Origin of the sequence: Sodalis sp. RH21, assembly GCF_047324175.1 — a bacterium.
Taxonomy (GTDB): Bacteria; Pseudomonadota; Gammaproteobacteria; order Enterobacterales; family Enterobacteriaceae; genus Acerihabitans.
Map to the genome: position 1 here is coordinate 5,348,757 of NZ_CP178732.1, position 115,343 is coordinate 5,464,099.

Sequence of the window (115,343 nt, forward strand, 5' to 3'; positions counted from 1 at the left end):
CCTCTGCTTTCCATGAAGTGATAGACTTCGTTCCAGATGAAGACGATTTAAAACAGCTGGCGCGCGATCGGTATAAAGCCTATCGCAGCGTCGGCTTCCAATTGACCACGGCCACGCCGCCAACGCAGTGAAATATACGCATAATGGAAAAGACATATAACCCGCACGACATCGAGCAGCCGCTCTACGAGCACTGGGAAAAACAGGGCTATTTCAAGCCGCATAACGATACCAGCAAAGAGAGCTTCTGCATCATGATCCCGCCGCCGAATGTGACCGGCAGCCTGCATATGGGTCATGCCTTCCAGCAGACCATTATGGATATTATCGTGCGTTACCAGCGCATGCAGGGCAAAAACACCCTGTGGCAGGTGGGCACCGACCACGCGGGCATCGCCACGCAAATGGTGGTGGAGCGCAAAATCGCCGCCGAAGAGGGTAAAACCCGCCACGACTACGGGCGCGAAGCGTTTATCGAAAAAATCTGGCAGTGGAAGGCGGAATCCGGCGGCACCATTACCCGCCAGATGCGCCGCCTGGGCGCGTCGGTGGATTGGGAGCGCGAGCGCTTCACCATGGACGCCGGCTTGTCGGACGCGGTGAAGGAAGTTTTCGTCCAGCTGTTTAAGCAGGATTTGATTTACCGCGGCAAACGCCTGGTGAACTGGGACCCGAAATTGCGCACCGCCATTTCGGATCTGGAAGTGGAAAACCGCGAGTCCCAGGGGTCCATGTGGCACCTGCGCTATCCGCTGGCCGACGGCGCCAAAACCGCCGACGGCAAGGATTACCTGGTCGTCGCCACCACCCGGCCGGAAACCGTGCTGGGGGATACCGGCGTGGCGGTCAACCCGGAAGACCCGCGCTATAAAGACCTGATCGGCAAAAGCGTGATCCTGCCGCTGGTCGGCCGCCGTATTCCCATTATCGGCGACGAACATGCGGATATGACCAAGGGCACCGGCTGCGTGAAAATCACCCCGGCCCATGACTTTAACGACTATGAGGTCGGCAAGCGCCACGCCCTGCCCATGATCAATATCCTGACCCTGGACGGCGATATCCGCGAGCAGGCGGAAGTGTTCGACACCCAGGGCGAGGCCAGCGACGCCTGGAGCGGCGATATCCCGGCAGAATTCCGCGGTCTGGAGCGTTTCGCCGCCCGCAAGGCGGTGGTCGCGGCGTTTGACGGCCTGGGCCTGCTGGAAGAGATCAAACCCCATGCCCTCACCGTGCCCTACGGCGATCGCGGCGGCGTGGTGATTGAGCCCATGCTTACCGATCAATGGTATGTGCGCACCGGGCCGCTGGCCAAGGTGGCCATCGCCGCGGTGGAGGACGGCGAGATCCAGTTCGTGCCCAAGCAGTATGAAAATATGTACTTCAGTTGGATGCGCGATATCCAGGACTGGTGCATCTCCCGCCAGCTGTGGTGGGGCCATCGCATTCCGGCCTGGTACGACGCCGCCGGCAAGGTCTATGTGGGCCATGACGAGGCCGAAGTGCGCCGGGAAAACCATCTTGACGCGTCGGTGACGCTGCGCCAGGACGAAGACGTGCTGGACACCTGGTTCTCGTCCGGCCTGTGGACCTTCTCTACCCTGGGCTGGCCGCAACCGACCGAAGCGCTGAAAACCTTTCATCCCACCAGCGTGCTGGTGAGCGGTTTTGATATTATTTTCTTCTGGATTGCGCGCATGATCATGTTGACCATGCACTTTGTCAAAGATGAAAACAACCGTCCCCAGGTGCCGTTCAAGACCGTTTATATGACCGGTTTGATCCGCGATGACGAAGGCCAGAAGATGTCGAAATCCAAAGGCAACGTCATCGACCCGCTGGATATGGTGGACGGTATTTCCCTGGCGGAACTGGTGGACAAGCGCACCGGCAATATGATGCAGCCGCAGCTGGCGGATAAAATCCGCAAGCGCACCGAGAAACAGTTCCCGCAGGGCATCGAGCCGCACGGTACCGACGCGCTGCGCTTTACCCTGGCGGCCCTGGCCTCCACCGGCCGCGATATCAATTGGGATATGAAGCGGCTGGAAGGTTATCGCAACTTCTGTAATAAGCTGTGGAACGCCAGCCGGTTCGTGCTGATGAATACCGAGGATCAGGACTGCGGGCAGCAGGGCGGCGAGATGACCCTGTCCCTGGCCGATCGCTGGATACTGGCGGAGTTCAACCGCACGGTGAAAACCTATCGCGACGCGCTGGACGGCTACCGTTTCGATATGGCCGCCAATATCCTGTATGACTTTACCTGGAACCAGTTCTGCGACTGGTACCTGGAACTGACCAAACCGGTAATGACCGGCGGCGGCGAAACCGAGCTGCGCGGCACCCGCCATACGCTGGTGGAAGTGCTGGAAGGCCTGCTGCGCCTGGCCCATCCCATCGTGCCGTTTATTACCGAAACCATCTGGCAGCGGGTGAAAGTGCTTAAAGGCATCGACGCCGATACGCTGATGCTGCAACCCTTCCCGGTGTTCGACGCCACCCTGGACGATACCGCGGCGCTGGCCGATGTGGAGTGGATCAAGCAGTTGATTATCGCCGTGCGCGCCATTCGCAGCGAAATGAATATTTCCCCCGGCAAGCCGCTGGACGTGCTGGTACGAGGCGCCACGCCGCTGACCCGCCGGCGCATTGACGCCAACCGCAGCTTTATCCAGACGCTGGCCCGGCTGCAAAGCCTGGATATCCTGGCCGACGGCGATAAAGGCCCGGTGTCCATCGTCAAGCTGGTGGATGAAGGCGAACTGCTGATCCCGATGGCGGGCATTATCGATAAAGCGCTGGAGCTGGACCGCCTGGCCAACGAAGTGCTGAAATTGGAAACGGAAATCGGCCGCATCGAAAGCAAGCTGTCCAACGAGGGGTTCGTCGCCCGCGCGCCGGAAGCGGTAGTGGCGAAAGAGCGGGAAAAAATGGCGGGTTATGTGGACGCCAAAGCCAAGCTGCTTGAACAGCGGGCGACCATCGCCAATCTGTAAATAGCCCCTTCCTCCTCCCGCCGAGGCGGTTGTCATAAATCAGCCGGAGGTTTATCCTCCGGCTGATTTGCTGATAATGCTGCGTCGGCGGCAATAATGGGCAAGATCGTAAAGACGCCGTAAATACATCCCTGTAGGTTCGGGCGCGCCGTCCCTGGCGCGCTACGCTTTACGCTTCCCGCCCATTATTTACCGCTGCGAGTTTCAGCGTAAATTTGCCTCAGCCTGGCCGGGGGTTTATCCTCCGGTTAATTTAATTGCATCATCGGCATCGGCGATGCTATTAATCATAACGATTAACCCGATTTTTTTGTTTCACTTTCTTGGGTAATGACGATGTCCTTTGCTACTTCAGTCAATATTCTGGTGCGTCCCATCACGCCGGAAGATAACCATGCCATCGCCGACGTGATTCGCCAGGTATCGGCCGAGTTCGGCCTGACGGCGGATAAAGGCTATACCGTATCCGACCCTAACCTGGATAAGTTATATCAGCTCTACAGCCAGCCGCGCAGCGCGTACTGGGTGATCGAGTTCGAAGGACGGATTGCCGGCGGCGGCGGGATTGCGCCTTTGGCCGGAGCCGGGGCGGATATTTGTGAATTGCAAAAGATGTATTTTATGAGCGCCCTGCGCGGCCGCGGCCTGGCCCATGAGCTGGCTTTGCGGGCGCTGGCGTTTGCGCGGACCCAGGGATTTACCCACTGTTATCTGGAAACCACCGCCGCCCTGACCCGGGCGATAAGCCTCTATGAGCGGCTGGGATTTGTGCATATCGACGGTCCGATGGGCACTACGGGGCATGTGGACTGCGAAGTGAGGATGCTGAAAGCGCTGGGTTAAACATGCTGGAATGAGCGGCGCGCCGGACGCGGTTATGGCCGCGTCCGGCGGTGGGGGACATTAAGTGCCCCCTGATGACAATGATTAGTGGCGGGTGCCGTTATCGTCCTGGTCGATGATGCCGCGCACCGGCGGGGTGCCGTCAACGCCTTCTTCGGCGTCATCGCCGTCTTCACCTTCTTCGTCATCGTCCTCGCCGTCTTCGAAGTAGGTGCCCCAGCCGTCATAGTTGACGCCCAGGCGCTCCGCCAGCGTAAACAGCTGCTCGACCTGCGCGTCGATCAGCTCCGCATTAAGCGCGATTTCACTGACCGCGTCGCAACACATCAGCACGGAACCGTCTTCCACTTCCAGTTCTTCGGCATCGGTGACTTCATAACCCAGTTTAAAGGCTTCAACAGCGGCTTTTTCCAAAATATCGAAATTCTCGGCGGAAAAATGGTGCTCGATGGTATAAAGCGCTTCGGGATCGCTGCCATCTTCCAGCAGTTCTTCGATAATCAAACGTGTTTCATCACGCTGTTCTTCCAGAAATTGATGTGCCATGCCCCTATCCTCAATGCGTCGGTCGGCCTGTTAGGTTTCTATTTTCCCACAGCGGCGGTTAAGGCTCCAGCTTAAACATGAAAGAATTGATATCAATGCTTGAAATTGAATATTCATACATATAAAGTGAATTTAAATTCATATTAATTAAAATTATGTCCGGAGAACCGTGCTTATGAGTCAGTTCTATCAACGCCATTTCCTGAAGTTAATGGACTTTACCCCCGCTGAAATTCTCGATTTGCTGGCGCTGGCCGCCGCCCTGAAGCGCGAAAAACGCGCGGGGCAGGAAAAGCCGCGCCTGGCCGGGAAAAATATCGCGCTCATCTTCGAAAAAGACTCGACCCGCACCCGCTGCTCTTTCGAAGTTGCCGCATTCGATCAAGGCGCGCGCGTCACCTATCTCGGCCCGAACGGCAGCCAAATCGGCCACAAGGAATCAATCAAGGATACCGCCCGGGTGCTGGGCCGCCTGTATGACGGCATCCAATACCGCGGTTACGGCCAGGAGATCGTCGAGACACTGGCGCAATACGCCGGCGTGCCGGTATGGAACGGTCTGACCACCGAATTCCATCCGACCCAGTTACTGGCCGATCTGCTGACCATGCAAGAACACCTGCCGGAAAAAAGCTTTGGCCAGATGAAATTCGCCTACGTGGGCGACGCCCGCAACAATATGGGTAATAGCATGCTGGAGGCGGCGGCGCTGACCGGGCTGGATATGCGGCTGGTGGCCCCGCGCGCCTGCTGGCCGGAACCGGAGCTGGTGGCGCGCTGCGGCGAAGCGGCGCGGCGTAACGGCGGCAAAATCACCCTGACCGAGGATGTCGCCGCCGGCGTGGCGGGCGTGGATTTTATTTATACCGACGTCTGGGTATCCATGGGCGAACCCAAAGCCATCTGGCAGGAGCGTATCGCCCTGTTGCGCGCTTATCAGGTCAATATGGCCATGCTCCGCCAGACCGGCAATCCCCGGGTTAAATTCCTGCACTGCCTGCCCGCGTTCCATGATGACCAAACCACGGTGGGCAAGGAAATGGCCGAACAGTACGGCTTGGCCGGGGGCATGGAAGTGACCGACGAGGTGTTTGAATCGGAATGCAGCGTGGTATTCGACCAGGCGGAAAACCGGCTGCATACCATTAAAGCGGTGATGGTGGCGACGCTGGCGAAAGCGTAATCCGTCAGCGGCTATTATTTAACGGGCGCCCGGCGCCCGTCATCGTCCGGCGCTGACTTAACGGACCAGCGCGGTATCGATTTTTACTACCGCTTTGCGCACGTGGGCCGGTTCGCCCACCGCGCACAGCGGTTTGTGGACTTCGCCGGGGTAATACACCACGAAGTCCCCGCTGTGCATCACAAACTGTTTTTCCTGCTCGCCCGCGGCCAGGAAGGCGATATCTTTGTCCGCCAGCCAGTCGGTATCGGGCTTGCCCGCCGGCAGGTTGCTGAAGGTCATGCCTTCCACGCCGTCCAGGATAATCTGGATATCCAGGTATTTGGCATGATATTCGGCGCGGCGGTTTTCCAGCAGGTCGGTGCTGTCGTTGGAAATTAGCACAAACACCTGGTTGCCTTCGATATCATGTTTGCCCAGCGGCGTTTCCGGGGTGATATGCTGTTTGACATATTCGATGGCTTCGCGGAGTTTGGCCGGCAGATAGGGTACGAGATCCAAATGGTTGATGTTACCGGTGATCATAATTGTTCCTTAAAAAATGAAATAACGTTTCATTGTAAAACAGCTACCGATCGGAAAGTGAGAGTTATTTAACACTTATTTTGATTAGCTGGCCAATCGTTTGCTTAATCATGAAAATGGTCTTTTTTGCGCTTGAAGTGTCCCGTTACGCGAGTATAATTCCGGGCAGTTTGCCGGGAGGATAAATGAACAGCACTGTTGTTTTGGACGCGGTATTCGACGCCTATGACGATCGCCCCCTGCCCGTTGGCAGCCAACGGCCATTGCTGCTCCCGTTGCCCTTTTTATTATTTCAGTACAGGCCCCTCGTTGAGGGGCTTTTTTTTGCGCGGTATTCAGGGCGCAATCTACACTTGCGTCAGGCATCGGCGTTACCGACATCCGTAAGGAGGAAAAAACATGGCGAATCCACTTTATCAAAAGCACATCATTTCCATTAATGACCTGAGCCGCGAAGAGCTGGAGCTGGTGCTGAGCACCGCTGCCGATCTGAAAGCCCACCCGCGGCCGGAGCTACTGAAACATAAGGTGGTGGCCAGCTGTTTTTTTGAAGCCTCCACCCGCACCCGCCTGTCGTTTGAAACCGCCATCCACCGGCTTGGCGCCTCGGTGGTGGGGTTCTCCGACGCGGGCAATACGTCCATGGGCAAGAAGGGCGAGACCCTGGCGGATACCGTGTCGGTAATCAGTACCTATGTCGATGCCATCGTCATGCGCCATCCGCAGGAGGGCGCCGCCCGCCTGGCCACCGAGTTTTCCGGCGGCGTCCCCATCCTGAACGCCGGGGACGGCGCCAACCAGCATCCTACCCAGACCCTGCTGGACCTGTTTACCATCAAGGAAACCCAGGGGCGGCTCAATAACCTGAATATCGCCATGGTCGGGGATTTGAAATATGGCCGCACCGTCCACTCCCTGACCCAGGCGCTGGCCAAGTTTACCGGCAATCACTTCTTTTTTATCGCGCCGGAAGCCCTGGCGATGCCGACGTATATCCTGCATATGCTGGCGGAAAAAGAGATTACATTCAGCCTGCACGCCACCATTGAAGAAGTGGTGCCGGAACTGGATATTCTGTATATGACCCGCGTGCAGAAAGAGCGGCTGGACCCGTCGGAATACGCCAACGTCAAGGCGCAGTTCGTCCTGCGCGCCGGCGATTTGCACCATGCCCGCGACAATATGAAGGTGCTGCATCCGTTGCCGCGGGTCGATGAAATCGCCCATGATGTGGACAACACGCCTTACGCCTATTACTTCCAGCAGGCTGGCAACGGCATTTTCGCGCGCCAGGCGTTGTTGTCCCTGGTACTTAACGATCAACAGGCAGGCTAACAGGGGGAATATGATGACTCAGGATACCAAATTGCAGGTCGAGGCGATTAATCGCGGCACGGTTATCGACCATATCCCGGCGCAGGTGGGTTTTAAGCTGCTGACGCTGTTTAAGCTGACCGCCACCGATCAGCGCATCACCATTGGCCTGAACCTGCCCTCCAACCAATTGGGCAAAAAAGACCTGATCAAGATCGAAAACATCTTTCTCACCGAACAGCAGGCCAACCAGTTGGCCATGTACGCCCCCCATGCCACCGTCAACCGGATTGATAATTACGAAGTGGTGCGCAAGCTGACGCTATCGCTGCCCGATCGCATCGACGGCGTGCTGACCTGCCCCAACAGCAATTGCATCAGCCGCAGCGAGCCGGTCGCCTCAAGCTTTACGGTAAAAAGCCGGGGTAACCAGGTGCACCTCAAGTGCAAATACTGCGAGAAAGAGTTTGAGCATCAGGCCGTGATCCAAAACGCCTGAGCTGTGCATTCGCCGCTTAAGTCCTTATAATAAGCGGCAATGTTTCGTTCATGTACTTATCAACACCAGGAGCCAGCATGTCCCGTATTATCAATACCGAAAACGCACCGGCAGCCATCGGACCCTACGTACAGGCAGTGGATCTCGGCAATATGGTGTTTACCTCCGGCCAAATCCCGGTCTGTCCGAAAAGCGGCCTGGTGGCCGATAATATCGCGGCGCAGGCGCGGCAGTCCCTGGACAACGTGCGGGCCATCGTTGAAGCGGCCGGGCTGAAAGTGGCGGATATCATTAAAACCACGGTGTTCGTCAAGGACCTGAACGACTTCGCCGCCGTCAACGCCGCCTATGAAGCGTTTTTCAACGAGCATAACGCGCCGTTCCCGGCCCGCTCATGCGTGGAAGTGGCGCGTTTGCCAAAAGATGTGCAGATTGAAATCGAAGCGATTGCCGTGCGGCGGTAAAATACAATTTGCGATAGCGCAGGCGCGCGGATGGCGGCGCGCCTGACATAAAACTAACTAAGCCAGTTCTCCACCAACAAACCGTTTATCCGGTCAAATTCCCGGGTATTGTTGGTTATGACGATCAGTCCCTCGCTACGGGCATGAGCGGCGATATGGATATCGTTGACGCAGATTGGCGTACCTTTGCGTTCTAGATTAGCTTTGATGTCGCCATAGTGCATAGCTGCTTTACTATCATAATTGAGAACATCCAAGCGGGACACAAATTCGTCAACAGCTCGTTGATTTCGCACCGGCGCATCGCTTTTCTCCACGCCATACAATAACTCGGCATAGGTAATCGACGAAATAACCATGCGCCCGGCATTGGCGTTAAAAGCTGCAAATACCTCCATGGGACGGCGCTTAATAACATAAATGGCAATATTTGTATCGAGCATGTATTTATACATTAAAAAGATTCGCGCTCTTTTTGTTCCTGAGATGGCCGTTCATCCATAAAGTCATCAGTGGCATGCTCGTCTGAGAAAAAGAAACTATCCCAGGTATGCCCAGCGGGCGAAATTATTCTTTCATGGCCCAATGCCCTGACGGTGACAACCTTAATATCATCGGCGAAACGCATCTCCGCTGGAATTCTTACTGCCTGGGAGCGGTTATTGATAAAAACCGTGCTTTGCGACATATCGCTACCTCCGCGTCGTGCTTATCGAAAATTATAGCAATTTTGATGTATATGGCAAGCGTATAGCGCATTTATGCAATGTTAATTTCTTGCCCTTTTTTGGCTATAAAAATCCCCCTGGGCAACCGGCCGCACCATTACCATGCAAACCTGCCGTGGGTACGGTAATTTTTCCCTATGGAAACCAGCGCCGCGCTGGCGCGCTTTATGCATGGTGCTGTTATCAGCGTTGATGGGCCAGCAAAGGTATGCAGATGATAAACATAAATCTTTCCGGGTCGCCGTTTTTTGATGAAATGGTCTTGGCCGACGGGACCCACCGCGGCCATTACAATGCGTATTGGCAATGGTTGCAGCAGGCCGATCGGCAGGCCATCCAGCAAAAAAAAGAAGAGGCTGAATTACTGTTCCACCGGGTGGGCATCACCTTCAATGTTTACGGCGAAGAGGGGGGAACGGAGCGTTTAATCCCGTTCGACAGCGTGCCGCGCATTATCCCGGCCAAAGAATGGGCGTGGATGGATCGCGGCATTCGCCAGCGGGTAAAAGCCCTGAATGCGTTTCTCTATGACATTTATCACGAACAACATATCCTCAAAGCGGGCATCGTGCCGGCGGAACAGGTGCTGGCCAACGAACAATACCAGCCCTGCATGCACGGCGTGGACCTGCATAATAATACCTATGCGCACATTGTCGGCACCGATATGGTGCGCAACAGCGACGGGCATTATTATGTGCTGGAGGATAACCTGCGCACCCCTTCCGGCGTTTCCTATATGCTGGAAAACCGCAAAATGATGATGCGGCTCTATCCGGACTTGTTCGCCAGCCAGCATATCGCCACCATCGAGCGCTACCCCTTTGAATTGCTGCAAACCCTGCGCGAAAGCACGGCGGTGGAAGACCCCACCGTAGTGGTGATGACGCCGGGCCGTTTTAACAGCGCCTATTTCGAGCACAGTTTTCTGGCGCAGCAAATGGGGGTCGAGCTGGTGGAAGCCGCCGACCTGTTTGTGAAGCAGGGCGCGGTATACATGCGCACCACCGAAGGGCCGTGCAAGGTGGATGTGATATACCGGCGCATCGACGATGCCTATATCGACCCGCTGGCGTTTCGCGCCGATTCCACGCTTGGGGTGCCCGGGCTGCTGTCGGTATACCGCGCCGGGGGAGTGGTGCTGGCCAATGCGCTCGGCACCGGGGTGGCGGATGACAAATCCATCTATCCCTATGTGCCCGAAATGATCCGTTTTTACCTCTCGGAGGAGCCCGTTCTGGGCAATATCCCCACCTGGCAGTGCCGCGATCCCAGCGCTTTATCCTATGTCCTGGCCAACCTGGAAAAACTGGTGGTGAAGGAGGTGCACGGCGCCGGCGGCTACGGCATGCTGGTCGGGCCGAAAGCCTCCCGGGCGGAGCTGGCCGAATTCCGCCAGCGGCTGCTGGCCAACCCGAGCAATTATATCGCCCAGGAAACGCTGGCGCTGTCCACCTGCCCCACTTTTGTGGAGGAAGGGCTGGCGCCGCGTCACATCGATTTACGCCCTTTCGCCCTGACCGGCGACGAAATCCGGCTGGTGCCGGGCGGATTGACGCGGGTGGCGCTCAACGCCGGCTCGCTGGTGGTGAACTCGTCCCAGGGCGGCGGCACCAAGGATACCTGGATAATGGAGGACGACCCATGTTAAGCAGAACCGCCAGCGAACTCTATTGGATGGCCCGCTACCTGGAACGGGCCGAAAGCATCGCCCGGGTGCTGGACGTCACCTATAAATTATCCCTGATGCCGATCCGCAACCAGCAAAACGAGGATTTAACCCTGCCCCTTAACCTGACGGGCGGCCATGCGCTGTTTGAAGAGCATTACTCCCGCCTGACCATGGCGAATCTGCTGAATTTTTTTGCCCTCGATCCGCGCAATCCCAGCAGTATCTACAGTTGCTTTGAAATGGCCTGGAATAACGCCCACGCGGTGCGCGGCAGCCTGTCGTCGGAAGTCTGGGAAAGCATTAACGCCACCTGGATTGAAATGAAACTGATGCGCAGCAAAGGCGTGGCGAAAGTGGGCACCGATGCTTTTTTTGACTGGGCCAAGGAGCGGGCGCACCTGTTTCGCGGCGCGATGTTCGGCACGCTGCTGCGTAATGACGCCCTGTGTTTTATCCGCCTCGGCACCCTGATCGAGCGCGCTTATGCCACCGCGCAATTGTTGGGCGTGAAAGATCAGCAGTTGGATACCGACCCCGATCCGGTACGGGAATATTATCGCCTGGATACGCTGTTACGCGCGGTCAGCGCCCGCGAGGCCTATCACAGCCTGTATAAACATCCGATCAGCCGCGAAACGGTGGCCGAACTGCTGGTATTGCGCAACGATATGCCCCGTTCGCTGCGCGCCTGCGTCGGCGATGTGGTGCAGCAACTGGAGCGCATCGGCGGCCAGCGGGCCAATGTGCCCCGGCGCCTGGCGCATACGCTGAACGTGGAGCTGCGTTTTAGTTCGCTTGATGAGGTGCTGGAACTGGGCCTGCAGGCCTATATGATGCAGTTCCAGGATAAAATCAACGCCCTGGCGGAAAGCATTAACCATACCTATCTGGAGGCGTTATGAAACTGGCCGTCGATCACCTGACGCATTATCGTTATGATCATGAAGTCAAATTCAGCACGCAGTATCTGCGCCTGACGCCGCAAAATACCGCCCGGCAGCATATCGTCGAATGGTCGCTGAACCTGCCGGAGCAGGCCACCCGGGTAGTGGACGGTTTTGGCAATCTGCAGCATGTGCTGACCCTCGACCGGCCCCATGAGGTGATCGCCATCCGCGCCAAAGGGGTGGTGGAAATCGCCGATAACAGCGAAGCGATCCTGGAGGAGTGCGGCCCGCTGTCGCCGCTGGTGTTTTTGCGCTCCAGCCCGCTGACCCAGGCAGACGAGGCGATCCGCGCCTTCGCCGCCCGCTATTACCGCGCCCAGGCGGCGGACGAAAGCCTGCGGGAGCTCATGGCGGAGCTGCGCCAGCGTATGCCTTATACGCCGGGCGCCACCCAGGTGCAGGATTCGGCCGCCAAGGTCTTTGCCGCCCAGCACGGGGTTTGCCAGGATCACGCCCACGTTTTTCTGGCCTGTTGCCGCAGCCTGCGTATTCCCGCGCGCTACGTGAGCGGGTATATTTATAGCGAAGATACCAAACATGTGGCGATGCATGCCTGGGTGGAGGTCTGGCTGAATGAGCATTGGCAAAGCTTCGATATCACCAATAATACCTGCAACCCCAGCCAGCACCTGAAGCTGGCGGTCGGGTTCGATTATCTCGATGCCTGCCCGGTGCGCGGTTCGCGTATCGGCGGCGGCTACGAAGAGATGTTTTCGGAGGCGACCGTGGAGCAAACCGAGGAGCAGCAGGCTGGTGGCCAACAACAATAACGTAATTTAAAGGATATCAGCGTATGACCTACTGCGTGGCGATGCGCCTGGCGGACGGCCTGGTTTTCGCGTCCGACTCCCGCACCAATGCCGGTGTGGATCATATTTCGACCTTTCGCAAGCTGCACGTCCTGCATCAGGATAGCGAGCGCACGCTGGTGCTGCAAAGCGCCGGCAACCTGGCGACCACGCAGAGCATCATTAATCTGCTGCGCCTGCGCGCCAAGGACCCGGAGCGGCCGAACCTGCTCACCGTGCCCACCCTGTTCGATGCCGCCAGCCTGGTTGGCGAAACGGTGCGGGAAGTGATTTTCCGCGACAGCAGCGCGCAGCAAAGCGGCAGCAGCACCGATTTTAGTTGCAGCATCCTGCTCGGGGGGCAGATTGCGGGGGAAGGGCCGCGGCTGTTCCATATTTATCCGGAGGGCAACTTTATCGAGGCCACGGAAGATACGCCGTATTTCCAGATTGGCGAAAGCAAATACGGTAAGCCCATTATCGATCGGGTGCTGACCTTCGACACCTCGCTGGAACAGGCCATGAGCTGCGCGCTGATCTCCATTGATTCCACCCTGCGCAGCAATTTGTCCGTCGGCCTGCCGCTGGATGTGATGATTTATCGGCGCGACAGTTTTGCCAGCGACGAGCAGTACCGCATTACCGAACAGCATCCCTATTACGCCACTATCCGCAAAGCCTGGGCCGAAGGGCTGTTGAACACGTTTTTGAAGTTGCCGCCGCTACAGCTCAAAGAGAACTAGGGCCCGCCCCGGCCGGCCGGGCCAGGGCGCGAATATAATCCGTGGCAAGCATGGAGCTGATTTTATGGTTAAAGCACGCATTGGCCGCTTTAAACTGCGCCGAAGCGAACAGTTCGGGCGGCCCTTGGTTTAATTTGAAATAAATCTCGTTAGTGCTATATATCATGCCTATATATTTAGTCCGCATATAATTTTCCAGCTCGGGGCGGCCAGTTCGCCTGGCCTGCCTGATTAGCGCCTTGACCAAGGGGGTTTTCCAGATCTGCATATCATAATAAGGCACCTCCCCTTTAAGGGATAAAAACTCGCTCAACGATTGATCGCCGCTCATGATGCCCGACCGGCTTAACGCGATAAAATCATGGAACAGGTTATTGGGCAGCATGTCGCAAAAAACAATATTAATCCTCTTCTTGCCGCTGCCCTGGACCGTGATTAAAGGGCTGAGGCGGTTTTCGTCGGGAGCGCAGAGCATCATTTTGACCCGGCCAAAATAGGTGTTGTAGTTGAAATTATCATCCGCCGGCTCCAGCAGCACATTCTCCATGGCCGCCGGCAGCCTGCCCATACAGCTATCCAGTTCCCGTACCACCAGGATATAGTTCATATCCGCCTCGTCCTGGGCATTCTCGATCAGGGTATTGACCACAAAGGTCTGCATGGCCGTAACCGGCGTTTCGGAACTGATGTAACCAATAAAATAATGGCTGCTTCGGTCCAGGGTCAGATTGAGGCTATCAAACAGCAGCTCAAGCTCATGCCTGCATCGTTGCTTAATATCATTTATGGCGGCGTTATCCAGCGGTAAATAACCAATAGCGGCATCGCTGAAACCGAGCCGGTAAAACTGAACCTGCCTGAAGCCTATATCCCTCAGGGAATTGACGTAATGCGCCGGGGTTTGCAATAAGGCCACATTGCTGTCCATTTCGTCGATTAGTGCGATATCTTCGGTGGGAAAATCATATTGATCCGCAATGGATTTTATCAATTGATTCATTATTTGAGGGGGCATGATGCTGACGGGGGAAACCAAAAACAGCGGGTTATGCAGCACCGCGAGATCCTGATATCCCTTGCGCGCCGGGAATCGGCAGAACGTCTCCTGAATGCAATCAAAAGACAGGATGCTGACCCGGCATCCTTCTTTGGCGAGGATAAATGAAATTTTATCGGCTAATACGCGATCGCCGTTTCCTGAGCAAAAAGGATTGAGCAATACGATGTCGCGCCCGTTAAAAGCGGCGGGGATAAACTGCCCAGGATAGCTGGCTGCGGGGGCCTCGGCGACGCTGATATCGTATGGAACGCTGTAGGAGTGAATTTTCATCCAGTTAATCGCTGCAAAATTGAAGCTCTCTGGTTAATGAATAAATGCGGCTGGGCGGGGAAGGTGTATGACGTCCCTCCCCCGCTTGCGGTATATGCGTTATTGCCAGCCGTAACGCCTGGCATACCAGCCTTTCATGGCCTGCACCAGCCCCATATAACCGGCCAGGATCACCGCCAGCCACGGAAAATAGCCGGCCGGCAGCGATTGCAGGTGTAAAAACCCGGCCACCGGCGTAAAGGTCATGCCGATAACCAGCACCATTACCGTCAGGGTGGTAATCCCCAAAGGCCATGACGGGCGGCTTTGCAAAAACGGTATTTTGCGGGTGCGCAGCATATGGACAATCAGGGTCTGCGACAGCACGCCCACCACGAACCAGCCGGTCTGGAATAATGTCTGCTGGTCGATGGTATTGGCTTTGAACACCCACCACATCAGGCAAAATGTCAGAATATCGAATATCGAACTAATCGGTCCGAAAAACACCATGAAGCGTCCCAAATCCCCGCTGCGCCAGCGCTGCGGCTGGCGCAGCTGATCCTCATCCACCTTATCGAACGGAATAGCGATCTGTGAAATATCATAAATCAGGTTTTGTACCAATAAATGCAGCGGCAACATGGGCAGAAAGGGCAAAAAAGCGCTGGCCACCAGCACGCTGAACACATTGCCGAAATTGGAACTGGCGGTCATGCGGATATATTTCATCATATTCACAAAGGTGCGGCGTCCTTCGACCACCCCTTTTTCCAGCACCATCAGGCTTTTTTCCAGCAGAATGATATCCGCCGCTTCCTTGGCGATATCCACCGCCGAGTCCACCGAAATACCGATGTCGGCTGCGCGCAGGGCGGGGGCGTCATTGATGCCGTCGCCCATGAAGCCCACCACGTGCCCCGCGCGGCGCAGCACCCCCACGATGCGCGCCTTTTGCAGAGGGGTGAGTTTGGCGAATACCGTGGTTTCGCGGGCGGCATGGACCAGCTCGGCGTCGCTCAGGGGTTCGATATCCTCGCCCGTAAGGACCCGGCTGACCGACAGGCCCACCTCTTTGCAGACTTTGGCCGCCACCCGTTCGTTGTCGCCGGTCAGGATCTTGACCGTGACCCCATGTTTGGCCAACGCTTCCAGCGCAGGGGCGGCGCTCTCTTTCGGCGGGTCGAGGAAAGCGATATACCCTTCGAGAATCAAATCCGACTCATCCCGCCGGCTGAAATCGGTACGATCCCGGGCCATGGCGCGGCTGGCCACCGCCACCACCCGCAGGCCCTGGCGGGTCAGTTCGCCGGTCACCGCGCCGATACGCGCCATCAGCTCGGCGGTGAGCGGCATGATGTCATCATCGTGGCGCACCCTGGCGCAAACCCCCAGCATTTCTTCCAGCGCCCCTTTGCAAATCAGTTGGGGAATCCCCTGCTCATCGGCCACGATTACCGACATGCGCCGGCGCTCGAAATCAAAAGGGATCTCATCGATTTTGCGCCAATCGGGCTGGGCCAGGCCGGGGCGCTGGTCGCTTACGCTGGCCAGTACCGCCGTATCCAGCAAATTCTTTAATCCGGTCTGGTGATAGCTGTTAAGCCAGGCGCTCTGCAATACCCGATCGCTGGGGGAGCCAAACACGTCGGTATGGCATTCCAGCACGATTTTGTCCTGGGTCAGGGTGCCGGTCTTATCGGTGCACAGAATATCCATGGCGCCGAAATTCTGTATGGCGTCCAGCCGTTTGACGATCACCTGCTGGCGCGAGAGCTGCACCGCCCCTTTCGCCAGCGAAGAGGTGACAATCATCGGCAGCATTTCCGGGGTCAGCCCGACGGCCACCGACAGCGAGAACAGCGCCGCTTCCCACCAGTCCCCTTTGGTGAAACCATTGACCAGCAGCACCACCGGCGTCATGACCAGCATAAAACGAATCAGCAGCCAGCTTACCCGGCTGATCCCCAGCTGGAAGGCATTGGGCGGCGCCGATCGCTGCGTGGAATGGCCGGCCAGCTGGCCGAACCAGGTATTGTCGCCGGTACCGATAACGATGGCCCGGGCCGTGCCGCTAATGACATTGGTCCCCATGAAACACAGGTTGGCGCACTCCAGCGGGGAAGTGGCGGGGTCCGACAAAGGCCGGGCGTTTTTTTCCACAGGCAGCGCTTCGCCGGTTAAGGCCGCCTGGCCGATAAACAGATCCCTGGCCTGCAAAATCCGCACATCAGCCGGGATCATATCGCCCGCGGCTAATTTGACCAGATCGCCGGGCACCAGCAGATCGATGGCGATCTCCCGCCAGGCGCCGTTATCGCTCGCCCCGTCGCTGCGCAATACCGTGGCCGTATTGCCCACCATCTTTTTTAGCGCATCAGCGGCCTTGTTGGATCGCGATTCCTGTACAAAATAGAGCAGCGTGGCAATCATCACCATGATGGCGATGACCGCCGCGGCAATACTGTCGTCGGTGCCATAAGAGACGATACCCAATACCGTTAACAGGATATTGAACGGGTTGCGATAACATAACCATAAATGCCGCCACCAGGGCAGCGGCTGCTCGCGGGCGATGCTATTGAGGCCGAACCGCTGGCGCGCCGCCTCGGCCGCCGGTTCGCCAAGACCCAGCCGGCTGCTGGCAAAACGCGCATAGAGTTCGGGCCCGTCGGCCCGGGCGCAGGCCATGCAGCTTTGGGCCAGGGCCGCCGGTACGCGGCGGTTATCGCTTTTATTGAGTCCGTCCAGCATGACGTCGCGTTGGAACAAACGTCGGGGGAGATGACGATAAAGCCGGGTGAACAGGTGCCGGGAAATGATGTTGAACATGATGCTGTATTCCTTGCCCCGCCGGGACGCAATGCGCCGGGTAAAGACAAAAGTTTAAGCAGCAGAAGAATTATGCTTCTGCCTACCGTTTATCAGCCGGTAAGCAGACACGAAAAATCGGGGCGGGTTACCGGCTGGGCGAATGACAATCAGGATTCGGTGCGGGGTCCATACAGGTGAAACACCTCCGGTTAAATACGGGAAACAGGTTATAGCCGGCAAATCCGGCCGCCAGATGACGAAAATGCTGTCCCTGGCGTAGCAACTTCTTTAGGGTGGTAAGCTGAAGGCTATATGACTTAACTGCGGACTATACGGTCAAAAACATCAACGCTAAATAAACAACATGTGTTTTGTGCGTTTAAAAACCACAGGGTCCGGCTAAGGATGACACCAGGGAGAACGGCACATCATCGATCATAGCGAAACAGGCGGCGCCCCGGCCGTTGGATACCGGCAGCGTAACGGGCGGTTATCATGACCTCCTCCTGGTGGCGCAGCGGGGTGATATACCAGATTTACCCAAAAAGCTTCCAGGACAGCACCGGCAATGGCTTCGGCGATTTGGCCGGCATTACCCGGCGTCTGGATTATTTGCATACGCTCGGGGTGGACGCTCTGTGGCTGACGCCGATTTTTGTTTCCCCCCAGGTGGATAGCGGCTACGACATCGCCGATTATTATGCTATCGATCCCGCCTACGGCACGATGGCGGACTTCGATGCGCTGGTGGAGGCCGCCCATCGGCGGGGCATGCGCATCGTGATGGATATGGTACTCAACCACAGCTCCACCTCGCATCCCTGGTTTATCGCCTCCCAGGACCCCGGCAGCCCCTATCGCCCGTTTTATTTCTGGCGCGACGGCAAGGGTTCCGGCCCGCCCAATAACTGGGTGTCCAAATTTGGCGGCAGCGCCTGGCATCAACCGACCCCCGGCGGGCAATATTATTTGCATCTTTATTCCCGCGAACAGGCCGACCTGAACTGGGCGCATCCGCCGCTGCGCGCCGAACTGAAAAATATCTGCCGGTTCTGGGCCGACCGCGGCGTGGACGGACTGCGCCTGGATGTGATTAATGTGATTGCCAAGCATCCCCGGCTGCCCGACGCGCCAATGGGCGACGGCCGGCCTTATTATACCGATCGGGCCCAGGTAGAAGAGTACCTGCGGGAGATGAACCGGGAGATATTTGCGCCGCTGGGGCTGATGACCGTGGGGGAAATGTCGTCCACTTCTCTGGCTAAATGCCGGCGCTACGCCAACCTTAACGGCGAGCAGCTCTCGATGGCGGCCCATTTTCATCATCTCAAGGTGGATTATCCCAACGGCGAAAAATGGTCGTTGGCCGCCCCGGACTATGTTTTGCTCAAGCAGATTTTTAACCGCTGGCAGCGGGGTATGCATAACCGGGCCTGGAATACGCTGTTTTGGTGTAACCACGATCAGCCGCGCATCGTTTCCCGCTTTGGCGACGAGGGCGAACTGCGGGTCGTATCGGCCAAAATGCTGGCCATGGCGCTGCACGGCATGCAGGGAACGCCGTTTATTTATCAGGGCGAGGAGCTGGGCATGACCGACCCCGGTTTTACCGCCATCGATCAATACCGGGACGTGGAAAGCCTGAATATGTACCACGGCGGCGTAGCGCAGGGAAGCGATGCCGGGCAGTTGCTCAAAATCCTGGCCGCCCGCTCGCGGGACAACAGCCGTACGCCCATGCAGTGGGATGCCGGCAAGCACGCGGGGTTCACCACCGGCACCCCCTGGATCGACGGCTGCAAAAATGCCGATCGCATCAATGCGCAGGCCGCCCTGGCGGATAGCGATTCGGTATTTTATTGCTATCAGCAGCTTATCTCCCTGCGCAAGTCATTGCCGGTGCTGGCCGAAGGGGATTACCGCGATTTATGCCCCGAACACCCTGCGCTTTGGCATTACCAGCGAACCCTGGGCCGCCAGCGCCTCATGGTACTGGCGAATTTGAGTCGCCAGCCCCAGGCGTGGCAACCGGCCAAGGCGTATGCCGGCCCCTGGCGTCGCCTGATGGGCAATTATCCCGACGATATTTCCCCGGTTCCCCGGGCGTTGACGCTGCGTCCCTATGAAGCGGTTTATTGGCTGCGCGGGTAACCGCGGCGGGACAACCATCGCCATTATACGGCGGCGCCCGCATACACTACCGGCGGAAAAATTGCCGGTGAAATCGCAATAAATATTTTTTTGCGGCATTTACCGGCCGCCCGGAAATTTAATGATTTATTTTCAGTAGCATAAATCAAGTCTTGCCGTTTTTTGCTTAAAAACCACGCTGTACAACACTTCGACCGGGTATGTTTTTTATTGAGCAAGGTCAAGTTTAGTTACATTCTCCTGGCTCATACTCTATATCTAGTGGCATAGTTAATTTTAACAAACTAGATATAGTGGTTGCCTTCTCTACCGGTAGCAACGCACGGTTAACGTCCCAAGCGCGGCGTAGCCTGAAGACCATCGGCGGCGGAAGCAACCCATAACCCGCATACAGGAGTCGCATCGTGAAACCGGTAGTGATCAAACGAGACGGTTGTCAGGTTAATTTCGATGAAGAACGGATTTATCAAGCCATCCTCCATGCCGCGCAAGCCGCCGGCGTCGAGGACGACGATTACTGTGCCACCGTCGCCGCCCTGGTGGGCCAGCAGATGAATTCGCGCTCCCATGTGGATATTCGCGATATCCAGGATGCCGTGGAAAACCAGCTGATGGCCGGTCCGCATAAAACCCTGGCCCGTTTGTATATTGAATACCGTCACGATCGCGATGTCGCCCGCGAGCAGCGCGGCCGCCTGAACCAGGAGATCCGCGGCCTGGTCGAACAGAGCAATATGGCGCTGCTCAATGAAAACGCCAATAAAGACAGCAAGGTCATCCCCACCCAGCGCGATCTGCTGGCCGGCATCGTCGCCAAGCACTATGCGCGGCAGCACATCCTGCCGCGCGACGTGGTGCTGGCCCATGAACGGGGCGAAATCCACTATCACGACCTGGATTACGCGCCGTTTTTCCCGATGTTCAACTGTATGTTGATCGATCTGGAGGGCATGCTGACCAAAGGGTTTAAAATGGGCAACGCGGAAATCGAGCCGCCCCGGTCGATTTCCACCGCCACCGCGGTCACCGCGCAGATCATCGCCCAGGTCGCCAGCCATATCTACGGCGGCACCACCATTAATCGTATCGATGAAATCCTGGCTCCTTACGTGGCCGCCAGCTACGACAAGCACCGCAATACCGCCACGCAGTGGAAAATTCCCGATCCCGAAGGCTACGCCCTGTCGCGCACGGAAAAAGAGTGCTACGACGCCTTCCAGTCGCTGGAATATGAAGTCAATACCCTGCATACCGCCAATGGGCAGACGCCGTTTGTCACCTTTGGTTTCGGCCTGGGCACCAGCCACGAGTCGCGCCTGATCCAACAGTCGATCCTGCGCAACCGTATTGCCGGCCTCGGTAAAAATCGCAAGACCGCCGTGTTCCCGAAACTGGTGTTCGCCATCCGCGACGGCCTGAATCATAAATTCAGCGATCCGAACTACGATATCAAGCAACTGGCGTTGGAATGCGCCAGCAAACGCATGTACCCCGATATCCTTAATTACGATCAGGTCGTAAAAGTAACCGGTTCGTTCAAGACCCCGATGGGTTGCCGCAGCTTCCTCGGCGTTTACGAAGAAAACGGCAAGCAGATCCACGATGGGCGCAACAACCTCGGCGTTATCAGCCTGAACCTGCCGCGTATCGCCCTGGAGGCCAAACGGGACGAAGCGCGTTTCTGGGAATTGCTGGACGAGCGCCTGGTACTGGCGAAAAAAGCGCTGATGACCCGCATCGCCCGTCTTGACGGCGTCAAGGCCCGGGTAGCGCCGATTCTGTATATGGAAGGCGCCTGCGGCGTGCGGTTAAAAGCCGACGATGATGTCGCCGAGATTTTCAAACATGGCCGGGCGTCGATTTCGCTGGGTTATATCGGCGTGCATGAAACCATCAATGCCCTGTTCGGCAGCCAGACCCATGTATTTGATGACCAGCAACTGCGTGACAAAGCCGTGGCCATCGTCGCCCATTTAAAAGCGGCCACCGATCGCTGGAAAGACGAAACCGGCTACGGTTTCAGCCTCTACAGTACCCCGAGCGAAAACCTGTGCGACCGTTTCTGCCGCCTGGACGCCGCCGAATTCGGCATCGTCGCGGGTGTCACCGACAAGGGCTATTACACCAATAGTTTCCATTTGGATGTGGAAAAACAGGTCAATCCCTACGATAAGCTGGATTTCGAGTCCCCCTATCCTCCGGTCTCCAACGGCGGGTTTATCTGCTACGGGGAATACCCCAATTTACAGCACAACCTGAAAGCGCTGGAAGATGTCTGGGATTATAGCTACACCCGGGTTCCTTATTACGGCACCAATACGCCGATTGACGAATGCTACGAATGCGGCTTCACCGGCGAGTTCTCCTGTACCAGCAAAGGGTTCACCTGCCCTAAATGCGGCAATCACAATCCGGCCAAAGTATCGGTCACCCGCCGGGTATGCGGTTATCTGGGCAGTCCCGACGCGCGTCCGTTTAATGCCGGCAAACAAGAAGAAGTGAAACGGCGGGTCAAACATTTGCCCAGCGGGCAACTGGGTTAATGCCGCGATGAATTACCATCAATACTACCCGGTGGATGTTATCAACGGCCCGGGCACGCGTTGTACGCTGTTCGTGGCCGGCTGCGAGCACCGGTGCCCAGGCTGCTATAACAAAAGTACCTGGCGCCTCAATTCCGGCGTGCCTTTTACGCCGGCAATGGAAAACCGCATTATCAGCGACTTGCAGGACACGCGCATTCCCCGACAGGGTCTGACCCTGTCGGGCGGCGACCCGCTGCATCCGCAGAACCTGTCCGCGGTGCTGCATTTGGTGCAGCGCATACGCGATGAGTGCCCGGGCAAGGATATCTGGGTCTGGACCGGGTATACGCTGGCGGAATTAAGCCCGGCGCAGCAGCAGGTGACGGCATTGATCAATGTGCTGATCGACGGCAAATTCGTGCAGGAGCTGCGCGATCCCGCGCTCATCTGGCGCGGCAGCAGCAATCAGGTAGTGCATCATTTGCGATAAGTGATTCATTATTTGTCAATTACTGCAAATTATTCCGCATGCGGGCCGTTCATCCATCGAAAATTGACATGCATCAATAAGGTATCCCGCCTTTTCGCGTTCACTTAAGCCTGCCAGCGCCGTTTACGCGCCGGCGGTTACCCCGCTGCCCGTCTGGCCGCGGTTTAATCGGCTGCCCGATGTTGATAACCAGGGAATTATATTGTCTTCCGCTTCAGTAACTGAATTCATGGTAAAACTACGCTGCCGCAGGCGGCGGATATTCGCCTTGATTCTTTTAGCCTTTTGGCTGTTGCTGAACGCCCAGCTGGCCCTTGCCAGCCATCAATGCTCAATGCCGATTACCGCCCTGCCGGCGGCTCTTGAACATACCGAGCAGATGCTGCATGGCGATGCCATGCAGTCGCCCGCGCATGCCGCCGCGCCCGGCCTATTGTGCGATAAGCACTGCGTGCCGGACTCCGCGCAAAAAGATACCCAGCACGCTCCCTTTGTCGTCCTGCCCAGCCAAACCGATCTTCTGGTGGCGCAATGGCGGGACGAACCGCGCATCCCGGATGTCGCCTGGCTCACGCCGCCGATTATAGGGCCGCCGGCAGAGATTCAATTCTGCCGGTACCGGTTATAGCACCTGACATAACGCCAATGGTTGCCTCGCACATAGTGTGATGGCAGTGTTTGACTTATGCTCAGGAATTCACTCAATGCGTACATTATTCATTATCATCGTTTCCGCTTTATCCCTCTTCAATTTGCCCGCACAGGCCGACGGCATGGGCGACATGTCCAACATGAACATGTCCGAAATGCATCACGACCACAATATGATGGCGGCATCCGACGTAGCTACCCCTGCGGATTACCACTCCCAAGGCGTGATCAAGCGCTGGGACGCCCAGCGGGTCGCCATCGCCCATCATGCCATTCCCGCCCTGAACTGGCCGCCGATGACCATGACGTTTACCGTGCCCCAGGCGCTCGCCGGCCAGAAACTGGCCGTGGGCACCCAGGTGGATTTCAGTTTCCGCCAGGATGACCAGGGCTACTCGCTCACCGCCATTCATTCCATTCAGCCTTAAGCGAGGATCGTATGTTGATGCCATGCTCCCATCGGGCGTGGTTGGTGCTTATGCTGTTCGTTTCCGCCGCGTCTAGCGCAGCGCAAATGAGTTTGGATGAGGCACTAACCCGGGCCGAACATTATTCAGCGGATCTTTCCGCCAATATCCATCAACGCCAGGCGCTGGAAAACCAGGCCGACTCCGCCACGCAGCTTCCCGACCCGAAGCTGAAATTCGGCATCGATAACCTGCCGGTGGGCGGCAGCAATGCCCGGCGTTTCACCCGCGAAGACATGACCATGCAGCGTATCGGCATCATGCAGGATTATGTCAGCAGCACCAAGCGCGAAAGAAAAGCCAACGCTTTTCGCGCCGAAGCCGCGTCCACCGCAGCCGGTTATCAAAACCTGCGCGCCCGGTTGCAGCGGGATACCGCCCAGGCCTGGCTGGATATGGCCCTGGCCCAGCAGGCCGTGACGGCGGCCCAGCGCCTGCTGGCTGAAAGCGAACGGCAAATTGCGGTGCAGCGCGCCGCGGTGGCCGGCGGCGGCAGCGCCGGCGCGGTACTGGACGGGCGCCTGGTGGTTATCGAGATGCGCGATGCGCTGACCGACGCGCAGCGTGATGTGGCGGTGGCGCAAGCGCGGTTGACCCAGCTTACCGGCATCGGCCAGATCCAGACCGGCGGCCCCATGCCGCGCTTTGATCGCCTGCCGGCGGACCCGGCTACGCTTGCACAGGGGGTTGCGCTGCATCCCGAAGTCTTGCAGGCCAAACGCGAGTCGGAAGTGTCCCAGGCCCGGGCCGCGCAGTCGGAGGTGGCGGCCATTCCGGACGTCGGCGTCGAGGTTTATTACGGCAAACGCGCCGATGGCCTGGACGATATGGCCGGGATCATGTTTACCGTGGATTTGCCTCTATTCCAGTCGCAACGCCAGGATAAAGACCATGCCGCCGACCGGGCGCGCACCTTTGAAGCCAACGATCGCCTGGCGCTGACGGTGCGCGACCATACCGCGCAACTGGACACGCTGGTGGCCCAATACCAGGCCGCGCAGACGCGCTGGCTGCGGCAACGGGACGAGGTGCTGCCGCTGCAAACACAGCGGCTGCAACTGATCCAGGCGCAGTACCGTACCGGCAGCGCATCGCTCGCCGACCTTCTGAATGCCCGCCGCGCGCTGCTGGAAAGCCAGCTTAATGAGAACCGCGCCGCGCGCGAGGTGGCGCAAAACTGGGCCGCCATCCGTTATCTTATCCCGCAGGAGAACAGACTATGAGCCGCATGACCTTCGGCCAAACCACCGGCCGTGTCGTGGCTGCCGTGCTGATAGTGGCCGCCCTGGCGGCCGCCTTCGCCGCCGGCTATTTCTTCCGGCGCCCGGCTCCTTCACCGACGGCTACCGACGCTTCGTCCGCCGATGCCGGCGGGCGCAAGGTGCTGTATTGGTACGATCCGATGTCGCCGGGGCAGCGTTTTGATAAACCAGGCAAATCCCCCTTTATGGATATGCCGCTGACGCCGCGCTACGCCGACGAGGCCCAGGAGGACGGCGGCGTTACCGTCAGCGCCCGCCAGCAGCAGAACCTGGGCGTACGCGTGGCCACGGTGGAACGGCGGATAATGCAGGGGCGCTTCGAGGCGTTCGGCACCGTCAGCATTGACGACCGCGGCATACAAATTATCCCGGCGCGGGCCAACGGCCTGGTGGAAAAGCTGTATGTGCGCGCCGAGCAGCAGCAGGTAAGCAAGAACCAGCCGCTGGCCAGGCTGTGGATACCCGAATGGAGCGCCGCCCAGCAGGAATATTTGGCGGTGCGCCATTTGGGCGACCCGTCGCTGAGCGCCGCGGCGCGGCAGCGGTTGCAACTGCTGTTTATGCCGGAAGAGATTATCCGCGCGATTGAAAAATCCGGCCAGCCGCAAACCCGCATTGAGATTCGCGCGCCCGAGCAGGGATTTATCAGCAAGCTGGATGTACGCGAGGGCAGCCAGGTCGGCGCCTCGCAGGCGATGTTTGAGTTGTCGTCGCTGGACCCGGTGTGGGTAGTGGCGGATTATCCCGAATCGCAGGCCGGCGCGGTTGAACCGGGCAGCGAGATTATCGCCACTACGTCACGCTGGCCCGGAGAAACTTTCCATGGCCGGATTGCGGAGATGTTGCCGGTAGTGGATAACGCCACCCGTACTTACCGGGCGCGCATCGCGCTGGAAAATCACAACGGCCGGTTGCAGCCCGGCATGTACTTAAATGTGCAGTTGGCCCAGGCGGCCAAAGGCGAAAAGGTACTGGCTATGCCGCATGACGCGCTGATCCAGACCGGCAGCCGCAATACCGTACTACTGGCCCAGGGCGACGGGCATTTTACCCCGGTAAACGTTATCGCCGGCCGCGAATTCGGCGATTGGGTCGAAGTGCGCCAGGGGCTGTCCGCCGGCGATCGGGTGGTGACTTCCGGCCAGTTCTTGATCGACTCCGAGGCCAGCCTGCGCAGCGCCCTGCCGCAAATGGCGGGCAGTACGGCGGATGCCGGCGGGACGGCGGCAGATAGCGCCGCCCCCCAACCCGCCGCCGCGGCTGACCCGGCGGCAACCGGCCACGCTGAGCATACCGGCGGCAATAATACCGCACCGGCCATGGATGCCATGCCGGCGAACGGCGCTGCCGCGCCGGCGTCCCGTTCGCCTGAGTATGCCACCGAAGGGGTGATCGATGCGGTTAACGGCAATAGGGTTACGCTATCCCATCACGCCGTGCCCGAGCTCAAATGGCCGCCGATGACCATGGACTTTATTTTGCCCGCCGGCGGTCTGCCTGACGGTCTCGCCGTCGGTTCCCGGGTCATGTTCCATTTTACCCTGGATGACGGCGGCGCGCAGATCACGCAAATGATGCGGATAGGGAGCGCCAAATGATCGCTTTTATCATTCGCTGGTCGCTGCGCAACCGGCTGCTGGTGCTGTTAAGCGCCGTGCTGCTGGCCGCATGGGGTGTTTGGGCCTTGCAGCGTATGCCGGTGGACGCGCTGCCGGATTTGTCCGATGTGCAGGTGATTATCCGCGTCAGTTATCCCGGCAAAGCGCCGCAGGTGGTGGAAGATCAGGTCACCTATCCGTTGACCACCACCATGCTGTCGGTGCCCGGCGCCACGACGGTGCGCGGGTTTTCGATGTTTGGCGACTCGTATGTGTATGTCTTGTTCGAGGACGGCACCGACCCTTATTGGGCCCGTTCCCGGGTGCTGGAGTACCTGAGCCAGGTGCAGTCTACGCTGCCGCCGGACGCCCGGGCCACCCTTGGGCCGGACGCCACCGGGGTCGGCTGGGTTTATGAGTATGCGCTGGTGGATAAAACCGGCCGCCACAGCCTGGCGGATTTGCGCGCCATCCAGGATTGGATGCTGAAGTTCGAGCTAAAAACCGTGCCGAATGTGTCGGAGGTGGCCAGCGTCGGGGGCATGGTGCGCCAGTACCAGATCCTGCTCAAACCGGACCGGCTGCGCGCGCTGAATATTTCCCATCAGCAGGTTATCGATGCGGTAAAACAGGCCAACCAGGAGGGCGGCGGTTCGGTACTGGAAATGAGCGAAGCGGAGTATATGGTGCGCGCCGCGGGTTATCTGAAAACCACGGATGACTTCGAGCATATCGTCATTACCTCCCGCGGCGGCATCCCGGTATTGCTGTCGGATATCGCCAGCATTCGGCTCGGGCCGGAAATGCGGCGCGGCGTGGCGGAACTGAACGGCCAGGGGGAAGTGGCCGGCGGCATCGTGGTTATGCGGTATGGCAAAAACGCCCTGGATACGATTAACGGCGTTAAACAGAAACTCAACGAGATCCGCCGCAGTTTGCCGCCGGGCGTGGAGATCGTGCCGGTATATGACCGATCCAACCTGATCAAGCAGGCGATCGAGACGTTGTCCCATAAACTGCTGGAAGAGTTTATCGTGGTGGCGCTGGTGTGCAGCCTGTTTCTGTTCCATTTCCGTTCGGCTTTGGTGGCGATTATCACCTTGCCTTTGGGCATTCTCGGCGCCTTTATCGTCATGCACTACCAGGGGGTCAATGCCAATATCATGTCCCTGGGCGGCATCGCCATCGCCATCGGCGCCATGGTGGACGCGGCCATCGTGATGATTGAAAACATGCATAAGGTCATGGAAAAGTGGCGCCATGAACATCCCGGCCAGACCCCGGCGGGCGACGATTACTGGCGGATTTCGGCCCAGGCGTCCACCGAAGTCGGGCCGGCGCTGTTTTGTAGCCTGCTGATCATTACCCTCTCTTTCATCCCGGTATTCTCGCTGGAGGCGCAGGAGGGCAAGATGTTCGGTCCGCTGGCCTTCACCAAGACCTATGCCATGGCGATCTCCGCCGGATTGGGGATTACCCTGGTGCCGGTATTGATGGGCTATTTTATCCGCGGCCGCATTCCCGATGAACATGCCAACCCGATCAACCGGGGGTTGATTCGCCTGTACCAACCTTTATTGGATCGGGTTTTAGACTGGCCGAAAACCACCCTGGCCCTGTCGCTGGCGCTGCTGGTGGTCACGTTATTGCCGCTCAGCCGTTTAGGCACCGAATTTATGCCGGCCCTGGACGAAGGGGATCTGCTGTATATGCCCTCTACCCTGCCGGGGATTTCGGCGCGCGAGGCGGCCAGGCTGTTGCAGCAAACCGACCGGTTGATTAAAACCGTGCCGGAAGTGGCCACTGCTTTCGGCAAGGCGGGACGAGCCGATTCCGCCACCGACCCGGCGGCGCTGACCATGCTGGAGACCACCATCCATTTTAAACCCAAGGATCAATGGCGGCCGGGCATGACCACCGACAAACTGGTGCAGGAATTGGACCGGGCGGTGTCGCTGCCGGGGGTGGCCAATGTGTGGGTGCCGCCGATCCGCAACCGGCTGGATATGCTGGCCACCGGCATTAAAAGTCCGGTGGGGATTAAGGTCAACGGCAATAACATCAACCAAATCGAGGAGGTGGCGCAGCAAATCGAGCGGGTGGTGAAAAACGTTCCCGGCGTAACGTCGGCCCTGGCGGAACGGTTAAACGGCGGGCGTTACATCGACATTAATATCGATCGCGTGCGCGCCGCCCGCTACGGCGTATCGGTGAGCGAGTTGCAATCCATCGTGGCGTCGGTGGTGGGCGGCGATAATATCGGTGAAACCATTGAAGGCCGCGAGCGCTACCCCATCAATGTGCGTTATCCGCGCGAACTGCGCGATTCGGTGCAAAAACTGCGCGACCTGCCGGTGGTGACCGCCGCCGGCGCCCAGGTGACGTTGGCGGATTTGGCGGATATCCGCGTCAGCGACGGGCCGCCGATGCTGAAAAGCGAGAATGCCCGCCTGTCTGATTGGATCTATGTGGATTTACGCGGCCGCGATTTAAAATCCGCCGTGCAGGAGATGCAACAGGCGGTGGCGCAGCAGGTAAAATTGCCGGAAGGCGTATCGTTAAGCTGGTCGGGACAATTCGAGTACCTGGAACGCGCCAGCGCCAAACTGAAAATCGTGCTGCCGTTTACCCTGGCGATTATCTTTGTTTTGCTATACGTCACCTTTGGACGGGTGCGGGACGCGCTGCTGATTATGGGTACGCTGCCCTTTGCGCTAATCGGCGGGGTCTGGTTGCTGTACCTGCTCCATTATAACCTGTCGGTGGCCGCGGCGGTGGGGTTTATCGCCCTGGCGGGGGTCGCGGCGGAGTTCGGGGTGATCATGGTGCTTTACCTGAATCATGCCATGGAAAATCACCGTACCGGCCCCGGGCCGTTAACCGAGCAGCAGATGCTGGCGGCGATCCGTGAAGGGGCGGTGTTGCGCGTCAGGCCCAAGGTAATGACGGTGGCCACCATTATGGCGGGGTTGTTGCCCATTATGTGGGGCGGAGGCGTAGGGTCGGAAGTGATGCAGCGGATTGCCGCGCCGATGATTGGCGGCATGGTCAGCGCGCCGCTGCTGTCAATGCTGGTGATCCCGGCGTTATACCGGATATTGCACCGGAAAGGATAAAATAGCGCCGCTCAGACTGCTGACAAACGTGTGCATCAGTTTGAAGTGGGCATGATGGGTAAGAAGGGTAAAGCGTAGCGCGCCAGGGACAAAGACGCCGGGAGCGTCTTTGAACAACGCAGAAGGCGTTGGCCCGCAGGGTGGCACTCAAGGATGAGAGCCATAATCGCGCGCCCGAGCCCTCATGGATGGATTTACGGCATCTTTACGATCTTGCCTATCATGCCCGCAAATATGGCTTTGTCATCAAGCTCTGCGGCGCTGGAACAGCGCCGCTTTTTTATGGGGTTTTACACCGGCAGCGAGGAGGTTTCCCGCAGCGCCAGCAGCTGTTTTTCATAGGCCAGGGCTTTGTCGCCGTCGAACTGGTTTTCCCATTTGGCGATCACCAGCACCGCCAGCGCATTGCCCACCACGTTTAGCGCGGTACGGGCCATATCCAAAATGCGATCGACCCCGGCGATAAACGCCAACCCTTCCAGGGGGATGCCTACGCTGCCAAGCGTCGCCAGCAGCACCACGAACGAGACGCCCGGCACGCCGGCGATGCCTTTCGAGGTCACCATCAGGGTCAGCACCAAAATGATTTCCTGGCCGATGGACAGATTAATGCCATACAGCTGGGCGATAAAAATGGCGGCGATACTTTGGTACAGCGTGGAGCCGTCCAGATTAAAAGAGTACCCGGTCGGCACTACAAAACTGGTGATGGCCGGCGGCGCGCCATAGGCTTCCATTTTTTCGATGATCCGCGGCAGGACGCTCTCCGAGCTGGCGGTGGAATAAGCCAGGATCAATTCCTCTTTCAAAATGCGGATCAGCATCCAGATACGCAAATGACATAAGCGCGCCACTCCCCCCAGAACCACCAGGGCAAAAAACGCAATCGCCGCGTAAACCAGCAACACCAGCTTGGCCAGCGGCAGCAGCGACGAAAACCCGAAGTTGGCGACGGTCACCGCAATCAGCGCGAATACCCCTACCGGCGCATAGCGCATGATCATATGGGTCACTTTGAACATGGTTTCGGCCACCGCTTTAAATACATTAAGCAGCGGGGTTTTGGTCTCGACCGGCAACGCCGCCAGCCCCAGGCCAAACAGCACTGAAAAAAAGATTACCGGCAGCATTTCCCCGCGCGCCATGGCGGCGAAAATGTTCTGCGGAATAAGGGAGAGAATTGTGCCCACCAGGCTATGACCGCCGCTTTGTATCTGCTCGGTGGTCTTTTCGTACTGCGATATATCCACCGCCGACAGCGTGGACATATCGATCCCGTGCCCCGGCTGGAAAACATTGGCCAGCGTAATGCCCAGCACGATGGCGAGCGTAGTGATGATCTCAAAATAAAGAATGGTTTTCAGGCCCAGGCGGCCTAACTTTTTGGCGTCGCCGACCCCGGCAATGCCCACGATCAGCGTGGAAATCACGATGGGCACGACGATCATTTTAATCAGGCGGATAAAAATATCGCCGGCCGGTGCAAGTATATTGCCGATAAGCCACTCTCGGCTCTCCAGCTGGTTATGTAGTATCGCGCCTAAGCCGATGCCCAGGATCAGGGCCAACAGAATTTGCCAGGCAAGCGTAATTTTTAACTTTCTCATAACAATATCATTTTCCCGAAGTGAGCCCGCCGGGGCCAATTATTATCCTGGCTGGTGATGGTCAGCGCTTTTCTACACCATTTAGACATGCGCGGCGGGGTCTGTTTTCAAAAGGCCTAAACCCGAGGACGTAACTCTGTACCATCTCAAAAAGCCTCAATGCAAGCATTGATTTATACGCGCTTCGCATTGATTTATCCTTCATAGGGGAAAATCACAGGTAATAAAATTATAACCGCATGTAAGTAAACGAATAATTTATTTAAATAATTCATTATTTAATGCATAGGCACACCTATTTCAATGCTTTTATTTTGCTTTTGCGGCGGTTGCCGCTTGGGATGTATTGCGCAAAAAAACATCAAATGTATGACAAATATGCGGGTTGGAACGCCCGCAAATTCCGCCCTGGCGACAGATTTTTAGCCGTCGTAGCAAACCCTCAACAAAGATGCGTGATCTAACGCGCAAAAAGGAAACAAAGCCCCGTGAGCTGGTTCAATTAACCTGCGCTTGACATATCATTAACAAATACAAGGAGGAAACCATGAGCCAACCGCATACTTACCCGATTCCGGCTGATATTGCGCATCGCGCCCTCATTTCCGAGGAGCAATATCGCCAGCTTTATCAGCAGTCTGTGACCGACCCCGAGGCTTTTTGGGGAGAACAAGGCAAGATAATCGATTGGATCACCCCATATAAAACCGTTAAAAACACGTCTTTCGATCCCGGCCACGTGCGAATCCGCTGGTTTGAGGACGGTACGCTGAATGTATCCGCCAATTGCCTGGATCGGCACCTTGCGGAACGCGGCGATCAGACCGCGATTATTTGGGAAGGGGACGACGCCGGCGAAAGCCAGACCCTGACCTATCGGCAATTGCACCAGGCGGTCTGCCGTTTCGCCAATGTATTGAAATCCCAGGGTATCGCCAAAGGCGATGTGGTGGCGATCTATATGCCGATGGTGCCGGAAGCGGCTGTGGCGATGCTGGCCTGCGCCCGCGTCGGCGCCATTCACTCCGTGATTTTCGGCGGTTTTTCGCCGGAGGCCATTGCCGGGCGTATCGTCGATTCCAGCGCCAAGCTGGTGATTACCGCCGATGAAGGTATCCGCGCCGGCCGTAAAATTCCGTTGAAGAAGAATATCGACGACGCGCTGAAAAATTCGGCGGTGAAAACCATCGGGCGGGTCATCGTTTTCAAGCGCACCGGCAAACAAATCGACTGGACGCCGGGACGGGATCTATGGTGGCACGACGCGGTGGCGGACGCCGCGGACGACTGTCCGCCGCAGGCGATGAACGCCGAAGATCCGCTGTTTATTCTGTATACGTCCGGTTCCACCGGCAAACCCAAAGGCGTGCTGCATACCAGCGGCGGTTATCTGGTTTATGCCGCCCTGACCTTTAAGTATGTCTTTGATTATCATCCCGGCGACATTTATTGGTGTACCGCCGATGTGGGCTGGGTGACCGGCCACAGTTATTTGCTGTATGGCCCCCTGGCCTGCGGCGCCATTACCCTGATGTTCGAAGGGGTGCCCAACTGGCCGGACGCAAGGCGCATGGCCCAGGTGGTGGATAAACACCGGGTCAATATCCTTTATACCGCGCCGACGGCCATCCGCGCGCTGATGGCGGAAGGCGATAAAGCCATCGAAGGCACCAGCCGGGAATCCCTGCGCATTATGGGTTCGGTGGGCGAGCCTATCAATCCCGAAGCCTGGGAATGGTATTACCATAAAATCGGCAACGCCAAATGTCCGATCGTGGATACCTGGTGGCAGACCGAAACCGGCGGCTTTATGATCACGCCGCTGCCGGGGGCCACGCCGTTAAAAGCCGGCTCGGCTACGCTGCCGTTCTTCGGGGTGCAACCGGCGCTGGTGGATAACGGCGGCGTCGCCCAGGACGGCGCGGGCGAAGGCAACCTGGTGATTACCGACTCCTGGCCCGGGCAGGCGCGCACCTTATATGGCGATCATGACCGCTTCGAGCAAACCTATTTCTCCACCTTTAAAGGCATGTATTTCAGCGGCGACGGCGCGCGGCGCGACGAAGACGGCTATTACTGGATCACCGGGCGCGTGGACGATGTGCTGAACGTTTCGGGCCACCGCCTGGGCACCGCCGAAATAGAATCGGCGCTGGTATCCCATCCGAAAATCGCCGAAGCGGCGGTGGTCGGTATTCCGCACAATATCAAAGGCCAGGCCATTTACGCGTATATCACCCTTAATCACGGGGAAATGCCCACCGCCGAGCTGTATAACGAAGTGCGCAGCTGGGTACGCAAGGAGATAGGCTCGATAGCCACCCCGGATATCCTGCATTGGACCGATTCACTGCCCAAAACCCGCTCGGGCAAAATTATGCGACGCATTTTGCGCAAGATCGCCGCTGGCGATACCAGCAATCTTGGCGATACCTCGACCCTTGCCGATCCCGGCGTGGTAGAAAAGCTGTTAGAAGAAAAACAATCCATGAATATGCCTTCATAAAACCCTCGCCGCCCGCGGGCGGCGCTTTCCGATCATTACCTCTACCCTACTGGAGAATCCCTGATGAATGACACCATTTATCAAAGGATAGCGAGTAATCCGCATTTCAAAGAACTGGTGGCGAAACGCCAGCGTTTTGCGATGCTGCTCTCGCTGATTATGTTGGTGCTCTACTATGGCTTTATCCTGCTTATCGCTTTCGCACCAGGCTGGCTGGGCACGCCATTGCATGAAGGCGCCAGCATTACCCGCGGTATTCCGCTGGGCATCGGTTTAATTGTGATCTCTTTTATCCTCACCGCGGTCTATGTCATCCGGGCCAACGGGGAATTTGAACGTTTAACCCAGCAGTTGCTGCGGGAGGTAGGGCATAATGAATAAATCCTTCAGGTTCCTGCCGGGTTTGCTGCTGGCCATGCCGTTACTGGCGCAGGCGGCGCCGGCCGACCGGCCGCAGCCGCTGAATGTACAGGCCATCATCCTGTTCGTGGTGTTTGTGGCGCTGACGCTCTATATCACTTATTGGGCCTCGAAAAGAACCCGTTCGCGCAAAGATTATTATACCGCCGGCGGCAATATCACCGGTTTGCAGAACGGGCTGGCAATCTCCGGCGATTTTATGTCGGCCGCCTCGTTCCTCGGTATTTCCGCGCTGGTCTATACGTCCGGCTACGACGGTCTGATTTATTCACTGGGCTTCCTGGTCGGCTGGCCGATAATCTTGTTTTTAATCGCCGAGCGTTTGCGCAATCTCGGCCGTTATACCTTTGCCGACGTGGCATCCTACCGTTTAAAGCAAAAGCCTATCCGTACGCTGTCCGCGTGTGGTTCTCTGGTGGTGGTGGCGCTGTACCTGATTGCCCAGATGGTGGGCGCGGGCAAGCTTATCCAACTGCTGTTCGGCCTGAACTATCATGTGGCGGTGGTGCTGGTGGGCATATTGATGGTGATGTACGTGCTGTTCGGCGGCATGCTCGCCACCACCTGGGTGCAGATCATCAAAGCGGTATTGTTGCTGGCCGGCGCCAGTTTTATGGCGCTGATGGTGATGAAAACCGTGAATTTCAGCTTTGATACGCTGTTTTCCGAAGCCATGAAAGTGCACAGCAAAGGCGCGGCCATCATGCGGCCCGGCGGCTTGGTGTCCGATCCTATTTCCGCGCTGTCGCTAGGCCTGGCGCTGATGTTCGGCACCGCGGGCCTGCCCCATATCCTGATGCGGTTTTTTACCGTCAGCGATGCCAAGGAAGCCCGTAAAAGCGTCCTGTATGCCACCGGCTTCATGGGTTATTTTTATTTTTTAACCTTTATCATCGGCTTCGGTGCCATTTTGCTGGTGGGGGCCAATCCGGTCTTCAAGGACGGCACCGGCGCGCTGCTGGGCGGTTCCAATATGGCGGCGGTGCATCTGGCCAATGCGGTGGGGGGCAACTTCTTCCTGGGCTTTATCTCGGCGGTGGCCTTCGCCACCATTCTGGCGGTGGTGGCCGGTTTGACCCTGGCCGGCGCCTCGGCGGTCTCCCACGATCTCTATGCCAGCGTGATCAAGGAGGGCAAAGCCACCGAGCGGGATGAACTGCGGGTATCAAAAATCACCGTGGTCGTCCTGGGGATCGTGGCGATAGCGCTGGGCGTACTGTTTGAAAACCAAAATATCGCCTTTATGGTGGGATTGGCATTCTCCATTGCCGCCAGCTGTAACTTCCCGATTATCCTGCTGTCGATGTATTGGTCGAAACTGACCACGCGCGGCGCGATGGTGGGCGGCTGGCTAGGCCTGATTACCGCGGTGGCCCTGATGATCCTGGGGCCGACCATCTGGGTGAAGGTGCTGGGCCACGCGGCGCCGATCTATCCCTATGAATATCCGGCGTTATTCTCCATGCTGGTGGCGTTTATCGGTATTTGGGCGTTTTCGATCACCGACACGTCCGCCCAGGGGGCCAAAGAGCGCGGCCTGTTTTTCGCCCAGTTTATCCGCTCGCAAACCGGCGTGCGGGAACCTGCGGCCTTGCGGCCTGAGACCGCCGCCCCGCCGCGTTTTAACAAAGAGGGCAAGATCATAAAAACGCCGTAGCGCCCGCGCCGTTAACTCAGCCCCGCCAGGGCGGCGCTCATCTTTGGGCGCCGCCCTGGCGAAACCGGCGGTTCGCGTCGTTCAACCGCGTTGCCGGTGCCGGCGCATGCGTTCTCGGCGCACGGCGTGGTTACCACATCAGATGGCCGATAAGCGGCGCCACCATGACCGTCACAATGCCCGCCAGCATCATCACCAGACTGGACACCACCCCTTCTTCATTGCCCATTTCGTAGGCCCGCGCGGTACCCGCGCCGTGGGATGACGCCCCAAGCCCGGCGCCCTTGGCCATTTTAGCCCGCACCGACAGCCGCAAGAAAACGATATCGCCAATCGCCATGCCGAATACCCCGGTGATCACCACGAACAGCGCCACCAGATCGGGCTGGCCCCCCATCTGCTTTGCCGCTTCCAAGGCAAAAGGAGTGGTAATGGAGCGCACCGCCAGGCTGCGCTGGATCACCTCCGGCAGCGCCAGCAGACGCGCCAGCCAGACCGAACTGGCCACCGCCACCAGCGTAGCGGTAATAACGCCGGCGCTCAATGATAGCCAATGCTGGCGAATCACCGTCAGGTTTTCATATACCGGCACTGCAAAAGCGATGGTGGCCGGTCCCAGCAGCCACAGCAGCCAATGGGTTTCCACCAGATAATGCTGATAAGACACATGGGTCACCGCCAGCAGGGCCACCAATACCGCCGGGGTAAATATCAGCGGCATCAGCATTAAATGGTGATGCTGGCGATAAAGTTTTTTATTGGCGAAATAAAGGACCAGCGTCACAAATAAGCAGACCACACCCAGGATAATATCAATCATGCTGGGATATTCTGCGCGCCGCCAGCCATAGCTCAAAACGATAAACCCGCTCCACCACCAGGCCGGTAATGCCCAGCACCAGGGCGGTGCTCACCGCGATCACCAGACAGATGCGCCACCCGTCCACCAGCAGCAACTGGGTATAATTAATCACCGCCACCACGGCGGGGACAAAAAACAACAACATTTCCGCCAGCAGCCAACGCGCTCCGGCCGAGACCCAGCGCACCGGCAACACCCCTGAGACAATCAGCGCCAGCAGCATGAACATGCCGACCACATTCGCCGGCAGCGGCAGATGATAGCGATCCACGACTTGCTGGGCCGCCAAAAACAAACCGATATACAGCGTTACCTGAATCAATAACTGAACCTGCAGCACGCACAGCGGCATGGTCACACGCCCCGGCAACAACATGATCCGTTCCTTTTCACGACAAGAGAGCCTGCATTATAGGCGGGGCGGCAATCGTGCTGAAAATGAATTAATATCATAGATATCATTCCCACTAGGAATAGTAATGGATATCCGTACCCTGCGGTATTTTGTTGAAGTGGTCCGGCAGCAAAGCTTTACCCGCGCCGCGCAGACGCTGTTTGTCACCCAGCCGACCATCAGTAAGATGCTCAAGCACCTCGAAGAAGAGCTGGACTGCCGTTTACTGATTCGCGACGGGCGCAAGCTGCGGCTGACCGACAGCGGCCAGGCGGTATATAACCGCGGGTTGGCTATTCTTGATGAGTTCCGCCAGCTCCAGGCGGAGCTGGAAGATATCGGCTCCTTGAAAAAAGGCCGGCTGCGCCTGGGCATACCGCCCATGGTCGGTACCCAAATGGCGGATTTAATCAGGGATTTTCGCCGCTTATATCCCGGCATCGAGCTACAAATCGCGGAGTTCGGCGGCCTGACGGTGCAACAGGCGGTACTGTCGGGGGAACTGGATCTGGCGCTGACCGCCCTGACCGTCGACACCGAAGCCGACCTGACCGTGCTGCCTTTATTCAACCATCCGCTGTGCGCGGTGGTGCCGCGCACAGCCCCCTGGCTTAACCGCACGTCGGTGCCGCTAAGCGAGCTGGGACGCTGGCCGGTGCTGATTTATAACGAGGATTTCGCGCTGTACCGGCAATTAATATCGGCCTTCCAGGCCGAGGGAATTAACCCGCAAATCGCGGTACGCAGCGGGCAGTGGGATTTTCTGGCGGCCATGGTGGAAGCCGGGATCGGCATCGCCATACTGCCGGAGCCTATCTGCCAGCGGCTGGATAAAAGCCGCCTGCTCTGGCTGCCAGTGGCCCCGCTGATGACCTGGCAACTGGGGTTGATTTGGCGGCAGGGCAGCTATCTGCCCCACTGCGCCCAGGCGTGGATCGCCGCCTGCCGCAAACACTGGCCGCAGGAGGAACAGCCCACCCTGCTGCCATAACCGGTATAATTCCCGGTATTATTCGCTTTCGATCAGCAGCGCTTCCAGCAAATCGAGATCGTGCAGCAGTTTGACCAGGGTTTCATTGCTGATCTTTTGCTGCGCGCGCAGGTGATAATACTCGCCCCGCTCGGCGCGCAGGGCATTGAGCCGCATGCGGCGCTCAAGGTTTTCGATCAGCAAGGCGTTGCCGGGGTCGTTTTTGCCGTCGATGCGCCGGCGCAGATTGCCGATTACCCGGGAGCTGACCTCGGAAAGCACTTGGTCATCAATATTTTCTTCCTGATCGAGCGCCAGCCGTTCCTGCATCTTATGCAGGCTTTCGATGGCCACTTCGGCGGCTGCGGCCCGCGCCATGCGCTCCTCCTTGCGGTGCAGCGCTTTATCCGCCACCACGATGCCGCGCAGCAGCAGCGGCAGCGCGATCACCCCGCAAATCAAAGAAAACAAAATCACCCCGGCGGCGATAAACACCAATTGATAGCGCGAGGGAAACGCCGAACCGTCGCTGAGAAACAGCGGAATGGACAATACGCCGGCCAGGGTAATCGCCCCGCGTACGCCGGCAAACGAGGCAATCAGGATTTCACGCATGCTGTAGTCGCCGAATACCATCGGCCGTTTTTTCAAAAACCGCTGGCTGAATTTTTTCATCAGCAGCAGCCAGCAAAACCGCAACAGCATTAGCGCCCCGTAGATCACGACGATATCGGTAAACAGCATCCAGGTTTCAATGGTAGGGTCCAGTTCGGCCTGGGTAATGGAGGTGGATAGAATTTCCGGGAACTGCAGACCCAGCATAATAAACACCATGCCGTTGAAGACAAATTCCAGCATGGCCCAGACGCTGTTGGCTCGCAGGCGCATGGCCAGCGGCGCATTACGGATAATGCCGGACTGGCCGATGGTCATGCCGGAGGCCACCGCCGCCAGGATGCCGGAGACGCCGAGGTGTTCGGCAATCAGGTAGGAGGCAAAGGGCAGCAACAGCAGCAGTACCGTCTGGGTGGCAGGGTCGTCGCCGCTCCAGCGGTTAATCAGACGCAGCGATTTGCTGTAGGCCCAGGTTACCGCCACCCCGGCCAGCAGCCCGCCGGCCGCCACTTTCACGAATTCCAGCGACGCGCCGCCCACGGTAAACACCATGGTGCCCATCGCCACGGCAATGGCGAATTTCAGCGAGACCAGGCCCGACGCGTCGTTCATCAGCGCCTCGCCTTGCAAAATATCCATCAGTTTTTTGGGAATGCGGCCTTCGCCCACGATGCCCGAAAGCGCCACCGCATCGGTGGGGGACAGCACCGCCGCCAGCGCCAGCGCGGCCACCAGCGGGATACCCGGCACCATCCAGTAAATCAGGTAGCCCACGCCGACCACGGTAATCAATACCAGCACCAGCGCCAGGGCCACGATTTCGCCCCCATGGCGCAAAAACTCCCGCGCCGGGGTTTTCCAGCCGTCGGCGAACAGCAGCGGCGGGATAAACAGCACCAGGAATAGTTCCGGATTAAAATCCACATGCAGGCCAAACTGCGGCCAGGCCAATAGCGCGCCCAGAGCGATTTGCATTAACGGCAGCGGAATTTGAAACGGGAGAATGCGCGTAATCACACCCGACAAGGATACGATCAAGGTGAGAATCAAAATGGTAAAAAAGATTTCCATGCTTACCTTAGTCTTCAGATCTATCTACGTCCACAGTCCGGCCTGGGAAGGTACAGGCCCGTAACGCGAGCCTTGATAGTAGAACATTTTGACAAAAGTTAAAAACCTGTTATCGACCAGCGGCGGCATTTTTTAACTTTATTTTGGCGGTTTATTACGGACATAAAAAATCGGGCATAAAAAAACCGCCCCGGTTGAAAATCGGGGCGGCCTGATTATGGACCTAATTAAAGACGCGCCCGACCAGGCTGCGGATATACCGTCGCCGCGCAGGTGGATGCGCCAGGCGTCAGATCGCCCAGCCACCGGCATAAAAGGTAACCAGGGCAACGGCGATAATGACCGTGCCGAGGTTAAGTTTACGCCATTCGCCGGCAAAAACGCGTCCGATAACCAGCGACCCGAACCCCAGCATGATGCCGGTGACGATATTGCAGGTCAGTACGATAAAGGTCGCGCACAGCAGGCCGGACATGGCATCGACAAAATCGCTGAAATCGAGTTTGGCGACATTGCTCAACATCAATAGCCCCACATACATCAGCGCCGGCGCGGTAGCGTATCCCGGCACCAAATAAGATAGCGGCGACAAAAATAAAATCACCAGGAACAACAACCCGACGATAGTGGCGGTCAGTCCGGTTTTACCCCCGGCGGCGGTGCCGGCTGCCGATTCGATATAGACCGCGGCGGGGGATGCCCCGACCAGGGACGAAAAGATGCTGCTCAGGGAATCCGCCGTCAGCGCCCGGCCGCCGTTGATGATTTGTCCGTCTTTATCCAGCAGGTTCGCCTGGCCCGCCACCGCGCGGATGGTGCCGGTGGCGTCGAACACCGCCGTCATAACCAGCGCCAGCACGCTCGGCAATACCGCCGGTTGCAGCGCGCCTTTAATATCCAGATTGAAAATCAGCGAGTGGCCCTGGCCGTCGGACAAGGTGGGCAGCGCGAATAATCCGCGATAGCTGACGCTGGGATCAAAAATCAGGCCCAACACGGATATCACCACGATGACCAATAAGATCCCGCCCGGCACGCGCAGTTTCTCCAGGCCAAAAATGGCCGCCAGTCCCACCAGCGACATAATCACCGGGAAAGACGCGAAGTCCCCCAGCGCCACCGGGAGTCCTTCAATGGGGTTTTTTACCACCAGGCCGACGCCGTTGGCGGCGATAATCAGCAAAAACAGCCCGATGCCGATGCCGGTGCCGTGCGCCACGCCCATGGGCAAATTGTGCAAGATCCATGAACGGATGCCGGTGGCGGAAATTACGGTAAATAGCACCCCCATCAGGAATATCGCGCCTAATGCCACCGGTACGCTGATATGTTGGCCGAGCACCAGGCTAAAAGCGGTAAACGCGGTCAGGGAAATGGCGCAGCCAATGGCCATCGGCAGGTTGGCCCATAACCCCATCAGCAACGACCCAAACGCGGCCACCAGGCACGTGGCGACAAATACCGCCGCCGGAGGAAAGCCCGCCTTGCCCAGCATGCCGGGCACCACAATCACCGAGTAGACCATGGCCAGAAAGGTGGTCAGGCCGGCCAGCACTTCCTGGCGCACGCTGCTGCCCCGTTCGGAAATGCGGAACCAGGCATCGAGGGCAGAGCGCGGCCTGGTATCCCGGGCGGCCGGATGGGTGGAGCTGGACATATCAAATCCCCTAAAATTATACGCTTATCGTCAAATGAACGGACGCTTCCCCGGAAGCAACCGCGCAGCTCAGCGCAATCGTTTACCCGCTGGCGGCAAAACAGGGCGATGATCGGGCGGGGGAAGCGAGGGCAGGGATTATCCTGCCCGCATAGGGGGGATATCAACTTAAAATTCCACTAGCTGACAAATTATTGATTTGGGTCGGGTAGCGGCTTCCGGTTAGTTTTGCTGTTCGCGTTTTTTGGCCCGTTGATATGCCGGGCGCTGCTGAAGTTTAGCGAGATAGGCTTGCAATGCCGGGTAGCCGTCGATGCCGACGCGCGAAGCCAGGCCCTCCAGCGGAAAGCTCATCTGGATATCCGCCGCGCTGAACCGCTCGCCGGCGAACCATGGGTGCTGGCTTAAATGATTTTCCAGATAACGGCTGTGGGTCAGCAACTGCGGGTCGACATATTTTTGCTGCACCCCTTTACCGAGCGCCGCGCCCACGGGACGTACCAGCAGCGGCACCGGAGCTTTGCCCAGCATGCCGAAAATCAGTTTCATCACTAGTAGCGGCATTAACGACCCTTCGGCATAGTGCAGCCAGTAGCGATACCGAATCCAGCCATCGCCATGGGTATCCTGGGGCGCCAGCATATATGCGCTGTCGTAGCGGTCCTCAACGTAATCGATAATCGCCCCCGACTCCGCCAGGGTCAGCCCGCCGTCGGTGATAATGGGCGACTTGCCCAAGGGGTGGACCCGTTTTAACGATTCAGGCGCCAGCATGGTCTTTTCGCGCTGGTAATAGATAACGTCGTAGGGCAGATCCAGCTCTTCGAGTAACCATAAAATACGGTGTGAACGTGACTTATTCAGGTGGTGAACGGTAATCATCGGGCGCTCCTTCAATAAATTTCCTGCTATTACTGTAGTTCACCCACGGATAGTTCACCTGTGGGTAGTTCATATATGGATAGCTCGCCTGCGGACCGACATCAGCGCCAAAACAAAAAAACCGCACCGGCGTCTGCCGGTGCGGTTATAGGGCGATAAAACACCAGTATCAGAAGTCGACGGTCATCGACACCTTGGCAACGCGCGGCTCGCCCTGGGTCAGGTAACCGCCGGTGGCTGAAGCCCAATATTTTTCATTGGTGACGTTTTCAACCCCGGCACGCCAGATAATATTATTTTTCGGCAAATTCATATTGTAGCGCAGGCCCAGGTCCAGCCGGGTCCAGCCGTCGACTTTCAGGTTATTGGCTTCGTCCGCGTATTGCGAACCGGAGCGAATAACCTTGCCGGTGGCGGTAATACCGGTCAGGCCGGGGATATCATACTCGCCGCCCAACACTACTTGGTAGCGGGGCACGCCCACCGCATCGTTGCCGTCATAACGCCCGTCGTCGGTGCTGGTCATCTCCGGATCCATCCAGGTCACGCTGCTATTTAAACGTACGCCGTAGACCGGTTCGCCAAACAGATTAAATTCAACGCCGCGGTTACGTACTTCGCCATAGTTGCCGTATTCATAAAGATCGCCCACCGGCTTGTAGGCGCCGATGGGTTTTTTGATTTCAAACACCGCCAGCGAACCGGCAACGGTGCCGTAATCCACCTTGATCCCGGCTTCGTTTTGCTTGGACGTTTGGATACCGGCCACCTGGCCGCTGTTGATTACCGTCTTGCCGTTAAAGGTGCCGCCCGCCGTTGCGCCGGCCTGCAAGGCCTCGATATGATTGGCGTAGAACGAGAAATGGTCCCAAGGCTTAACCACCAGGCCAAAGGCCGGGGTCACCTTCATTTGCTCAAAGGAATCCGATTCGCTGCCGTCATAATTGTAGTTGCGCACCACCACGTTCTGGCGGCGTAATCCCCCGATAAGCTGCAAACGGTCGTCCAGCATCGACAGATTATCGGATATCGAGACGCCATCGTTGCGGGTACGGCTCTTCGTACCCGGATCGCCCATATTGCCGCCGGTATAAAGATTGGTTAAGGGCTCGCTGACATCATTCGGATCGTAAATATTGGTGTTAACCGAGGCGGAGGTCATGGTGTAGGCGGAGCGAGTTTTGCGATAAAGACTTGAATAGCCGATGTTCACGCTGTGCTTGATAAAGCCGGTATTGAATTTACCCCTGACACCCGCCTGGCTGGAGAAACTATCGGCAAAGTAAGGCACCGTCATCCGGCTCATGGTGGCGTTGCCGTCGTTGTCCTGTAAAGTCGGCGAACCGTATTTGCCATATTCATGGGTATGATTGGCGCCCACCGCCGCATAGGTGGTCCACGAATCCGTCACATCATATTCGCCGCGCAGCATGCCGAACTCATTTTCAGTATCGGTATAAGCCCATTGCTGGCCGTAGTTGCGGGTGGCCGAAGGGGCATCGGGCACCTCGGTGGCGCTACCGAGATAAACCACCGGCCGGCCGCCGTGCACGGTCTGTTTGCTCATGCCGAAATCAAAAGACGACCGGAAACGATCGCCGCGGTAATCCAGGCCGATGGAGCCGAGGGTCAGGCGGCGCTGTTCATCATCGATCGCCGCTTCGCCTTCGCGGTGGACAGCGTTGACCCGCACCCCGAACTGATTGTTATCGCCATAGCGCCGGGCCAGATCCACCCCGCCGCCCACTTGTGATGATGACGTATAATCCAGCGAGACCCGGTTAAGGGGCTCATCGCCGGCGCGTTTCGGCTCAACGTTAACCGTCCCGCCAACCCCCGTGCCCCCAGGCGGTACGCCGTTTAAAAACGCGCTGGAGCCTTTTAATAATTCAATACGTTCTGCAAATTCGGTGGGGATGATTTGCCGCGGCAGCACGCCGAACAGGCCGCCATAGGAAACATCTTCACCGGCCAGGGGGAATCCCCGCACGACAAAGGTCTCGGCATAGTTGCCGTAGCCATAACCGCTTTGTACCGATGCATCGTTGTTCAAGACATCCGACAGTGAACGCGCCTGCTGATCCTGGATCAGTTTGGAGGTGAAACCCACCACGCTGAACGGCACATTGTTGGCATCCTGCTGACCTAAAATCCCTACCCGGCCGCCATTGGCGATCGGTCCGTCCATAAAGGCCGGCACCAATTGATCGCCGCCCGCGCGAAACGTGTTATCCGGCGCGGCCACCACGGTAATGGTATCGGATTTGCCATTGGCCGGCGCCGTGCTGGCGTCGGTTCCCGCGGCGGATGTCGCCGTGGTGGTGGTCGCGGCGCTTGCCGGCATGGCCATCGCGGCGCAGCACGCGCTGATAATCACCGCCAACAGGTGCGGTAAGGGCGTGTTGCGCCCAACGGGAGAAAGATCGGCAGTACGCATGTGCAGAAAACCTATATTGAATAATAATGATAATGATTCTTATGAGAGTTCAGGATTATGCAAAACACCAAAAATTTTGCAAGAAAATTATTGAACTATTATCTATTCTCTTGCGTAAAGCTAAGAAAGCAGCATAAAAAGTGGTTTTTTAGCGCCATCTCCCCGACGTTGGCCGGGAGATCGGCGACGTTAGGACGTTTGGCGGCGCAGTAAATAGATAAAATACGGCGCGCCAAAAAAGGTGGCCAGCAGCCCGGCGGGGATTTGATAAGGGAAGATGACAAAACGGCCGCACCAATCTGCCGCCATCATTAGCGCGCCCCCCAGCAGGCAGGCCACCGCCAGTTGCGGCAGGGCGCGGCGATAGCCGATCAGCCGGGCCATATGCGGCGCCATCAGGCCGACGAAGCTGAGCGGGCCGACATTCATGGTGGCGGCGGCAATTAACCCGGCGGCCAGCAGTAAAATAGCCAAACGCGCCGGCTTCAGCGCCACGCCGGCCGAGCGCGCGCTGGCGCCGCCCAGGGGCAATAACGCCAGCCAGCGCCGCACCAGGGGCGTCAGCGCCAGTAATACTACGCCAATGGCGGCGGTACGGATGGCTTGCCCGCCGCTGACTTTGTAAGTGGAGCCGGATAACCAGGTCAGCACCGAGGTCATGCGCGGATCGCCGCTGATTAGCATCAAGGTCAGCAGCGTGGAAAACAGCGTGCTCAGCGCAATCCCCACCAGCAGTAAACGGCCGCTGGAAAAGCCGCCGCGCTGGGCCAGCGCCATAATCAGCAGCAGGGTGAGCGCCGCGCCCAGGCTGCCGGCCGGCAATAGCCAGGCAAAGGCATCCTCCGGCACCAGCAACAATAGCAGTACGACGCCAAACGCCGCGCCGGAGCTGATGCCCAGGATTTCCGGACTGGCCATGGGGTTACCGGTCATTTTCTGGATCAACGCGCCCGCCGCCGCCAGCATGGCCCCCGCCACGCCGGCCGCCATGACGCGCGGCCAGCGCCAGCGCCACATCTCCTGCGCCGACCAATACCAGCCGTAGCCATCACGTCCCAAGGTCAGCGCCAGCAGGGTTATCGCCGCCAACAAGGCCAGCCCCGCCAGCATGCCCGGGCGGGTAAACCGCCGTTCCGGCGCCAGGGTTTGGGCATTATCCACCGCCGCCACGCGGGTATCGCGCAGTTTAGGCAACAGCCACAGCAACAAGGGGGCGCCGACCAGCGCCGTGGCGGCGCCGGTGGGAATATCGATCCAAAACCGGGCCAGCATAATCATCAGTTGATCGCTAAGCAGCAGTAACAGCGCCCCCAGCAGGCAGGATAACCCCAGGCGGGGCAACAGACGGCGCGCGCCCAGCATTCGCGCCAGCAGGGGGGCGAACAGCCCGATAAAACCAATGATCCCGGCCGCGTTAACCAAAAAAGCGCTCAGGATGATTGCGAGACCCAAGCCAGCCAGGCGTGCGGCAACCAGCCCCAAGCCCAGATTGCGCGCCACGCCGTCATCGAGTCCCATCAGCATCAGCGGCCGCAGCATCATCAGTACCAGGACCAGGCCAATGGCCAGCCGGGGCAACAAAAACTGCACCATGCCCCAGTCTTGCTGGTTCAGCATGCCGCTGCTCCATAAATAGATGCTTTGCAGGCGCTCATAATTAAGCAGCGCCAGCAGGCTGCGGACCGCGCCGCAGTATAATCCCAGGACCAGCCCGGCCAGGATCAGGGTCACCGGCGATAAACGGCGTCCCCAGGACACGCCGAACACCAGGCCGCCCACCGCCAGCGCGCCGATAATCGTGGCCAGTTGCCGAGTGGCCTCGCCTCCCGGCAATACCCATAATGTCGCCACGGTCAGCCCCAGTTGCGCCCCCGCCGATACCCCGAGGGTGGTGGGTTCGGCCAGCGGGTTACGCAAAATCTGCTGGAACAGGGTTCCCACCAGTCCCAGCCCGGCCCCCACCAGCAGCGACAGCGCCGTGCGCGGCAGCAGGCTGTAATGGAATACCATTCGATCGATATTGGCGGTGAGCGGGTGACCGGCGGCCTGCCACCAGAGTCCGAACGGCAACTGGCGGATAAAATTCAGCCCGGTAAACGTTAAGGCCAGGGTAAACAGCAGCAGGATTAACCAGAAGGAGAGTGCCGGCACGCGATGGCTCATGCCGCTGACTCCAGCGCTTGCTCCAACTGCTGGCAAAAGCGCATGGCGGCAATCGTGGCGCCGAAAAACCACACGGCGGGCACGATGCGCAATTGGCGCTCGCGCACCATTGGCAGCGTATGCCAGAGCGTGGATTGGCTGATATCAAACAGCGGGTCCTGCCGGCCGCGGTGAAAACAGATGCCGCGTACCTGGCTAAACTGCGCCAGCCGCTCCAGCCCCACTACCGTACTGCCCCAGATATTTTCATCGCCGTCCCAGGCGTTTACCACGCCCACCCGATCCATAACGTCCTGGAACAGGCTGCGTTTACCGATCACCATAATGCGCCGGCTATCAATAAAGGAAAACAGCAGGACCGGGGGATAAGGCTTGGCCGCCAGCCGCCGGCGGGTCTGATCCAGCTGCCGGTCGATAGCGGCAAAGTGCCGTTGGGCGCGGCCCGGCAATTCCAGGCGATCCGCCAGGTCCTGCACGTCCTGCCGGGCCACGGCCAGCGGGCGTTCGCCCTTGCGGCTAAAACGAAACGTCATGGTGGGGGCGATGGGGGCTACGCTTTCCGGTGCCGGGCCAAAACCATCGGAGAGTAAGATCAGCGACGGGCGCAGGCGTTGCATCGCTTCCATATTGGGTTCGTTACGCAAACCCACATCCAGTACCGAGGATGCCAGGGCGGGTTCCACCACCCAACTGCGGTAATTGGGCACATCGGCAACGGCGATGGGCATCACGCCAAGGGCGATTAATAGTTCCGCCGGGCGCCACTCCAGCGCGATAATCCGTGCTAAATCGGGCGCGGCGCCGGCCGCGACACCGCGGCCGGACCACCAGGGCAAAACGGCCATCGCCTGCAATAGACGTCGGCGATAAGCATCATGAGTCCGCATAAATATTAAATATAAATAGTTATCATTCTGATTTTGATCGCCTATTATGCCCATTCGGAGAGTGACTGCAAGCCGCTCGCTTGCGGTATCGTCTTTCCGTTGTTTTTAATCAATTTTTTTGATGGATACAGGATGCTTATGAAGCTCGCCGCCGATATCGCCGACAGTTTTTTATTTGCGCCCCCAGCGGGCAGCAGCGTGTATTCGGCGGAAGATTTATGCCGACCGGACACGGCGCGGGCGGCGCTGGACCCGTTTATACGCCAGCATAAGGGGGAAGATGCGGCGGCGGTGATCTCCATGTGGTCGCAGTGGTATTTTGCCCGCCTGTTGCCCGCCTGGACCAAGATTAATTTGCTGCATGGCTGGCAACTGCCGGCGGCGCCGCGGTCTATCCGCTTTACTTTGGCCGAAGGCGGAGTCCCCGAGCAATTTATCCTGGCCGGACAAGGGGAAGCCATACGCCCCGACGCCGATATTTTTGCGCGGTTCCAGCCGCTGGTGGAAGAGCATTTACAACCGGTATGCCTGACCCTGAGCCGTTTATCGGCCATTAAACCGGGTATGTTCTGGAATAACGCCGCCATCCGCATCGCTTATGGCTTTACTTTGGCCCAGGAGCTGGCGGCGGATATCGGCGGCGCCGGCCTGCTGCTATCGAGTAAGACGCAGCCCGACGGTACGATAAACCGCCTGTTTGAACCGGTGCGGTACGTGAACGACGAAAAGGGGGGCGTCAAAGCGATCCGTCGCCTTTGCTGCCTGCGTTACAAAATCAGCGATACGGTTTATTGCCCCAGTTGCCCATTATTACAGGCCAACCGGCGCAAGACCCGCTGCCGCGGTTAGGCAGCTGAGATTAGGCGGCTAACCGGCCGCGCGCCCGATAAATGAGCGCTATCCGTGCTATGCGACCTGGGCGATAGACTCGCCCACCGCGTCAAATAGCCGGTCAAGCTCGTCAGGCGTGGTGTTAAACGCCGGGCCGAACTGCAAAGTGTCGCCGCCAAAACGTACATAGAATCCGGCCTGCCATAACGCCAGCCCGATCTCCATCGGCCGGATAGTCGCGTTGCCATCCCGGGGCGCCAGTTGAATCGCCCCCGCCAGGCCGCAGTTGCGGATATCAATAATATGTCCGGCACCGCGCAAACCATGAATCGACCGTTCAAAATACGGCGCCAGTTCGGCGGACCGCGCGACCAGTTGTTCCCGCTCCAGCAATGCCAGCGTAGCCAGGCCGGCGGCGCAGGCCACCGGATGGGCCGAATAGGTGTAGCCATGAGGGAATTCCACGGTGGAATCAGGCGTATCCTGCCCCATAAAGGTATCGTAAATCTCGCTGCTGGCCACCACCGCGCCCATCGGGATGGCGCCATTGGTGATCTGTTTGGCGATATTCATGATATCCGGCGTGACGCCGAAATATTCCGCGCCGGAATAACGCCCCAGCCGGCCAAATCCAGTGATCACTTCGTCAAAAATCAGCAATATATCGTGAGCGGTGCAAATCTCGCGCAGACGCTGGAGATAACCTTCCGGCGGCACGATCACGCCGGCGGAACCGGACATCGGTTCGACAATCACGGCGGCGATATTCGATGCGTCGTAAAGCTCGATTTGTTTTAGCAGATCATCCGCCAACGTCATGCCGCCGGTGGGCGCCATGCCGCGGGTAAATGGAAGATGGGTTTGCAAAGTATGCGCCAGATGGCTCGCATCCATCAGGTGCCCATACATTTTACGATTGCCGCCGATGCCGCCCAGGCTGGTGCCCGCGACATTCACTCCATGATAGCCGCGCGCGCGGCCAATCAGCCGGGTTTTCGCGGGCAGGCCTTTCAGACGCCAATAGGCGCGGGCCATTTTCACCGCCGTATCGGCGCATTCGGAACCTGAATTCGTGAAAAACACATGATTAAGCGTGCCGGGCAGCAGCGCGGCGATTTTATCCGCCAGGACAAAAGACAGGGGGTGGCCGTACTGGAACGCGGGAGAGTAATCAAGCGTGCCCAATTGGCCGGCCACCGCCTGCTGAATCTCGGTACGGCCATGCCCTGCCCCGCAGGTCCATAAACCGGACAGGCTGTCAAAAATCCGGCGGCCGCGATCGTCGGTCAGCCAGTTGCCCTGGGCGGCCACAATGATGCGCGGATCCCGGTGAAACTGCCGATTGGCGGTAAAGGGCATCCAATGGGCCCGCAAATTCAGGTTACCGGTGTCATACCCGGGTTCAGACGACAAGGTGCTCATGCCAGCTCCGAATGGAAACTAATGGAAATTCAGCTTGCAGTAAAAACATAGGTGAGTTAAAGCTGAATTTTCTTATCGTCAGATTAGCCATAACTAACCTATGCCGCGAAAAGATCCCCTGAGCCAGGTCAGCGATTTTGATCTGCGCCTGCTGCGCTTGTTTATTACCGTGGCGGAGTGCGGCAGCTTTACCGCCGCCGAAGGAATGCTGGGCATCTCCCGCTCCGCTATCAGCCAGCATATGAAGGATTTGGAACGGCGGCTGGGTATGCGGTTGTGCCAACGGGGACGGGGCGGTTTTGCCCTGACTATCGAAGGACAAGAAGTGCTGCAGGCGGCACAGAGGACCCTGGTGGCGATAGAAACCTTTCGCACCGACGTCAATCAGCTGCACCATCACCTGCGCGGCGATTTAAATCTCGGCATTATTAATAATCTGGTGACCCTGCCGCGCATGCGGATTACCCGGGCCTTAAAGGTCCTGCGCGATCAAAGCAGCGGCGTGCGGATTAACCTGAGCATGACCACGCCGGCGGAGATCGAGCGCGGCGTGCTGGACGGCAGACTGCATGCCGGGGTTATTCCCGACATAGCATCGCTGTCGGGCCTGGTCTATCTCCCGCTGTACCAGGAAAATTCCTTTTTGTATTGCAGCCGGGAGCATCGGTTGTTTAACCAGCCCGACGCCGCCATCAGCGACGAGATGCTGGCGACCCAGGATGCCATCGTGCCCACGTACCGCCTGCCGGCCACCGCTATAGCTTTGTATCAGCGCCTTAACGGCGCGGCCAGCGCTTCCGACCGGGAAGGCATCGCCTTTTTAATCCTGTCGGGGGGGTTCATCGGTTATCTGCCCGACCATTATGCCCGCCACTGGGTGGCAACCGGCACCCTGCGGCCGCTTTGCCCCGAGCGGCTGAATTTTACTACCCCGCTGGCGCTGATCGTCCGCGCCGGACGCGGCGGTAACTTGATTCTGGACCGTTTTATGGCGGCAATAGAGCAGGACGAAGCGGGCTGAACGCCATGGCGCCAGCCCGTCGGGAGATCAAATAAACATACCGCCCGAAGCTTCGATCCGCTGCCCGGTGATCCAATGGGTGCCCTCGCTTAACAAACCCGCCACCGCGCCGCCAATATCATCAGGCAAGCCCACCCGGCCAAGGGCGGTAATCGAGGAGAGCTGCTGATTCATCTCTTTATTATCGCGCACCACCCCGCCGCCGAAATCGGTTTCTATCGCCCCCGGGGCGATGGCATTAACGCTGATGCCCCGGCCGCCCAGCTCTTTGGCCTGATAGCGGGTCAATACCTCGATGCCGCCTTTCATGGCGGCATACGCGGCAAAACCCGGCGTGGAAAAACGGGTCAGGCCGGTGGAGACATTCAGTATCCGGCCGCCATCGTTGATTAAGGGCAATAGAACCTGGGTCAGGAAAAACGGCCCTTTCAGATGGATATTGACCAGTTGATCGAATTGCTGTTCGGTGGTATCGGCAAATGCGGCGTGGATGCCGACGCCGGCGTTATTTACCAGAAAATCAAAGCGATCGCGTGCAAAGTCTTTGGCCAACACCGCGCTGACGGCCGTGGCGAATTCGCCGAACGCGTCGCTGTTGCCCACATCCAGTTGCAGCATCACGGCCCGGCCGCCGGCGTTGGCAATTTCCGTCGCCAGCGCCTGTGCTTCGTCCGCTTGGCTATGGTATGTGCCGATTACATCAATGCCCTGCGCGGCGAGGTGCAGCGCGATATTTTTGCCCAGCCCGCGGCTGGCGCCGGTAATTAACGCAACTTTTTTGCTCATGGCATCTCTCCTGAAAAGCGTGGAAATGGTGTGAATTAACCTGATGTATCAGCTTATTGGCCGGCAGACTATAGATAAAGCCGCTAAAATCGGAAATACTGTTCGCCACAACAGAACAATAACGATCGGTGAAGCCATGATTAACAAACTGGAATTACTGCGCAGCTTTATGCGGGTCGCCGAACTGTCGAGTTTTACCCAGGCGGGAGAGAGCCTCGGGCTGCCGAAATCGACGGTATCCGAGCATATACAAACGCTGGAAACCCTGGTTGGCGCGCGCCTGCTGCACCGCACCACCCGGCGGGTCAGCGCGACGCAGGACGGGCTGGTGCTGTATGAGCGCAGCAAAGACATGCTGGCGAATATGGACGAACTGGAGAGCCTGTTCCGCCAGGATAATCAAGTATTGGCCGGGCGGCTGCGCATCGATATGCCCACCAGTTTTGCCCGCGCCCTGGTGCTGCCCCATCTCGGTGAATTTTTACGCAAACATCCGCAGGTGCAAGTTGAAATCAGCTGCACCGATCGCCGGGTGGATATTGTGCGCGAAAGCTTTGACTGCGTGCTGCGCATCGGCGAATTAACCGATGCCACCTATGTCGCGCGGCGGCTGGGATGGTTGTCGATGGTGAACTGCGCCAGTCCATCCTACCTGGCGACTTACGGCACCCCCCGCATCCCCGGGGAGCTCGCCGGGCATTTCCTTATTCATTATGTCCCGCTGCTGGGTTCGCATCCTGAAGAATTCATCTACCTGCACCAGGGCAAACAACAGGGCATCGCGCTGCCCGCCATGGTGACGGTCAATAACGTCGATGCCTACGAGGCCGCCTGCCTGGGCGGTTTGGGCATTATTCAGGCGCCCATTCTCGGTATGGCCGATCATTTTACCGCCGGCCGTCTGGTGCCCATCCTGCGGGATTACCCATCGCCGCCGATGGAAATATCGCTGTTGTACGCCCATCGCCGCTACTTGCCCCAGCGCGCGCGGGTATTTATGGATTGGCTTGCGGCGCTGCTGGCGCCTTATACCAGCCAAAAACAGCAGTGACGCATATCCGCCCGGCCGCGGAGGCTGGAATTTGCGATATCCATCGCTAATATGTTGTATTTAGCCGCTTTTCCCCCGCACACATCATCCGATTTGTTACCCTCTATGGCGCAATATCATGAAAACTTACGTTGACAAGCGTCAACAGTCAATTTACTATCTCCCAATGACGAGGTGGGCGATGAAGGATCATCCCAACAAACATATTCAGGCCGCCATTGAATATGCACTCTCTGAAGGCTGGCATTTTCGTCATAGCAACGGCCATGCGTTTGGCCGCCTTGTCTGTGGAATATCCAGGCATCAAGATCATCAGATGAGCGTTTGGTCTACACCCGGCAACCCGGAAAACCATGCCAGGCAAATCCGCCGCAAAATAAATAGCTGCCGGTAAATTGCCAGACATCCACCCTAACGAGGCGGGACACCGCCTCTGGTTGAGGCACTTATGACCCTCTACAATTTCGCGTTGACTCTCTCGGGGGTAACATCTGATACCAAAGGACTGGAAGACGCCTTGTTTGAAAGCGGTTGTGACGACGCTTTGGTATGCTTTTATGGCAAATCCGTTTACCTGGAGTTCGATCGTGAAAGCGAAACTTTTTTCCAGGCCATATTCAGCGCCATCAGGGATATTGAGTCCGCCCCCCCGGGCGCGAAGGTCATATCCGTCGACGCCAATCTGGTTGGCCTGAGCGATATCGCCGAGTTATCCGATATGTCGCGGCAAGCCATCGCCATGCTCAAAGATGGCACCCGCGGGTCCGGAGATTTCCCCGGGCCGGTTCAGCGCATCAAAGGTATATCTCCGCTGTGGCGCTGGGCCGACGTGGCGGAATGGCTAAGTGAAAAAGGCAAATTAGACGCGGAAATCGCCGCCAATGCCCGGCAACTTGATATTATTAATATCGCGTTGCAGCTGCGGGAAACCACCCAGCGCGACAGCATCGAACGTTATCTGGACCTGCTGGAAAAACCACAACAATTAGCAGATTTCTGCCATTAACATCAGCACCAGGCATCGGCAATCCTTATAACGCCAATGGGGTTCAGGCCAATGCCCGGTCAAGGAGTTCACATGACAACGCCCGTCGCTCGGCTGCATATCGGTAGCGAACAAACCACGGTCGACATCGCCACGCCAGGTCAGGCAAAGATCACGCTGGTGCTGAAACTGGGCTCGCATCTGATTTCCATGACCCACTTTCATCATAATCCGCCCACGCCGGGTGAGATTGAAACCGCGATAATGGTAATTGAAGATGAGATCGCGCTTATTCGTCATGACGTGCCCGCCGGCGCGCAGCTTGTCAGCAATGACCCGCATATGCGCGCTATCGCCCTGTTGGCCGGGGTAGCGGAAAAAGACGAGCTGGCCTTATCCCTTGAGGCCACGGAGCGCCTGTTTGACCGGCTGGCGCGGGTGATCAACGGCCGTCCGGCCAGCGCCGAGGGCATTCCCGAAGGCGGCGATTTCGCGGCCACGCTGCTGATTCTGCGCGAGTTCATGCACCATTTGCAGTTTGAGCGGATCGAGGTGCAAGAATAATACGGCGAGACGTCGCTACCTGAAATCAAGGGAATGGGAAAACGTAACGGATTTAGCGGCATCTGCCTGGAATGGCTGGCTTCGGCCGGGTGTTATCATGTATTTGGTGATGGCTATCCGCCGAGCATGCCCCATGCGATCTTTTGACAATGAAAACCGAATATCGGAAAAACAAAAAGCCACTCGCAGGTGGCTTTTTCTCGTACGGCTAAATCCTAAATCGAGGTTAATCGAGGTTCAAATCCAATAACTTGATTTACACGCGCACTTAGAACGGAATGTCGTCGTCAAAATCCATCGGGGGTTCATTGCCCGCAGCCGGCGCATTGTTGTTCTGCGCCGCGGGACGACCGGCCGGAGGATTGGCGGGCGCCGCGCTGCCCGGATTGCCGCTGAACTGCGCGTTATTGCCCTGGGGCTGCTGTGGCTGGCCCCAACCGCCCTGCTGGCCGCCGCCGGCATTGCCGCCCGCACCAGCGCCCGCCGCGCCGCCCTGACGGCCGCCCAGCATTTGCATGGTGCCGCCAACGTTAACCACGACTTCGGTGGTGTATTTTTCCACGCCGGCCTGATCGGTCCATTTACGGGTTTGCAACGCCCCTTCGATATAGACCTGCGAGCCTTTTTTCAGGTACTCGCCCGCCACTTCCGCCAGCTTGCCGAACAGCACCACGCGGTGCCATTCGGTTTTTTCCTTGGTTTCGCCGGTTTGCTTGTCGCGCCAGCTCTCGGAGGTGGCCAGGGTCATATTGGCCACCGCACCACCGTTCGGCATGTAGCGGACTTCCGGATCCTGGCCCAGATTCCCGACTAGAATCACTTTATTAACGCCTCTGCTGGCCATGTCGACTCTCCTGATAAGATGTTTTACTAAGTGTAATCGGTAAAGTTTACCACGCAAACGCTCAAAGGATACAGGTGAAAATCATTGCGGCGGCGATCCCGCTTCCAGTGGATGCAGAGTTTGCCGTTACAATCAATACTGGATATTCGTTCAGCTTTTTTTGTGTCATAATTATCCGTTTCGCGCTGGCCGTGCCGTTGCAGGTACCGGCCGGCAACAATTATTCATCCGGTGTCGGGATTAAGTTGAATGGATAAGATCGAAGTTCGTGGTGCTCGTACCCATAATCTGAAAAACATTAGTCTGATTATTCCCCGGGACAAGCTTATCGTCATTACCGGCCTGTCGGGCTCAGGCAAATCTTCACTGGCATTCGATACCCTTTATGCCGAGGGACAGCGCCGCTATGTCGAGTCGCTTTCCGCCTATGCCCGGCAGTTTCTTTCCTTAATGGAAAAACCGGATGTCGACCATATCGAGGGGTTGTCGCCGGCCATTTCCATTGAACAGAAATCCACCTCGCATAACCCGCGATCCACCGTCGGGACCATCACCGAGATACATGATTACCTGCGCTTGCTGTTCGCCCGCGTCGGCGAGCCGCGCTGCCCTGACCATGATGTACCGCTGGCGGCGCAAACCGTCAGCCAGATGGTGGATAATGTCCTGCTGCAACCGGAAGGCAAGCGCCTAATGCTGCTGGCGCCGATTGTCAAAGAGCGCAAAGGCGAACACAGCAAAACCCTGGAAAATCTGGCCACCCAGGGTTATATCCGCGCCCGCATCGATGGCGAAGTCTGCGACCTGTCCGATCCGCCCAAGCTGGAACTGCAAAAAAAACATACCATTGAAGTGGTGGTGGACCGGTTCAAGGTGCGCGAAGACCTGGCCCAGCGGCTGGCGGAATCGTTTGAAACCGCGCTGGGCTTATCCGGCGGTACCGCCGTGGTGGCGGAGATGGACGACGATAAAGCCGAAGAGATGCTGTTCTCGGCCAACTTCGCCTGTCCCATCTGCGGTTACAGCATGCCAGAGCTGGAGCCGCGCCTGTTTTCATTCAACAACCCGGCGGGCGCCTGCCCCACCTGCGATGGGCTGGGCGTGCAGCAATATTTCGATCCGGATCGGGTACTGCAGAACCCGGAAATCTCCCTGGCGGGCGGCGCCATTCGCGGCTGGGACCGGCGCAATTTTTATTACTTCCAAATGCTGCGATCGCTGTCCGAGCATTATAAGTTCGACGTGGAGGCGCCGTGGGAGGAGCTGGGCAGCGATATCCAGCAGAAAATCCTGTTCGGTTCGGGCAAGGAAACTATCGAATTCCGCTATCTTAACGATCGGGGCGATAGTTCCATCAGGCGCCATCCCTTCGAAGGCGTGTTGCCGAATATGGAGCGGCGCTACAAAGAAACCGAATCCTCGGCGGTGCGCGAGGAACTGGCCAAGTACATCAGCAACCGCCCCTGCAACAGCTGCGGCGGCACCCGCCTGCGCCGGGAAGCGCGCCATGTATTTGTGGAAAACACCACGCTGCCGACCATTTCCGATATGGGCATCGGCCACGCGCTGAGCTTCTTCGACGACATGAAACTCAGCGGCCAGCGCGCGCAAATTGCGGAAAAAGTGCTCAAAGAGATCCGCGATCGGCTGAAATTCCTGGTGAATGTCGGGCTGAACTACCTCTCTTTATCCCGCTCGGCGGAAACCCTGTCCGGCGGCGAAGCGCAGCGTATCCGCCTGGCGAGCCAAATTGGCGCCGGTCTGGTGGGGGTCATGTATGTGCTGGACGAACCTTCCATCGGGCTGCATCAGCGCGATAATGAACGCCTGCTGGAAACGCTGATTCACCTGCGCAATCTCGGCAATACGGTGATCGTGGTCGAGCATGACGAAGATGCCATCCGCGCGGCGGATCATATTATCGATATCGGTCCGGGCGCCGGGGTACACGGCGGCGAGATCGTGGCGGAAGGCACCGCCGAAGAGATCATGGCCAACCCGGCTTCCCTTACCGGCCAATTCCTGAGCGGCAAGCGGGAAATCGCCATTCCCGAACATCGCATCCCGGCCGATCCCACCAAGGTGCTGAAGCTGATCGGCGCGCGCGGCAATAACCTGAAGGATGTGACCCTGACTTTGCCGGTCGGCCTGTTTACCTGCATTACCGGGGTATCGGGTTCCGGCAAATCGACCTTGATCAACGATACGTTATTCCCGGTGGCGCAGCGCCAGTTAAATGGCGCGACCACCACCGAAGTCGCTCCGTACCGCGATATTCAAGGTCTGGAACATTTCGATAAAGTGATCGATATCGATCAAAGCCCGATCGGACGTACGCCGCGTTCCAACCCCGCCACCTATACCGGGGTGTTTACGCCGGTGCGCGAGCTGTTTGCCGGGGTGCCGGAATCCCGCACCCGCGGGTATACGCCCGGCCGCTTCAGTTTCAACGTGCGCGGCGGGCGTTGCGAAGCCTGCCAGGGGGACGGGGTGATCAAGGTGGAAATGCATTTTCTGCCGGACATCTACGTGCCGTGCGATCAGTGCCGGGGCCAGCGCTACAACCGTGAAACCCTGGAAGTGAAATACAAAGGGAAAAATATCCACGAAGTGCTGGATATGACCATCGAGGATGCCCGCGAATTTTTCGATGCGGTGCCGGCGCTGGCGCGTAAGCTGCAAACGCTGATTGACGTGGGCTTGTCCTACATTCGCCTGGGGCAGTCGGCAACCACGCTGTCCGGCGGGGAGGCGCAGCGCGTCAAGCTGGCCCGCGAACTGTCGAAACGCGGTACCGGCCAGACCCTGTATATTCTGGATGAACCGACCACCGGCCTGCATTTTGCCGATATCCAGCAATTGCTGGCGGTGCTGCATCAACTGCGCGATCAGGGCAATACCATCGTGGTTATCGAGCATAATCTGGACGTGATAAAAACCGCGGACTGGATAGTCGACCTGGGGCCGGAAGGGGGCAACGGCGGCGGGGAAATCCTGGTGTCGGGTACGCCCGAGACGGTGGCGGCCTGTGAGGCGTCCCATACCGCCCGCTTCCTCAAACCGATACTGGCGCGCAAGCATCATCCCATCACCACCGCAGGCTGAACGGCACGCCGCGGCCAGCCTGCTAAAACGCCGGGATCATACCCGGCGTTGTTTTATCCCGTATCATTACATCACGCCAGATAGGCCGCGCTGTGAAAATCGATTTCCCATTCCAGCACCTGGCGGTACAGCGCCGACAGGCGCTGGCGTTCGCCGTCGGGCAAGGCCGCCGCGCAGGTATCCAGTTCTTCTTTAAGCCAGCGGGCCTGGGCAAAAAACGCCTCTTGCGCATGCATATCCACCCAGTGGCGCAGATCGGTATCGCTCTGGGTGGCTTTACTTACGCGCCGGCACCAGGTGAAATACATCCATTCGGCGCCAAACATCAACGTGACGATATCGGCATAACCGCCCTGCCTGGCGGCGCCCAGCATACCGTCGCGAAAACGGCTCACCGCCGGTAAATCCCGCCGGTAGTCATCCGGGTTGATAGCGCGCCGCGCCAAAACCTGTTCGAAATAGCCCATTTGCTCATCCACCAGGGCATTGAGCACTCCCACCAGCCAGCGCTGCTGGCGAATCCCCGGCGCTTTACTGACCGCCAGCGCAAAGATACCGATGGCCGTGGCGACAAAATCGCCTTCGAAGACCAAGTATTGATTAAACACGCGCCCGGGCAGTTGGTCCCGCTCGATGTCGGTCACAAACCGGTGCTGCTGCATGGCATGCCAGGCGGCCTGATGTTCGGCCAACAGTTGATCGCTAAAACCTGCCATTATTACGCCTCCAGCGCCGCCCGGGCGGCGGCCATAAAATGTTTGACCCGGGCCGGTTCCACTTCATTCCACCATACTCCGCCCACTTTCAGGGTGCTGGCGACGATCACGCCCTGGGTTCGCTGTAGAATCTGTCCGACGTTGTCGGGGGTCACGCCCGAACCGACCAGCAGCGGCAACGCGGTTGCCGAACGTATTTCGTCGATTTCTTCCAGGGTTGCGCTATCGCCGGTGCGCTGTCCGGTGGCGATGACCGCATCCGCCTGGAAAAAATCCACATCCCGGGTCAGTTCCTGAATGGAACGATCGGCGACGATGGCGTGGCTGCCGTGCTTGACATGGCTGTCGGCGAATACCCGGATATGCTCGGCCCGGAGCATGCTGCGGTAGCGTAATGCCTTGGCCGCCGCGCCTTCGATAAAACCTTCGTTGGCGATATAAGCGTTGGCCCACTGGTTAACCCGGATAAAATCAGCCCCGCCCGCCAATGCCGTGGCCATGGCCGGCAATGCGGCATTAGCCAGCACGTTAATGCCGAGCGGTACGCCGAATTCCATTTTAATACGATCGGTAATCACCGACATCAGCGCCGCCGTTTCCGGTCCGATATCCTCCGGCTTGGAGAAGGGAATGTCGCCGTGGTTCTCAATAATTAACCCGTGCACGCCGCCTTCGATATAACTTTTGGCGTCATAGAGTGCGCGATCTATTATTTTATCAAAGGCTAACCCTTTATATTGTGGCGAGCCGGGAAAGGCTTCACAGTGCACCACACCAATAACCGCTTTGCTTCTTGAAAATATGTCTTGTATTGCGCTAGGTTTTTCTGCTGATATAGATGCCATCTTGTTTCACCTTCTAAGGAATAAATTATGCACGTCTATGTCGTGGGTAATATTGGCGTTGACCAAACCTATTTAATTGATGAATTGCCTGAAAAAGGCGCATCGATTCATGGCCGTAAAATATCGCAAGATTTGGGCGGAAAAGGTGCTAACCAGGCAATAATTCTGGCCCGCTGCGGAATAAATACCACTCTGATTGCCGCCCGTGGCAATGACGATCACGGCGCTTGGTGCCGCGATAAATTAAAACCGGAATCATTGTCATTATTTCCCATAGAACCAATGGATTGTGCCACCGATACGTCGATTATTTTAAACAGCGCCGACGGCGATAATGCAAACATTACGACCACCGGGGCCGCCGATAGTTTATCTCTCGACCATATCAAGGCTGTTTTAAACGATGCCCAGCCGGGTGATATCGTATTACAACAGGGTAATTTTTCGTATGAAAAAACCCGCGCCGTTTTTGAATTTTCCCACAGCCGTAAATTATACAATGTATTTAATCCCTCGCCGGTTAAAGCCCAATTCGCCCAGTTGTGGCCGCTCATCGATCTGGCGGTGCTCAACGGCGTCGAAGCCCGCCTGCTCAGCCAGGGACAGCGGCAAACCTCGGACGCGGCGCGGCGGTTGCTGGCCGACGGCCTCGGCACGCTAATCATTACCCTGGGCGCCGACGGCGCCCAATTATTCCATGCCGGCGGCCAATGCCGGGTCGCCGCCGCACCCTGCACCCCCGTGGATACCACCGGCGCCGGCGATACCTTCCTGGCGGTCATGCTGGCCTCGTTAATCAAACACGGCGCTCCGGTAGATGCCTTGGCCCTGCGTCACGCGGGGGCGGCTGCGGCAATAACCATCAGCCGCAGCGGCACGCTGAATGCCTTTCCCAGCCGCGCCGAGCTCCAGGCATTGTTGTCCTGAGGACCGGCCCGGCGATCCCGGGCCGGGCTGTTATTTAAACAGCGGACGATAGGCGTCCACGTTCGCTTTGGTCACTACCGTGGCCGGGACCAGGATAGTTTTTTCAACGCTTTTGCCCGCGGTTATCGCGTTAAGCGCTTTGAGCGCCTCGGCACCCATTTTCTCCGGGTCCTGTTGCAACACCGCCGCCACATAACCCTGGTCGATACCGCTGATGGCCTGCGCGGTCAGATCCCAGCCGAAGACTTTGATATCCCCCTGGCGTCCCTGATTGACCACCGCCGCCATGGCCCCTAGCAGCGCGGGTTCGCCGGTGGCATAAATCGCGGTCATATCCGGGTTGCCGGTAATCAGGTTTTCCGCCGCCGTCAGGGCGTTATCCTGGATATTGCGGCCATCCACCACATCCGCTACTTTGATGGCCGGATTGGCTTTAATGGCGTCTTCAAAGCCTTTTTGCCGCGCATTTTGGATCGCTGAATTCAAGGCGCCGACAATGCCGACCTTCGCTTTGCCCGCCATATTTTTATTAACATAATCGGTAAAATAATCGCCGATGATTTTACCGCCTTTAACATTATCCACGCCTACCTGGGATTTATGCGGCCCATCGGGCAGCACCGCATCAATGGCGATAACCGGTATATGGGCATCGGCCGCTTCTTTGATGGCCGGCATAATGCCGTTAACATCAATGGCATCCACCAGAATACCTTTAACCCCTTGTTGGATATAATTTTCGATGGCATCATTTTGGGCGACCGGATTATCGTTGGCATTAAACACCACCAATGATTTTCCACTGGCTTTCGCCGCGTCCTGCGCCCCTTTATTCATTAGGTTAAAGAATAACGCCTGCTGATTAATTTGCACCAGGGCGTAAGTCGGCGGCGCGTCTTTAGCCATTGCACCCCCGGTTAATAATGCCACCGCGGTCAGGGAACAGGCTAAAGTGCGAATAAATCGTTTGCTGGCGTAAAATGACATAAAGAAGTCCTCGTCGGAAATAATTCGTTTCAGGCATAATGCGAAACCGTCAAAACGTCAGCGGACTACGCATTAGGGATTATTTTTTTAGCGGGACAAATATCGATTGGGGCGAAAAATCATGCCCGGCATAAATCGCTGGCGCCGGGTATCGCCTTATCTTTGCTGTGGCATTCAGTACCATAGCCTGTCCATGTAGGCTATTTATCGGTAAGAACTAACAGGTTCGGGAATAATCCCTGGGTGGTTATTGGTGCGGGTAAACTGTCAATTACAATTAATCGCCGCCGTTTTTTTGTCAAGCATTAATTGAAATAATGGCGGAAACCCGCTGAATAATCACGCGCAAAGCAGTGGGCAAAAAAACTGTAACCGCCTGATGGAAATGTGTTAATTATATCCATGGATATACTGGCACCGCTGGAGCGAATGAGTAAAAGATGAGTAAAAAAAGGGTCGTACTCTCGGATGTCGCCAGCCTGGCGGGCCTGTCCAAGGCTACCGTCTCGCGTTATCTCAATAACAGCATCGTCCTGCCGCACGCGACGGTGCAGCGTATCGAAGATGCCATCGCCCAATTGGATTATCGCGCCAATAGCCTGGCCCGGCGGTTGAGCAAAGGCGGCAGCGAAACCCTTGGTCTGGTGCTGCCCGATATCACCAACCCCTTTTTTGCCGAACTGGCCGATGCGGCGGAGGAAGCCGCCTCTGAGCATCGTTATAGCTTGGTGCTCTGCATCACCCGCAATAATCCCGATAAAGAACGGCAATTTATCCGCTGGCTGGATACCTGCCAGGTGGATGGTTTACTGTTTACCACCAATCGGCCGGACCATGGCCTGCTGCGTGAGGAGCTGATCGGGCACCAGCGTATCGTCTTGATCGACGAAGATATTCCGGGCAGCGATGTACCCAAGGTATTTGTGGATAACGTGCAGGGCGGCATCTTGGCAACCCGGCATTTAATTGCGGCCGGGCATAGGCGCATCGCTTTTGTTGGCGGCCCGGATGCCTTGATGAGCGTACGCGAACGCCATGAAGGGTTCAGGCTGGCCATGGCCGAAGCCGGGCTGGTTTGTCCGGCGCAATGGGTGCTCTACGGCGATTACAGTCGCGAATTCGGCCAGGCGGCCCTGCACCAGTTATTGGCGTTGCCGGACGCGCCGACCGCGGTGTTCGCCGCCAGCGATTACCTGGTGCTGGGGCTGCTCGACGGCCTGCGCCAGCGGGGACAAAGCGCGCCGGATGCTTTATCGCTGGTGGGGTTCGATGATGCCAGCTATGCGGATCTGATTACGCCGCGCCTCTCCACTATTCGCCAGCCCGCACGGCTGCTGGGCCGTACCGCCGTCGATATCATGATGAAACTGCTGAACGGCGCCCAGCATACCCAGGATATTCCCCGCATTCCGGTGGAATGGATTGGCCGCGACTCCATCAAAACCTGGCCACCGCAGTAGGCTTATTTGCACCATGGCTGCGCAGGGCTGCACAATCATGCAGCAATTGTTTTTTTGCGCAGCGCACCTGTCCCGCTCCGGATCTTGGTCAAACATCCACCGCCAAAAAAAATTTAATCATTTACAATCAAATAATTAACATTGCCTTGCCTCTATTTTAGCGCGCTATCCGGCACGGTGTGGCATGAATGCTGCTTGGCTGAAAGCGGCGATACAAATATCCACAAGCGGCGGTTCTGGCGAGTGGAACGGCATCAGAGGAATTTCCGTCGGTTTGGTAAACCGGTTTACAAAGGATTTGCGAACCGAAACCGAGGTAAATAACACGATGCCGGCGTGGCGTCCCTGATGGGGCCGGCACGCGCTCCCTTCGTATTTTTTGGCACGATTGGAGGTAAATTCAATGGCTGTAGCACCAAGGGTCCCCCCGCGGGTCGAAATGGTGGATATCACCAAAACCTACGGGTCCATCCGTTCCTTGCGGGGCGTGAATCTCAGTTTGGCGCCCGGCGAAGTGCTTGGCCTGGTCGGCGATAACGGCGCAGGCAAGTCGACGCTGACCAAAATTTTATCCGGCGCGGTGGTGCCGACCAGCGGAGCCATCCGCATCGACGGGTTCGAGACCACATTTGCCAATCCGGCGGATGCCCGGCGCTGCCAAATTGAAATGGTCTATCAGGATCTGTCGCTATGCGACACGGTTGACGTGGCCGGCAATTTGTTTATGGGCCGCGAACCGCAAACCCGGGTACTGGGCATTCCCTTTCTGGACGAAAAAAAAATGCACGCCGAGGCGCGCGAGATGCTCCAGGGGCTGGGTATTTCCATTCCCGATACCCGGCTGCTGGTACGCAATCTGTCCGGCGGCCAACGCCAGGCCATTGCGATCGCCCGCGCGGCGGCCTTTGACCCCAAGGTATTGATTATGGATGAACCCACCGCAGCGCTGGCGGTGGCCGAGGTCGAAGCCGTACTGGAATTAATCAAGCGGGTCAGCGCCCGGGGCGTCAGCGTCATACTGATCACCCACCGCTTGCAGGATCTGTTTTTGGTCTGCGATCGCATCATGGTGATGTATGAAGGCACCAACGTCGCCGATCGACAGGTAGCGGAAACCAGCCTGTCGGATATCGTCAATCTGATCGTCGGTGAGAAGTTCGAGGCGCACTCCGCCCGGGCCCATTAAGGGGATCTTTGCATGAGTATCGTCACTATGTCCACTAACCGTATGATCCGGCATTCATTACCCCGCCGCATTTTGCATAACCATTCCGGCGTCGTGAGCATTGCGCTGTTTTGCCTGTTTTGCTGCGTGGTATTTGCCCTGATTACCGATAATTTTCTCAGCGGTCCGAATTGGCTGAATATTATCCGCCAAAGCGCGCCGCTATTGATCGTCGCCACGGCCATGACGCTGGTGATCACCACCGGCGGCATCGATCTGTCGGTGGGTTCGACCCTGGCCCTGGTCGGCGCGCTATCCGCTATTGCCTTGAATAATTGGGGATTACCCTGGCCGGTGGTGCTGCTCGGCGGGCTGCTGCTGGGCGGATTAATTGGCGCCCTAAACGGCTTTTTTATCGCTTATGAAGGTATCCCGGCCTTTATCGTTACCCTGGCTACCCTGGCGATAGTGCGCGGCGTGGCGCTGCTGATTACCCAGGGTTATTCAATTCCGATACCGGCCGATAGCCCCTTTACCCTGCTGGGCCGCGCCTGGCTGTTGGGGTTGCCGTTGCCGGCGATACTTGGCGTGCTGGCGCTGGTTTGCGGCCATATTTTACTGAACCACACCCGCTTCGGCCGCTATATTACCGGCATCGGCGCCAATGCCGAAGGCGTAAGACGCGCCGGGGTCAATACCCGCTCCACGACGCTCGGGGTTTACATCATCAGCGGCATGAGCGCCGCCCTGGCGGGGATGATCATTACCGCGCGCCTGGGCAGCGGCTCCTCCAATCAAGGTGAAGGGTTCGAATTGCAGGTTATCGCCGCGGTGGTGCTGGGCAGCACCAGCCTGTTCGGCGGTTTCGGCACCATTATCGGTACCCTGTTGGGGGCCCTGTCGATTGCGGTGATCCAAAACGGTTTGATTCTATCGCATATTTCACCGTTTTATACCCAGATTGCCACCGGCACTATTATTTTGCTGGCGATCTGGCTCAATACCCGCATTTTCAACCCGGCACGGCCGATCAAAGGATAGCCGACGATGCAACATACGATTTTTCGCCATGCCGATCCGCTCCCCGTGGGCGTAGGCAGCGGTTATGTCATGACGGTGCTGGGGCCGCTGCCCATCGAACGGATGGGCGTGACGCTGATGCATGAGCATATTTTGCTGGACGCCTCCGGGAAATGGGTGCCGCCCTGCTGTTGCAGCGAACGCCACCTGGCGGAGATGCCGGTGCGCATGGAAAATCTCGGCGAACTGTCGCTTAATCCGCTCGCCAGCCGCGATAACTGCCAGTTGTTCGATCCGGACGTGGCGGTGGAAGAATTAATGAAGTTCCGCGCCTTGGGCGGCGAGACGGTAGTCGATCCGACCAATATCGGTATCGGCCGCGATCCGCTGGCCTTGCAGCGGATTTCGCGCCTGACCGGCCTGAATATCGTTATGGGCACCGGCTTTTACCTGGAGCCGTCCCATCCCGCGTATGTTAAAACCCATTCAGTGGAACAATTGGCTGAACAGTTAATTTTCGATGTGGGCGGCGCGCAGGAAAAACCGCATGTGATCGCCGGGTTAATCGGTGAAATCGGCGTTTCCGCCGCTTTCACCGCCGATGAAGAGAAATCATTGCGGGCGGCCGGCCGGGCCAGCGCCGCCACCGGCGTGGCCATCGAAGTACATTTGCCGGGCTGGGAGCGCCTGGGGCACCGGGTATTGGATATTCTGGAACACGAAGGCGCCGATTTGCGCCATACCGTGTTATGCCATATGAACCCGAGTTTCGCCGACAAGGCCTATCAGCATAGCCTGGCGCGGCGCGGCGCATTTCTTGAATATGATATGATTGGCATGAGCTATTATTATGCCGACGAGTCCGCTCAATCCCCGTCTGACGAACAAAACGCCCAGGCCATCCGCGAATTGATCGACGCCGGTTTTTTAACGCAAATTTTGCTCTCTCAGGACGTGTTTCTTAAAACCATGCTGACCCGCTATGGCGGCCACGGTTATGGTTATATCCTTAAGCATTTTGTACCGCGCCTGCGCCGCCATGGCGTTACCGGCGAACAGCTGGAAACCTTGATGATCCATAATCCCCGGCGCGTATTTACGCGCTAGCCGCCGCGACGCGAAACATACCAGGAGGAGTAACCGTGCAAGCTGACGTAAACCCTGACGATGAGGTCATTGCCCTGACCCGCGCACTGCTGCGCTTTGATACCATAAATCCGCCGGGAGATGAATCCTTGTGCATGGCGTTTCTGGCGGATTATCTGCAACAGCAGGGGTTTAACGTTCATTTGCAGCAGTTTGGCGATCGGCGATTTAATTTGTTGGCGCGCATCGACGGCCATCGGCCCGAACGCGCGCCGCTGGCCTTTACCGGGCATCTTGATACCGTACCCCTGGGCAATGCCGAATGGCGCTTCGGCGCCTTTGACGGCGAGATTGTCGACGGCAGGCTGTACGGACGGGGCGCTAGCGACATGAAGGCGGCGATCGCCGCCTTCATCGTGGCCTGCCGGCAACAGCGATCGGCTATAGCAGCCGGCTGCGGCGTAGTGCTGCTATTAACCGGCGGCGAGGAAACGGGTTGTGACGGCGCCCGGGCGCTGATCGCCGAAGCACGCGAACAGCTGCCGAAAATCGGGGCATTAATCGTCGGCGAACCCACGGCCAATTATCCGGTGGTCGGTCATAAAGGCGCCCTGTGGCTACGCTGTGAAACCCGGGGTAAAACCGCCCATGGCGCAATGCCGGAGCTGGGGATCAACGCCATATACCTGGCCGCCGAGGCCATTGGCAAAATCCGACATTTCGAACCGGGCGCGCCGCACCCCTTAATGAAGCGTCCCACGCTCAATGTCGGCACGATCGACGGCGGTCTGAATATCAACTCGGTCCCCGATCGCAGCCGGTTTGATGTGGACATCCGCACCGCGCCCAATTTGCGCCATGACGAAATCCGCCAACGGCTGACCACCGCCATGGGCGATACCGTGACGATAACTACGCTGGTGGATTTGCCTTCGATATTGACGGAACCCCGCAATGCCTGGATTCGCCAGGTCTTCGCCCGCTGCGCGCCGTTGCATTACGCCCCGCTGGAGCCGCGCGTGGTACCCTATTTCACCGATGCTTCAGTACTGCTTGATGCGCTCGGCTCGCCGCCCTGTATTATCCTTGGTCCGGGTGAACCGGCCATGGCCCATCAAACGGATGAATATTGCGCGGTAGATAAACTCCGCCAAGCCGTGGTTTTATACGGGCAGTTAATCAGCGACTGGGGTTAAGGCGGGTTAGATATTCAGTTCCTGGCGCAATGCATCCGGCAGGGCCGCCACCGCCAGTTGCCATGAGGCATCCGCCAGGTAATAAAATTGCGAGTCCGGGATATCTCCGTCTAGGAATAGCGTATTCCAGTGCGTCTTATTCAGCAGGGCACAGGGCACCAGGGACTTGTATTCGCCGCGCAGCGACTCCGCCATCTCCGGGCTGCTTTTGAGCGAAATCGCCGGCCGGCCGTCCACTTCATGGGTCATGGCGAACATCACCTCCCCCACCTTGATCTGGCTGGCCTGCCACTCCTGCCTGATGCTCTGCTCCGCGCCTGGCTTGCCCATGCAATACGTGAGAAAAGTCGATTGATCCATATTTACTCTCCTTGCAGGGTGGCGATAATATGCCGTTCGCCTCCCCGGTTGCGATGTTCGCCCAGCCAAATCCCTTGCCAGGTGCCCAACAATAATTTACCCCGTCCGACGGGAATCAACAGTGATGCACCCAGTAAAGATGATTTAATATGAGCCGGCATATCGTCAGGCCCCTCGTAATCGTGTTGATAGGGAGCATCTTCCGGTACCTGGCGCAAGAAGTGGTTTTCCATATCGGCCCTGACGCTGGGATCGCAATTTTCGTTCAGCGTCAGCGAGGCCGAGGTATGCTGCAATAACAAATGCAGTAACCCGGTATTAATGTCGGATAAATGGGCGAGACGGTCGGTTATCTCTTGGGTCACCAAATGAAAACCCCGCGTACGGGCCTTAAAAATCAGGGTTTGTTGATACCACATAGTTCACGCTCCTCTGTTTACACGTAAGTATAGTGCGCAACGCGAAACGCCGGGGAACCGGGCAGCCGGCCGATGCGGGACAAAAGAAAGGCGCCCTCCGGCCCGGCCAAAAAAAAGCCCGCCCCCGTGACTAACGGAGGCGGGCCTGATGGCGAAGGGATTAGCGCAGCGCGGCGATCGCCCGCGCCACCTGCTGCACGTTATCGGTATTCAGACCGGCGAGGCACATGCGCCCGCTGCCAATCAGGTAAACCCCGAATTCATCGCGCAGCCGGTCAACCTGCCCCGAACTGAGGCCGGTATAACTGAACATACCCCGCTGGCGCAGCAAATAATCGAAATTACGCGCCGGCAGGGAGATTTTCAGCGCATCCACCAAACTTTGGCGCATCTGCAAAATACGCGTGCGCATTGCGGCAACTTCCTGGCGCCATACCGCGTTTAACGCCGGATCGTTAAGTACCCTGGACACCACCTGCGCGCCAAAATTCGGCGGACTGGAGTAGTTGCGGCGCACCGTCGACGTCAACTGTCCCAGGACTCTGGCGGCCTCCTCGGCGCTATCGCACACCACCGATAAGGTGCCGACCCGCTCCGCATACAACGAGAATATTTTGGAAAATGACTGGCTGACCAGGCAAGGCAAGCCCAGGCGCGCCATCTCACGCACCGCGAAGGCATCGTCATCCAGGCCTTCGCCGAAACCCTGGTAAGCGATATCCAGGAAGGGAATCAACCCGCGTTCCGCCACTACCTCAATCACCCGTTCCCATTGCTCGCGGGTAAGATCGGAGCCGGTGGGGTTATGGCAGCAGGGGTGCAGCAAAACAATACTTTTCGCCGGCAACGTTTGCAGGCACGCCAGCATCGCGCTGAAATCCACCCCCAATTTATCGCCGTCGAAATAGGGGTAGCGGTCGACGTTAAAACCGGCGCCGGAAAAAATCGCCACATGGTTTTCCCAGGTAGGGTCGCTGACCCACACGGTGGACTGCGGGAAATACGTTTTAAGGAAATCAGCGCCGATCTTCAGCCCGCCCGAACCACCCACCGTTTGGATGGTGGCGATGCGCGCGGCGGCAAGCATCGGATGATTTTCGCCAAACAGCAGCGCCTGGCTGGCGCTGCGATAAGCGGGCAAACCCGACATCGGCAAATAGGCCATCGCCTGCCTGGGATCGGCTTCCAGCATGGCTTCCGCCTGCGCTACCGCGCTCAACTGCGGGATTATCGCCTGCTCATTGTAATAAAGCCCGATGCTCAGGTTGACCTTATCGGGCCGGGGGTCCTGTTTGTAGGTTTCCATCAGCGACAGGATCGGGTCCCCCGCGTAAGCATCAACATTCTGGAACACAGCAGATCTCCTGGTTTACGGGTTCAATCATGAAGCCCCGTCAGTACATTACCAAAGATTCAATATCATTTGGGCGCCGGCTGATTAAAATAATTCACCGGGATGCCGGTTCCCGGCCCGCGCCGGCATGTTCGCCATCCACATATTCCACCGTCACCCGCGAGGTGAGCCTGGTAATCAATTCATAAGCGCTGATGCCGCTGGCGGCCGCCACTCGTTCCACCGGCAGCTCGGGGCCCCACAAGACCACCCGGTCGCCTACCCGGTCCTGGCTTTCCGGACCCAGATCCACCGTTAACATATCCATGGAGATCCGCCCGGCCAGCGGTACATTGCGGCCATTGACCCACACCGGCGTGCCGTTCGGGGCGCTGCGCGGGTAACCATCGCCATAGCCGAAGGCGACTACGCCGAGCCGGGTATCCCGCGGGCTGACCCAAATGCCGCCATAACCGCTGGCTTCGCCCGCCTGATGATCGCGCACCGCGATCAGCGCGGAGGTCAGGGTCATGGCGGGACGGAAACCAAACTCCGACGCCTCGCCGGTACCCAGGGGCGAGACGCCATAAAGCACGATCCCGGGCCTGACCAGATCGCGATGTGATTGCGGCCACAGGAGAATACCGCCCGAGGCGGCAATGGAGCGCCGGCCCGGTTTGTCCTGGCCGAAGCGATCAAAACAGGCCAATTGCAGGGAGGTCGCGTCCAGTTGCGGCTCGTCGGCGCGGGCAAAGTGGCTCATGATATTTATCGGCCCGGCGATATTCGGACAGGCCGCCAGACGCGCGTAAAATGCCTCTGCCTCACGGGGCAGGACCCCCAGACGATGCATGCCGGTATCCAGTTTCATCCATACCTGCAACGGCTGCGCCAGCGTTGCCTGTTCCAATGCCCGCAGTTGTTCGATGCTATGCACCGCGGTGGCAAGATGGTGCTGGACCAACAGCGGCAATTCGTCGGCGCTGAAAAAACCTTCCAGCAGCAAAATAGGTTTGGCGATACCGGCGTTACGCAGCGCCAGCGCCTCGCCAAGACGCGCCACGCCGAAATAATCGGCCTCATCGCGCAACGTGAAAGCGGTCTCCAGCAGCCCATGGCCGTATGCGTTCGCTTTCACTACCGCCACTATCTGGCTGTGCGGGGCTAACCGGCGTACTTGCCGCAGATTATGACGCAAAGCCTGGCGATCAATAACGGCAATTGCCGTTTTCATTATCCTTGTCCTGGTTATTATTCATCATCATATTGTGGCCCGGCATAACTATCGAACCGCGACCACTGCCCGTTAAACGTTAACCGTACCGTCCCGATCGGGCCGTTACGTTGCTTACCCAGAATAATTTCCGCGATACCTTTCATATCGCTGTTTTCGTGGTAGACCTCGTCGCGATAGATAAACATGATCAAGTCGGCATCCTGCTCGATCGAGCCGGACTCACGCAGATCGGAGTTGATCGGCCGCTTATCGGCGCGCTGTTCCAGGCCGCGGTTCAGCTGGGACAGCGCCACGACCGGCACCTGCAGCTCTTTTGCCAGCGCCTTCAGCGAGCGGGAAATTTCGGCGATTTCCAGCGTGCGGTTTTCAGACAACTGCGGCACGCGCATCAATTGCAAATAGTCGATCATGATAAGGCTCAGGCCATCGTGTTCGCGGAAAACGCGCCTGGCGCGGGATCGTACATCGGTCGGCGTCAGGCCCGATGAATCATCGATATACATATTGCGTTTTTCCAGCAGGATACCCATGGTGCTGGAAATGCGCGCCCAGTCTTCATCATCAAGCTGGCCGGTGCGGATACGCGTCTGGTCCACGCGGGACAATGAGGCCAGCATACGCATCATGATTTGCTCGCCGGGCATTTCCAGGCTGAAAATCAGCACCGGTTTATCTTCGGTCATGGCGGCGTTTTCGCACAGGTTCATGGCGAAGGTGGTCTTACCCATCGAGGGGCGCGCGGCAATAATAATCAGATCGGATTTTTGCAAGCCGGCGGTTTTTTTATCCAGGTCATGATAACCGCTGGACACCCCGGTCACCCCATCGTGGGGTTTTTGATAAAGCTGCTCGATGCGCGCCACGGTATCTTCCAGGATGCGGTCGATACTCTTGGGTCCCTCATCTTTACTGGCGCGATTCTCGGCAATCTGGAACACCCGCGATTCCGCCAAATCAAGCAGATCTTCGCTGCTGCGCCCCTGGGGATCATACCCGGCATCGGCTATTTCATGGGCCACGGCAATCATTTCGCGGACCACCGCGCGCTCACGGACGATATCGGCGTAAGCGGAGATATTGGCCGCGCTGGGGGTGTTTTTCGATAATTCCGCCAGGTAAGCGAAACCGCCCACGGAATCCAGATCGCCCTTTTGCTCCAGCGATTCGGATAGCGTGATCAAATCGATAGGCTTGTTCAGTTCGAGCAAGCGCTGCATCTCGCCGAAAATCAGCCGGTGGGGCCGATTAAAGAAATCTTTGGCGGTGACGCGTTCAGCGACATTGTCCCAACGCTCATTATCCAGCATTAAGCCACCCAACACCGACTGCTCCGCTTCCAGCGAATGGGGCGGGAGTTTCAGGCCCTCGACTTGGCGGTCCCGGGAGAAGCTTGTTTTATTGGCTGGTTTTTTTTCTGACATGGGGTAATGACTTTGCCTGATAGATGAAGCATTAGTTAAGAATGCATTGTATCGTTGATTGTCGCCAAATCCTATGTGGCTTTGCAAACCGGCGCTAACAGCTTAAGGTTAATTAAGAAATAAACCAGACTATCCAAGCTGAGGAACAGATATGGCAAAGCGCATTCAATTTTCCGCCAATGGCGGCCCGGAAGTATTGCAATACGTGGATTTCACCCCGGCGGACCCGGTGCAGGGCGAAGTACAGGTAGCGAATAAAGCTATAGGGATCAATTATATTGATACCTATGTGCGCAGCGGTTTATACCCTACCCCGGCTAAACCTTCCGGGCTGGGAACCGAGGCCGCAGGAATTATCACCAAAGTGGGACCCGGCGTCACCAGCCTCAAGCCGGGGGATCGCGTGGTCTATGCCCACTCGTCCCTGGGAGCTTATGGCGACGTGCATAATGTTCCCCAGAAAAATATCGCCGTTTTACCCGACGCCATATCCTTCGAACAGGCCGCCGCATCATTTTTAAAAGGCCTGACGGTCTATTATCTGTTACGCCAAACCTATGAAATCAAACCCAACGAGATCTTCTTGTTCCATGCCGCGGCCGGCGGGGTTGGACGCATCGCCTGCCAGTGGGCCAAGGCGCTGGGCGCCAAAATGATTGGCACCGTCGGCTCGGCGGAAAAAGCCGCCTTGGCGAAAGAGGCCGGCGCCTGGGAGATTATCAATTATCGGGAAGAGAACGTGCCCGAACGGGTGGCCGCGTTGACCAGCGGTAAAAAGGTCAGCGTAGTCTATGATTCCGTAGGCAAAAGCACCTGGGAGGCTTCGCTCGATAGCTTGCACCGCCGCGGCCTGATGGTAAGTTTCGGTAATTCATCCGGCCCGGTGACCGGCGTTAACCTGGCAATCCTCAATCAGAAAGGTTCTTTATATGTGACCCGCCCGTCGTTAAATGGGTATGTCACCAACCATGAAGAGCTCACATTGGCCAGCAATGAGTTGTTTTCAATGATTGCCAGCGGCGCGATTAACATCGACGTGCCGGAGAAACAAAAATTCCCGCTGGCTGAAGCGCAACGGGCGCACCAGGCGCTGGAAAGCCGCGAAACCAGCGGATCTTCGCTGCTGATTCCGTGATAGGGCTATAACCGTCACCAAAAAAAACGGGCCTCATCCATAAGGAAAGGGGCCCGGTATAAAGTTGCTTTAATCAGCACTATAGGATGATATTTTTATTAATTGTATGTAGTCGTTATAAGTCGATGTTTTTATTTTTTTGTAGGTACAGCAGTTGTCGTCACCAGACGATGCAGCTTATGGTGCTATCATTTTATTGGTGGCTATCATTTTCCGATGACGTTGATGAATTCACTGCTACAACGATAGCGCGGTATCTTAGCAGCACTCATAAGCAAAAAGTATCGCAAAGCGCCGTTCATGCAATGAAAAGGGTAAACCTGTGATCGGCTGCACGTTAATACGCTATTTCTGCTTTATACATCCGGTCTTATGTATGGCCATGCCATACGCCCGGCCGGGGCCGGACATATCAATAGCGCCGCAGTTGGGGACGCTTCACTGCCCGCCATACCCAAGCGACAACCAGGGCCAGCAGCAGCCATGGCAATAATTTTATCGCCATCACAAACAAGCCGGCGAACATCATGGCGAAAGTGCCGACCGCCAGCGCCGCCAGCACGCCGAGAATGGAAATCCCGGTCAGCAGCAGCATCATAAAAAACCCGATGACAAAGAAAATCTCTAACATGGCAGGCTCCTGTATAACGGGGAAGTCCCGTCTCGTTAAGGTGTTTAGGGTCCATCTTCCATCCTGCGATATCCCCTAATGTCCCATAATGACTATCAATAAACATGCCAGGTTTTTATAAATTTAATTAATTGATTTTTAAAGAGATTAATTTGCAGACGATGGAGAGCTTGGCCATTTTCGCCATCAATTAGTCAAGCACGCCATGCCGGTAATCACTGGCTGACCTCGGCCGCGGCCGGCGACACGGGCTTAAGCTTGGCCAGCGCCTGCTCGACCACCGTTATGCCGGCCCCCGGTTTATGGGCATTTTCGCTGAGATAACGCCGCCACTGTCGCGCGCCGGGTATCCCCTGGAACAACCCCAGCATATGGCGGGTGATATGGCCAAGGTAAGTCCCCCGGGCCAGCTCCTGCTCAATATAGGGCAGCATGGCGCACACCACCGCCGTCATATCGCTGTAGGGATCGGTTTTGCCAAATATCCTGCTATCCGCCTGGGCCAAAATGCCGGGGTTTTGATAGGCTTCGCGCCCTATCATTACGCCGTCCACGCATTGCAAATGTCGCTGCGCCTCGGCAAGATTTTTTATGCCGCCATTAATCGCCAGCGTTAAACCAGGAAAATCCCGTTTCAACTGGTATACGCGTTCGTAATCCAACGGCGGTATTTCGCGGTTTTCCTTGGGACTTAAGCCCGACAGCCAAGCCTTGCGGGCATGAATGATAAACGTATCGCACCCCCCGCGTTCGGCAACGGTCTGGATAAATTCACACAAAAAAGCATAGCTGTCCCGATCGTCGATACCGATACGGGTTTTTACGGTGACGGGAATCGATACCGCTGAACGCATGGCGTCGATACATTCAGCCACCCGCTGCCGCTCCGCCATCAAGCAGGCGCCGAAGCGCCCATTTTGCACCCGATCGGACGGACAACCGACATTGAGATTAATCTCATCATAGCCGCGCTGTTCTGCCATGCGGGCGCATTGCGCCAAGGCATCGGGTTCGCTGCCGCCTAATTGTAATGCCAGGGGATGCTCAGCCTCGTTAAAGGCGAGGTAATCCCCTTTGCCATGCAGCAACGCGCCGGTGGTTACCATTTCCGTATACATAAGCGTATGGCGCGTCAGCAGGCGCAGGAAATAGCGGCAGTGGCGGTCGGTCCAATCCAGCATCGGCGCGACGGAAAGGCGCTGGGGGGTGATGTAACCGGGGACGGCGGGCTGAGCGTCGGATTCAAAGGGACGCTGCAAGGAATTATCGACACGCATAAGATCAAATCAATCGTCTGGGGGTTTACACCCGAAGGTGCCTGATTATGGATTTTGCCGTTGCTTTTTTCATTGCCAGGGCGAAGCCAAGTATTTATCTATTGTATCACAGAAAAAATGAAGAAATCAGGGGACGCAATGGACGATAGCGGCCAGGGTCCAGGAGAGTCATAGTGCGACAAACCGCCGTGTTATTAACATATTTTTAACGCAAATACCCTTGAGCCAGGGCCAGAAAGTACATCAAATACCAAAAAACCACCAATCCGTCCCAAATGGGGGTTCCATGATTTACAAAATGATCATAATCATTTATCACATAACCCTAACACGCATCTTATCGGTACGTTGGTGGAAGGTAGAGTATGAACGGGTTTATTAAGCTTGCGATGTGTTTCCGGTTTTCAATAATCACCCATTGCGCACAAAGCATAAAAATAAACGCAGATCTTCCACGACCGGATACTCTAATAATAAAAACATAAATTTTCTCTTGCCCGTCCTCCGGGGCCGATTTTTTATCGCCACCCCTTTTGTCATGAAATGACATACACTGCAGATGACGCTATTATTATGACTGTTTTTATCTTGGACCCCTGCACATATACCAGATACGCATTAAGAAGCTCATTAGTCGCCAATGGAATAAAAGGCACGATACGTGACCTGGAAAACGTCAATGCGTTAAAAAATAAATGCAAAAGAACCGCGCCATCAATCATTTTTATAAATCAAAATTACTTTCAATATCATGATGATGGTAGTGATTTAAAATCCATTATCGATACACAGCCCTTAACGTTATTTTTTATTTTCATTGGCAATGAAAATATAAAATTTCACGATTTTGTACCAATAAAAGACAATGTAATTATCGTGTCGAAATTCATAAAGATGAGTTCAATTATCATGATAATTCAATATTTCATGGATACCAAAGCGTGGCAAAGTGACAATTCAGTATTGGGATTTTCTCCTTTGCACTTCAGCAAAACAGAAGCCGAGATTCTAAAAATGTGGATGTCAGGTTTCAACACCATGCATATATGCTCACAGTTGGGTATTAAAGAGAAAACGCTTTCTTCACATAAAATAAATATCAAACGTAAAACCAAAGCTACTAATAAGCAGATTATTTACCATTTAATCTCAATTGCCAATAGAGTCACGGATAATATTAACTTCCGTTACCCGGTTGCGTGACAAGACGGTACACATCCCGTACTCGGCGTTTTTACACCTTCATGGTAAGATGGACTGCGGAATTAGCTGCGGGGAATCCCTATGAATGCAACAACCCAGTCTCAATTACTCAGTCAGGCGGAACAACTGTGCGAACAACGTAATGTGCGCCTGACGCCACAGCGCCTGGAAGTGTTGCGCCTGATGACCCAGCAGGAGGGCGCCATCAGCGCCTATGACCTGCTGGACTTGCTCAGGGTATCGGAACCCCAGGCCAAGCCGCCAACTATTTACCGAGCGCTGGATTTTCTGCTGGAACAAGGATTTATCCATCGCGTGGAGTCCACCAATAGCTTTGTGCTTTGCCACCACTTTGAACAACCGGGCCACACGTCCGCTTTTTTCATCTGCGATCGCTGTGGCCAGGTCACGGAGCAATCAACCGAGGGCATTGAGGACATATTGCAGAAGATGGCTAAGGCCGCCGGTTTCGCCATGCGCCATAACGTGGTGGAAGCGCATGGGTTTTGCCCTGCCTGCACGGACGTACAGGCCTGCGAAAGCCCGCAAGATTGCCATCATGACCATAGCATCACTATAAAAAAGCGTTGATAACGTTGTTGCTTGCCCGGATAAATCAGCAAAGATTTTTAATATAATGGCCGCTAGCCCGCATTGAAAAATCATTATTACGGCTGTTTTTGAACCAAGCGGGTCAAGCGGGTAAAGATAAATAAGGTGGGGACAAATAATGCAGCGGCATAAAGCCGGGTGGTACGTCCTTGTACCTTTGGGTAGGAACACTGCTAAAGAAATAACCTCTTGGTACCACGGTTATTTCTTTTTAGACAAGCTACCAACGATATTTATTGCGGGATTCCCAGTCTTTGACTTCCGTTTCGGCGGCATCTTTGCCGTAACCGTAACGTTCCTGGATTTTCCCGATTAATTGCTCGCGTTTGCCTTCAACAACGGTCAAATCATCATCGGTGAGTTTACCCCATTGTTCTTTGATTTTACCTTTGAACTGTTTCCAATTGCCGCTGGCTTCGTCTTTGTTCATCGGAGTTCTCCTTGGTCTTCGGTTAATCAATTAACTTACTATGCATCGGTTAATGAAAAACAAAAAAAATCTGATTCATCTACCGGAGGTCATAAGCTAACCCTATGGCTATAAGTATAGCAGCGCATTTGGTATAAGCATTATTTCGCAGCAGAATAGCCCAGGCTTACCGGCTTTTCATCTGGAAGCGGTCGATAAAACCAGGGTAAACAGCGGGTAGCAGAAGAAAAGGGAAAGAACGGTAAATGTAACAATATGTGTCGGCAGGGCCACCCTGGAGCCGTAGCCAGCAACAGGGGAGGCCGGGAATTGATAGCGTTTTTAGCCGCGTAAATTCACGAGGCCGGCGCAGCGGCACCGGTTTTGGCTACGGCTGCGGGTTAAATCCAGTTGCCGTTGCGGATAACGCCAACCGCCAGCCCTTCAATGGAGAGTTCCTGATGGCGAAGATCGACGATAATGGGCGCGAATTCGCTGTTTTCAGGCAATAACTCCACAATATTGCCATGTTTCTTCAGGCGCTTAACCGTTACTTCATCGTTGATTCGCGCCACCACTACCTGGCCGTTATGCGCGTCCTGGGTTTTGTGCACCGCCAGCAGGTCGCCGTCCATAATGCCGATATCCTTCATGGACATGCCGCTTACCCGCAGCAGGAAATCAGCATGGGGTTTAAACAGGTCGGGGTCTATTTGATAGTGGCTTTCTATGTGCTGTTCCGCAAGCAGAGGCTCGCCGGCGGCCACGCGGCCAATGAGCGGCAGGCCGGTTTCTTCTTCGATTAATAACCGGATGCCACGTGAGGCGCCCGAGACAATTTCGATAGCGCCTTTACGCGCCAGCGCCTTGAGGTGCTCTTCAGCGGCGTTGGGGGACTTGAACCCCAGGCGCTGGGCGATCTCCGCGCGGGTCGGCGGCATACCGGTTTGCGATATGTGATCGCGTATAAGCTCAAAAACCTCTTGCTGTCTGGCGGTTAACGCTTTCATTCCGTCCCCTGTTTGTTTATACAGTCTTTCTGCGAGTATATACAGGTCCGGCGCAATTGAAAACCTTCAACGTACCAAAATGCGATAAAATCCCGGCCAAGGGGGCCTGAAAACGCAAGATCAGGCGAAGTGCCGCCACAACAACATCCCCCAGACGAACAAGGCCAGAATAATGGCCAGCGTGACCGCGGCCGACCCCAGATCCTTCGCCCTACCGGAAAGCGGGTGCAATTCGGGCCCGATACGGTCAACCACGGCTTCTATAGCGCTATTGATAATTTCGATCACCACCACCAGCCACACAGATCCGATCAATAAAATTCGCGAAACGGGGTCTGATTCGAGATAACATGCAATGACGATCGCCAAGATGGCAACCACCACTTCCTGACGGAAAGCGGCTTCATGACGCCAGGCGGCGCAAAATCCTTTTATTGAGTATCCCGTGGCTTTATAGATGCGACTAAGCCCGCTGGTTTGGTTTGCCATAATTTTTATGCACAGAGAGAAAATAGCGCCCATGTTACCTGTTCTTCGCGTTCGTATCACCACAGATCTGCCGCGCGGTTTCTGGTATTCTTGAGTCGCAATGCTAACAAGGGGCTTCACAAAGATATGTCAGGTTGGCGTACTATTTTTTACACGTTCTTGGATTTACCGCTCAGGCTGCTGGTGCGAAGCAAAGTCATTCCCGCGAATCCACGGGAAGAAACCGGTTTGGACCCTCTGCGGCCAATAATGTATGTGTTACCATATAATTCAAAAGCGGACTTACTCACGCTGCGCGCGCAATGTTTGCATCTCCAATTACCCGACCCCTTGATTCCCTTGGAAATCGACGGCGTCGTCTTGCCGCGTTACGTTTTTATCCATGATGGTCCGCGCGTCTTCTCTTATTTCTCGGAAAAACTCGAATCCGTAAAGCTGTTTCACGACTATCTGGACTTGCACCGCAACAATCAGCAACTCGATGTACAAATGGTGCCCGTATCCATCATGTTCGGCCGCTCTCCCGGACGCGAGGCGCAGCAAAACCAGCCCGCCCCCCAGTTGCGCCTGCTTAACGGTTTTCAAAAATTTATCGCCGTACTGTGGCTGGGACGCGATAGCTTCGTCCGCTTCTCCAATCCGCTGTCCATGCGCTATATGGCGACGGAACACGGTACCGACAAAACCATCGCGCAAAAGCTCGCCCGCGTCGCCATGATTCATTTCGCGCGCCAACGTCTGGTGGCGGTGGGGCCGCGTTTGCCGGTCCGCCAGGATTTGTTTAATAAATTATTGGCGTCCAAGGCGATCGAAAAAGCCGTCGAAGATGAAGCCCGCACCAAAAAAATCTCCGCGGAAAAAGCGCAGCAAAACGCCATCGCCCTCATGGAAGAAATTGCGGCGGACTTTTCTTACGAGGCGGTACGCCTCTCCGATCGCGTATTGAGCTGGACCTGGAACCGTCTTTACCAAGGGCTGCATGTTCGTAATGCCGAACGCGTACGCCAACTGGCGGAAGACGGTCATGAGATAGTCTACGTACCCTGTCATCGCAGCCATATGGACTATTTATTATTATCCTATGTGCTTTACCACCAGGGCCTGGTGCCGCCGCATATCGCCGCGGGCATCAATTTGAATTTCTGGCCCGCGGGCCCGATTTTCAGGCGCCTGGGCGCATTTTTCATCCGCCGCACCTTTAAGGGCAACAAACTCTACTCCACGATTTTCCGTGAATATTTGGGCGAGCTGTTTACCCGGGGTTATTCGGTGGAATATTTCATGGAAGGCGGGCGCTCGCGTACCGGGCGGTTGCTTGAACCCAAAACCGGTACGCTGACCATGACCATCCAGGCCATGCTGCGCGGGGGCAATCGGCCGATTACCCTGGTGCCGATTTATGTGGGTTATGAACATGTCATGGAAGTGGGCACCTACGCCAAAGAGCTGCGCGGCGCCACCAAAGAGAAAGAGGGATTTGTGCAAATGGTCCGCGGGTTGCGTAAATTACGTAATCTGGGCCAGGGGTATGTCAATTTTGGCGAGCCCTTATCCCTAAGCACCTATCTTAACCAGAACGTGCCGCAATGGCGCGACTCCATCGATCCCATTGACGCCCAGCGGCCTTCCTGGCTGGCGCCGGCGGTGGATGATATCGCCGCGAAAATCATGGTGCGTATCAACAACGCGGCGGCGGCCAACGCCATTAATCTGTGCTCCACGGTATTACTGGCCTCCCGTCAGCGCTCGCTTACCCGCGAGCAGTTGTTGCAGCAGCTCACCTGCTATTTGGCGTTGCTGCGCAACGTGCCTTATGCGTCCGATGTGACGGTACCCGAGTCCACCGCGCAGGAACTGCTGGAGCACGCCCTGGCGATGAATAAGTTCAGCATCGAAAAGGATACTATCGGCGATATTATTTATTTGTCCCGCGAGCAGGCGGTGCTGATGACGTATTACCGCAATAATATCCAGCATCTGTTTATCCTGCCTTCGCTGGTCGCCAGTATCGTTATCGGTCATCCCGGCATCGACCGGAAACAGTTATTGCGCCGGATAAACCTGTTCTATCCCATGATGAAGGCCGAACTGTTCATGCAGCATGAGAACACCGATCTCGGCCCTATTATCGATTCGCTGATTGAAGAGCTGGTACGCCAAGGGTTGATTTTCGATCGCGACCGGCAATTATTACTTAACCCGGCGCAGGCGCAAACCCTGCAGCTACTGGCGGCCAGCGTGCGTGAAACGCTGCAACGCTATGCCATCACCTTTTCACTGCTGCGCATCAATCCCGAGATCAACCGGGGCACGCTGGAGAAAGAGAGCCGCATCATGGCCCAACGCCTTTCGGTGCTGCATGGCATAAATGCGCCGGAATTCTTCGACAAAGCGGTATTCTCCACCCTGGTGGCTACGCTGCGCGAGGAAGGTTATATCAGCGACAGCGGCGACGCCATCGGCGAGAGGGTAAGGGAAATGAGCGAGATACTCAGCGAACTGCTTACGCCGGAAGTCCGGCTTACCATTGAAAGCGCCAGCGTATTAGCTAACGCCCCCGCCGTCGAGCCGCCGGGCGAGGCGTCGATGACGGTATGACGCGCCCATGACGGGCGCGGGCTTATCCATGCCCGTACCCGTCAGCGGCTTAAGACTGTCCCGTACCCGTTCCAAGCAAACTCAGCGCGATACCCACAAAGACCACCATGCCTACCAGGTTGTTATTCAGAAACGCTTTAAAGCAGGCGTCCCGCTCGCGCCGGACAATCATTTTTTGCTGATAGACAAACATGGCCCCGGCGATCAATAGCGACGCGTAAAAAGGCCAGCTTAGCCCCATCAGCCCCCCCAGCAGCAGTAGCAGCAGCAGCGTGGCCGCTTGCAGGCCGCCGACGATAGCTTTGTCATAACGGCCAAACAGGATAGCGGTGGATTTTACGCCAATGCGCAGGTCGTCATCGCGATCTACCATGGCATATAGCGTATCGTAGGCTACCGTCCAGAGGATGTTCGCCGCAAACAGCAGCCAACAGGCTAAAGGTAAGGACTCACTTACAGCTGCGTATCCCATGGGAATTGACCAGCCGAAAGCCGCGCCCAGCACCAGTTGCGGCAGGTGGGTGACCCGCTTCATAAAGGGATAAACCCAGGCCAGCGCCAATCCCGCCACCGATAGCGCGATAGTCATGGTATTGAGAGTCAGGACTAAGCCAAACGAGAGTCCCACCAGGATCACAAACAGGATTTTCGCTTCTTTCTCGCTAATAAGGCCGCTGGGAAGCGGCCGCGAGGCGGTACGCTTAACGTGTCCGTCAATTTTGCGGTCGGCATAATCATTAACCACGCATCCGGCGGCCCGCATAAAAAAAACGCCCAGGATAAACACCATCAGCGTACCAAGAGCGGGCGTGCCCCGCCCGGCCAGCCATAACGCCCACAGGGTCGGCCAAAGTAACAACAGAGAACCAATGGGTTTATCAATGCGCATTAACCGGCACCAGGCCTGCCATTTGCCCATCGTGGCGCTTTGTTCCACTTCTCTCTCCTATACTTCATCAAACTTTACGTTATGTTTAACGATACAGCGGCGCGTCAGGTAAAAATAGCTCTGTCAGCAATAAGGACTTGCCGCTGGGCCGAAAACACGAGCGGCGCGCCCATAAATTATCCGATTTACCCACCTGGATATAGTCCCGCGCCGGGGCCTCATCGCGAAACAACCATTTGCCGAGCGGTATATCGCCAAGAGTGGTAAGCGCCCACTCCGCCCCCGCCAGCGCATCCTCGGGAATCAGGGTACGCCCTACCAGCCAAGGTTGCTCGTCACCGCACAATACGACTTCCCGCAGCCAATAGCGTTCGCATGGGGGTAAGAGCGCCACCTCAGGCCCCAGCGTTTGCGCCGGGAAATAGCCTTCCCGGCCGCGGCGGACCGCGACGCGGCGGCAATGGCGCTCAAAACGCAGGGTCATGGAGCCTCGCTCCATCAGCCAATCCGCGGCCTTGGCGTCCGGCGGCGGGTCTTGATCGGAGCGCCAAACAATAGAAGCCAATAATGAGATATAAGGATCGTCCGTCATCCCGTTCCCCATTGTGTCAGATAACCAGAGCCATTAGTGTAGCTCAGAACGCCATATTATTAACCCACCGTCCGGGGAAGATTATGCTTCGGGCGCCAGCGGCGTCGTTCACAGCGATGACGCCACTAGCGGCGCAAAAAAATGGCCTCCGGAGGAGGCCATTACTTATCGCTGATTTGGCGGGTTTATTCAACCGCCGGTGCGCGTTCGTCGGTTAACCCGTACAGGTAGTATTTACGCCCCACCATCTGACCGCCATCGCGAGTCAACGGAATCCAGTTCAACTGGGCCCGGGTGCGGTTAGGCGTTACCGTCAACAGATCCAGCGGTATCGACAGATAGAATCCCTTGGTGAATGACCCTTCACCGTAATCCTCTTTGGAGACATTGGTAAAGGTGGCGAAAGCGCCGGCGGTAACCCCGCTGTCGAACTTCCTGGAGACATCAAACGTCACGCCTTTATCCTTGGCCAGATAACGCCCGACGCTGGCCTTGACCAAGACGCCGTCCATAAAGCCCGGCTGCCAGTAGCCGGTCAGGTTGCCGGTGGCCACCTTATAGTCGGCGAACTGCATCATATTATCCCAGTCACGTTGCTTGACGTAGTTGCCGTCCAGCCCCACCGCCCAGTTCTTGTCCAGCGGACGATACAACACTTCGCCGCCGACGCCGCCGTACATCATTTCCAGATAACCGCCGTACAGCTGTCCGTACCAGCCGTCGCCCAGGCGATCGATATAGGTGGTCTGGAGGTTGCTGACATAGACGTCATTTTCAACGTACTCACGAATTCGGGTACGCACCCGCGGCAGATGCGAATCGTTCGGCGGCGCGGTGAATTTAAACCGATCGTAATTGTTGATGATATTGCCGAACAGGGAACCGGAGGTCACCCAGTGATCGGTCAGCCAGTAGTTGGCGGTGCCTTCCACCCCGATCTGATACATGTAGAAGGATTCCGGACCGCCGATGGACTGGTTAAGCACCGGCGCCCAGCCCAGTTGCAGGCGATCCCGATCGATATAATAGCCTTGTTCGGCGTTTTTCGGCACATCCGGCTCGGTGCGGCGCTGTTTAAGCGGCTGCTCATGGCCCAGCGGATAACCCGCCAGGGATTCTTGCAGGCTCTTGACGTCGGTTTCCGTGGTCACCAGCGGCAAATGCTGCCGGGTTTCGGTGACTTTCAGCGTATCGATATTTTCCGGCAGGTTATTGACCAGGATGCGGTTGGCGCGATCGACGCCTTCAGCGCCATCGCGGTATTTATACTGCTCGCCGGTCATATACATCGTGCGGTCTTTCACCTGGATATGCGGCGCGCCGTAACCGGCGTTGCTATCCATATCGGTCAACTGCTGCGCCACGACCTGATGCTGCAGCATGTCGGACTGCGGATTCGGCGCGTAGGCCGGTTTTTCGCTATCCCGGTGCTGCTGGGTCAAATCATTAAAGTTGGTGCGCAGCGTCACGCCGAACATCATGGTATTGCCGCGTTCATAACTGACGTTAAAATCCGCCCATTTACCGACCCGGTAAATCGCGCCGACGTTAACCGGGGAGTCTTGCTTCAACCGGCCGGCAAAATCCCCTTCGTAGTCGTTCCCTTCATATTCCACTTTCAAGCGCAGCGGCTGCCAGGGCGTTTGGTATTCTATACCGCCAAACAGCGCGGCCGGGCCGTGGAAGAAATCGCCGCCGTTAAAAGAACCCGCGGTGCGATGGGTATTGTTGCGCTGGCAAAAACTGTCTTTGGCCTCGCAAAACGGGTTTTTGACGTTGCCGCTATTGCCGAGATAGCCAAACCCCATGCCGAGGGAGAAATCAAATGGCCCCCAGGCTTTGCTGGCCGCGATAAATTCGCTGTCAAATAGCCCGGTACCGCCGAAATCCCGCACGCCGGCCGAAACTTCAGGCAGCCAGTATCCCTCTTCCCACAGGCGCAGCTTAAAGTCGATGCCTTTGTCTTTATAAGTCTGATCGCCGCTGAAGTTGGGGTCGTTGCTGTATTGGCGGGTACGCACGTCGGAATACCGGATGGTGGTTTCCAGCCAGGGGAATAATTGCAGGTTAACGGAATAAAAGCGGTATTGGTCGTTGTCGCGGTAGTTAAGGCTGAATTCGCCGTCCTTCGCCATGCGCGCCGTGGGCGTTTGCAATAAGCCGGCACCGCCCATATCCATTTGCGAAGGGCCCAGCGGTTCGGTATAGGACGCCGCCTGGCAGGCGGTGGCCACTGACAGCGCGATGAGGCTGAGTAGATATTTTGTTTTCATCAGTCAGGAATCCGGTGAGTCAGCAAGGAGACAATCTTTTCATTTACATCCCGGTAGGCCCTGGGCAGCGCCCATGAGGAAAACCCGACGTAGATAATACTGCCCGGCGCCACTTCATTGTGACGCCGATTCCAATAAGCCACCGGCACCGATTGATATTGCCCATCGGGCGATATCACCCAGGCATAACTTCTTTCCGCACCGCTCAGGCGTTGGTGGGTTTGCAAATAGTCGTCCGCATCGCGGCTGACCAGGTAGGGCTGCGGGCCGGTCGCCGCCACGGCGCCATAAATATGGACCCTGGTGGGTTTCGCCAGGGTATATAGGCTATATTCCCCCACCAGAGTGCGGTTGGCGCCGGCTTGTAAGCGAATCACGTCCGGATCGAGAGAGACAAATTGGCGGCCGGTGACGCGCAGGGCGGCGATCTGGCTGCGCACCTGGTCGACTGAATTGGCCAGCCCGGTATCATTATCCTGCCTTAAGTCGGCGCTCAACGCGCCCAGGCGCGCCAGCAGTTGCCGCTGTTGATCCAGCTGTGCGGCCGTGGCCAGCTTTTCCGCGATCACCGTGCCGGGCCACCAGGTCCTGCCGGCCAATTGTGGATTAAGCGTCAACTGTGCAAGATTGTTGGCCCCGGCGATAACCACCGGTTGGGTTTGGCCTGGAGAATAGACGGCCACGCGACTATCGGCAGCGGCGGAGGCAATAAAACCAGCACATAAACTCACTACGAGTAAGAGTTGTTTTTTCATGGCTTATAAGGATTTAAAGTGATGGTTTCAATCGGGAAAAAATCCGGTCCGATAAATTGTTCAGTTTTGCGCACGGCGCCGGTGCCTGGTTCAATCCAGTAACGGTTGCGGTAATGAGTATTCAATTCCGCAACGGTAACATCTTCGTTGATGACGCGATAAGCATGGGGAGTATTTAATACGCTCACGGTTTCCATGCCCGCCGGGCTAAAGCGTGACGTAAAGGTGGCGGAGCGTAATTGTTTATTTTCGGTCCAGGACTGGATGCGCGTCCACTCGGTGCCGTCGACGATGCGTTCGGCGCGCATCAGCGGGTCCGATGCCAGATTGGTCACTTCCAGCAGATTATCGGGCAGGCCAAGGGTTTTTACCAGGCGGCCATTGCGGGTAACCAGCATGGCTTTATCGCGCGTAACCCATTTCAGATCGCCGTTTTCGGCGTAGGCAAGGACGAGAAATATTTGTGAGCCACCGTTCACCCGGGCATAAATGCTGGCGTAGGGTATGTTATGGACTTGCTCAGGGGTTAATTCAACATCCGGCGTACCAAATAGCGCCACCTTAAAAGTTTCGCCAACGCCTTTTTGCGATTGACTGCAAGCGGCCACCAGAAAGCACACCACCAACGTAAATAAATAGCGCACGTCGTTTATCCCAAACGAAAGGAGACCAAAAAATAACCACACTTGCGTGTGGTTATCGAGTAGTTATTATTACTGCACCGTTGAGGTGGTGGTACCGGTGCTAGGCGTAATGCCCTGGCCGCCGTCGTCGTCGTTGTGGGTGCCGATTAACGCGGCTGTAGCGATCAGCGCCACGGCACCAACGCCGACTGCCGTAGCCGCGCCGGCGCTTAAACCAGACGCAGTAGCGGTATTGCCGCTGCTGTTGCCGGTGGTGGTTGCCGGTGCGGCAGCAAGCGCATAAGAACCACTAGCCATCAACATCGCAGCTATTACTACACTAAACAGTTTATTCATATTTATTACCTTTGATTCATGAGGATGATGACTATAAAGCAATGAAATGTTGATTTGCCTTATATAAGCATCATAAAGCAATATAATGCAATAAAATATATCTTGCATTCATCAGGCGGGGATTAGTTGAAAAAATGCGCAAGAAAAGTCTTGAGCCTTAGAAACCAGAATATTTCACTAGCATAAAGCCTATGATTAGCTTTAAACACTAGCAATATTGTTTTTGAAACAATTATGCGGAGATACAGAAGTTCAGCGAGGCATTAAAAATCAGACTATTCCCACTCCCGCATTGCTTGACTTCCTCTTTTTAACTTAACTAATACTAAAAGTAGGTAAGGCCGGCTACGCGGCTTATTATGCATCGCCAAGGGCTAATTGCCTGTTTTATACCGTTCGGCTGGTTATGTCAAAAATAAGTCACCGGGCATTTTTAAGAATAACGCCAAATATTTACGCTGGCGGCCAATCCTTTGACCGCTATATTATGCTATCTCGTTATCAATGACGCCAATTTTTGAAGCGGTTAATTAAGCCATTGGTAGAACTATCGTGGCTGGTAACGCTGTCGTCGGCGGCCAGTTCCGGCAGGATGCGATTCGCCAACTGTTTGCCCAATTCCACCCCCCACTGATCGAAGGTATAAATATTGAGGATAACCCCTTGGGTAAAGATCTTATGCTCATACAGCGCAATCAGCGCGCCGAGGCTGTAGGGAGTGATCTCCTTGAGCAAAATGGAATTGGTCGGCCGGTTGCCTTCAAATACCTTGAAAGGCGCGACATGTTTGACCTGATCCGGCGTTTTGCCCGCCGCGGCGAACTCATCCTCGACCACCTGCAACGATTTGCCAAACGCCAGGGCTTCGGTCTGGGCAAAGAAATTCGATAGCAGTTTAGCGTGATGATCGCTTAAGGGATTATGGCTTATGGCCGGGGCGATAAAATCGCACGGAACGATTTTGGTGCCTTGGTGAATCAACTGATAAAAGGCATGCTGGCCGTTGGTTCCCGGTTCACCCCAGATGATGGGTCCGGTTTGATACGTGACCGGATGACCGTCGCGATCCACATATTTACCATTGGACTCCATATTGCCCTGCTGGAAATAAGCGGCAAAACGGTGCATGTATTGATCATAAGGCAGGATTGCTTCCGTTTCCGTACCGTAGAAATCGTTATACCAGATACCGATTAGCGCCAGCAGCACCGGCAGATTCTGTTCCGCCGGTGTATCCCTGAAATGGCGATCCATGGCGTGTGCCCCGCCGAGCAGTTGTTCAAAATGCTCAAAACCCACCGACAGGGCGATAGACAAACCGATTGCCGACCACAACGAATAACGGCCGCCGACCCAATCCCAGAACTCAAACATGTTATCGGTATCAATACCGAACTCGCCCACCGCCTTCGCGTTGGTGGACAACGCGGCAAAATGCCTGGCCACATGCTTTTCGTCGCCGGCGGTTTTCAGGAACCAGTCCCGGGCGCTGTGGGCATTGGTCATGGTTTCCTGCGTGGTGAACGTCTTGGATGCCACCAGGAACAGCGTAGTCGCGGGGTCGAGATGTTTTACCGTTTCAGCGATATGGGTACCGTCCACATTGGAAACAAAATGCATGGACAGGTGATTTTTAAATGGCCGCAGCGCTTCGGTCACCATGTAAGGTCCCAAATCCGAGCCGCCGATCCCGATATTGACCACATCGGTAATCGGTTTGCCGGTATAGCCCTTCCACTCGCCGCCGATCACGCGGTCGCAGAATTGCTTCATTTTGGCCAATACCGCGTTCACTTCCGGCATGACATCCTTGCCGTCCACGAGAATCGGCGTGTTGCTGCGATTACGCAGAGCCACGTGCAACACCGCGCGTTCTTCGGTGCGGTTGATTTTTTCACCGGAAAACATCGACTTGATGGCGCCGCTGAGATCGCACTCTTTAGCCAGGGCCTGCAGCTTGTCCAGCGTTTCGCTGGTAATGCGGTTTTTGGAAAAATCCACCAGCATCTGGTCATCGAAGGTGGCGGAGAAGGTGTCGAAACGGTTTTTATCCTGCGCGAACAGATCGCTGATGCGCACATCTTCCATCTGTTCAAAATGCTGTTGCAGCGCTTTCCAGGCCGCGGTGTGGCTAGGGTTGATATTTTTCATGCGTAACGCTCTTCTTATGAAATAAAAAGTTGAGAAAACACTTGTTGAAAAAATAATAAATGAGAAATTTTACGTCCCGATGAAGCCGATTGTATCGCTTTGCCCGCCCCTTGCGCGGTCTTTTATTGCGATCAACGTCTTCAATTGATGTTGATTGCGCCACTGGCCCATCGGCCCGGCGCCTATGATTCAGATTAACAGAGTAAGGCAAAATTGCACTAAAGAAGGATAACGGATGATGGGTCAAAATGCCGCCCGCAATGAACTGTTCGTTGACACGAGTGGAATTACCCGCTATTTGTAGGGTTCTAGTAGCGCACCCGTTGCGTGAACCAGAAGAGGCGCGTCGCCCAGGTAAGGTTTCGGAGGAGCCGTTATCCGCTGATGAAACCCGAGGGGGAGCGACGCCGAGGTAACGTCCGGCAAACGGGCCGCCGTTACCGACCGCATGGGCTGAATCCCCTGGGTTGTCACCCGCTTTTTCGCCATTGGGCGATAGGCACGGTGGGGCGCTTCTGGGTGTATCGTAGTTCTCTACGCCTGCTCCCTGTTTTCCGCTCTTGACTCGTGCCAAGCAATAATAAAACGTCGTCTACAAGGGACACCCTGACACGAGGCATTAATAGCATGGCAGAAAAAGACTTACATTCCCCTATCGTCGCGAAATTCGGCGGTACCAGCGTGGCCGATTTCGCGGCCATGGATCGCAGTGCCGATATCGTCCTGTCCAATCCCGACGTACGCCTGGTGGTCCTGTCCGCCTCCGCAGGCGTCACCAATCTGCTGGTGGCATTGGCGGAAGGCAAAGACCCGGAGCGACGCGCTTTTCATCTGGATGAAATTCGGCGGATTCAGTATGCCATCATCGATCGGCTGGCCGATTCCCAGGTGATTCGCGAAGAAATCGACCGCATGCTTGATAACATCGCCATGTTGTCGGAGGCGGCCGGGCTGGCGACCTCCCATGCGCTCACCGACGAATTGGTCAGCCATGGCGAACTGATGTCGACGCTGCTGTTTGTGGAAGTTCTGCGCCAGCGCCAGGTGGAGGCCCATTGGTTCGATATCCGCAAGGTAATGCGCACCAATGACCGCTTCGGCCACGCCGAGCCGGAAATAACCACGCTCAGGGAGTTAACCCAAAGCTTGCTGCTGCCCAGGCTCAAAGAAGCCCTGGTGATTACCCAAGGGTTTATCGGCAGCGAAGCCAAAGGCCGGACCACGACCCTGGGCCGGGGCGGCAGCGATTATACCGCCGCCCTGCTGGGCGAAGCCCTGAACGCCAAACGTATCGATATCTGGACCGACGTACCGGGCATCTATACCACCGATCCCCGGGTGGTGCCCGACGCCAGGCGTATCGACGAAATCAGCTTTGAAGAAGCGGCGGAAATGGCCACCTTCGGCGCAAAAATTCTGCATCCGGCCACCCTGCTGCCGGCGGTGCGTAGCGATATTCCGGTGTTTGTCGGGTCGAGTAAAGATCCCGATGCCGGAGGCACAATGGTCTGCAACAAGACTCAAAACCCGCCGCTGTTCCGGGCGATAGCCCTGCGCCGCCGGCAAACGTTGCTGACCTTGCACAGCCTGAATATGTTGCAGGCGCGCGGCTTTCTGGCCGAGGTGTTTAACATTCTGGCGCGCCACTATATCTCCGTGGACTTGATTACCACCTCGGAAGTGAGCGTGGCGCTGACCATGGATACCACCGGCTCCACGTCTACCAGCGCCAGCCTGCTGACCACGTCATTGCTGACCGAACTTTCATCCCTGTGCCGGGTGGAAGTGGAGGAGAATCTGGCGCTGATTGCCCTGATCGGCAATAAGCTCTCGCAGGCCTGCGGGGTGGGAAAAGATGTGTTTGGCGTATTGGACCCGTTTAATATCAGGCTGATTTGCTATGGCGCCAGCAGCCATAATTTATGTTTGCTGGTTCCCGGCCAAGACGCCGAGCAGGTGGTTAAAACGCTGCACGGCAACTTATTCGGCTAAGGATGCCGCGGGCGCTTCACAGGGGGTTGGGGGCTTTATTGCGCGGGTTGTCGACGTCATCCACCTCATCCTCCTGGTTCAATTCCAGCACGTTATAGGCCACCGAGCAGAATAAGGAATTCACGCGTTTCATATCCCCCAGCAGGCCCAAATGCAGGGAACTGGTTTCCAGGCTTTGCACGTTCTGCTGATGCAGGCGATCGACATGGGCATGGGCATAACGGCGATCGGTAATGCGAAAACGGTGTTTGGCCCGGCGCAGGCGGCGCGCGCTGGTAATATCGCCGGATAAGAACACCGACAGGCTAAGGCGCAGGTTGGCCATCAACTGCTCATGCAATGTATCCAGTTCCTGCAGCCCTTCAGTGGAAAATGCCCGGCGGGTCGCCAGCGATTTGGCGGCGACATCGCCGGCCATACGTTCGATGATATCGCCCGCCTGTTCCAGATTAAGCGCCATCTCGATAATCTCCGCCCAACGGCGGGAGTCGGCTTCTTCCAAATCTTCCTTGGGCATTTGCGCCAGATAGAGTTTGATCGCGGTATAAAGCACATCCACATCATCATCCAGGCGCCGGATTTCACGATCCTTATTCAACTGGCCGTGCAATACTTCACGCAGCAGCAGCAACATACTTTCAACCACATCGCCCATGCGCAAGGTTTCCCGGGACGCATTGGCCAGCGCCAGCGCGGGCGTATCCAGCGCGCTGGTATCCAGATGCCGCGGACGCACCCCGAGATCGCTCACCGGCGTATCGCCGATCCACTGGGTACACAACCGCGCCATCGGCCCGGCAAACGGCACCAGAATCAGGCAGCGGATCAGGTTGTAAAATACATGGAAATAGATCACCAGCTCGGCGGCGCTGACCGGCAAGCGTTCAAGCAAACCGGCCAGAAACGAGATCCCCGGCAATACCACCACGCAGCCGATAAGTTTGAATAACAAACTACCCAACGCCACGCGTTTTCCTTCGGCATTTTGCCCGCTGGCGTTAATCATCGCCAGGATGCCGCTGCCCAAGTTGGCGCCAATCACCAGGCATAAAGCGACTTTAAACGAAATCACATCGGTGGCGGTGAGGGTCGCGGTGAGCAAAACCGCAGCCAGGCTGGAATAACTGATAACGGCAAACAGGGCGCCGGTGAGGGAATCGAGCACCACATCGCCGGTCAGGGAGGAAAACAGGACTTTGACGCCGCTGGCCTGGGTGATGGGGGCCGAGGCGGCCACAATCAGTTCCAGCGCCAGTAAAATCAGCCCCAGGCCGATGCAGACCCGGCCGATTTGGCCGACGCGCGATTGTTTGCGGCTTAAGAAAAGGCACACCCCGATAAATATTAACAGCGGCGAAAGCCAGGACAAATCAAAAGTCAGTACCCTGGCCATCAGCGCCGTGCCGACATCGGCGCCCAGGATAATCACCAGGGCGGGCGTTAACGCCACCAGGCCCTGGGCGACAAACGACGTCACCAGCATCGCCGTGGCATTGCTGCTTTGAACCAGCGCCGTAACGCCGATCCCCGCGATAAATGCCATGGGTTTTTTTTCTACGCTTCTACTCAGCACCTGCCGCAGGCGGGCGCCGTAAACACGCATAATGCCGGTACGGACGATATGAGTGCCCCATACCAGCAATGCAACCGCGGAAAGCAGATGTAACAAGGTCAACACGCGTACTGAAACTCCCTATAGGTCGAAATGCGCCCGACAATTGCCGGAATAATCACCAGCTCAGCACCGGCCATCCCGCCAGTTGCGCATGCCCCAGCAATACATCGTCGGGGTTGACCGCATAAGGGTGGCCGACCTGCTGAAGCAGCGGCAGATCGTTGCTGGAATCGGAATAAAAAGCGGCCCCGGCCAGCGCCCCGGGCTCATTCTCCAGCAGGCTCAGCAATCGGGTCACTTTACCCTCGCGGTAGGTTAATATGCCGCGGGTATTACCGGTATAAGAATCATCACAAACTTCCAGCTGTATTGATAATGTTTCCTCAATACCGAAGCGGCGGGCGATGGGCGCCACCAGATGCTCGCCCGACGCCGAAACGACAATAGCGCGATCGCCTTTTTGCCGATGCGCCGCGATGCACCTGCGGGCCGATTCGCGCATCACCGGCACGATGGCCTTATCGATAAAATCTTCAACCCCTTGCGCCACTTCGCCGATGGAACGGCCGATCAGCGGTTGCAGGGTAAAGGACATATACTCCTCCATGGATAATGTCCCCTGCTGGTACTCTACCATCAATGCCTGTTCCCGCTGGATAAACCTGTCGCTTCGCACCCAGCCCCGTTGCACCATATAGCGGCCCCACAAACTGGCGCAGTCGCCATTAATCAATGTGTCATCCAAATCAAACAGCGCCAGGCTCATGCCACCTCACACAATGTCGTTATATCTAACTGTAGACCAATCCGCGTACCGTTTGGGTGAAGATCGGCCACCGATCGATTTAATACATCCACCGATAGTTCAACGCCCTGCGCCTGTACCCGATAACGGATCACGTTACCCAGCAGGCTATGGCTGAGAATCAGCGCATCGATTCCTTGTCCCGCGCCGACCAGGGTAATGGACTCCGGCCGCACCGCTACCTGCGCCCGCCAGGTTCGCCCGGTAAGCAATCCGGCCTGCTGCGCGCTAAGCAGATTATAACTGCCGATAAACCCGGCGGCGAACGCATCCACCGGCTGGGTATAAAGCATTTCGGCACTGCCGTTTTGCACGATTTTGCCTTTATTCATCAACACCACCCGATCGGACAGGGTCAACGCTTCTTCCTGATCGTGGGTCACAAAGATGGCGGTCAGGCGCAATTCCTGCTGGATGCGGCGAATTTGATCGCGTAAATGTTTACGGATACGGGCATCTAGGGCGGAGAGCGGTTCATCGAGCAGCAATAACCGCGGCCGGGTAACCAGCGAGCGTGCCAGCGCCACCCGTTGGCACTGCCCGCCCGAGAGCTGATGCGGGTAACGGTGGGCAAATTCATTGAGCTCCACCAGCGCCAGCACTTCGTCTACGCGCCGGCGGATCTCGTTGGCCGACAGCTTTTGCATTTTCAGGCCAAAAGCGACGTTGCCATTCACCGTCATATTGGGAAACAGCGCGTAACTTTGGAAAACCATGCCGATGCCGCGCTGCTGCGGCGCCAGGGGTACCAGATCCTCTCCCTGCAACAGGATTTGCCCGCTGTCCACCTCGGTTAACCCCGCCAGGCAGCGCAACAATGTGGACTTACCGCAGCCGCTCGGTCCCAGCAACGTGACGAACTCCCCTTCCGCCGCGCTGAAATCGATATTCTCGAATATCTGGGTCGCCCCATAATGTTTATTAAGCTGTTTTACCGCCAGATAAGGCATGATTATTCCTTGTCCTTGTTAACGGTATTCGCCACCAGAGTCAGCAGCAGTACCACGAAAAAGTAGGAGATCACCAGGGCGCTGGTGAAATGGCCGCTACCGTTGCGGCTATTGTACAAATAGACCTGCAACGTCTCGAAACGATTGCCTACCAGCAGGTTGGCGAAGACAAACTCACCGATTAAAAACGAGAACGATAGCAAGACGGCGATCATGCAACCTTTGCGCAAATTAGGCAGCACCACCAGCAGCGCCGCCCGGGTGGTGCTGGCGCCGAGCAGTTGTGCCGCGTCCATCAAATCCCGTAAATGTATCGCCTGCATATTGTTGGTAATCGCCCGATAGATAAACGGCAGCGCAATAGTGAAATAACAGCCGACCAAAATCCACGGCGTCCCGGTGAGGACCAGGGGGCCGTCGGAGTATAGCTGTAATAGCCCTACGGACGAGACCACCGGCGGCACGGCGAAGGGCAGCAGGATCAAGATATTCATCACGTTATCCAACTGCGGGAAATAATAAGCGATCACAAACATCAGCGGCAGCACCAGCATCACGGCGAGGGCCAGCGCGCCGAAGCAAATCAGCAGCGAATGCCCGAGGGCTATCAGAAAGCGCGGGTCCTGCCATAACTGGACCATCCATTTCACCGTAAATCCTTCCGGCAAAATGGTGGAGCCCCATTGGCTGGAAAAAGCATAAACCAGCGTGGCGGCCAGCGGCAATAACAGGATCACCAGCAGTACCGTCACCACGCTGCGGTGATAGAGGATTTCAATACGCGACATCATCAGCCTCCATAATAAGCGGGTGTCAACACATCAGGACCGGCTATGGGTATAGCTGCGGCGCATCAGCCATTGATGGACCAGGGTGATAAAGACCATCAGCAAAACCAGAAACATCCCCAGCGCGCTGGCCATATTCGGATCGAGTTCCAAATCGCCGGCCACCAGGGCTGAAATACGAATCGGGATAACGTTGAAATTGCCGCTGGTCAGGGCAAAAATAGTGGCATAGGCGCCCAAGGCATTGGCCAGCAGAATAACGAACGTACCCAGCAGCGCCGGGGCCAATACCGGCAAACCGATGTAACGCCAGTAGCGCATCTTGCCGGCGCCCAGCAAAGCGGCGGACTCCCGCCAATCTTCCCGCAGCGCGTCAAAAGCCGGGTAAAGCAGCAGCACCCCGAGCGGGATCTGAAAATAGGTATACAGCACCATCAGGCCGGTTTTGGAATATAGGCTGAAATCGCCCAGCAAGCCATAATGACGCAGGATAAGCGTAACGCAGCCATTGGTGCCGAGCAGAATGACAAACGCGAAAGCCAGCGGAACACCGGTGAAATTACTGGTCATATTGGTAAAAGACATGACCGCGGTGCGCAGGCGGGTCGCGCCCAGCTGACGCAGGGAATAGCTGCCGATCAGGGCAATCAGCAGGCCAAATACGCTGGACCAGAAGGTGATTTGCAGTGAAAACGCGATGGCCTGGCGATAAAACGGCGAGGTCAAAATCTGCCGGTAGTTATCCGTGCCCCAGCCCGCGATTTCACTGTTAAAACTGTGGATGGCCATCCACAGGAACGGCGCAATTTGAAACGCGCCGAATACCACCGCAAAGGGCAGCATCACCGCCGCCGCCAGCCATTTGCCTTTCATTTCAGCAACTCCCGGCAAACGGGGCGATCGTGCTCCACCCCCAGCAGGCGGCAAATCGTACCGCATAATTGGGTTTGCAGCGGCGCGGCGTCCTCCTGGCTGAAGGCATCGCCGAACACAAATAACGGCACCTGCCGCTCTTCGGGCAAAATGCCGCCGTGGCTGCGATCGTCGTTCATGCCGTGATCCGCCGTCACCAGCACCTGATAACCTTCGGCCAGCCAGGCGGGTAAATAGCGCGACAGCAGGCCGTCCGCCGTGCGCGCCGCATTTCGGTACTGCGGCGAGGACAAACCGAACCGGTGGCCCGCATCATCGATATTCATCGGATGGATCAGCAGGAAATCAGGCTGGTAACGCTGGCGCAGGCTTTCCGCATCTTCAAACAAATGTGAGTCGGGATAATGATCCGCATGGTAAAAATGACCGTACTGGATGGTTGCCTGCGGTTCAGCCGTATGCCGATCGCGGATTGCGTCAAAAGGCGCGCGGTTATACAGCTCGCTCACCCAATGATAAGCCGCCGCCGCGGTGGTGAGGCCCGCCGCGCGGGCATAATGAAAAATGCTGCGGTGATGCGACAACCGCACCACATCATTATGTACCACGCCGCTTTCCACCGGCGGGATACCGGTGAGAATGCATTCATACAGCGGGCGCGATAACGACGGCAGCTCGCACTCCAGCGAATAGAGGCATCCATGCCCCGCCGCGCATTCCCCATGCAGATAACCCATCGCTTCATAGGCCACCTGATAATTCAGTCCGTCCAAAATCACCAATAGGGTCTTCATCTGGACTCCTCTATTATTGCTGCATGGCCATCATGACATTTTCCTGCCACAGGCGCGGCAACGTTTTGGCGCTCTGTTCCCACGCATCCTGATCGGCGATGGGGTGGGCATTTTTATATTGTTCAACCGGCAGCAATTTGGCTTTTACATCTTCCGGCAGGGTGATATTTTCGACACGGATCGGCCGGGCATAACCCCTGGCCAGGTTGATCTGGCCGGCATCGGAGAAGATATATTCGCGTGCGAATTTGGCCGCGTTGGGGTGCTTGGCATATTTATTGATGATGGTGGTATAGCCGGAAGTGATGGAGCCATCGGACGGGATCAGCACATCGAAGCGGGTCTTATCAATGGTATCGCGGTAATTAAGTCCGTTGAAATCCCACACGATGCCCACATCCACCTCGCCTTTCTCCAGCGATGCGATAGTCGGATTGTTAAGCCCCAGGCGCCCCGCTTTGGCGAGCTTGGCGAAGAAATCCAGGCCGGGCTTGAGATTCTTCTCGTCGCCGCCCATGGCATAGGTGGCCGCCAGAACGCCGTTTACCGCCTGCGCCGCCGTGCTGACATCGCCCACGGTCACTTTGTAATCGCCATTGAGCAAATCGGCCCAGCTATGCGGTGTTTGTTTTACGGTTTGCTTATTAACGATAAAAGCAATGGTGCCGGTATAAGCCAGGGCCCAATTGCCATCCTGATCTTTTGCCCAGGCGGGTATCTGATCCCAGGTGCTGGGTTTGTAGGGCAGCGTCACCCCTTTTTGCACGGCGACCGGGCCAAAAGAAGACCCTACATCGCCAATATCCGCGCTAGCATTGTTTTTCTCCGCCAGAAACTTGGCGATCTCCTGCGCCGAGCTCATATCGGTATCGCTGTGCTTAAGACCATATTTACTGGCCAAATCGGCCCAGGTATCTTTCCAGTTGGCCCAGCTGTCAGGCATACCGACGCTATTGACCTCGCCTTCCTGGCGCGCCGCTTTCTCAAGTGCCGATAAATCCGTGGGTGCGGCGTAACCGGTCTGGCTGGCCAACACAATGGCGGTGGTTAACACAGAAGCGAACAGAAGTTTCATAGACGATGCTCCGGGTGATAAAGTGAAAGTGACAAGCGCTGCTGGTCTAGTCCAGCAAGAACCAAGCCAATCTACCGAAGTAAGATGAATATTTGATGTCAGTAATTCTTTTAGCTGATTTTTTGTTATGGTTTTACCACCCCATCCGCAAAGGCAGAAAAATGTGCACTACAACCATGCAGAAGGGTCGCCATAATGCTGCACAATGAAGCAGCATTTCGCGCCAGCCTGTCCAGGCAAACCACCGTTACCGCCATTTGCCAGGCGATCGCGGGTTGGATCGAACGGGGGGAATTAACGTATAACGATCGTTTGCCCGCCGAGCGGCTCCTGAGCGGGCAATTCGCCACTACCAGGATTACGCTGCGCGAAGCGCTGGGACAGCTGGAAGCCAGGGGGATGATTTACCGCGAGGAACGCCGGGGGTGGTTTGTCAGTCCGCCGAGGATCGTTTATAACCCGCTACAGCGTAGCCATTTTCACGCCATGGCCCGCGAACAGGGACGAAAACCCGCAACGGAAGTGCTGGATGCGGCCGAAATCAGCGGCCCGGCGGCGATATGCGCCCATCTGGCGCTGCCAGTGCATTCGCCGGTTTTTTGTATACGCCGGATAAGGCGCATTGACGGCCGGGCGGTGCTCTATGTTGAGCATTATCTCAACCCGGCATATTTCCCGGCTATTTTGCAAGAGGACCTGACGTCTTCGCTCACCGAGCTCTATGCCACCCGTTATGCCATCCATTATGGCAAAGTGCGGTTCGCCATGCTGCCTACCACTTTTCCCCCGCCGGCATCACAGGCGCTGAAAGTGGCGGATAACAGTCCGGCGCTATTTATTACCCGGATCAACCGCGATCAATATGCCCGCATTATCGATTGCGACCTGGAATACTGGCGCTATGATGCTTTGCATATCGACGTCGAAGTAGAGTGAAGCGACGACACGGCGCGCGGCGGCAGCGCCGATACCGCTGGACGCGCCGGTGATAACCACTATTTTGTGGTGAAAACGTTCCATATCCCCCTCCCCCGTCACCAAAAAACTGTCCATTTGACGCTGCATTTATCCGGCCGAGTTCGCACCCGTAATCCCCTGCTGGCCGCAGCAAAGGATTTTTCTCAGGAAGGTGGTAACGTTTTAGCCACACTTTTAGTCGGTAAATAGTTGCGTTTCATATAACGATGTGTCGATTTGAATGCCGCCACCAGCGTGGCCAAAAACACTTTTTGTTCATGTTGATCCATACTTCCCCCTATTCCCCTTGATTCGTCGGTCCCCAATGGCCGGTTACCAAGCAGTGCGCCTGTTTCATTGGGGGGTAACGGTGACCCAACTGCGCGTGCCCGCCTGCGGTGCGTTATGAAGTAGTTCCCCAGGCAACTGTTGCAAGGAGACCTGTCTACCTAGCAGCGTGGCGAAAAAGGCCTGATGCTGCTCCAAATAGCGTATTGCCTCGGAGAATGTCTCTTGGGTACAGCCCGCCATGGACGCGAGAAGAGTTAGCTCGCGGTTAAAAATGTCCCGCATCGGGATGGGCAGCGCCTCGCCGCTATCCGGTATGCCATAGATCATCACCGCGCCGGCACGGCGTACGGCAGAAAGGGCTAAAGCCAGGGACCCTTGGCCTCCCGAGCATTCGATCACCACATGGTAGTGTTCGTGAAAGGGTGTGGATCGGCACTCGATGGACGTGTTTCGCGCCCAGGCCATAGCCTCGGCGTCGATATCGCATAACGTTAGCCGGGCTGTAATCCGATGATAAAGCAGATGGGCAAGCATCTTGCCCGCCACGCCGGAGCCGATAATCAAGATGCGCGGCTCGGCGACCTGTTGCAGAGCCAGCGCTATGCATAATCGCCCGACGCCGTGGATAGCGCAGGCCAGCGGCTCCGCAAGCATGCCCAATCGGGCATCGCGCAGCGGCAATAAATACAAACTGTGCGGCGGAGCGCTCAGCCAGTTGGCAAAACCGCCATGGTGCGTGACGCCCAGTTCATAAAGATGCCGGCAGTGGCTGGTTAATTTCTCACGGCAGTAATCACAGTTGCCGCAGTTGATCTCATTGTTCAATGCGTAGTAGTGGCCGCGCCCGTCCCGGCACACGACCTCGTGTCCGAGCACCAGTCCTTCAGTACCGGTCGACCAGGCCAGGAGGCGATCGGTTTTACATATGCCGCAATAACAGACCTGCCAACGCGGCCAGTCGCCGTTTTTCGGCTCTAGCCGATCGAGGTACCGTAGCTTTCCTGCCCCCAGGCTCACTACCGCGGACATATCAAACCCCGCTCTCTGACAGTCTGGCCAGCACCTGATCTAACAGCGCCATGGTACGGTCGATTTGCGCAATCGTAATATCCAAATAGGGTGCCAGCTTCAATCCTTCATTGTAATATCCGCCGCTATTAAGAATGAGCCGGAAGATTTCACCGTGGTAGGCATAGTCATTATCCTGTGCCAGGGTGACGGCGCGTTTTCCTGCATTTTTCCAGGGGCGTCCCTGATTATCGGTAAATGTCATATTAAATAACATACCCAATCCGTCCACCTGATGGATAAAAGGATATTTCATTTTTAGCCGCTGTAAACCTTGCAAATAATACTCAGACTTGACAGGCAACTGGCTTTCGTAATCCCGGCTCATCATATATCGCCAGGTTTGTAATGCCGCAGCCGTGCCCAGTGAATGATTGGCAAAATTACTGTGGGCATGACCCGGGGTAAAAATTTCCCTACTCACCAGTTCCTCCCGCGCCCAAACGGCGCTTAGCGGACTTAAACCATTAGTGAAAGATTTACTTAACGTGATAATATCCGGGACGATCTCATAGTGTTCAAAAGCAAATAATTTCCCGGTCCGATACATGCCGATCTGGATTTCATCATCGACAATTAATATGCCGCGCCTTTGCATCTCGGGAACAAATTTTTTAAAGAAATTTCTGGGTGGTATGGTATAACCCCGCCCCTGGCAAAGCTCTAGAAAAAAGGCGCCGATTTCATTACTGTCGTCGCTGGCGACGCCATAAAAATCCGTATCCAGGGATTTGGCGATCATCCTGGCGCAATAATCGTTACAGTCTTCCCGGTTTTTTTCATAATAGCATTGGCTGCAATGGGCAAAGGGATACATGATGGCCCGGTCGGCACATTCACCAAAGTACTGACGGTAGCGGTGGCTGCTTGATAGGCCCGATACCGTGAGCGAACGGCCATGGTAGGCCCCCATCATTGAAGCGACACGGTTACGGCGGGTATTTTTGCGTACGATTTTCAGCGCATCTTCCACCACCATGGAGCCGCCAACGTTAAACGACACGCGTCCTTTCAAGCCGGTTCGTTCATAGACAGCGTCACAAATTTGTTTGGCTAACAGCAACTTTTCCTCATGCAGGAAATCGCCACTCACCTGGGGTAGACTGCACATTTGACGATTCATCGCCTGCTCGATTTCAGGATTGCGATAACCAAAATTACAACTTGAATGCCACATCTGAGTATCAATATAAATATGCTGATTTATATCGATAACCGTTTCACCGCGACAGCTTTGAGCGATAATAGGGCGCGACTGATAATGAACCGTGTCGCCCCAGGACATATATTGTTCATCAATTTTACGCAGATAATCAATTTTATCTTGTTTATCCATGACACCTTGCTGATTCGTAGCGAACATAAGGTCGTCCTCTGCTGCTTATAGGTAAACGGCTTTATTCCGTTATCTCTGGAGATAGGTAAAGACAAATAACTCATTATACAAAAAAGGCACTTTTAATATTGCCAAGTTCGAGTATGACTAAATCTAAACGATTCGTCACATTGGGATACAGAAATATATTATTGGGAATAATTGATTAGCATCGCATTACTTATTTATGAAAGTAAAAAAGGCAACCCTATCGGGTTGCCTTATGCATTATCACGACCGCCGATTGTTAATCCGCGTCGTAACCCAAGTTCGGCGCCAGCCAGCGTTCGATTTCCGCCACCGGCATATTTTTACGCGCGGCGTAGTCCTCGACCTGATCCCGCTGGATTTGCGCCACCGCGTAATATTTGCTGTCGGGATGGCTGAAATACCAGCCTGATACCGACGCGCCCGGCCACATCGCATAGGATTCGGTCAGACGCATGCCGGCGTTCTCATCGACATTGAGTAACTGCCAGATGGCCGCTTTCTCAGTATGATCCGGACAGGCGGGATAACCCGGGGCCGGGCGAATCCCCTGGTAATTTTCCCGGATGAGCTCTTCGTTACTGAGATTTTCGTTAGGCGCATAGCCCCAATAAACTTTACGCACCCGCTCATGGAGATATTCGGCAAAAGCCTCGGCCAGACGGTCGGATAGGGCCTTGACCATGATTTTATTATAATCGTCCTGTTGGGCGTCATAACCCGCCGCCAGCGCATCTTCCTCCAGACCGCCGGTGACGGCAAACGCGCCGAGGTAATCCGCTTTCCCGCTGGATTTGGGCGCCACGAAATCCGCCAGGCAATAATTGGCGAAATCGCTTTTTTCCGTCTGCTGGCGTAAATGATGGCTGACGACCAGGACCTCGCGCCGGCTTTCATCGCGGTAGATTTCGATATCGTCGCCCACCCGGTTGGCCGGGAAAATCCCCACCACTCCGCGGGGATTCAGCAGTTTCCCGGCGGATAATTGATCCAGCAGGGCATTGGCGTCATCAAACAATCGCCGCGCCTCTTCGCCAACCACCTCGTCTTCCAGGATGCGCGGGTATTTCCCGGCCAGCGACCAGGTCATGAAAAACGGCGTCCAGTCGATATAGTTGCGCAGCGTCTCGATAGAGGCCGTGACGGACTGAATGCCCAGGCGGTGGGCTACCGGCGGGGTATATCCCGCCCAATCCATGGCGCTGTCGTTATCGCGGGCGACTTGCAGGCTGACCGGCGGGGTGCGGGGTTTTTTCCGGCCATGCTGGATACGCACGGTGTCGTACTCTTTACGGATACGCAGCACAAAGTCATCGCGCTGCTCATCCGATAGTAGCGCCGATACCACCCCCACGCTGCGCGAGGCGTTTTGCACATAGACCGTGGGGCCGCTGTAATTTTTCTCGATCTTCACCGCGGTATGCGCCTTGGAGGTGGTGGCGCCGCCAATCAGCAGCGGCAGGGTAAAGCCCTGGCGCTCCATCTCTTTGGCCACGTTGACCATTTCATCCAGGGACGGGGTGATTAGTCCGGACAGGCCGATAATATCCACCTTGAGTTCGCGGGCGGACTTCAGGATTTTATCCATGGACACCATCACGCCCAGATCGATGATTTCATAGTTATTGCACTGCAGCACCACGCCAACGATATTTTTACCGATATCGTGGACATCGCCTTTCACCGTTGCCAGCAGGATCTTTCCCGCCGCTTTTTTCTGCTCTTTGCCGGCCTGGATAAACGGCTCCAGGTAAGCCACCGCCTGCTTCATTACCCGCGCTGATTTGACTACCTGCGGCAGGAACATTTTACCGGCGCCGAACAGGTCGCCCACTACGTTCATGCCGGCCATCAACGGCCCTTCGATTACCTCAATCGGCCGCTCCGCCTGTTGCCGGGCTTCTTCGGTATCCGCCTCGATAAATTCGGTAATCCCTTTAATCAGCGCATATTCCAGACGCTTGTTCACCGGGTAGCCGCGCCACTCGGCCTGCTGCTGCAAAGTATTGTCGTCGTTTTTGCCGACGCGGTATTTTTCCGCCAGATCCAATAACCGCTCGGTGCTGTCGGAACGGCGGTTAAGCACCACGTCCTCCACCGCCTCCCGCAACTCATCGGACAGGTCGTCATAGATAGCCAGTTGCCCGGCGTTGACAATTCCCATATCCATGCCGTTTTGGATGGCATAATAAAGGAACACCGCATGGATAGCCTCACGTACCGCGTCATTGCCGCGAAATGAAAACGACACATTGGACACGCCGCCGGAAATCAGCGCATGGGGCAGTTCCGCCTTGATATCGGCGCAAGCGCCGATAAAGTCCTGGGCATAGTTATTATGTTCATCGATGCCGGTCGCCACGGCAAAGATATTGGGGTCGAAAATAATGTCTTCCGGCGGAAAGCCCACGGTCTCGGTCAGGATACGGTAGGCCCGGCGACAAATTTCTATCTTGCGCTGCCGCGTATCCGCCTGCCCCTCTTCATCAAAGGCCATGACCACCACCGCGGCGCCGTAACGGCGCACCAGGCGGGCATGATGGATAAAGGCCGCTTCCCCTTCTTTCATGGAAATGGAGTTGACGATGCCTTTGCCCTGGATGCACTTCAGTCCCGCTTCGATCACGTCCCATTTGGACGAATCGATCATAATCGGCACCCGGGAGATATCCGGTTCCCCGGCAATCAGATTCAGGAAGCGCACCATGGCGGCCTGCGAATCCAGCATGCCTTCGTCCATATTGATATCAATGACCTGCGCGCCGCTTTCCACCTGCTGCAGCGCCACGGCCAGCGCTTCATTATATTTTTCTTCTTTAATCAGCCGCTTGAAGCGGGCCGAACCGGTAACGTTGGTGCGTTCGCCCACATTGACGAACAGGGTGTCTTTATCAATATTCAGCGGTTCAAGCCCCGCCAGGCGGCACGCTATGGGCCGGTCGGGCAGTACGCGCGGCGCTATGCCTTCAATCGCCCGCGCCATGGCGGCGATATGCTGCGGCGTGGTGCCGCAGCAGCCGCCCACGATGTTCAGATAGCCGGAACTCGCCCACTCCTTGATATGTCCAGCCATTTCGTCCGGGCCGAGATCGTATTCGCCAAAAGCGTTGGGCAAGCCGGCGTTGGGATGGGCGCTGACATAGCAATCGGAGATGCGCGATAGTTCGGCCACATACTGGCGCAGCTCATCGGGCCCCAGCGCGCAGTTCAAACCAAACGACAGCGGTTTTACATGCCGCAGCGAATTATAAAACGCTTCGGTGGTCTGGCCGGACAGGGTACGCCCCGACGCATCGGTAATAGTGCCGGAAATCATCACCGGCAGTTCGACGCCCATGGCTTCGAATTCGGTTTCAATGGCAAAAATGGCGGCCTTGGCGTTCAGGGTATCGAAAATGGTTTCCACCATGATCAGATCCACCCCGCCTTCCACCAGCGCATGGATCGATTCCCGGTAAGCGCCGACCAGCTCATCGAAACTGACATTGCGGAACGCCGGATCGTTAACGTCCGGCGATATGGATGCGGTGCGGTTGGTGGGGCCCAATACGCCCGCCACATAGCGCGGTTTATCGGGGGTTCGCGCGCTCCATTCATCGGCGCATTGCCGCGCCAGGCGGGCGGCCGCGAAGTTAAGCTCGCCGACCAACGACTCCATATGGTAATCGGCCATGGCAATAGCGGTGGAGTTGAACGTATTGGTTTCCAGAATATCGGCGCCGGCCGCCAGATAGTCGGAGTGAATGGCCGAAATCACCTCGGGCTTGCTGAGCACCAGCAGGTCGTTATTACCCTTCAAATCGCTTTGCCAATCGGCAAAGCGCGCGCCCCGGTAGTCAGCTTCCTCTAACCGGTAACTTTGAATCATGGTGCCCATGCCGCCGTCCAGCACCAAAATGCGCTGTGCCAACTGCCGGCGCAGCCCGTCAACTCGATTGTTCACCATTACCCCATCCACCGCCGAAAAAAAAGTGTATTACGCCAAAATAGGCAGAACATCCTAGCATAAGTTAAGCGTGAACGACGGCGGGGTCTCATGAGACTTTTTCAGCTCGCCGCGCGCACTGCTAAACAAACGCTTAAATGTAAGAAAAATGTTTCGCGCTACATTTGTTTTCTTGAACTGGATCACAATTAGCATGAAAAAACGGCGATGCCAGTGGAAACCTCCATAAAAACCCGCATAATGTTACCGGTAACATCAATGAACTTATTACCTGGCCACGGAGCCTTACGATGACAACTACACCAAACCATATCTTCGTTTTAATGGGCGTTTCAGGCAGCGGCAAGTCCGTGGTGGCCAGTGCCCTGGCCCGTGAGCTTTCGGCCGCGTTTCTTGACGGCGATTTCCTGCATCCGCGCGCCAATATCGACAAGATGTCGGCAGGACACGCCCTGAATGACGACGATCGCGCGCCCTGGCTGGCGGCAATTAACGATGCGGCGTTTGCCATGCAGCGCACCAATGCCATATCCATTATCGTCTGCTCGGCGCTGAAAAAACATTACCGCGACCGCCTGCGTAAAGGTAACGACAATCTTTCCTTTATTTATCTTAAAGGCGATTTCGAAGTGATCGAGGCGCGCATGAAAGCCCGCAAAGGCCACTTTTTCAAGAGCCAGATGCTGGTCACCCAGTTCGAGACCCTGGAAGAACCCGGTGCGGATGAAACAGACGTCGCCGTAATCAATATCGATCAGCCGGTGGAACAGGTGATCGCCGATACCGTCAACTACATCAAGAATTATAGCGACCAGCAAGCCGGCTGAAATCAGCGGGTAAGCAGGCGCGCCTGCCGGCCGATGGCTTGAAGAAATGGCCCATCGCCCAGCCGGCGCAATACCCGGCCGGGGCGATGCCAGGCGTGTCCGGCCATTTCGGACTATAATAGCTGAAACGATTCAACTTATTATTTTCACCCGCCATGATGGCGCGGATATAACTCTGTGGTTTCCCGGCGCGCTGCCGGTGCCCCATTGGCATGACGACCTCCGGGCTGCTTCGCTACCTATACATTTTTATAATAAAAGCGCCTCAGCGGCTTGCCCGGCGGCCAGGTCACCAAATTCCGCAGTTCAATGCAGTCCCGCCCAGGCATGGACCGTTTTGAACCGTTCAAACTTAAGTGAGGCAATGATGAATCCTACCGTAGCCCGTGTGACGCAACGCGTCATCGAACGTTCCAAACCCACCCGCACTGCTTATTTGGCGCGTATTGACGCCGCGCGGTCAAAAACGGTGCACCGCTCGCAGTTGGCCTGCGGCAACCTGGCCCACGGCTTCGCCGCCTGCCAGCCTGCGGATAAAGCGGCGCTGAAAAGCATGACCCGCAATGATATCGCCATTATCAACTCCTATAATGATATGCTCTCCGCCCACCAGCCTTACGAGCACTATCCCGAACGCCTGAAAAACGCGCTGCACGGCGTTGGCGCGGTGGGCCAGGTGGCCGCAGGGGTGCCGGCCATGTGCGATGGCGTGACCCAGGGCCAGGACGGCATGGAGCTGTCGCTGATGAGCCGCGAGATCATCGCGATGTCGGCGGCGATTGGCCTGTCGCATAATATGTTCGACGGCGCTTTATATCTGGGCATATGCGATAAAATCGTCCCGGGGCTGGTCATGGCGGCGTTATCCTTCGGCCACCTGCCCGCGGTGTTTGTTCCCGCCGGCCCAATGCCCAGCGGCCTGCCGAACAAAGAGAAAGTCCGCGTCCGCCAGCTGTATGCCGAAGGCAAGCTGGACCGCGAAGGCATGCTGGAAGCGGAAGCGGCGTCTTATCATAGCGCCGGCACCTGTACGTTTTACGGCACCGCCAATTCCAACCAGATGGTGATGGAAATGATGGGCCTGCATTTGCCCGGCTCGTCGTTTATCCAGCCGAATACGCCGCTGCGCGATGCGCTGACCGACGCCGCCGCCATCCAGGTCACCCGCCTGACGGAAAATAGCGGTAATTACCTGCCCATCGGCCAATTGGTGGATGAGAAAGTCATCGTCAACGGCATTATCGCGTTACTGACCACCGGCGGTTCGACCAACCATACCATGCACCTCGTGGCCATGGCCCGCGCCGCGGGCATTATCATCAATTGGGATGATTTCTCCGAATTGTCCGACGCGGTCCCCTTGCTGTCGCGCATTTACCCCAATGGTCCGGCGGATATCAACCAATTCCACGATGCGGGCGGCGTGCAGTTGGTAATCCGTGAACTGCTGAAAGGCGGCTTGCTCAATGAAGAAGTCAATACCGTCGCCGGTTTCGGCTTAAGCCGCTACACCATGGAACCCTGGCTGGACGAGGGTAAGCTCGCCTGGCGCGAAAGTACCGAAATCTCCCTCGACCCGAAAGTCATTTCCAGCCTTGAAAACCCGTTCGAACACCACGGCGGAACCAAGGTGCTGGACGGCAACCTGGGCCGGGCGGTTATGAAAACGTCCGCGGTGCCCATAGCCAATCAGGTTATCGAAGCGCCGGCGGTGGTATTTGAAAGCCAGCATGACGTGGGGCCGGCTTTTGACGCCGGCGAGCTGAACAAAGATTGCATCATCGTAGTGCGTTATCAAGGCCCGCGCGCCAACGGCATGCCGGAGCTGCATAAATTGATGCCGCCGCTGGGCGTGTTGCTGGATCGGGGATATAAAGTTGCCCTGGTGACCGACGGACGCCTTTCCGGCGCGTCGGGTAAAGTGCCTTCGGCGATCCACGTTACGCCCGAAGCCTACAACGGCGGCTTAATGGCCAAAATGCGTACCGGCGATAGGGTGCGCGTTAATGGGGTGACCGGTGAATTATCGTTGCTGGTGGACGACGCCGAACTGGCGCAGCGGGTGGTTGCACAGCCCGATTTAAGCGCCGAGCATATCGGCTGCGGCCGGGAGCTGTTCGGCGCCCTGCGCAGCCAGCTGTCCGGCGCCGAACAGGGCGCCAGCTGCATTACCTTCTAACCTGGCGCCATTTACCTGAGCGCTACGCCGCGGCGCGCTGACATAGAGTAGCGCGCCGCGGCCCGGCCAATCATCCCCTGACCGCCGGCGTTTAATCCAGGGTCGGATTCATTTTCTTCAAATCAAATGGCGTAATCTGGTACACGTAATAGTTAAGCCAATTGGCGAACAATAGGTGCCCGTGACTGCGCCAGCTGGCTTTGGGGGGCAGATCGGGATTGTCGTTGGGAAAATAATTCGCCGGTATGGCGGGATTAAGGCCGCTGGCCAGATCGCGATGATATTCGCTGGCCAACGTCAGCGCGTCGTATTCGGGGTGGCCGGTCACGAAGGCCAGGCGTTTATCCGGGCTGGCGAACAGGTAGGCGCCGGTTTGTTCGGACTCCGCCAGGATTTCCAGATCGGTATGCTGGCGAATAATCTGCGTCGGGAAATCCGCATAACGGGAATGGGGCGCCAGGAAGGTTTCATCAAAGCCGCGGGTCAGCAAGGCATGGGGTTTTAGGGTTTGATGCTGGAACACGCCCGCCAGCTTGTCCCTGCGGGTCATTTTGGGAATATCGTACAGAATATTCAGCGCGGCTTGTACCGCCCAACAAACAAACAGCGTTGACGTCACGTGGCCCTTGGCCCATTGCAATACGCGATCGATCTGCGGCCAGAAAATCACATCCCGGAAATCCACCAGGCCCAACGGCGCGCCGGTAACCACCAGCCCATCGTAATTTTCGTTTTGAATATCTTCAAAATCGCAATAAAACGTATTGAGATGTTCCGCCGGGGTATTCTTCGATTCATGATTATCAATACGCAGCAGTTGGATATCAATTTGCAGCGGGGAATTGGACAGCAGCCGCAGAAATTGATTTTCCGTTTCGATTTTTTTGGGCATCAGGTTGAGTATCAGCACCTTTAATGGCCGAATTTCCTGGGTGCGGGCGCGGGAAGATGTCATGACAAAGACATTTTCATTACGCAAAAAATCTACAGCTGGCAACTCATCAAGAACCCGAATCGGCATAACCTTAGAACCTCAAAGCATACGTTTATACGTTTAGACATCCAGATGCCTGAAGATACAGCTTTTACCGAATGATGTCGAGTGTTCAGCCATTAGTTGAAAATGTTTCATCTTAAGCGTTAATTTTGCTTAACCACTAGTCCTTCTCGGCCCACAGGGCGCGCTCGTTCAGCATCGTGATAAACGGCAATACCATGGGAGCGTGGTCGCAAGCGTGCCGATACAGCAGCCAGGTTTTGTTTTTAACCGCCTGGCCGTCTACGCTTATCGGCAAGCGGTAAAGCGTCTCCGGCAGCGGCAGATAGCTGGAGATAATGGCATATCCCAAGCCATGATTGACCATCGCCAGGCAGACCTCCAGCTTATCCACCGTCATGGCCACGCGCGGCGCAAGGACAAAGTTGGCGTTCCACCAGCGCTCTATAAGCTGGGTAATATGCGGGCCGTGATGTATCTTGATTTGCGGTAGATGGGGCAGCAGGCCGAAATCGACTTCATGCTGGCTTATCAAATAGTAGTTATCCTCATCGATAAGCTGTTTGCCTTCCTTCCAGTTAAAGTCGTCTTTCACCAGGGCCAAATCAATCTCATCGCGCTGCAGGCGGTGGAATATCTCTTCGCTATAACCGCTGATCAAGTGCAGGCTGACCCCGGGATATTGCTGGCGAAAACGCGCCAGCAGTTCCGGCAGCCGATAGGCGGCATAATTACTGGAGACGCCGATACGCAGTTCCCCCTGCTGTTGTTCGTTCAGGGTATGCAAATTGATCTTCAACTGCTGCAAATCGCGCAATATCTTTTCCGCATGGCTGGCCAGATATTCGCCCTGCGCGCTGAAGACCAGCCCTTTGCCGCCATCATCGAATAGCTTAATCGCCAATTTACGTTCAATTTGCCGCAGGCGATAACTCAGCGCCGGCTGCGAGGTATAGAGATGCCCGGCCGCGCGGGTGATATTTTTATGCTGATAAACCGTTCGGATAATCAACCAATCCTTTTCGTTCATCGTTTATTCCAGGTTGTCGTGATAAGCCACTATAAAATATTTTATGGTTCCGGCCTAGCGGCTATAAAAACACTTAATTGGGATTACGCGCCGGAATCCTCTATATCTGACCTGTAAGCCGCGATATAGGACCTTAGCCGCACGGTGACAGGCACCAAAATAGGGATAAAGCATGAATCAACGCACCATTTTAGAGCAAAAGAATAAAATTATTTATGCCATTGATGATTTGGCGCCTGAATCCAAGCGCCTGGCGCTACAGATCCACGCCAATCCCGAACTCAGTTTTGCGGAAATACAGTCCGCCGCCGCCCTGGTCGCGCCTTTACGCGCGGCGGGTTTTCACATCGAGCAGCCCCTCGGCGGTTTGGCCACCGCGTTTCGCGCCACCTTTGACAGCGGCAGGCCCGGCCCGACCATAGCCTTGCTTGCGGAGTACGACGCATTGCCCGGCCTGGGCCACGGCTGCGGCCATAACCTGATCGGTACAGCGTCCATCACCGCCGCGCTGGCCCTTAAATCCGCTTTTACCGAACTAAACGGCCGCCTGCTGGTAGTCGGTACGCCGGCGGAGGAAGAGGGAGGCGGTAAAATCATTCTGGCCGACGGCGGCATTTTCGATAACGTGGATGCGGTGATGATGGTGCATCCGCGGGACAAAACCATGGTTAACCGCGGCGGTCTGGCCTGCGTGGATGCCATCTTCAAATTTTTTGGCAAAGCGTCGCACGCCGCCTCCGCGCCGCAAAAAGGCATTAGCGCGCTGGATGCGGTAATTCATACTTTTGTGGGTGTTAACGCGCTGCGCCAGTTTTTTACCGACGATGTGCGGGTGCACGGCATTATTACCGACGGCGGTAGCGCCGCCAATATCGTGCCGGCCTACGCCGAAGCAAAATTCCTGATGCGGGCCGCCACGGTCAAGGATCTGGCCCTGGTCAGGGAGAAGGTGTTTGCCGCCGCCCAGGGCGCCGCGGATATGAGCGGTGCGCGGCTTGAAATCGAACCGGGATTGACCTATGCCGAGCGCATTAATAACCAGGCGCTGGCCGCCGGTTTCCAGCGCAATCTGGAGCAACTGGGCATCGAGGTGTTTCCGGCGCCGGCGAATGGCGGCATTGGCTCCTCGGATATCGGTAATGTCAGCCAGATAGCGGCGGCGATCCATCCTTATATCCGTATCGGCGATGTTTTTCCGCATACCCCGGAGTTTGTCGAGGCGGCCCGTTCGCCGGCCGGGCTGGAGGGTATGGTGCTGGCGGCTAAAGGCCTGGCGATGACGGTAGTCGACCTGTGTCTGGATGATGCGTTATTGCATGCGGTGCGCGATGAATTTTCACGCTGGAAGCTCAGCACTCAAATACGGCAGGAGAAATAATAATGAAAAAATTCTGGGCACTGGCGATCGCGGGTTTGGCCATCGGTTGTTCCGCGGCGCAGGCGGCGGATGATACGATTCGGATTGGCGCCGACCTGACCTACCCGCCATTTCAATACCGCGAGGCCGACGGTACGCCGCGCGGCTTTGAGATCGATATTACCAATGCCGTTTGCCAGGCGATGTCGGTTAAATGCCAGTTTGTCGTCAGCAGTTTCGATGCGGAAATTCCTTCTTTGTTAGCGAAAAAAGTGGACGTGATTTCGCCGCTGGGCGCCACGGAAAAGCGCAGGAAAGCCATTGATTTCAGCGATTTTGTTTATCACATTCCCACCCGGCTGGTCATTCGCAAGGGCAGCAATCTGTTGCCCGAAGTTTCCTCTTTGCAAGGCAAACATATCGCGGTGCAGCAGGGGACCATCCAGGAAATGTTCGCCAATCAATTCTGGGCCGCGAAAGGGATCGATATCGTGCCCTATGCCGACCAGGATATGATTTACCAGGATCTGGCTGCGGGACGGCTGGATGGCGCATTAAGTCCCGCGGTGGCGGTCACGTTCGGATTCCTGAACAAACCCGAGGGGAAGGATTTTACGCTAGCCGGTCCTGAAGTACGCGACGATAAGTTGTTCAGCATCGGGTCGGCTTATGGTTTTCGCAAAGGCGATGACAAAATCAAAGCGTTGTTAAACGAAGGCCTGGCGAAAATCAAAGCGGATGGCACTTGGGAGAACATCAAAGAGCACTATTTTGGCGATATCGACCTGTCGGTTCACCAACCGGAGCAGGCGAATGCTGCGCACTGAGCTCGATTCTGACCAACTGCTGCCGCTGATGGACGATCTGCTGCGGCAGTTTTCGCGGCTGCACCGGTTATCCGGCAGCGCCGATGCCGAGCATTCCGCGCGTTATATCGTCGATTTGTTATATCGGCACGGTCTGGCGCCGCGGCTGGAACAATGTTCCCTGCTGCTGAGCAATCCGCTGTCCGGCGGCTTGCAATTGCCCGGCTATCCGGACTGGTCCTGCGAGGCCAAGACCCGTTCGTTTTCGGCCCATTGTCCCGAGGGTGCCGAAGGGGAGTTATTTTACGATGCGCGTTCGCTGGACGTCATCGCGGATATTCAATTGGCGCAATGGTCCGCCCAGGTGCGGGATAAAATTGTGATCGCCGATCAAGGATTTGAAGATTATGTCCAGCGTCTGGATGCCGCGGGCGCGCGGGGTCTGGTTCATATCTGGGGTTCCGCCGAGCCGGCGCTGCATGAGGAGACCGTCGGGCCAATCTGGGGCACGCCGGTGCCCGACGATCGTCGGCGTTATCCCCGTTTACCGGTTATTTCGCTTAATCAACAAGCGGGGCGGCAGCTCCTGGATCTGTGCGCCCAGCATTCCGGCGCGCCGATCGCCCGGATCTATACCGAGCTGGAAACGGGCGTGGCCACCTGTAGCCTGCCGGTAGTGGATATTCCGGGCAAAAGTTCCGAGTTCGTTTTGCTTTCTTCGCATTATGATTCCTGGCATGAGGGCGTCACCGATAACGCTACCGGTAATGCGTTATGCCTGGCTATGGCCGTCCATTTCCAGCAGTTGGCATCGGGTATGAAACGCGGTTTGCGCGTCGCCTGGTGGCCGGGACATTCCAATGCCCGTTACGGCGGTTCAACCTGGTATGCCGATCGTTATCGTCAGCAGTTGGGAGCGCAATGCGTGGCGCATATTAATGTTGATTCTCCCGGCTGCATGGATGCGCTGCAGGTAGTGGTTAATGCCAGCGGCGCTGAAGATACCACTTTCCTGCAACGGGCGGTTCAGCACGTTACGGGGCGGCCCGCGCAGCGGATTACGCCGTTGGGTAAAGGCGGCGATCAATCGTTTTGGGGCAGCGGGCTGCCGCTGCATTTTGCCTTGCGCGAGGAGCCGTTTGAGAAAAATTCTCTTTCGCCCGGTAGCGGCGGCGGCTGGTGGTGGCATACCGGGGAGGATACTTACGATAAAGTCAGTATGGAGATCCTGTGGCGTGATTGCCGGATCCATGAGTATTGGTTAAATGAGTTGTTGACCCTGACGGCGCTGCCGCTGGATCCGCTGCGCTATCGGGATCGGTTATGTGATGAGCTGCGCGATCTGCAGGCAATGTTGTATCCCGCGTTTGATCTGGCTCCGCTGCTGGATGCCATGGATGCATTGGCGGTGGATCTGCAGCAGGTGACCGCGCTGTGGCAAGATGATGCCTGCCGCTGGCAGGCCACGCTCAGGGAAGTGTTGGCGTTATGGCATCGTCTGCGTTATAGCTCCACCGATGATTTCCATTATGATCTTAGCTATCGCGGCGGCGCGTTTCCCGGTTTGCGGATTCTCACCGACAGTGCCGACGACAGTGCCGATCGGACGACGCCGGAAATGTTTTTGATGATGACGACGCAGTTTTATCGCCAGCGGGATAGGGCGTTGGATTTAATATCGCACAGCGCCCAGGTGCTTCGTTTGGCTTTGCTGTCGGTTTAGTAGATGAAAAAGCCCTCTGTTTTCACAGAGGGCTTATCAATTGGATGCCTGGCAGTTCCCTACTCTCGCATGGGGAGACCCCACACTACCATCGGCGCTACGGCGTTTCACTACTGAGTTCGGCATGGGGTCAGGTGGGACCACCGCGCTAGTGCCGCCAGGCAAATTTCTCGTCTCATCCTGAGACTCGCCCTGCGGGCCAGCGCTGTGCGCTGTACAAAATTGCTCCCGGCAATTTTGTCATTTCCCCTGTGCAAGGCCAACGCTCCGCGTTGTTGACAGCCCGTCCGTGTTTCGACCGGCTGCTGGTTATATCTTCCGTTACAAGCTGAAAATTCTTTCGTCTCTCTAAACATCTTA

At 56.6% G+C, this 115,343-nt stretch carries 100 protein-coding genes, 1 rRNA gene and 1 riboswitch (1 of these 102 only partly in view); of the genes, 49 read left to right on the forward strand and 52 right to left on the reverse strand.

Features of this window, described 5'->3' with window-relative positions:
• The 3 genes from ACL2XP_RS24730 to ACL2XP_RS24740 all read left to right on the forward strand — a co-directional run.
• A protein-coding gene (locus ACL2XP_RS24730; protein WP_413736041.1) for a DNA polymerase III subunit chi crosses the window boundary here: on the forward strand, positions 1 to 131 show its final stretch. Its footprint begins 319 nt before the window's first position; 131 of the gene's 450 nt are visible here — the last part of the coding sequence; its start codon lies off the left edge, out of view; it ends in the stop codon at positions 129 to 131.
• Between the two features lie 12 nt (positions 132 to 143).
• A complete protein-coding gene (locus ACL2XP_RS24735) occupies positions 144 to 2,999 on the forward strand; it encodes a valine--tRNA ligase (protein WP_413736042.1) in 2,856 nt (951 codons plus the stop codon).
• 336 nt (positions 3,000 to 3,335) lie between these two features.
• A complete protein-coding gene (locus ACL2XP_RS24740; protein WP_413736044.1) occupies positions 3,336 to 3,842 on the forward strand; it encodes a GNAT family N-acetyltransferase in 507 nt (168 codons plus the stop codon).
• Positions 3,843 to 3,926: 84 nt separating this feature from the next.
• Here the strand turns inward: ACL2XP_RS24740 and rraB are convergent, their stop codons facing one another.
• Positions 3,927 to 4,388, reverse strand: a complete 462-nt coding sequence (rraB, locus tag ACL2XP_RS24745) for a ribonuclease E inhibitor RraB (protein ID WP_413736046.1) — start codon at positions 4,386 to 4,388, stop codon at positions 3,927 to 3,929.
• A 175-nt stretch (positions 4,389 to 4,563) separates the two neighbouring features.
• On the opposite strand from rraB, the gene argF reads away from it, so the two are divergent.
• Entirely contained in the window at positions 4,564 to 5,571 is a 1,008-nt protein-coding gene (gene argF / locus ACL2XP_RS24750; RefSeq protein ID WP_413736047.1) for an ornithine carbamoyltransferase, read from the forward strand.
• Between the two features lie 57 nt (positions 5,572 to 5,628).
• Here argF and ACL2XP_RS24755 read toward each other — a convergent pair whose 3' ends face one another.
• Positions 5,629 to 6,096 carry a YhcH/YjgK/YiaL family protein gene (locus ACL2XP_RS24755; RefSeq protein WP_413736048.1) on the reverse strand — a complete coding sequence of 156 codons (468 nt, stop codon included), beginning with the start codon at positions 6,094 to 6,096 and terminating at the stop codon, positions 5,629 to 5,631.
• A 185-nt stretch (positions 6,097 to 6,281) separates the two neighbouring features.
• Here ACL2XP_RS24755 and ACL2XP_RS24760 point away from each other — a divergent pair, with 185 nt between their 5' ends.
• The 4 genes from ACL2XP_RS24760 to ridA all read left to right on the forward strand — a co-directional run bounded on the left by ACL2XP_RS24760 (position 6,282) and on the right by ridA (position 8,373).
• Positions 6,282 to 6,536, forward strand: a complete 255-nt coding sequence (locus ACL2XP_RS24760) for a hypothetical protein (RefSeq protein ID WP_413736050.1) — start codon at positions 6,282 to 6,284, stop codon at positions 6,534 to 6,536.
• Positions 6,496 to 7,431, forward strand: a complete 936-nt coding sequence (gene pyrB, locus ACL2XP_RS24765) for an aspartate carbamoyltransferase (RefSeq protein ID WP_413736051.1) — start codon at positions 6,496 to 6,498, stop codon at positions 7,429 to 7,431. The genes ACL2XP_RS24760 and pyrB overlap by 41 nt, the downstream gene beginning before the upstream one ends.
• A 13-nt stretch (positions 7,432 to 7,444) precedes the next feature.
• Entirely contained in the window at positions 7,445 to 7,909 is a 465-nt protein-coding gene (gene pyrI, locus ACL2XP_RS24770) for an aspartate carbamoyltransferase regulatory subunit (protein WP_413739284.1), read from the forward strand.
• A 77-nt stretch (positions 7,910 to 7,986) separates the two neighbouring features.
• On the forward strand, positions 7,987 to 8,373 hold the full coding sequence (gene ridA, locus ACL2XP_RS24775; RefSeq protein ID WP_413736052.1) for a 2-iminobutanoate/2-iminopropanoate deaminase: 387 nt from the start codon (positions 7,987 to 7,989) through the stop codon (positions 8,371 to 8,373).
• A gap of 53 nt (positions 8,374 to 8,426) precedes the next feature.
• Here the strand turns inward: ridA and vapC are convergent, their stop codons facing one another.
• Both vapC and vapB read right to left on the reverse strand, forming a co-directional pair.
• A complete protein-coding gene (vapC, locus tag ACL2XP_RS24780; protein WP_413736054.1) occupies positions 8,427 to 8,828 on the reverse strand; it encodes a type II toxin-antitoxin system tRNA(fMet)-specific endonuclease VapC in 402 nt (133 codons plus the stop codon).
• The gene (gene vapB, locus ACL2XP_RS24785) at positions 8,828 to 9,061 is read right to left on the reverse strand and encodes a type II toxin-antitoxin system VapB family antitoxin (protein WP_413736056.1); all 234 of its coding nucleotides are present in this window, start codon (positions 9,059 to 9,061) and stop codon (positions 8,828 to 8,830) included. The genes vapC and vapB overlap by 1 nt, the downstream gene beginning before the upstream one ends.
• 254 nt (positions 9,062 to 9,315) lie before the next feature.
• Between vapB and ACL2XP_RS24790 the strand changes: the two genes are divergently transcribed.
• From ACL2XP_RS24790 to ACL2XP_RS24805, 4 genes are read left to right on the forward strand one after another with little or no spacing between them, the layout of a single operon-like run.
• Entirely contained in the window at positions 9,316 to 10,752 is a 1,437-nt protein-coding gene (locus tag ACL2XP_RS24790) for a circularly permuted type 2 ATP-grasp protein (RefSeq protein ID WP_413736057.1), read from the forward strand.
• Complete coding sequence (locus ACL2XP_RS24795; protein WP_413736059.1) at positions 10,746 to 11,675, forward strand: alpha-E domain-containing protein; 930 nt, start codon at positions 10,746 to 10,748, stop codon at positions 11,673 to 11,675. The genes ACL2XP_RS24790 and ACL2XP_RS24795 overlap by 7 nt, the downstream gene beginning before the upstream one ends.
• Entirely contained in the window at positions 11,672 to 12,490 is an 819-nt protein-coding gene (locus ACL2XP_RS24800; protein WP_413736061.1) for a transglutaminase family protein, read from the forward strand. Before ACL2XP_RS24795 ends, ACL2XP_RS24800 begins: the two co-directional genes overlap by 4 nt.
• A 23-nt stretch (positions 12,491 to 12,513) precedes the next feature.
• Positions 12,514 to 13,251 carry a proteasome-type protease gene (locus ACL2XP_RS24805; protein WP_331121349.1) on the forward strand — a complete coding sequence of 246 codons (738 nt, stop codon included), beginning with the start codon at positions 12,514 to 12,516 and terminating at the stop codon, positions 13,249 to 13,251.
• On the opposite strand, the gene ACL2XP_RS24810 is transcribed toward ACL2XP_RS24805, so the two are convergent.
• Complete coding sequence (locus ACL2XP_RS24810) at positions 13,238 to 14,581, reverse strand: hypothetical protein (protein WP_413736063.1); 1,344 nt, start codon at positions 14,579 to 14,581, stop codon at positions 13,238 to 13,240. The two genes, ACL2XP_RS24805 and ACL2XP_RS24810, sit on opposite strands and share 14 nt — an antisense overlap.
• 99 nt (positions 14,582 to 14,680) lie before the next feature.
• Positions 14,681 to 17,395, reverse strand: a complete 2,715-nt coding sequence (gene mgtA, locus ACL2XP_RS24815) for a magnesium-translocating P-type ATPase (RefSeq protein ID WP_413739285.1) — start codon at positions 17,393 to 17,395, stop codon at positions 14,681 to 14,683.
• Positions 17,396 to 17,869: 474 nt separating this feature from the next.
• On the opposite strand from mgtA, the gene ACL2XP_RS24820 reads away from it, so the two are divergent.
• The 8 genes from ACL2XP_RS24820 (at position 17,870) to ACL2XP_RS24855 (ending at position 29,634) form a co-directional block, all read left to right on the forward strand.
• The gene (locus ACL2XP_RS24820) at positions 17,870 to 19,525 is read left to right on the forward strand and encodes an alpha,alpha-phosphotrehalase (protein ID WP_413736065.1); all 1,656 of its coding nucleotides are present in this window, start codon (positions 17,870 to 17,872) and stop codon (positions 19,523 to 19,525) included.
• Positions 19,526 to 19,929: 404 nt separating this feature from the next.
• The gene (gene nrdD / locus ACL2XP_RS24825) at positions 19,930 to 22,068 is read left to right on the forward strand and encodes an anaerobic ribonucleoside-triphosphate reductase (protein WP_413736067.1); all 2,139 of its coding nucleotides are present in this window, start codon (positions 19,930 to 19,932) and stop codon (positions 22,066 to 22,068) included.
• Positions 22,069 to 22,075: 7 nt separating this feature from the next.
• Positions 22,076 to 22,540, forward strand: coding sequence for an anaerobic ribonucleoside-triphosphate reductase-activating protein (gene nrdG / locus ACL2XP_RS24830; RefSeq protein WP_413736069.1), 465 nt, complete (start codon positions 22,076 to 22,078; stop codon positions 22,538 to 22,540).
• Between the two features lie 268 nt (positions 22,541 to 22,808).
• Positions 22,809 to 23,168, forward strand: coding sequence for a hypothetical protein (locus ACL2XP_RS24835; protein WP_413736071.1), 360 nt, complete (start codon positions 22,809 to 22,811; stop codon positions 23,166 to 23,168).
• A 76-nt stretch (positions 23,169 to 23,244) separates the two neighbouring features.
• On the forward strand, positions 23,245 to 23,619 hold the full coding sequence (locus tag ACL2XP_RS24840; protein WP_413736073.1) for a copper-binding protein: 375 nt from the start codon (positions 23,245 to 23,247) through the stop codon (positions 23,617 to 23,619).
• Between the two features lie 86 nt (positions 23,620 to 23,705).
• Positions 23,706 to 24,881, forward strand: a complete 1,176-nt coding sequence (locus tag ACL2XP_RS24845; RefSeq protein ID WP_413736075.1) for a TolC family protein — start codon at positions 23,706 to 23,708, stop codon at positions 24,879 to 24,881.
• Positions 24,878 to 26,518: an efflux RND transporter periplasmic adaptor subunit gene (locus ACL2XP_RS24850; protein ID WP_413736077.1), complete on the forward strand. Its 1,641-nt coding sequence runs from the start codon at positions 24,878 to 24,880 to the stop codon at positions 26,516 to 26,518. The genes ACL2XP_RS24845 and ACL2XP_RS24850 overlap by 4 nt, the downstream gene beginning before the upstream one ends.
• Positions 26,515 to 29,634: an efflux RND transporter permease subunit gene (locus ACL2XP_RS24855; RefSeq protein WP_413736079.1), complete on the forward strand. Its 3,120-nt coding sequence runs from the start codon at positions 26,515 to 26,517 to the stop codon at positions 29,632 to 29,634. The genes ACL2XP_RS24850 and ACL2XP_RS24855 overlap by 4 nt, the downstream gene beginning before the upstream one ends.
• Before the next feature lie 290 nt (positions 29,635 to 29,924).
• On the opposite strand, the gene gltP is transcribed toward ACL2XP_RS24855, so the two are convergent.
• Positions 29,925 to 31,241: a glutamate/aspartate:proton symporter GltP gene (gene gltP, locus ACL2XP_RS24860; RefSeq protein WP_413736081.1), complete on the reverse strand. Its 1,317-nt coding sequence runs from the start codon at positions 31,239 to 31,241 to the stop codon at positions 29,925 to 29,927.
• Positions 31,242 to 31,788: 547 nt separating this feature from the next.
• On the opposite strand from gltP, the gene acs reads away from it, so the two are divergent.
• From acs to ACL2XP_RS24875, 3 genes are all read left to right on the forward strand, one after another.
• Positions 31,789 to 33,747, forward strand: a complete 1,959-nt coding sequence (acs, locus tag ACL2XP_RS24865) for an acetate--CoA ligase (RefSeq protein WP_413736083.1) — start codon at positions 31,789 to 31,791, stop codon at positions 33,745 to 33,747.
• Positions 33,748 to 33,810: 63 nt separating this feature from the next.
• Positions 33,811 to 34,128, forward strand: a complete 318-nt coding sequence (locus ACL2XP_RS24870; protein ID WP_413736085.1) for a DUF485 domain-containing protein — start codon at positions 33,811 to 33,813, stop codon at positions 34,126 to 34,128.
• Positions 34,121 to 35,824: a cation acetate symporter gene (locus tag ACL2XP_RS24875; RefSeq protein WP_413736087.1), complete on the forward strand. Its 1,704-nt coding sequence runs from the start codon at positions 34,121 to 34,123 to the stop codon at positions 35,822 to 35,824. Before ACL2XP_RS24870 ends, ACL2XP_RS24875 begins: the two co-directional genes overlap by 8 nt.
• Positions 35,825 to 35,954: 130 nt before the next feature.
• On the opposite strand, the gene ACL2XP_RS24880 is transcribed toward ACL2XP_RS24875, so the two are convergent.
• Together ACL2XP_RS24880 and ACL2XP_RS24885 are read right to left on the reverse strand one after the other, a co-directional pair.
• Entirely contained in the window at positions 35,955 to 36,644 is a 690-nt protein-coding gene (locus ACL2XP_RS24880; RefSeq protein WP_413736089.1) for an LrgB family protein, read from the reverse strand.
• On the reverse strand, positions 36,637 to 37,062 hold the full coding sequence (locus tag ACL2XP_RS24885; RefSeq protein WP_413736091.1) for a CidA/LrgA family protein: 426 nt from the start codon (positions 37,060 to 37,062) through the stop codon (positions 36,637 to 36,639). The genes ACL2XP_RS24880 and ACL2XP_RS24885 overlap by 8 nt, the downstream gene beginning before the upstream one ends.
• Positions 37,063 to 37,165: 103 nt before the next feature.
• On the opposite strand from ACL2XP_RS24885, the gene ACL2XP_RS24890 reads away from it, so the two are divergent.
• Positions 37,166 to 38,071, forward strand: coding sequence for a LysR family transcriptional regulator (locus ACL2XP_RS24890; protein WP_413736093.1), 906 nt, complete (start codon positions 37,166 to 37,168; stop codon positions 38,069 to 38,071).
• Positions 38,072 to 38,089: 18 nt separating this feature from the next.
• Here the strand turns inward: ACL2XP_RS24890 and ACL2XP_RS24895 are convergent, their stop codons facing one another.
• From ACL2XP_RS24895 to fhuD, 6 genes are all read right to left on the reverse strand, one after another.
• Entirely contained in the window at positions 38,090 to 39,736 is a 1,647-nt protein-coding gene (locus ACL2XP_RS24895; RefSeq protein WP_413736095.1) for a Na+/H+ antiporter, read from the reverse strand.
• 289 nt (positions 39,737 to 40,025) lie between these two features.
• Positions 40,026 to 41,393, reverse strand: coding sequence for an NCS2 family permease (locus tag ACL2XP_RS24900; RefSeq protein WP_413736097.1), 1,368 nt, complete (start codon positions 41,391 to 41,393; stop codon positions 40,026 to 40,028).
• Between the two features lie 222 nt (positions 41,394 to 41,615).
• The gene (locus ACL2XP_RS24905; RefSeq protein ID WP_413736099.1) at positions 41,616 to 42,275 is read right to left on the reverse strand and encodes a glutathione S-transferase; all 660 of its coding nucleotides are present in this window, start codon (positions 42,273 to 42,275) and stop codon (positions 41,616 to 41,618) included.
• Between the two features lie 169 nt (positions 42,276 to 42,444).
• A complete protein-coding gene (locus ACL2XP_RS24910) occupies positions 42,445 to 44,712 on the reverse strand; it encodes a TonB-dependent receptor (RefSeq protein ID WP_413736101.1) in 2,268 nt (755 codons plus the stop codon).
• A gap of 189 nt (positions 44,713 to 44,901) precedes the next feature.
• Positions 44,902 to 46,875 (reverse strand): Fe(3+)-hydroxamate ABC transporter permease FhuB, encoded by a 1,974-nt coding sequence (gene fhuB / locus ACL2XP_RS24915; protein ID WP_413736103.1) that lies wholly within the window; start codon positions 46,873 to 46,875, stop codon positions 44,902 to 44,904.
• Entirely contained in the window at positions 46,872 to 47,720 is an 849-nt protein-coding gene (fhuD, locus tag ACL2XP_RS24920) for a Fe(3+)-hydroxamate ABC transporter substrate-binding protein FhuD (protein ID WP_413739286.1), read from the reverse strand. The genes fhuB and fhuD overlap by 4 nt, the downstream gene beginning before the upstream one ends.
• Before the next feature lie 180 nt (positions 47,721 to 47,900).
• Here fhuD and fhuF point away from each other — a divergent pair, with 180 nt between their 5' ends.
• Positions 47,901 to 48,611 carry a siderophore-iron reductase FhuF gene (fhuF, locus tag ACL2XP_RS24925; protein ID WP_413736105.1) on the forward strand — a complete coding sequence of 237 codons (711 nt, stop codon included), beginning with the start codon at positions 47,901 to 47,903 and terminating at the stop codon, positions 48,609 to 48,611.
• A 57-nt stretch (positions 48,612 to 48,668) separates the two neighbouring features.
• Here fhuF and ACL2XP_RS24930 read toward each other — a convergent pair whose 3' ends face one another.
• Entirely contained in the window at positions 48,669 to 50,015 is a 1,347-nt protein-coding gene (locus tag ACL2XP_RS24930) for an aspartate aminotransferase family protein (protein ID WP_413736107.1), read from the reverse strand.
• Between the two features lie 100 nt (positions 50,016 to 50,115).
• Between ACL2XP_RS24930 and ACL2XP_RS24935 the strand changes: the two genes are divergently transcribed.
• Complete coding sequence (locus ACL2XP_RS24935) at positions 50,116 to 51,036, forward strand: LysR family transcriptional regulator (protein WP_413736109.1); 921 nt, start codon at positions 50,116 to 50,118, stop codon at positions 51,034 to 51,036.
• A gap of 27 nt (positions 51,037 to 51,063) precedes the next feature.
• Here the strand turns inward: ACL2XP_RS24935 and ACL2XP_RS24940 are convergent, their stop codons facing one another.
• Positions 51,064 to 51,822, reverse strand: a complete 759-nt coding sequence (locus tag ACL2XP_RS24940; protein ID WP_413736110.1) for an SDR family NAD(P)-dependent oxidoreductase — start codon at positions 51,820 to 51,822, stop codon at positions 51,064 to 51,066.
• A gap of 136 nt (positions 51,823 to 51,958) precedes the next feature.
• Here ACL2XP_RS24940 and ACL2XP_RS24945 point away from each other — a divergent pair, with 136 nt between their 5' ends.
• From ACL2XP_RS24945 to ACL2XP_RS24960, 4 genes are all read left to right on the forward strand, one after another.
• Positions 51,959 to 52,873 (forward strand): LysR substrate-binding domain-containing protein, encoded by a 915-nt coding sequence (locus ACL2XP_RS24945; protein ID WP_413736112.1) that lies wholly within the window; start codon positions 51,959 to 51,961, stop codon positions 52,871 to 52,873.
• A 181-nt stretch (positions 52,874 to 53,054) separates the two neighbouring features.
• Complete coding sequence (locus ACL2XP_RS24950) at positions 53,055 to 53,267, forward strand: hypothetical protein (protein WP_413739287.1); 213 nt, start codon at positions 53,055 to 53,057, stop codon at positions 53,265 to 53,267.
• A 54-nt stretch (positions 53,268 to 53,321) separates the two neighbouring features.
• Positions 53,322 to 53,879 carry a helix-turn-helix transcriptional regulator gene (locus tag ACL2XP_RS24955; RefSeq protein WP_413736114.1) on the forward strand — a complete coding sequence of 186 codons (558 nt, stop codon included), beginning with the start codon at positions 53,322 to 53,324 and terminating at the stop codon, positions 53,877 to 53,879.
• Positions 53,880 to 53,951: 72 nt separating this feature from the next.
• On the forward strand, positions 53,952 to 54,422 hold the full coding sequence (locus ACL2XP_RS24960) for a hypothetical protein (protein ID WP_413736115.1): 471 nt from the start codon (positions 53,952 to 53,954) through the stop codon (positions 54,420 to 54,422).
• A 268-nt stretch (positions 54,423 to 54,690) separates the two neighbouring features.
• Here ACL2XP_RS24960 and ACL2XP_RS24965 read toward each other — a convergent pair whose 3' ends face one another.
• Entirely contained in the window at positions 54,691 to 55,266 is a 576-nt protein-coding gene (locus tag ACL2XP_RS24965; RefSeq protein ID WP_413736116.1) for a single-stranded DNA-binding protein, read from the reverse strand.
• A 74-nt stretch (positions 55,267 to 55,340) separates the two neighbouring features.
• On the opposite strand from ACL2XP_RS24965, the gene ACL2XP_RS24970 reads away from it, so the two are divergent.
• Both ACL2XP_RS24970 and uvrA read left to right on the forward strand, forming a co-directional pair.
• On the forward strand, positions 55,341 to 55,523 hold the full coding sequence (locus tag ACL2XP_RS24970) for a hypothetical protein (RefSeq protein WP_413736117.1): 183 nt from the start codon (positions 55,341 to 55,343) through the stop codon (positions 55,521 to 55,523).
• Positions 55,516 to 58,371: an excinuclease ABC subunit UvrA gene (gene uvrA, locus ACL2XP_RS24975; RefSeq protein ID WP_413736118.1), complete on the forward strand. Its 2,856-nt coding sequence runs from the start codon at positions 55,516 to 55,518 to the stop codon at positions 58,369 to 58,371. The genes ACL2XP_RS24970 and uvrA overlap by 8 nt, the downstream gene beginning before the upstream one ends.
• A 71-nt stretch (positions 58,372 to 58,442) precedes the next feature.
• Here uvrA and ACL2XP_RS24980 read toward each other — a convergent pair whose 3' ends face one another.
• Both ACL2XP_RS24980 and ACL2XP_RS24985 read right to left on the reverse strand, forming a co-directional pair.
• The gene (locus ACL2XP_RS24980; RefSeq protein WP_413736119.1) at positions 58,443 to 59,087 is read right to left on the reverse strand and encodes a TenA family protein; all 645 of its coding nucleotides are present in this window, start codon (positions 59,085 to 59,087) and stop codon (positions 58,443 to 58,445) included.
• 2 nt (positions 59,088 to 59,089) lie between these two features.
• Positions 59,090 to 59,932, reverse strand: a complete 843-nt coding sequence (locus ACL2XP_RS24985) for a BtpA/SgcQ family protein (RefSeq protein ID WP_413736120.1) — start codon at positions 59,930 to 59,932, stop codon at positions 59,090 to 59,092.
• 27 nt (positions 59,933 to 59,959) lie between these two features.
• On the opposite strand from ACL2XP_RS24985, the gene ACL2XP_RS24990 reads away from it, so the two are divergent.
• Positions 59,960 to 60,859 carry a PfkB family carbohydrate kinase gene (locus ACL2XP_RS24990; RefSeq protein ID WP_413736121.1) on the forward strand — a complete coding sequence of 300 codons (900 nt, stop codon included), beginning with the start codon at positions 59,960 to 59,962 and terminating at the stop codon, positions 60,857 to 60,859.
• 30 nt (positions 60,860 to 60,889) lie between these two features.
• Here ACL2XP_RS24990 and ACL2XP_RS24995 read toward each other — a convergent pair whose 3' ends face one another.
• Positions 60,890 to 61,846 carry a substrate-binding domain-containing protein gene (locus tag ACL2XP_RS24995; protein ID WP_413736122.1) on the reverse strand — a complete coding sequence of 319 codons (957 nt, stop codon included), beginning with the start codon at positions 61,844 to 61,846 and terminating at the stop codon, positions 60,890 to 60,892.
• Positions 61,847 to 62,286: 440 nt separating this feature from the next.
• On the opposite strand from ACL2XP_RS24995, the gene ACL2XP_RS25000 reads away from it, so the two are divergent.
• The 5 genes from ACL2XP_RS25000 (at position 62,287) to ACL2XP_RS25020 (ending at position 67,773) form a co-directional block, all read left to right on the forward strand.
• Positions 62,287 to 63,306: a LacI family DNA-binding transcriptional regulator gene (locus tag ACL2XP_RS25000; protein WP_413736123.1), complete on the forward strand. Its 1,020-nt coding sequence runs from the start codon at positions 62,287 to 62,289 to the stop codon at positions 63,304 to 63,306.
• A 439-nt stretch (positions 63,307 to 63,745) separates the two neighbouring features.
• Positions 63,746 to 64,492, forward strand: coding sequence for an ATP-binding cassette domain-containing protein (locus tag ACL2XP_RS25005; protein WP_413739288.1), 747 nt, complete (start codon positions 63,746 to 63,748; stop codon positions 64,490 to 64,492).
• Positions 64,493 to 64,504: 12 nt separating this feature from the next.
• Entirely contained in the window at positions 64,505 to 65,512 is a 1,008-nt protein-coding gene (locus tag ACL2XP_RS25010) for an ABC transporter permease (protein ID WP_413736125.1), read from the forward strand.
• A 6-nt stretch (positions 65,513 to 65,518) separates the two neighbouring features.
• Positions 65,519 to 66,598 (forward strand): phosphotriesterase, encoded by a 1,080-nt coding sequence (locus ACL2XP_RS25015; RefSeq protein ID WP_413736126.1) that lies wholly within the window; start codon positions 65,519 to 65,521, stop codon positions 66,596 to 66,598.
• Positions 66,599 to 66,633: 35 nt separating this feature from the next.
• Positions 66,634 to 67,773 carry a M20 family metallopeptidase gene (locus ACL2XP_RS25020; protein WP_413736127.1) on the forward strand — a complete coding sequence of 380 codons (1,140 nt, stop codon included), beginning with the start codon at positions 66,634 to 66,636 and terminating at the stop codon, positions 67,771 to 67,773.
• Between the two features lie 6 nt (positions 67,774 to 67,779).
• Here ACL2XP_RS25020 and ACL2XP_RS25025 read toward each other — a convergent pair whose 3' ends face one another.
• From ACL2XP_RS25025 to dnaB, 5 genes are all read right to left on the reverse strand, one after another.
• Entirely contained in the window at positions 67,780 to 68,133 is a 354-nt protein-coding gene (locus ACL2XP_RS25025; protein ID WP_413736129.1) for an MmcQ/YjbR family DNA-binding protein, read from the reverse strand.
• A gap of 2 nt (positions 68,134 to 68,135) precedes the next feature.
• Positions 68,136 to 68,552: a secondary thiamine-phosphate synthase enzyme YjbQ gene (locus ACL2XP_RS25030; protein ID WP_413736130.1), complete on the reverse strand. Its 417-nt coding sequence runs from the start codon at positions 68,550 to 68,552 to the stop codon at positions 68,136 to 68,138.
• 160 nt (positions 68,553 to 68,712) lie between these two features.
• Positions 68,713 to 69,906 (reverse strand): aromatic amino acid transaminase, encoded by a 1,194-nt coding sequence (locus ACL2XP_RS25035; protein WP_413736132.1) that lies wholly within the window; start codon positions 69,904 to 69,906, stop codon positions 68,713 to 68,715.
• A 94-nt stretch (positions 69,907 to 70,000) separates the two neighbouring features.
• Entirely contained in the window at positions 70,001 to 71,119 is a 1,119-nt protein-coding gene (gene alr, locus ACL2XP_RS25040) for an alanine racemase (protein ID WP_413736133.1), read from the reverse strand.
• 17 nt (positions 71,120 to 71,136) lie between these two features.
• On the reverse strand, positions 71,137 to 72,543 hold the full coding sequence (gene dnaB / locus ACL2XP_RS25045) for a replicative DNA helicase (protein ID WP_413736134.1): 1,407 nt from the start codon (positions 72,541 to 72,543) through the stop codon (positions 71,137 to 71,139).
• A gap of 151 nt (positions 72,544 to 72,694) precedes the next feature.
• On the opposite strand from dnaB, the gene ACL2XP_RS25050 reads away from it, so the two are divergent.
• Positions 72,695 to 73,678, forward strand: a complete 984-nt coding sequence (locus ACL2XP_RS25050; protein ID WP_413736136.1) for a quinone oxidoreductase — start codon at positions 72,695 to 72,697, stop codon at positions 73,676 to 73,678.
• Positions 73,679 to 74,090: 412 nt separating this feature from the next.
• Here ACL2XP_RS25050 and pspG read toward each other — a convergent pair whose 3' ends face one another.
• The gene (gene pspG, locus ACL2XP_RS25055) at positions 74,091 to 74,309 is read right to left on the reverse strand and encodes an envelope stress response protein PspG (RefSeq protein WP_413736137.1); all 219 of its coding nucleotides are present in this window, start codon (positions 74,307 to 74,309) and stop codon (positions 74,091 to 74,093) included.
• A gap of 215 nt (positions 74,310 to 74,524) precedes the next feature.
• The gene (gene dusA, locus ACL2XP_RS25060; protein ID WP_413736138.1) at positions 74,525 to 75,586 is read right to left on the reverse strand and encodes a tRNA dihydrouridine(20/20a) synthase DusA; all 1,062 of its coding nucleotides are present in this window, start codon (positions 75,584 to 75,586) and stop codon (positions 74,525 to 74,527) included.
• A gap of 543 nt (positions 75,587 to 76,129) precedes the next feature.
• On the opposite strand from dusA, the gene rcsA reads away from it, so the two are divergent.
• Both rcsA and zur read left to right on the forward strand, forming a co-directional pair.
• A complete protein-coding gene (rcsA, locus tag ACL2XP_RS25065) occupies positions 76,130 to 76,789 on the forward strand; it encodes a transcriptional regulator RcsA (protein ID WP_413736140.1) in 660 nt (219 codons plus the stop codon).
• Positions 76,790 to 76,870: 81 nt separating this feature from the next.
• Entirely contained in the window at positions 76,871 to 77,380 is a 510-nt protein-coding gene (zur, locus tag ACL2XP_RS25070) for a zinc uptake transcriptional repressor Zur (protein ID WP_413736141.1), read from the forward strand.
• A gap of 241 nt (positions 77,381 to 77,621) precedes the next feature.
• On the opposite strand, the gene ACL2XP_RS25075 is transcribed toward zur, so the two are convergent.
• From ACL2XP_RS25075 to ACL2XP_RS25085, 3 genes are all read right to left on the reverse strand, one after another.
• A complete protein-coding gene (locus ACL2XP_RS25075) occupies positions 77,622 to 77,831 on the reverse strand; it encodes a CsbD family protein (protein WP_413736142.1) in 210 nt (69 codons plus the stop codon).
• Positions 77,832 to 78,211: 380 nt separating this feature from the next.
• Complete coding sequence (gene lexA, locus ACL2XP_RS25080; protein WP_413736144.1) at positions 78,212 to 78,820, reverse strand: transcriptional repressor LexA; 609 nt, start codon at positions 78,818 to 78,820, stop codon at positions 78,212 to 78,214.
• Positions 78,821 to 78,940: 120 nt separating this feature from the next.
• Entirely contained in the window at positions 78,941 to 79,309 is a 369-nt protein-coding gene (locus tag ACL2XP_RS25085; RefSeq protein ID WP_413739289.1) for a diacylglycerol kinase, read from the reverse strand.
• 126 nt (positions 79,310 to 79,435) lie between these two features.
• Between ACL2XP_RS25085 and plsB the strand changes: the two genes are divergently transcribed.
• On the forward strand, positions 79,436 to 81,907 hold the full coding sequence (gene plsB, locus ACL2XP_RS25090; protein WP_413736145.1) for a glycerol-3-phosphate 1-O-acyltransferase PlsB: 2,472 nt from the start codon (positions 79,436 to 79,438) through the stop codon (positions 81,905 to 81,907).
• 49 nt (positions 81,908 to 81,956) lie between these two features.
• Here the strand turns inward: plsB and ubiA are convergent, their stop codons facing one another.
• The 7 genes from ubiA to pgi form a co-directional block, all read right to left on the reverse strand.
• On the reverse strand, positions 81,957 to 82,826 hold the full coding sequence (gene ubiA, locus ACL2XP_RS25095; protein WP_413739290.1) for a 4-hydroxybenzoate octaprenyltransferase: 870 nt from the start codon (positions 82,824 to 82,826) through the stop codon (positions 81,957 to 81,959).
• Positions 82,827 to 82,881: 55 nt separating this feature from the next.
• Positions 82,882 to 83,388, reverse strand: coding sequence for a chorismate lyase (ubiC, locus tag ACL2XP_RS25100; protein ID WP_413736147.1), 507 nt, complete (start codon positions 83,386 to 83,388; stop codon positions 82,882 to 82,884).
• A 185-nt stretch (positions 83,389 to 83,573) separates the two neighbouring features.
• Positions 83,574 to 85,661, reverse strand: a complete 2,088-nt coding sequence (locus tag ACL2XP_RS25105) for a YjbH domain-containing protein (RefSeq protein WP_413736148.1) — start codon at positions 85,659 to 85,661, stop codon at positions 83,574 to 83,576.
• Entirely contained in the window at positions 85,661 to 86,344 is a 684-nt protein-coding gene (locus ACL2XP_RS25110) for a capsule biosynthesis GfcC D2 domain-containing protein (protein WP_413736149.1), read from the reverse strand. Before ACL2XP_RS25110 ends, ACL2XP_RS25105 begins: the two co-directional genes overlap by 1 nt.
• Positions 86,345 to 86,412: 68 nt before the next feature.
• Positions 86,413 to 87,060, reverse strand: a complete 648-nt coding sequence (locus ACL2XP_RS25115; protein ID WP_413736151.1) for a YjbF family lipoprotein — start codon at positions 87,058 to 87,060, stop codon at positions 86,413 to 86,415.
• A gap of 69 nt (positions 87,061 to 87,129) precedes the next feature.
• Complete coding sequence (locus tag ACL2XP_RS25120) at positions 87,130 to 87,357, reverse strand: hypothetical protein (protein WP_413736152.1); 228 nt, start codon at positions 87,355 to 87,357, stop codon at positions 87,130 to 87,132.
• Positions 87,358 to 87,897: 540 nt separating this feature from the next.
• Entirely contained in the window at positions 87,898 to 89,547 is a 1,650-nt protein-coding gene (gene pgi / locus ACL2XP_RS25125) for a glucose-6-phosphate isomerase (RefSeq protein ID WP_413736153.1), read from the reverse strand.
• A gap of 328 nt (positions 89,548 to 89,875) precedes the next feature.
• Positions 89,876 to 90,070, forward strand: a riboswitch (Lysine riboswitch).
• A 104-nt stretch (positions 90,071 to 90,174) separates the two neighbouring features.
• On the opposite strand from pgi, the gene lysC reads away from it, so the two are divergent.
• Positions 90,175 to 91,539, forward strand: a complete 1,365-nt coding sequence (gene lysC / locus ACL2XP_RS25130) for a lysine-sensitive aspartokinase 3 (protein ID WP_413736154.1) — start codon at positions 90,175 to 90,177, stop codon at positions 91,537 to 91,539.
• A gap of 16 nt (positions 91,540 to 91,555) precedes the next feature.
• Here lysC and ACL2XP_RS25135 read toward each other — a convergent pair whose 3' ends face one another.
• Genes ACL2XP_RS25135 through ACL2XP_RS25165 form a run of 7 tightly spaced genes read right to left on the reverse strand, consistent with a single transcriptional unit; the run spans position 91,556 to position 98,439 of the window.
• A complete protein-coding gene (locus ACL2XP_RS25135; protein WP_413736155.1) occupies positions 91,556 to 93,217 on the reverse strand; it encodes a Na/Pi cotransporter family protein in 1,662 nt (553 codons plus the stop codon).
• A 52-nt stretch (positions 93,218 to 93,269) separates the two neighbouring features.
• A complete protein-coding gene (locus ACL2XP_RS25140; protein WP_413736156.1) occupies positions 93,270 to 93,920 on the reverse strand; it encodes an HAD family hydrolase in 651 nt (216 codons plus the stop codon).
• A complete protein-coding gene (locus ACL2XP_RS25145) occupies positions 93,917 to 94,909 on the reverse strand; it encodes an ABC transporter ATP-binding protein (RefSeq protein WP_413736157.1) in 993 nt (330 codons plus the stop codon). Before ACL2XP_RS25145 ends, ACL2XP_RS25140 begins: the two co-directional genes overlap by 4 nt.
• A gap of 2 nt (positions 94,910 to 94,911) precedes the next feature.
• A complete protein-coding gene (locus ACL2XP_RS25150) occupies positions 94,912 to 95,697 on the reverse strand; it encodes an ABC transporter permease (RefSeq protein ID WP_413739291.1) in 786 nt (261 codons plus the stop codon).
• Positions 95,698 to 95,730: 33 nt separating this feature from the next.
• Positions 95,731 to 96,570 (reverse strand): ABC transporter permease, encoded by an 840-nt coding sequence (locus tag ACL2XP_RS25155; RefSeq protein ID WP_413736158.1) that lies wholly within the window; start codon positions 96,568 to 96,570, stop codon positions 95,731 to 95,733.
• On the reverse strand, positions 96,567 to 97,364 hold the full coding sequence (locus ACL2XP_RS25160) for an alkaline phosphatase family protein (RefSeq protein ID WP_413736159.1): 798 nt from the start codon (positions 97,362 to 97,364) through the stop codon (positions 96,567 to 96,569). The genes ACL2XP_RS25155 and ACL2XP_RS25160 overlap by 4 nt, the downstream gene beginning before the upstream one ends.
• Positions 97,365 to 97,377: 13 nt before the next feature.
• On the reverse strand, positions 97,378 to 98,439 hold the full coding sequence (locus ACL2XP_RS25165) for an ABC transporter substrate-binding protein (protein ID WP_413736160.1): 1,062 nt from the start codon (positions 98,437 to 98,439) through the stop codon (positions 97,378 to 97,380).
• Between the two features lie 195 nt (positions 98,440 to 98,634).
• Here ACL2XP_RS25165 and ACL2XP_RS25170 point away from each other — a divergent pair, with 195 nt between their 5' ends.
• On the forward strand, positions 98,635 to 99,375 hold the full coding sequence (locus ACL2XP_RS25170; RefSeq protein ID WP_413736161.1) for a UTRA domain-containing protein: 741 nt from the start codon (positions 98,635 to 98,637) through the stop codon (positions 99,373 to 99,375).
• A gap of 185 nt (positions 99,376 to 99,560) precedes the next feature.
• Here the strand turns inward: ACL2XP_RS25170 and ACL2XP_RS25175 are convergent, their stop codons facing one another.
• From ACL2XP_RS25175 to metH, 4 genes are all read right to left on the reverse strand, one after another.
• Positions 99,561 to 99,686: a hypothetical protein gene (locus ACL2XP_RS25175; RefSeq protein ID WP_413736162.1), complete on the reverse strand. Its 126-nt coding sequence runs from the start codon at positions 99,684 to 99,686 to the stop codon at positions 99,561 to 99,563.
• 64 nt (positions 99,687 to 99,750) lie between these two features.
• Complete coding sequence (locus tag ACL2XP_RS25180) at positions 99,751 to 100,716, reverse strand: zinc-binding dehydrogenase (protein ID WP_413736163.1); 966 nt, start codon at positions 100,714 to 100,716, stop codon at positions 99,751 to 99,753.
• Position 100,717: 1 nt separating this feature from the next.
• Positions 100,718 to 102,118 carry an aspartate aminotransferase family protein gene (locus tag ACL2XP_RS25185; protein ID WP_413736164.1) on the reverse strand — a complete coding sequence of 467 codons (1,401 nt, stop codon included), beginning with the start codon at positions 102,116 to 102,118 and terminating at the stop codon, positions 100,718 to 100,720.
• A gap of 259 nt (positions 102,119 to 102,377) precedes the next feature.
• Complete coding sequence (metH, locus tag ACL2XP_RS25190; protein WP_413736165.1) at positions 102,378 to 106,064, reverse strand: methionine synthase; 3,687 nt, start codon at positions 106,062 to 106,064, stop codon at positions 102,378 to 102,380.
• A gap of 290 nt (positions 106,065 to 106,354) precedes the next feature.
• Between metH and gntK the strand changes: the two genes are divergently transcribed.
• Together gntK and edd are read left to right on the forward strand one after the other, a co-directional pair.
• Positions 106,355 to 106,891 (forward strand): gluconokinase, encoded by a 537-nt coding sequence (gntK, locus tag ACL2XP_RS25195; protein ID WP_413736166.1) that lies wholly within the window; start codon positions 106,355 to 106,357, stop codon positions 106,889 to 106,891.
• 364 nt (positions 106,892 to 107,255) lie between these two features.
• Positions 107,256 to 109,070 carry a phosphogluconate dehydratase gene (gene edd / locus ACL2XP_RS25200; protein WP_413736167.1) on the forward strand — a complete coding sequence of 605 codons (1,815 nt, stop codon included), beginning with the start codon at positions 107,256 to 107,258 and terminating at the stop codon, positions 109,068 to 109,070.
• A gap of 91 nt (positions 109,071 to 109,161) precedes the next feature.
• Here edd and metA read toward each other — a convergent pair whose 3' ends face one another.
• The gene (gene metA / locus ACL2XP_RS25205) at positions 109,162 to 110,091 is read right to left on the reverse strand and encodes a homoserine O-succinyltransferase MetA (protein ID WP_413736168.1); all 930 of its coding nucleotides are present in this window, start codon (positions 110,089 to 110,091) and stop codon (positions 109,162 to 109,164) included.
• Between the two features lie 136 nt (positions 110,092 to 110,227).
• On the reverse strand, positions 110,228 to 111,097 hold the full coding sequence (locus ACL2XP_RS25210) for a LysR family transcriptional regulator (RefSeq protein ID WP_413736169.1): 870 nt from the start codon (positions 111,095 to 111,097) through the stop codon (positions 110,228 to 110,230).
• A gap of 172 nt (positions 111,098 to 111,269) precedes the next feature.
• On the opposite strand from ACL2XP_RS25210, the gene ACL2XP_RS25215 reads away from it, so the two are divergent.
• Genes ACL2XP_RS25215 through ACL2XP_RS25225 form a run of 3 tightly spaced genes read left to right on the forward strand, consistent with a single transcriptional unit; the run spans position 111,270 to position 114,983 of the window.
• The gene (locus ACL2XP_RS25215) at positions 111,270 to 112,475 is read left to right on the forward strand and encodes a M20 family metallopeptidase (RefSeq protein WP_413736170.1); all 1,206 of its coding nucleotides are present in this window, start codon (positions 111,270 to 111,272) and stop codon (positions 112,473 to 112,475) included.
• The gene (locus ACL2XP_RS25220) at positions 112,475 to 113,281 is read left to right on the forward strand and encodes a transporter substrate-binding domain-containing protein (protein WP_413739292.1); all 807 of its coding nucleotides are present in this window, start codon (positions 112,475 to 112,477) and stop codon (positions 113,279 to 113,281) included. Before ACL2XP_RS25215 ends, ACL2XP_RS25220 begins: the two co-directional genes overlap by 1 nt.
• Positions 113,268 to 114,983 (forward strand): M28 family metallopeptidase, encoded by a 1,716-nt coding sequence (locus tag ACL2XP_RS25225; RefSeq protein WP_413736171.1) that lies wholly within the window; start codon positions 113,268 to 113,270, stop codon positions 114,981 to 114,983. The genes ACL2XP_RS25220 and ACL2XP_RS25225 overlap by 14 nt, the downstream gene beginning before the upstream one ends.
• 46 nt (positions 114,984 to 115,029) lie before the next feature.
• Here ACL2XP_RS25225 and rrf read toward each other — a convergent pair.
• A 5S ribosomal RNA gene (rrf, locus tag ACL2XP_RS25230) occupies positions 115,030 to 115,145 on the reverse strand.
• Positions 115,146 to 115,343 lie beyond the last annotated feature (198 nt).

Coding starts and splice junctions, on each gene's coding strand:
- ubiC (WP_413736147.1), bottom strand. CDS start 83,388: ATGACGGACGATCCTTATATCTCATTATTGGCTTCTATTGTTTGGCGC.
- argF (WP_413736047.1), top strand. CDS start 4,564: ATGAGTCAGTTCTATCAACGCCATTTCCTGAAGTTAATGGACTTTACC.
- ACL2XP_RS24910 (WP_413736101.1), bottom strand. CDS start 44,712: ATGCGTACTGCCGATCTTTCTCCCGTTGGGCGCAACACGCCCTTACCG.
- ACL2XP_RS25145 (WP_413736157.1), bottom strand. CDS start 94,909: ATGCCTTATCTGGCGGTAAAACAGCTTAATAAACATTATGGGGCGACC.
- ACL2XP_RS24850 (WP_413736077.1), top strand. CDS start 24,878: ATGAGCCGCATGACCTTCGGCCAAACCACCGGCCGTGTCGTGGCTGCC.
- ACL2XP_RS25075 (WP_413736142.1), bottom strand. CDS start 77,831: ATGAACAAAGACGAAGCCAGCGGCAATTGGAAACAGTTCAAAGGTAAA.
- ACL2XP_RS24800 (WP_413736061.1), top strand. CDS start 11,672: ATGAAACTGGCCGTCGATCACCTGACGCATTATCGTTATGATCATGAA.
- ACL2XP_RS25030 (WP_413736130.1), bottom strand. CDS start 68,552: ATGTGGTATCAACAAACCCTGATTTTTAAGGCCCGTACGCGGGGTTTT.
- ACL2XP_RS24840 (WP_413736073.1), top strand. CDS start 23,245: ATGCGTACATTATTCATTATCATCGTTTCCGCTTTATCCCTCTTCAAT.
- uvrA (WP_413736118.1), top strand. CDS start 55,516: ATGGATAAGATCGAAGTTCGTGGTGCTCGTACCCATAATCTGAAAAAC.
- acs (WP_413736083.1), top strand. CDS start 31,789: ATGAGCCAACCGCATACTTACCCGATTCCGGCTGATATTGCGCATCGC.
- ACL2XP_RS25005 (WP_413739288.1), top strand. CDS start 63,746: ATGGTGGATATCACCAAAACCTACGGGTCCATCCGTTCCTTGCGGGGC.
- ACL2XP_RS25050 (WP_413736136.1), top strand. CDS start 72,695: ATGGCAAAGCGCATTCAATTTTCCGCCAATGGCGGCCCGGAAGTATTG.
- ACL2XP_RS24985 (WP_413736120.1), bottom strand. CDS start 59,932: ATGGCATCTATATCAGCAGAAAAACCTAGCGCAATACAAGACATATTT.
- ACL2XP_RS24995 (WP_413736122.1), bottom strand. CDS start 61,846: ATGTCATTTTACGCCAGCAAACGATTTATTCGCACTTTAGCCTGTTCC.
- ACL2XP_RS24740 (WP_413736044.1), top strand. CDS start 3,336: ATGTCCTTTGCTACTTCAGTCAATATTCTGGTGCGTCCCATCACGCCG.
- pspG (WP_413736137.1), bottom strand. CDS start 74,309: ATGTTAGAGATTTTCTTTGTCATCGGGTTTTTTATGATGCTGCTGCTG.
- pyrI (WP_413739284.1), top strand. CDS start 7,445: ATGACTCAGGATACCAAATTGCAGGTCGAGGCGATTAATCGCGGCACG.
- ACL2XP_RS24855 (WP_413736079.1), top strand. CDS start 26,515: ATGATCGCTTTTATCATTCGCTGGTCGCTGCGCAACCGGCTGCTGGTG.
- ACL2XP_RS24880 (WP_413736089.1), bottom strand. CDS start 36,644: ATGATTGATATTATCCTGGGTGTGGTCTGCTTATTTGTGACGCTGGTC.
- ACL2XP_RS24845 (WP_413736075.1), top strand. CDS start 23,706: ATGAGTTTGGATGAGGCACTAACCCGGGCCGAACATTATTCAGCGGAT.
- ACL2XP_RS24820 (WP_413736065.1), top strand. CDS start 17,870: ATGACCTCCTCCTGGTGGCGCAGCGGGGTGATATACCAGATTTACCCA.
- ACL2XP_RS24890 (WP_413736093.1), top strand. CDS start 37,166: ATGGATATCCGTACCCTGCGGTATTTTGTTGAAGTGGTCCGGCAGCAA.
- vapB (WP_413736056.1), bottom strand. CDS start 9,061: ATGTCGCAAAGCACGGTTTTTATCAATAACCGCTCCCAGGCAGTAAGA.
- fhuB (WP_413736103.1), bottom strand. CDS start 46,875: ATGAGCCATCGCGTGCCGGCACTCTCCTTCTGGTTAATCCTGCTGCTG.
- ACL2XP_RS25225 (WP_413736171.1), top strand. CDS start 113,268: ATGCTGCGCACTGAGCTCGATTCTGACCAACTGCTGCCGCTGATGGAC.
- ACL2XP_RS25025 (WP_413736129.1), bottom strand. CDS start 68,133: ATGGATCAATCGACTTTTCTCACGTATTGCATGGGCAAGCCAGGCGCG.
- ACL2XP_RS24930 (WP_413736107.1), bottom strand. CDS start 50,015: ATGAGCACCTTGTCGTCTGAACCCGGGTATGACACCGGTAACCTGAAT.
- pyrB (WP_413736051.1), top strand. CDS start 6,496: ATGGCGAATCCACTTTATCAAAAGCACATCATTTCCATTAATGACCTG.
- ubiA (WP_413739290.1), bottom strand. CDS start 82,826: ATGGGCAAATGGCAGGCCTGGTGCCGGTTAATGCGCATTGATAAACCC.
- ACL2XP_RS24955 (WP_413736114.1), top strand. CDS start 53,322: ATGACCCTCTACAATTTCGCGTTGACTCTCTCGGGGGTAACATCTGAT.
- plsB (WP_413736145.1), top strand. CDS start 79,436: ATGTCAGGTTGGCGTACTATTTTTTACACGTTCTTGGATTTACCGCTC.
- ridA (WP_413736052.1), top strand. CDS start 7,987: ATGTCCCGTATTATCAATACCGAAAACGCACCGGCAGCCATCGGACCC.
- ACL2XP_RS25165 (WP_413736160.1), bottom strand. CDS start 98,439: ATGAAACTTCTGTTCGCTTCTGTGTTAACCACCGCCATTGTGTTGGCC.
- rcsA (WP_413736140.1), top strand. CDS start 76,130: ATGACATACACTGCAGATGACGCTATTATTATGACTGTTTTTATCTTG.
- ACL2XP_RS25085 (WP_413739289.1), bottom strand. CDS start 79,309: ATGGCAAACCAAACCAGCGGGCTTAGTCGCATCTATAAAGCCACGGGA.
- ACL2XP_RS25105 (WP_413736148.1), bottom strand. CDS start 85,661: ATGAAAACAAAATATCTACTCAGCCTCATCGCGCTGTCAGTGGCCACC.
- ACL2XP_RS24755 (WP_413736048.1), bottom strand. CDS start 6,096: ATGATCACCGGTAACATCAACCATTTGGATCTCGTACCCTATCTGCCG.
- dnaB (WP_413736134.1), bottom strand. CDS start 72,543: ATGTCAGAAAAAAAACCAGCCAATAAAACAAGCTTCTCCCGGGACCGC.
- gntK (WP_413736166.1), top strand. CDS start 106,355: ATGACAACTACACCAAACCATATCTTCGTTTTAATGGGCGTTTCAGGC.
- ACL2XP_RS24735 (WP_413736042.1), top strand. CDS start 144: ATGGAAAAGACATATAACCCGCACGACATCGAGCAGCCGCTCTACGAG.
- ACL2XP_RS24810 (WP_413736063.1), bottom strand. CDS start 14,581: ATGAAAATTCACTCCTACAGCGTTCCATACGATATCAGCGTCGCCGAG.
- ACL2XP_RS24870 (WP_413736085.1), top strand. CDS start 33,811: ATGAATGACACCATTTATCAAAGGATAGCGAGTAATCCGCATTTCAAA.
- ACL2XP_RS24760 (WP_413736050.1), top strand. CDS start 6,282: ATGAACAGCACTGTTGTTTTGGACGCGGTATTCGACGCCTATGACGAT.
- lysC (WP_413736154.1), top strand. CDS start 90,175: ATGGCAGAAAAAGACTTACATTCCCCTATCGTCGCGAAATTCGGCGGT.
- fhuF (WP_413736105.1), top strand. CDS start 47,901: ATGAAGCTCGCCGCCGATATCGCCGACAGTTTTTTATTTGCGCCCCCA.
- ACL2XP_RS25010 (WP_413736125.1), top strand. CDS start 64,505: ATGAGTATCGTCACTATGTCCACTAACCGTATGATCCGGCATTCATTA.
- ACL2XP_RS24950 (WP_413739287.1), top strand. CDS start 53,055: ATGAAGGATCATCCCAACAAACATATTCAGGCCGCCATTGAATATGCA.
- ACL2XP_RS25155 (WP_413736158.1), bottom strand. CDS start 96,570: ATGAAAGGCAAATGGCTGGCGGCGGCGGTGATGCTGCCCTTTGCGGTG.
- ACL2XP_RS25215 (WP_413736170.1), top strand. CDS start 111,270: ATGAATCAACGCACCATTTTAGAGCAAAAGAATAAAATTATTTATGCC.
- ACL2XP_RS24960 (WP_413736115.1), top strand. CDS start 53,952: ATGACAACGCCCGTCGCTCGGCTGCATATCGGTAGCGAACAAACCACG.
- ACL2XP_RS24875 (WP_413736087.1), top strand. CDS start 34,121: ATGAATAAATCCTTCAGGTTCCTGCCGGGTTTGCTGCTGGCCATGCCG.
- ACL2XP_RS24900 (WP_413736097.1), bottom strand. CDS start 41,393: ATGTCCAGCTCCACCCATCCGGCCGCCCGGGATACCAGGCCGCGCTCT.
- metH (WP_413736165.1), bottom strand. CDS start 106,064: ATGGTGAACAATCGAGTTGACGGGCTGCGCCGGCAGTTGGCACAGCGC.
- dusA (WP_413736138.1), bottom strand. CDS start 75,586: ATGCGTGTCGATAATTCCTTGCAGCGTCCCTTTGAATCCGACGCTCAG.
- ACL2XP_RS25140 (WP_413736156.1), bottom strand. CDS start 93,920: ATGAGCCTGGCGCTGTTTGATTTGGATGACACATTGATTAATGGCGAC.
- ACL2XP_RS24980 (WP_413736119.1), bottom strand. CDS start 59,087: ATGGCAGGTTTTAGCGATCAACTGTTGGCCGAACATCAGGCCGCCTGG.
- ACL2XP_RS25015 (WP_413736126.1), top strand. CDS start 65,519: ATGCAACATACGATTTTTCGCCATGCCGATCCGCTCCCCGTGGGCGTA.
- lexA (WP_413736144.1), bottom strand. CDS start 78,820: ATGAAAGCGTTAACCGCCAGACAGCAAGAGGTTTTTGAGCTTATACGC.
- ACL2XP_RS24895 (WP_413736095.1), bottom strand. CDS start 39,736: ATGGAAATCTTTTTTACCATTTTGATTCTCACCTTGATCGTATCCTTG.
- ACL2XP_RS24885 (WP_413736091.1), bottom strand. CDS start 37,062: ATGTTGTTGCCGGGGCGTGTGACCATGCCGCTGTGCGTGCTGCAGGTT.
- ACL2XP_RS24940 (WP_413736110.1), bottom strand. CDS start 51,822: ATGAGCAAAAAAGTTGCGTTAATTACCGGCGCCAGCCGCGGGCTGGGC.
- ACL2XP_RS25210 (WP_413736169.1), bottom strand. CDS start 111,097: ATGAACGAAAAGGATTGGTTGATTATCCGAACGGTTTATCAGCATAAA.
- metA (WP_413736168.1), bottom strand. CDS start 110,091: ATGCCGATTCGGGTTCTTGATGAGTTGCCAGCTGTAGATTTTTTGCGT.
- ACL2XP_RS24790 (WP_413736057.1), top strand. CDS start 9,316: ATGATAAACATAAATCTTTCCGGGTCGCCGTTTTTTGATGAAATGGTC.
- ACL2XP_RS24990 (WP_413736121.1), top strand. CDS start 59,960: ATGCACGTCTATGTCGTGGGTAATATTGGCGTTGACCAAACCTATTTA.
- vapC (WP_413736054.1), bottom strand. CDS start 8,828: ATGTATAAATACATGCTCGATACAAATATTGCCATTTATGTTATTAAG.
- gltP (WP_413736081.1), bottom strand. CDS start 31,241: ATGAGAAAGTTAAAAATTACGCTTGCCTGGCAAATTCTGTTGGCCCTG.
- ACL2XP_RS24805 (WP_331121349.1), top strand. CDS start 12,514: ATGACCTACTGCGTGGCGATGCGCCTGGCGGACGGCCTGGTTTTCGCG.
- ACL2XP_RS25175 (WP_413736162.1), bottom strand. CDS start 99,686: ATGGATCAACATGAACAAAAAGTGTTTTTGGCCACGCTGGTGGCGGCA.
- ACL2XP_RS25160 (WP_413736159.1), bottom strand. CDS start 97,364: ATGAAGACCCTATTGGTGATTTTGGACGGACTGAATTATCAGGTGGCC.
- alr (WP_413736133.1), bottom strand. CDS start 71,119: ATGAAAACGGCAATTGCCGTTATTGATCGCCAGGCTTTGCGTCATAAT.
- ACL2XP_RS24965 (WP_413736116.1), bottom strand. CDS start 55,266: ATGGCCAGCAGAGGCGTTAATAAAGTGATTCTAGTCGGGAATCTGGGC.
- ACL2XP_RS25150 (WP_413739291.1), bottom strand. CDS start 95,697: ATGTCGCGTATTGAAATCCTCTATCACCGCAGCGTGGTGACGGTACTG.
- fhuD (WP_413739286.1), bottom strand. CDS start 47,720: ATGGCCGTTTTGCCCTGGTGGTCCGGCCGCGGTGTCGCGGCCGGCGCC.
- edd (WP_413736167.1), top strand. CDS start 107,256: ATGATGAATCCTACCGTAGCCCGTGTGACGCAACGCGTCATCGAACGT.
- ACL2XP_RS25120 (WP_413736152.1), bottom strand. CDS start 87,357: ATGGCTAGTGGTTCTTATGCGCTTGCTGCCGCACCGGCAACCACCACC.
- ACL2XP_RS25000 (WP_413736123.1), top strand. CDS start 62,287: ATGAGTAAAAAAAGGGTCGTACTCTCGGATGTCGCCAGCCTGGCGGGC.
- ACL2XP_RS25180 (WP_413736163.1), bottom strand. CDS start 100,716: ATGTCCGCGGTAGTGAGCCTGGGGGCAGGAAAGCTACGGTACCTCGAT.
- rraB (WP_413736046.1), bottom strand. CDS start 4,388: ATGGCACATCAATTTCTGGAAGAACAGCGTGATGAAACACGTTTGATT.
- pgi (WP_413736153.1), bottom strand. CDS start 89,547: ATGAAAAATATCAACCCTAGCCACACCGCGGCCTGGAAAGCGCTGCAA.
- zur (WP_413736141.1), top strand. CDS start 76,871: ATGAATGCAACAACCCAGTCTCAATTACTCAGTCAGGCGGAACAACTG.
- ACL2XP_RS24945 (WP_413736112.1), top strand. CDS start 51,959: ATGATTAACAAACTGGAATTACTGCGCAGCTTTATGCGGGTCGCCGAA.
- ACL2XP_RS25185 (WP_413736164.1), bottom strand. CDS start 102,118: ATGTTCGCTACGAATCAGCAAGGTGTCATGGATAAACAAGATAAAATT.
- nrdG (WP_413736069.1), top strand. CDS start 22,076: ATGAATTACCATCAATACTACCCGGTGGATGTTATCAACGGCCCGGGC.
- ACL2XP_RS24905 (WP_413736099.1), bottom strand. CDS start 42,275: ATGATTACCGTTCACCACCTGAATAAGTCACGTTCACACCGTATTTTA.
- ACL2XP_RS24795 (WP_413736059.1), top strand. CDS start 10,746: ATGTTAAGCAGAACCGCCAGCGAACTCTATTGGATGGCCCGCTACCTG.
- ACL2XP_RS24935 (WP_413736109.1), top strand. CDS start 50,116: ATGCCGCGAAAAGATCCCCTGAGCCAGGTCAGCGATTTTGATCTGCGC.
- ACL2XP_RS25170 (WP_413736161.1), top strand. CDS start 98,635: ATGCTGCACAATGAAGCAGCATTTCGCGCCAGCCTGTCCAGGCAAACC.